We start from the raw sequence: 115,343 nt of genomic DNA, 5'->3' as shown, positions 1-115,343 counted from the left end.
TATAAAATAGAAAAACAGCGATTCTCCAATCGAACCGGACAATCCCTTTCAGATCATTGTGCTGTCTCATTCACATTGACATGGAAAAAGAAATCAAATGATTTGCTGTTAGAAAGCCAACTTACCGCCAGTACGCATTAAATGTTTCGAATGCTTACATGTTGTGCTGGCACAATCGGCTACAAAATTAATCAATGCTGATTCGTTAATGGGTCACTATTGGATTGATGGTATAAGACTTAAGTTTCCCCGGCTTAAGTCTTATTTGTTTTCGAAACACCTGCGTCTTACATGCTGATCTCGGAAACCTCGTACAAACATATTAGCCAAATATTGCCTATAATTGCATGATGATATGGGAAGACGTCAAGAAGGATTTTAAACGTTACCTACAGTTGGAACGTAATCTATCAAACAATTCGGTAGAGGCTTATCTCAATGATGTACATAAGCTGGAGGCATATTGTGCATATGTGAAGAAGAGCTTGGAGCAGGTTGACAGACGGACTATACAACAGTTTTTGATTTTTATCAATGATTTTAATATCTCACCGTATACACAAGCTCGATTGTTGTCTGGATTGAAAACTTTTTTTGCTTTTCTGCAAATTGAATACGATTGGTCGACAAACCCGGCGGAGCTGTTAGAATCGCCGCGGTTAAGCAGGAAAATTCCCAGCGTGCTTAATGTTCAGGAAATCGACGCGCTGATTGGAGCCATTGACCTGTCTACAAACGAAGGTATGCGCAATAAAACCATTTTGGAAGTACTTTATGGATGCGGATTGCGTGTTTCCGAATTGGTTGGATTAAAGATCTCAAACCTGTATCTGGATGTAGAATTTATCAAGGTTGAGGGGAAAGGCAATAAGGAGCGACTCATTCCTGTCGGGAATCAAGCGATCAAATACCTAAAGATTTATTTGAATGAAGTGAGGCCGCTATCGCCCGCTAAACCGGGGCATGAAGATATCGTTTTTCTGAATCGTCGTGGAGCACAACTAACGCGCGTTATGGTATTTTTGATCATCAAGGATTTGGCAAAAAGTATCGGGTTGACGAAGACCATCAGTCCGCACACTTTCCGACACTCCTTTGCCTCCCATTTAGTGGAAGGTGGTGCAGATTTACGGGCCGTTCAAGATATGCTGGGGCACGAAAGCATCACCACGACGGAAATTTATACGCATATTGATAAAGACTATTTGCAGTCAGTTATTACACAGTACCATCCACGTTCCTGACATTCCAGCGCAATTTAAGGAGGATATAAATTTGCAATGCTGTTGCATTTGTGTTACCTTTGCGCTACGCATGTTGAAAAAAGTATTATTGCAGGTATGGCTACTATTTAGTGTCGCGGGCTTATTGTCGGCGAGCAGCTTGCAGTATACGCATGACACCACGCATCATACCTGCCCATCACACGCTGCTGAGCAACATGCGCTTGCAGATGATTGCGCGCTGTGTTGGTTCGTTTCGCATCAAATTGTATTTGGTTTCCGTGTGGATGTCGTTCTTCCTGAAGCGCAGGTGTCTAGCCGCGCCCTACCGAAGTTCAAAGCATTTTCACTTGCGCTACCTGAAAGCGCTCCCTCCTTAAAAAGTAATAAAGACCCGCCCTTTTTTGCATAGACTAGGTAAATAAGTTTTATACAAAGATTATTAAGTACAATACATGCAAAAAACATGGATTGGGCTTTTGCTGTTGCCAATGTTTTTTTGGCAGTTGGCAAATGCCCAGAAGGGTTGCGTTATACGCATGCAGGGGGAAGTTAGATCCACTGCAGGCACGCCATTAACGGATGTTGTCATTCGGCTGGATAGCGATAGGGCCACAACTACGGATCGTCTTGGACATTTTGTGTTCAACAAAATGTGTGCAGGCAGCTACCAAGTAGCTGCTTCACACCTAGGCTATCATGGCAAAGAGCTTTCGCTATCGCTTTCGAAAGATACGACACTGGTATTTGAACTTCTGCCAGATGCTATACATCTGCAAGATGTCGAGATCATTGGACAACAACAAGGCTCTCTTTCCAGTAGTGTTCACCGTTTATCTGCACAGGAACTTCAGGAAAGCCGCGGGAAAACTTTGGCTGAATCGCTTACTGCTATTTCCGGCGTATCCACGATCGGTATGGGAAACAGTATTGTAAAACCGGTAATCAACGGTTTGCATAGCAACCGTATTTTGATTATGAATAACGGAATTCGCCAGGAGGGACAGCAGTGGGGGGTGGAACATGCGCCTGAGATTGATCCCTTCCTTGCTGATCGTTTAGAAGTGGTAAAAGGAGCGCAGGGCGTTCGCTATGGTGCGGATGCTTTAGGCGGCGTGGTCTTAGTGCTGCCCAAAACGATCGACACATCAAAGCCTTTCAGCGGAGAGCTTGATCTGCACGGGCGGAGTAATGGGAGAGGAGGGGTTGTAAACGGAGCTTTTGAAGGAGGCATTGATAAAATCCCGCAGCTCGGTTGGCGTTTGCAAGCCTCGGCTAAAAAACTTGGCGATTACGAAACGCCCCACTATGTTGTGGGAAATACCGGCGTGGAGGAGCTTAATTACAGCGCGGCTTTAGATTATAAGCGGGATAAAAACAGCTTTGCGTTATTTTACAGCCACTTCGGGACAACGCTGGGCATTTTTACCGGTGCGCACATCGGAACCGTTGCAGATATTGAGGCCAGGATTCAAAACGGACGCCCCTTTGAAACCTACGATTTCACCTATAAAATAGGCGCGCCAAGGCAAAAAGTGTCACACGATTTAGCGAAGGCCACATGGAAGTATAAATTTAATGCTGATCGCAGTCTGGACGTACAGTACGCATACCAGCGCAACCATCGGCGCGAATATGATGTACGTCGCGTAGAATCCGATGATCTGCCTATGGCCGATATGGTACTTTCAACACAATCCTTGGATGTGGTACTAAAGGAAGGAAATAGCTCCATCGGTATACAGTCTTTAGCACAGATCAATAACAACACGCCCGGAACGGGGACAACGCCTATTATTCCCAATTTCGACAGTTATAGTCTAGGCCTTTTTGCTATACATCAGTTTCACATCGGGCGTTTGCATGCCGAAGCGGGTGGGCGATATGATTTTAAATACCTCGATGTGGCAGGCTATCGCTACCGCCGCGATGCCGTGAATGAGGATGGAAGCATACAGCAATATCTGCTTACCGCTACGCGCCGGTTTCATAACGCGTCTGGTACGGTGGGCGTGCTTTACCACTTCTCACCGCAATGGAGTCTGAAAAGCAACATAGGATTAGCTTGGCGTGCGCCATCAGCGAATGAATTGTATAGCGATGGTGTACATCACGGCAGTGCAACCTACGAGCTTGGCGACCAAAACCTGCGAAGCGAAAAAGGGCTGAAATGGATGAGTTCGCTGATCCGAAGCAGTAGTCGTATGCAGTTTACCGCAGATGTTTATGCGCAGTTGCTCTACGATTACATATACGCACAACCTAATCCCGATTCGGTAAGGCAAACCATCCGAGGCACCTTTCCCCTGTTTGTTTATCAACAACATGATGCGCTTTTTTATGGCGTAGATCTTCGGTTCAGTTACCAGCTGTGGAAAGACTTTCAGTATGATATAAACGCATCGTTGCTACGCGCCCGGAACTTGTCGCAACACACTTATTTGCCCTACATACCTGCAGATAGGCTGCAGCATGGTATTTCCTGGAAAATGTTTGGTCAAGACCAGCAACATAGCTACCTAAAAGTGGCCCACCGCTTCGTAGCAAAACAAAGCCGCTACGAACCGAATTCAGATTACGCGTCTCCGCCGCCAGCCTACCATCTTATCGATCTTGTGGCGGCAAAGCAGTTTCAACTTAACGAAGCTCATCAGCTAAACCTACTATTGTCTGTCGACAATGTATTCAATACCGAATACAAAGATTATATGGACCGTTTGCGGTATTTTACCCACCAAATGGGACGAAACATTAATTTAAAAATTTCTTATCATTTCTAAATAGTACTATCATGAAAAAAATCAATGTAGTTATTCTCGCGCTCAGTATCTTATTTTTTGCAGCATCTTGCTCTAAAGATGACCCTACCCCTGAAGTAGATCAAGAAGAAGTGGGTACAGCGAAACTTATATTCACTGAAGTGGAACGTGAGGCACATGGAGATCATGCACATTACAATGACATACAAAACCCTGAAGTTGTTACGGTCACATTTTCTGGTGCGGATATGTTGCCACCAGTTGGTGAGCATCTGCACTTGGAGGTGGGGAAAAGCTACCGACTGCAACTCGTGGCTACGGATTTTGCCGGTAGGGAAACGCAACAAACATTTGTAGCGCGTGCAGATATACATCAAGCGTTTATATTGGGAGCACCTGCAAACAGTCTTTCCTATGAATATGGAGATATCGATGCTAATGGCCAGGCCTTAAACGTAGGCGTTACGGGTTATCTAACAGTCAACGCGTTGGCGAATACCTTCACCATGAACTACGTTCTACGTCATTTAAATGCTGGTGTAAAAGGGCGAATCACCGCTGCAGACTGGAACAATGCAAGTTATAACCAGTTTACGGGTGAAAATGATCTAGATCTGAAAGTTAGCGTTCATTTAGTAGCTGAAGGTGATCACGATCACTAAATCATTAGCCTGTAGGCTGTTTGTAAAAGCGGTGCAAAAGCAGGGGCAGCAGAAATAATATTTTAGCAAATATCTGTATGAACTAAAGTAAAAAGTGTTATTTTTGCTCGCAAGTCTTCGTAGTTCAATGGATAGAATTTCAGATTCCGGTTCTGAAGATGTGGGTTCGACCCCCGCCGAGGACACAGCAAGGGTTTAGCGAAAGCTAAACCCTTTTTTATGCTAATAAGCTTCAGACTGTCGAAATTTTAGTTTACGCTTTAAACGAGAAAGAGGTCGTTCTCTATATGATGAGAACGGCCTCTTTCTAAAAAATGTATAGATCGTATCCTACTGAAATTCGCTCGTGCTCGTGCTATCTGCCGAGGACTCTGGGGCTTTATCAATCAACTCCATAAACTGATCCAACTTAGGAGTAATGATGATTTGCGTACGGCGGTTTCTAGCCTTTCCATCAGCAGAGGAATTGTCTGCGATAGGGTTGAATTCTCCGCGGCCACCAGCGGTCAATCGTTTTGGTTCCACGCCATATTGATTTTGTAAAGCTTGAACCACTGACGAAGCACGTAACGCACTTAAATCCCAGTTGTTACGAATATTTGGTTTCGATATAGGATCGGTATCCGTGTTACCTTCAATCAACACTTCGTAATCCTTATAATCTTGGATGATCTTGGCAATCTTGCTTAGTGTTTCGCCCGCTTTATCCGAGATTTCGTAGCTTCCAGATTTGTAAAGCATGTTGTCTGATAGTGAGATGTACACTACACCCTTTAAAACCTTCACGTCGACATCGCGAAGTTCCTCACGGCTAAGAGAACGTGTGAGGTTATTGGTAAGCACCAAATTAAGCGAATCACTTTTATTTTTGGTATTGACCAAATGCTGGATGTATTTGTTAGATGCGTTAATCTCGTCTACCAATTTCGAAATGTTCGCGTTCCCTTGGCTATTTTGGTTTATGCTCATATCAAGCGTACCTTGTAGTCGTCCTAGGGCTTCTTTCAATGATGCATTGTTCTTGCGCTCATATTCAAGTTGATCTTCCAGATTTTTGATCTTTGATCTTGCCTCGGTGAGATCCATTTGTCCTTTTTGATATTGCGCCGCAAGATCTTGATGTTGCGTCTGTAGGGCAGTATATTTTTTGTTGCTGACACAACTGGCTAGAAATAAGCCAGAAAGCAGCACGCCCACTGTAATTATTCTGTTGTTAATCATACGATAGCATTTTAATAGGAATAAAGTTACAAAAGTGATGCCTAAACAAATTGCTCTCGAATATTAATTATTGTTAAAAAATAAATTTGTAAGATAATAATCTGTTTGTTAAAGGATTCGTGTTAGTCGGTGGTGAAAACTGATACCACAAAAAAATGCGCAACTTTTCAGCTGCGCATTGCGTACATTGTGTAGGCTCTGTTAGCCCAAATAAGATTTTAAAATTTTACTACGCGAAGTGTGGCGAAGACGCTGCAAAGCTTTGTCTTTAATTTGGCGCACACGCTCTCTAGTCAGGCTAAATTTCTCTCCAATTTCTTCCAAAGACAATTGGTGATTAGTGCCTAATCCAAAAAACAAAACAATTATTTCGCGTTCTCTTTCCGTCAACGTAGCTAACGAACGTTTGATCTCTTCGGACAGTGACTCATCAATTAACAGGCTATCGGTATCCGGATCAGCGTTTTCCAACACATCTAATAAGGTGTTTTCTTCCCCCTGAACAAATGGGGCGTCCATAGATACATGTCTTCCTGAATTACTCAACGTATCAGACACTTTGTCTACCGTTGTTTCAAGTATGTCAGCCAATTCCTCTGGAGATGGTTCTCGCTCGTATTCCTGTTCTAATTTTGAAAAGGCTTTGCTGATCTTGCTCAATGAACCAACTTGGTTCAAAGGAAGGCGCACAATACGTGATTGCTCAGCAATAGCTTGCAAAATAGATTGACGGATCCACCAAACGGCGTATGAAATGAACTTAAAACCTTTTGTTTCGTCGAAACGCTTTGCTGCTTTTATTAAGCCTAAGTTACCTTCATTGATCAAGTCTCCTAATGTGAGGCCTTGATTCTGGTATTGTTTTGCAACAGAAACAACGAAACGTAAATTGGTTTTTGTTAATTTCTCTAAAGCTACCTGGTCGCCTTCGCGAATGCGTTGCGCTAGGATAACTTCTTCTTCCGCGGTGATTAAATCCACTTTACCAATCTCGTGCAAATACTTATCCAGCGATTGCGATTCGCGATTGGTAATAGATTGTGTAATTTTGAGCTGTCTCATCTAATGTTTAAAAACCTTTCTCTTTGAAATGTTTGCAAAAATAGTAAATTTTTACGAAATCACCTTCATTTAAGTGTAAATTAATCACTCTGTATGAGGGAGTTAGGAATGGATAATTGATGTACTTAGTGTAGCAAAAATTATTCCAAATCGCATTTCGTCAATGGAATAACGCGGATATTCCGTATTTGTTTTCCGTAATAATTAAAATCATTCGTGTTGTAACAGCTTTATTATAAAATCCGTAGCGCATTCGTAAGTAGAGTTTTTGTATTTCAATAAAACTATTATTTGCAGAAATTGTTATTGTTTTAGCAATTTGAAAATTAAAATCGATCTGCTTATGCCTATTAGAATATACCTCGATGACATCATGTCTAAAAAAAAGGTTTCTTTGAACGACCTGAGTCAGAAGGTCGGTATCACACTTTCGAACCTTTCTATCATTAAAAATGAAAAATCCAAAGCTATCCGTCTTAGTACATTAGATGCACTATGCAAAGCTTTAAAGTGTCAGCCCGGAGATATCATGCAATACGTAGAAGATGATGAGTAAGATATGGAAGGGTAAATGGTGTCTATTCAAATCGATAACCCCGTAAAAACTCATCAATACGCATCTTTTTCTTGCCTTCCAGTTGTAACACTTTAAGAAGAATCGATCCATCTGCCGTGGCATATTGCACAAAGGTCTTTCCATCGGTAATGTGCTCGCCAGGCAGAACATCTATTTTTCCAGTCTTTTCCGCTTCAAATATTTTTAAGCCTTTCCCATGAAGTTTTGTGAATGCGGTAGGATATGGACTTAATCCCCGGATGCGGTTATACACCTGTTCTGTTGTCGAGTGCCAGTCAATCTCACAATCTTCTTTAAAAATTTTGGGCGCCGTTTTTAGCGAAGCTGTATCAAAGTTTGATTGTGGTGTAGGTGTCACGGTATTCGTCTTAAATGCCTGTATAGTTTTCAAAAGTACGTCGGCTCCGGCAACCATGAGCTTGTCGTGCAGTACGCCCGCATTGTCCGCTTCATCTATACTTACCTTTTCGGAAAAGAGTATGTTGCCTGTATCTATTTCTTGCTGCAGCAAAAATGTAGTTACTCCAGACTCTTTCTCGCCATTCATAATAGCGTGGTTGATAGGAGCGGCACCTCTATATTGCGGTAATAAGGAGGCGTGCACATTGATAGTCCCGAGGGGCGGCATATTCCACACAGCCTCTGGTAGCATGCGAAAAGCCACCACAACCTGCAAATCTGCAGCGTAAGACGCTAACTCATCCAAAAATGCTGTACTTTTTAGTTTGGCAGGTTGGAGTACTGGGATATTGTTTTCTACCGCATACTTTTTTACAGCAGACTCGTGCATTTTTTGTCCGCGTCCTGCTGGTTTATCCTCACCAGTGACGACAGCCACGACATCTTCTCCGGTTTCAAGTAAAGCTCGTAAAGAGGCAACCGCAAAATCGGGGGTTCCCATGAATATAATGCGCATATCTTAATTCTTTTTTGTTATTTTCGTTAGCAGTCGTGAAGTGACAAAAAATGCTAACTTTGCGAAGGTACAAATTATTTTCAGCTTGAATTTTCCCTATTTCCTCGCTAAGCGCATGCTCTTTACAGGTAATCGAACGTTTTCGAAGCTTATTGTGCGTGTCACGATTGGTGCCTTAGCTTTGGCGATATCTGCAATCATTCTTTCCGTAGCGATTTTGAAAGGGTTTAAAACGGAAATCATTGAAAAGCAGCGTGGCTTCTTCGGGGATATTATCATTACTAAAAATGATCTGAATGCTTCTTATGAAAACACACCTATCAAGCTATTGGAGCAGGATATAAAGCACATCAAGGGGGTGCCCTGGGTACGTGAGATTACACCATTTGCCACGAAAGCAGGTATTATGAACGTCAAAGGTGAGGTGGAAGGTGTACTGCTAAAGGGTGTGGATAAAACGTATAATCAACAATATATAAAGCCTAATATCATTAAGGGCGATACGTTAAATTTTGGGGAAAGCGCGACGACACAGCTGTTAATCTCTGAATATCTTGCCAGCCGTTTGTCCCTTGATGTGGGCGATAAATTTATCATGTATTTTGTGCAAGATCCCATCCGCAAGCGGCCTTTTAGTATACGCGGGATATACACGACGCACTCTGAGGAATTGGATAAAACCTATGTTATCGGGTCCTTAGATCTTATAAGAAGATTAAACGATCTTGATGATACCGATGTAGGAGCGTACCAAATTCGAATCAGTAACTTTGACTCCCTGCAGGTAGCTACGCAGCAGATTGCCGATCTATTGCCGATAGAGATGAACGCGACTAATATCGTGGAGCAAATGCCCGATATCTTTAATTGGCTGAACATGTTGGATATGAATGATAATATCATCTTTGTATTAATGATGTTAGTTGCTATTATCAACATGGTGTCTTCCTTACTGATTAGTATCCTGGAACGATCAGCAATGATCGGCGTACTTAAAGCGCTCGGCTATGTAAATACAGGCATCCGAAAGGTATTTCTATATGGCTCCATGTATCTGATAGGACTAGGGCTGTTAATCGGCAATGGCATTGCGCTCCTGCTGTATGTTTTCCAGACACAAACCCATTTCTTCGCATTAGACCCCTCCACTTACTATATTGAATATGTACCGATGCAGATTCATTGGTATCAAGTTGTTGGGCTGAATGTCGCCGTCGCCGTCATAGGCCTAATGGCACTTTTTATACCTGCGATGCTCATCAGCCGGATTTCTCCAATCAAAACTATTCAATTCAAATAAAAGACTCTTAAATTAGGCTTTTGTTACTATTTCTTTGCATGTAGAACTACCATGCCGATTAGGAAATGGGGTAAATAATCGCTAATTTAAGCTCGGTTTTTTTTAGACTTTTTACAATACAATACATGGATAAATTCTTACATCATATTTCGCACGTCTTCTCTACGCCGATAACAAATCCGGTTCTCGTGTTCACGATTATCCTGACGATTATCCTGATATCGCCTATCATCCTTCGTCCGATCAAGGTTCCTGGAATAATCGGGCTCATATTGTTTGGGGTGCTTTTTGGTCCGCATGGTCTTAACTGGTTAGCCAAGATTGACAAAGTGACGCTACAGGGCAGCGGGGTAGATGCTATTGACCTCTTTTCGACCATAGGATTGCTGTACATTATGTTTATTGCGGGTCTCGAACTGGATATGAATGAGTTTAAAAAGACCAAAAACAAAAGTCTGTTGTTTGGCTTTCTAACTTTTATTATTCCGATAAGTATCGGTTTTCCGGTATGCTTTTACTTTTTAAATTATGAATTATTACCGAGTATCTTGATTGCAAGTATGTTTGCTACGCATACATTGGTTTCTTATCCGATAGTAAACAGTTATGGTATCTCCAAGCATGAGGCGGTAGCCATCACTATTGGTGGCACTATTCTCACGGATACAGCCGTCTTGATTATATTGGCTATCATAACAGGTGCTGCACAAGGTGAAATCAATCAGCAGTTCTGGGTCACATTAGGCGTTTCCTTCGCTTTGTTCTTGTTTATTATGTTCGGCATTATTCCACGTATTGCCAAATGGTTTTTCCAAAAGATCGAGAGCGAAAAAACAGCCCATTACATCTTTGTGCTTGCGGTGGTCTTCTTTGCTGCTTTCCTTGCTGAACTTGCCGGGTTAGAGCCTATTATTGGTGCTTTCGTAGCGGGTTTAGCGCTCAATAAATTGATACCGCATTCCTCAGCGTTGATGAATAGGATAGAGTTTATCGGAAATGCGATATTTATCCCGTTCTTTCTCATCTCCGTAGGGATGATTGTCGACGTGAGTGTGCTTACTAAAGGACCGATGGCGTTGATTATTGCGGGTACACTTACGTTAGTTGCAGTCACTGGTAAATTTTTAGCGGCCACTGCTACAAAATTAGTCTTTAAATACTCCAAGAATCAGCGTAACCTCATCTTTGGATTGAGTAATGCACATGCCGCTGCCACACTCGCTATTATTATGGTCGGCTACGACAAAGAAATCATCGATGAAAATGTATTGAACGGAACCATTGTTTTAATTTTAATCACCTGTATTATTGCATCTATCGTAACGGAAAATGCTTCGCGCAAAATAGTTATGGAAGGGCATCAGGATGATGAACACATTGAAACGGTGCCGGAACGAGAGGAACAGATTCTGATTCCGATAGCCAATCTAGCTAGCATGGAGCCCATTCTGGATTTTGCAACGCTTATAAAATCGAAGAAGTCGCCACACCCGCTGAATATATTAAGTGTGGTTCCTGACAATGAGCAGGCCGAACTTAACTTGGCAAATGCACGAAAAAACCTAGATAATATGGCTAAATATGCATCGGGATCTGAAACAGAAGTTGAATTGCTGACAACCATAGATTACAACATTGCAAGCGGTATTGGGCGCACATCGAAAGAGCTTTTCGCCGATTGCTTGATATTGGGCTGGCCAAGCGCGACATCTTTCATCGAAAAAATAGTGGGCGAAAAAACAGAGAGTATTCTAAATCGAACGGACGCTAATCTTTTCATGTGTAAACTTGATAAATCTTTTGTCTCCCACAAATCTATTATTGTTTTCGTACCGCCACTGGCGGAATCTGAAGTAGGCTTTGAATATTGGCTTGAAAAAGTATTGAAGCTAGCGCAAGAAATATCGCTTCCGTTAACGTTCGTGACGAACAAAAGAACACAGGGTGCTGTAGGCGAGGCGCTGAGCGCAGCAAATACAAGTGTTCCGTATAGTTTTGAAAATTATGAAGATTGGGACAACATCTATGGCTTAGCGGCGTTCTCTACGGTAGATGCGCTGTTGGTTTTCGTGTCATCGCGGTATGGCGAAGTGTCCTACCGAGATTCTTTAGATGGATTAGCGAAACGGATAGGACGATATTTCAAGAATCAAAATCTGCTGCTAATTTTTCCGAGCAGGCGCGAAAATCAGCACATCGATGAGTACGAGGATGTACAAACAGCGCCAATTTTCCGTAAAATAAGTCGAGAAATAGGCAATATGTTTACTAAAGACAAATAGGATAAGCTTATGGCAAATAAGATAGCGATGAATGCTGATGGCACACTGCACGTGCCAAATAACCCGACTATCCCATTTATAATAGGTGATGGTATTGGTCCCGATATTTGGCAGGCGGCGGTTCGTGTTTTTGACAAGTCGGTGGAGAAATATTATGGCGGTGCCAAAAAAATTATCTGGAAAGAAGTATTAGCCGGAGAAAAGGCCTTTAATGAAACTGGGGATTGGTTGCCTGCTGAAACATTGTCTTCGTTCAGGGAGTATCTTGTCGGAATTAAAGGCCCGCTGACGACACCGATCGGTGGCGGAATTCGCTCTTTGAATGTGGCGCTTAGAAAGGAACTGGATCTGTACGTATGCTTGCGTCCTACGAAGTGGTATCCAGGAACACCCTCGCCCGTAAAGCATCCGGAAGATGTTGATATGGTGATTTTTAGGGAGAATACGGAAGATATCTACGCCGGGATCGAATTCGCTGCAGGCTCTATCCAGGCCGATAAAATCCAAGCTTTTATGGCAGGTGAGCTTAATGTCGATTACGGATTTTCGGCGACCACGGGTGTAGGCATCAAGCTGGTTTCGGAGGAAGGTTCAAAACGGTTGGTTCGTGCGGCAATACGTTACGCTATCACACATAATAAGCCTTCGGTCGCTCTTGTTCATAAGGGCAATATCATGAAATTTACGGAAGGTGCATTCAAACAATGGGGATTCGATGTTGCGGAAACGGAATTTGCCAACCAAACCTATACTTGGGGACAATGGGAGCGTACAAAGCAATCAAAAGGACAGGAAGCAGCGAATGAGGAACAGCGGGAAGCCGAGCAGGCAGGCAAAATTATTATAAAGGATATCATTGCTGACAACTTTTTGCAACAGATCCTTTTAGCACCGAAGGATTTTTCCGTGGTGGCGACGTTAAACTTGAACGGAGATTACATTTCAGATGCCCTAGCGGCCATGGTTGGCGGAATCGGTATAGCGCCAGGGGCAAACATCAACTACGATACTGGCCATGCCATTTTCGAAGCAACGCACGGCACAGCACCGCGTTTCGCCAATACCGATACCATGAATCCGTCCTCCGTAATCTTAAGTGGCGTCATGATGCTCGAATATTTGGGCTGGCAAGAAGCGGCAGACGGAATCAGGCTGGCGCTAGCAGAAACAATAAAGCAACGTACAGTTACTGTAGACTTTTTTAATCTGATGGAGCAGGCGACGCTTTTGCGAACAAGTCAGTTTGCTGATGCGATCATAGAGAAACTGTAGTTTATCATCCTATATAATCTGAGATGCGATTTGAAAGCATGCCCGCATTTGTGCGCAACGCTAGCGTATTAACGGATGAAGACCGGCTAAAGCTAGCGTCGGTCGCTATGTTGCCAGATGAAGAATCGGTTGACGCGATCCGTACGCTACCGGAAATCCGAGACCTATTGCAAGCTTTTATAGGCGATGAAAGCACGCGAAACACCCATTTGCAATTAAAAGCAAAGACCTTTCTGGATCAAAACGATCCCGTAATGGCTTGGAAGGTGTTGTTGCTTTAGATGCTTTCGGGATACATCACCTGCATTGCACGCTTCTTGGTTCTGCATACGAAGTATTAAACACTAATATTTTCCCTCGGTACTGCCCACCAACAGTTACTTCCAACAGTTGTCAAAACCCTTATAAAAGCAATAGCCGTCTTCGGCTAGTCGCTTTAGCGAAGCTGGAATAAGCCATTGCTCGCCATGCGGTAAAAAAGAACTACATTGCTGTACGAACGTTTGGATACCGACCTGATCGATGTGTCCGAAAACACCTCCTGTATGGACAGCGTATCCAACGCCGAGTATTGATCCTAGATCTCCATCGGATGGATTTGATAATATACCTTCATCTAGACATCGGTAGCTATCTAGTGCCATTATATGCAAAAGGCGTTGGCGGACGACGACATCCGGCGGAAGTGCGGGAAGTTGTGGAAGCGTTGGATCATTCCAAATAACTTTTGTGCCTGCATCTTTGTCATAGTTGTAAAAACCTGCATGTGTTTTTCGTCCGTTACGACCTTCTCCAATAAGCGTTTCCAGATATGTATAGGCGCGTTGCTGGGCTGGATGTAGTGCAGGCAATTGATCGTAAACTTGCAGCATAAGTTTCAAGGAGATCTCGTCGAGCACAGCCAAAGGGCCTATCGCAAAGCCCGCGTTTTTCGCCTCTTGCTCAATGATGGAGGCCGGAACTCCCTCAAGAACCATGGTTACAGCTTCCAGTAAATAGTTGAAAAAGATACGAGAGGTGAAAAAAGCAGGTCCGTCAAAGACGACGATTGGTACCTTGTTGAGTTTTCTAGCCAACAGAAGCGCCTTCCCAAGCGTAGACTGACTCGTATTCGGTCCTCGGATTATTTCGACCAGCGGCATGCGATCTACTGGTGAGAAAAAGTGCATCCCGATGAAATTTTCAGGATTTGGCGAAACCGATGCAAGCATACCGATAGGGAGAGATGTGGTGTTGCTGGCAAAAATTCCATCCTTACTCAGGAAAGGTAGAGCTTCTTTTGTCACAAAGGATTTTAAATGTTTATCCTCAAAAACCGCCTCAATAATTATATCTGAATGTATTAAGTCAGAAGCATTTTCCGTAGGCTGGATGTGATCGAGTAGCACATCCCGATCAGCTGAGATCATCTTACCTTGCGCCACTTGCTTTTGCGTAAGCGTTTCCGCATATCCTTTTCCACGCTCAGCGTAAGCCAACGTCACATCTTTCAAATAAACCTGCAATCCTGCGCGGGCCGCTTCATAGGCTATGCCGGATCCCATGATGCCGGCACCCAATATACCGATTTTGCCAACTGTAAAATTTGCTGCAACATTGTGTTCGATAGAAGCGCGTTTAGCCTCTTGCAAGCTATAATACATCGTGCGAACCATGCTAATCGTTTCTTTTTTTTGCCACAACGACAGCCAAGCGTCAATTTCAGTTTTGAGGGCTTCTTCAAGCGTTACCTTTTCAACCCTGGGTAACAGTTCTAAAAAGTTAGCATGCGCTGGGACTAATTTGCCTTTCTTACGAATGATAGCAGTAGTGTCGCTAAGGTGCTCGTCTTTGATGGGGGTGGGGGAATTGAAAAAGAGAGATTGATCCTCGTTTGAAATAATTAATGTTTTCGCTGCGATTATAGCTTTATCAAAGCTTGGGACGACCTCATCAATTAGTCCTAAATTGCGAGCTTCATTTGCAGAAAGCGAATTTCCCTGAAATAAAAACGGTACCGCCTTGTCCATTCCGAGCTTGCGTATAGAAAATGTGCTTGCGCCAAATCCGGGAAATAAACCATACTTAAATTCCGGAAAGCCGAGCTGGGAACGGCTCGTTGCTATACTCTGTCCTCCCCATAGTGCAGTTGCGAGGCAAAGACTGAAACAGTCACCATCAATGATGGAGACAATCGGTTTTTTCATCTTGCACATCGCACACCATTCCTTAAATACTTGATGCAAACGGCCAGCTATGTCTGATCCAGTCGCCATTTCGTGATAAAAATAACGCCAATCAATGTCTTCAGATCCTAACGGACTAGTATAAATGATTCCTCTACAGGCTGTCTTTTCGAAGCTATTTCGTACCGCTGACACAAATTCTTCCAGAGGTACTATGTAATCGGCGGTAGCGGTATTCGGACCCTCGTGTCGCTCCAACAATACAATTTCATCGTCTAATTGTGTTACTGTAATATATTTAAACGTAGCGTGTTTTAAGTTCTCCATCAAATGGTGCGTTTTGTATTGTTTACTTAATTTCCGTGTTGCGTGGCTGGTAGTCAACATGATCGATGGTCATTTTCGCAATGATTTCCAGCATAATTTCCGAAGTTCCAGCGATGATCGTTCCAACGCGTACGTCACGGTATAAGCGAGAAATTTTATAGTCTTCGGTGAAACCGTAGCCTCCAAACAACTGGAGGCACTGACTTACTACATCGATAGCGAGTTCGCTAGCTTTCAGTTTAGCAATAGAACATTCTTTTACCGCGTATTTTTTTTGCTGTTGTAAGTCGCAGCAGTGATAAATAAAGCCTTTGGTGACCGCTATATTCGCTGTCATGTCGGCAAGACGGTGCCTGACAACTTGAAAGTCAGACAGTTTTTTTTCAAATGCCTCGCGAGTGGAAACGTAATCCAGTGTATATTGAAGTGCGGAATCTGCCGTAGCGAGGCTATGGATAGCTGCGGTTAGTCTTTCGAGTTGCAAACCATCCATCAGGTATTGAAAGCCTGCGCCCTCGATGCCGATCAGATTTTCCGCAGGTACTTTAACGTCGCTGAAACTGAGTTCAGCAGTATCGGAGGCATGCCAGCCCATTTTGTCGATCTTTTGAGAATGAACTCCTTCAGAAGACCGTTCTATCAATAGGAGACTGATTCCTTTACTACCTTTACGGGTATCTGTTTTTACAGCCGTGATAAAAATATCCCCATAATAACCATTGGTAATAAACGTTTTCGATCCATTAACGATATAAAAATCTCCCTCACGCCTTGCTGAAGTTTTCATGTTTTTCACATCTGATCCTGCGCCTGGTTCAGTAATGGCTACAGCACTGATAAGATCGCCGGCAATTATTCCAGGTAGATAACGACGCTTTAACTCATCGGATGCAAATTTAAGGATGTAGGGCGCAGACATATATTGGATAACTAATGCAGAAATGGTAAAGCCGCCGGAATAGCAGTAGGACAATTCCTCACAAAAGATCATGGAATAGTAGAAGTCTAGGTCTAGTCCTCCGTAATCTTCCGGGTAGTTTAGCCCCGTAAAACCCATTTCACCCATTTTTTTCCAAATCGACCGATCAATTTGCTTTTCTTTTTCCCACTCATCTATATAGGGGACAATTTCTTTTTTGATAAATGCTCGTAAAATTTCGCGAAAGGATTGATGCTCATCTGTCAGAAGTGCTGCCTGCATATGCGCTATAGTTTTATACTGGTTATTACTAAAATTTTCTGCTTTTGGCGAGAAAAAACACATACGAATATACTATAAAAAGCCGAACTATTGAAATGCCAAAAATTCGTTTGTATTGGCTAAAGCGAGAATGCAGGGCATACAACGGCATGTAATCTAGCAGACCTGTTCGGGTATGAGGGCAACGTTTAGCGATTAAGTCGTAAATTCCTTTTGATATTGCGAACAGTAATGTTAATTAACGGCTTTCACGAATAAGACGTTTTACGTTATTCATCGTGTTTAAAACACTTTTAATCGGAAAATCTCCTCTCTCGCCATAGGTTTGAAACCTTAAATATTCTCCCCAAACAAGTTGTCGTCCATGTGCTGTTTTATACCAGTTATCTTGACCAACGCTTATATTCAATATGTCTGAGGGAATTTTAATTTGGGCATTGCCAAAGCTTGCCAAGTTACAATACCGCTTCAACGTGAGGCACGAGCGCATGGAAGCATATGAATGGGATAAAAAGGTGACCTTTCGAACATTGGAAAAGTCAAAAAGACATTTAGAAAATGCTATATTTTCTAGGGTGTTTTTTGATTTATTTTCAATGATGAATTGCGTGTGTGGAATAGCTTCTTTGTTTATGTGGGATAAAATTAATTCAGATTCTGCTGTGGGTTCAAAGTGAGACAACGTGTAGTTCGCTACCCCACCAGTGATGACTACTGTGGCAATCCCAAATTCACTTACAATCTTCGTTATCTCCGTCGCTATCTCTTTATGAAGAATATTGGAGCCAAATACAAATAACAGGTCGGAATTTGTGAGCGGGGATTGGTAGAAGCAGAGGTTCGTCAAAGCAATAACCAGCTCGTCTGATAAGTCGGGGACATCCGGTAGTTTAGCAATTTCCCGAAGTTTATTTTCTGGGTTGTGATTTTTCAGCATCTACATTCCTAAATTGGCCCTGTGTGAACTTTGAGTTATCAGGCCGGTTTCCAGCTTAATAAAACATTTGAAAAATTATAGTAAACTTACAAAAATATTTTATCATCAAAACACAATCTTTATCACAATTAAAACAAACCGAAACTCATTACAACCAGTACGGTATACTAAAGGACATAATTTCTAGCATCGTTGGCAAAAAAACGTATCTTTAAATTATAAACTTATTTATATCTGAAACAACTTTCTACCTCCATGGGATAATACAAGAATAGCGACATGCTTATTTTAGGTTGGAAAATTGATGAAGCTTTAGACAGTTTGGCGATAGAAAGTAATCGTTTAAAAGTGTAATTATGATAGCAAGAAAAGTGTTTATTGTGGCTGCCAAGCGGACGCCGATTGGCAGTTTCGGCGGAGGGTTATCGAGTCTTACTGCTGTTGAGCTCGGTGCTAAAGCTGTGCGAGCGGCTTTACATCAAGCCGCTCTTGATCCTAGCGAAGTAGATGATATCCTCATGGGCTGTGTATTACAGGCCGGCCTTCGCCAAGCGCCTGCGCGACAGGTCGCCAAGTTGGCCGGACTCCCGGATAACGTATCGGCAACAACCATCAATAAAGTTTGTGCGAGTGGGATGAAAGCCGTGTCGTTGGCAGCACAGTCTATTCTGTTGGGTGATGCAGATATTGTTGTCGCCGGCGGTATGGAGAGCATGAGCCAAGTGCCTTATTACGTTTCATCCGCGCGCTGGGGCGCCAAATATGGAAACGGTGCCCTATTGGATGGATTACAAGAGGATGGATTGTCTGACGCCTACAATCGTGAGGCCATGGGTGTTTTTGGCGAACTCTGCGCTGATCGTTACCAGATAGATCGTCAGGAACAAGATCAATATGCTATCTCGTCGTACCAACGCAGCCAGCAGGCTTGGGAAACAGACAAGTTTACAGCGGAAGTGATGCCCGTCACACTGAAAACGCGGAAGGGAGAGCAGGTTATTGCTACGGATGAAGAATTTAAGCTCGTCGATTTTGATAAGCTGCCTCAGCTTCGCTCGGTTTTCAAAGACTCTGGAACGATCACTGCCGCCAACGCGTCGACGATCAGCGACGGTGCCGCGGCTCTTCTTTTGGTTAGCGAAGAGAAACTACACGCGCTAGGTCTAACGCCGCTGGCAGAGGTCGTGGCTTATGCTGACGCGGAACAAGATCCGGAATGGTTTACCACCAGTCCCAGCGTCGCTACAAAAAAAGTCTTAAAGAAAGCGGGACTAGCGTTGACAGATATTGACTTCTTTGAATTTAACGAAGCGTTTGCCGTGGTGGCATTGGCGAATGCGAAGCTGTTAAACATCCCTTTGGATAAAATAAATGTTTACGGTGGGGCTATTGCATTGGGGCATCCGCTAGGCTGCTCGGGTGCTCGTATTTTGGTAACGCTTAGTAGTATACTGAGCCAAGAGAAAGGCAACTATGGATTGGCTGCGATCTGCAATGGCGGGGGAGGAGCATCTGCAATAATTTTAAAACGTACGTAAGCTGTATCTACACAGCATACAAAAGAATGGGCTAGGGTAGAAAAGTGTCCCCAGCCCATTTGTTCGGTATGCGTTTATTTACGCTAAAAGACCGGCACGTTTCAAAAGCGCGTCCACTTGTGGCTCTTTACCACGGAAACGCTTATAAAGTGTCATGGGATGCTCGCTGCCACCTTGCGATAAGATGTTATCCTTGAATTTTGCTGCCACCTCTTTATCGAATATACCTTTCTCCTGAAAGTACGCGAAAGCATCAGCATCCAGCACTTCAGCCCATTTATAACTGTAATATCCCGAGGAGTAGCCACCATTAAAGATATGCGAAAAAGAGGGACTCATAGCGTTGTCTGCTACGTCCGGATAAAACTGAGTGGATGCAAAACAGCTGTTTTCAAAAGCTTTTACATCATGTATGCCGGTTGGATCCTGACCATGCCAGCCCATATCAAGAAGTCCGAAACTTAATTGTCTGAGGGTGGCCATGCCTTCCATAAATGAAGCGGAGACTTTAATTTTTTCCACCAAATCCATCGGTATCGCCTCATTGCTTTCATAGTGCCGTGCAAAAAGAGCTAGTGCGTCTTTTTCATAACACCAATTTTCCATGATTTGACTCGGCAGTTCTACAAAATCCCAAAAGACAGAAGTTCCTGAAAGATTAGGGTACGTTGTATTTGCAAGCATACCATGTAGCGCGTGACCAAATTCATGAAAAAGCGTGGTCACTTCATTAAATGTAAGCAAAGAAGGTTTGGTAGCGGTAGGCTTTGTAAAGTTGCAGACAATGGAGACATGCGGACGTTCATTGTTGCCGTTTATTTGGTATTGTGGTTTGAACGACGTCATCCAAGCGCCGTTTCTCTTACCTTTTCTAGGAAAGAAGTCCGCATAGAATACGGCTATAAAATTCCCCTGATCATCCGTCACTTCAAAAGTTTGTACCTCATCATGGTATTTATCTATGGTATCAACCTCTTTAAAATGTAGTCCAAATAATTTAAATGCGACAGTAAACGCGCCGTTTAAAACCCTTTCCAACTTAAAATAAGGTTTTAAAAGTTCGTCATCTAGCTGAAACTTTTCTTGTTTGAGTTTTTCGCTATAATATGCACCATCCCATTTTTCCAAATGCTCCAAGCCGTCCAGTTTTTTGGCAAAAGCGCTCAACTCGTCGAACTCGCCACCCGCGGCAGGCTTTGCTTTCGATAGTAAATCCTCTAAAAATAGTTGTACGCGCTCCGGATTTTGAGCCATTCGCTCTTCCAGCACGAAGTGCGCATGCGTGGCATAGCCTAAAAGCTGAGCACGTTCATAACGCAATTTAGCAATAGAGAGAAGGTTTTGGCTGTTGTCGTATTCGTTTTTTTGGAAAGCTTTCCTTCCTGCAGCCAGACTGATTTCTTTGCGTAGCTCGCGGTTGTCGGCATACGTCACGAAGGGAATGTAGCTCGGATAGTCTAATGTAAAAATCCATCCCTCTTTATCTAATGAAGCGGCAAGACCTCTAGCAGCTTCTATAGCTCCTTCCGGCAATCCTGAAAGGTCTTTTTCGTCCGTCAGATGTAGTTGATAAGCATTTGTCTCTGCCAATATATTTTCGCCAAATTTTAGCTTCAACACGGCGAGCTCTGCATCGATCTGCCGTAGTCGATCCTTTTTTTCTGTATTCAATAGAGCACCATTGCGAACGAAACCCTTATAAGACTTGTCCAGTAGCGTTTGTTGTTCTGCGTTTAGATTTAAGGAGTCTTTTTCGCTATGAACGGATTTTACGCGCTCAAACAATGCGAGGTTAAGATTGATGTCATTCGCCAATGCGGCCAGTTTCGGAGCTACTTCCTGAGCAATCTTATCCAGTTCTTCGTTAGTTTCTGCCGAATGTAGATTAAAAAAAATGGACGAGATGCGGTCCAATTGCATGCCCGAGTAAGCTAGTGCTTCGATAGTGTTCGAGAACGTTGGTCCTTCTGCATTTTCCGTTATGGCATCAATTTCTGTTTTTGCCTTTTCTATGCCCTGTTCAAATGCAGGTAGGTAATCTTCTATTTTTATCTGTGAGAAAGGCGCCGTGTCGTGCGCTGTTGTAAATTTTTGATTAAATATACCCATAGCTATAAAAATACATTTTTTTCCTAAAAGCGGAATACGCAAATGATCTTAAAACTGTTCATCAACCAATTCTTTGTTGACCATTGCACCTGTTAAGTTACCGGTGTAAACAGCATTCGCCACAGATCGCATCATCGCAGAATTGTCACCGCAGGCATAAACTCCAGGCACATTTGTTTTCTGGAAGTTGTCTACTTTTATGTATCCCTGATCGCTCTCTTCACAGCCTAATTGCTTGTGAAGATCGCTCATTTGTGTGAAGGGAACAGCAGCGTAAAGCGCCGTCACGGCTAAATGCTCTCCATTGTTAAGTTCCAGACTTTCAATTTTTCCCTTTTGATGAATGATGGATCGGAGCTCTTCCTCAACAAGAATTACGTCATTTCTCTTCAGCTTTGCGAGCTGGGTAGAGTCAAAGCCGGATGCGCCGCTTGTGACGATCGTGACTTGAGATGTTAAGTTTCTCACAAGCGATGCAAGGTGCAAAGCACGTTCGCCCTGAGCAAATATAGCCGTAGGCTCATTCCGAAACTCATAGCCATGGCAATATGGGCAATGGATAACCGTGATACCCCAACAATCGCGGAAGCCAGGTATGCTAGGCAGATTGTCCTGTATTCCCGTTGCAAGAATGATTTTTTTAGCCCGCAAAACGTCGCCATGTTTCGTCTTCACAGTAAATCCTGTAGTGGATGGCTCCGCTTTAACGGCGCGATCATCTAGCCAAGTAATGCTTGGATAGGCAAGGACCCGTTCTTTCCCTAAAGCTGAAATTTCAGCGGGTGGACGTCCATCTTGCGTTAAAAAATTATGCGAATGAGGTGTCTGTCTATTGCATGGTAGACCGTCATCAATGATAAGCACTTTACGTAGCGATCTCCCTAAGGCCATCGCTGCTGATAATCCGGCATAACTGCCTCCGATGATGATAACGTCTAGTATATTTCCCTGTTCTGTATGTTGCATAAGTAATTGTGTTTTCTCAAAAATAAGGAGTGATAAGTTTTTTTGCAACAATATTGCATTTGTTGATTGTTCTTATGGCAATCTCATGACGTGAAAATCTGGAAAAAAAAATTCAAAAAAAATTTGAATTTGGAAATCCAAGGTTTGAAAAACCTCGTAGATGGGTGTAAAGAATATTATAAACATAAAATAAAAAAAAGGTTATGAAAGAAACGACCTCTACTAACGAAAGCTTGGCGACTGTAGACCAACAGTTGTCTAGTAAGCAACTTCAGAGAAGGAATTTTTTGAAGCTTGCAGGCGCAGGTGCCGCCGGTGTTGCCTTTTTAGGTATGGTTGGTTGTAGTAAAGATGACGATGGACCCGATCAAGGTGGGGATGGATTATATTTTGGGAGTGGTGATATTGCAATCTTGAACTACGCTTATGCGCTAGAACAATTAGAAGCAGCATTTTATATTGAAGTAGCAAACAAACCCTATTCAGGGATGTCAGATTGGGAAAAAATGTTATTCACAGACATCCGTGACCATGAGATAGCACACCGTGAGTTTTTCAAAGCTGCATTGGGAACAAATGCGATCTCAAATTTGGAATTCAATTTTGGGGCTGTCAATTTCTCTAATAGAGACAATGTATTAGCAACAGCAAAGACTTTCGAAGATTTAGGTGTCTCTGCTTATAATGGTGCAGGCTGGTTGATTAAAGATGTAGCTTATCTGGGTTTGGCAGGTAAGATTGTTTCGGTGGAAGCGAGACACGCAGCGTTGGTCCGTGACTTAATTTCTAATGGCAGTTTCGCAAATTCGGAAGTTATTGACAGCAATGGATTAGATGTTGCCAACAGTCCTACTGTAGTGCTACAAGCTGCTGCGCCGTTTATCAAATCAAAAGTTGATGTACGTGATTTACCAACCTATTAGTAATCATTTAAATTAAGAAAGTCATGAATTTATTTAATATATTCGATTCAATAACGCAAGTAGATCCAGAATTTAACGAGCGTGTAAGTCCCCGTCGTGATGCCATTCGCAATATGATGTCTTTCGGGAAAAAAGTTTCTTTGGCAGCTATGCCTTTTGTGATGAGCGATTTGTTCAGCCGTGCGTATGGGCAAACGCCAACAGATGTTAATGGCGTACTAAACTATGCTTTAACATTGGAATACCTAGAGGCAGAATACTATACGATTGGAGCAAGTACAGCAGGTTTAGTGCCAACTGGCCCAGCTGCCGGCGCCATTGCAACCATTCGTGATCACGAAAATGCCCACGTAGCTTTCCTTAAGCAGGTATTGGGGAATGCGGCTGTGGCTAAGCCGACTTTTGACTTTACCGCGGGCGGCGCCTTTGCGAATGTTTTCTCCAATTACGATACTTTTCTAGCACTAGCGCAAGCTTTCGAAGACACAGGTGTACGCGCTTACAAGGGACAGGCAGGAATCTTGAAAGGAAACCGAGTTGTATTAACTGCTGCTTTGCAAATTCACTCTGTAGAAGCTAGGCATGCTTCGCATATCCGCCAAATGCGCCGTGCGCGTGGTGGTGCTGCAGCAAACCAAAAGCCTTGGATTACAGGAGCGAACGACTCTGGTATTGGTGCAGCGGTAGATCCGGTTTACGCTGGCGAGGATTTGAAAGTTCAAGCAGGTGTTGATATTACTACGTTGAATGGCGTTAGCGGCAAATTGTCTGCAGATGCTGCTACGCAATCTTTCGATGAGCCATTAGCAGCTCCAGCTGTATTAGACATAGCAAAATTGTTCATTAGGTAACAGTCGGATAGGTGAAGGTTGATGTGATAAAGGTCTGTTCTGAGGAGCAGGCCTTTTTCGTTCTATGGGCGTTCCTGTCTTTTGCCTGGCTTGAGTTTGATCTGATATGTTTTAAGAATAGGACAATAAACACTCGTCGGAAAAAGTTGTCCTTGTATTGTTCGCAATAGGACTTACCAACTCTGAAATTGCTAGAAAATTTTTTATCCGTCCGCGCGGGGAGGAAAGGCACCGGAAAAACATGATTGAAAATTTGACGCGAAAAACACAGCATCTGTCATTAACATCGTTAAGGAACTGAGGTTGATTTAATTTCTTTTTAAACCTGCTATCAGTTCTTTTTTTTTCAAAAGGTCGAAATTTCTATCTTGCATAGATCCAAAATTAAGTAGTTGTCTAAGAAGCAAATTTAGGTTTTCTATTTTTCGAAAATAATAGCTGTAATCAGGGGTTTTACATATTATTTTTTTTGGAATCCAATAATGCTCAGCGCAATACCGATGACAAATTTGCACACGAGTGTATTCGGAAAATTTAAATAATGTTGGCGTTTATTCTATGTAAACAACAATTCTCCCTGACAAAGGGAGAATGTATTATATATTTCCTATGACATAGAGGTCTGAAAGCGTAGGCGTAGGTTTTCCTCCCTCATCTTCCAACGTGATAGCGAAAGCCTGGGCTTGTGGGATGTTATTCATTTTAAACACTTGCTCGGCCGATGCTAGGGGAAGTACGCCCGCATCAACCGGTTGCCCGTCTACAATAGCCCAAAGCTGATATTGTTTTCCTTGTGGCACAGCGGGCAGCTTTTCTGCCGTCAGGTATACACTTGCATTTTGTGTATCCCAAAGCACCACTGCTTTTAGGTCTGCACGACCTTCGACACCGGCCAAAGAAACTGTTTTTACCGACGGACGCTGTAACAACTCCCATTGGCTATTTGCGGCGCTCAATAAAGTCTGCGTAGAATCACGCATGGCAACAGCTTGCGCTAGCATAGTGTCGCTTTCCTGGCGTTGCTGATACAATAGTATGTTACCTCCCAAGCTAACAGCCAACAGAATCGTTGCAGCTATAGCTAGTGTATGGTTATCACGCTGCTCGGGTAATTTCATAACTTTCGCCTGCTCTTCAACATAAGAAGGTAAGCTATCATCGTCGGGGGATGATGATACAGGTGTATCGCTCGGTAAGCTACTTATCGTTGCCCAAATCTGATCTTTAAGTTCTGGAGCTGGGCTCAACGCCTGTTCCGTCGCTAAATCTTCCAATAAGCGTTGTGCTTCAAGAATAGCTTCCTGAACTTCCGGATGTTTTTGACGAATGCAGTCTAAAACACTCACTTCCTCTTCGGTAGCAAGGCCTAAGACGTAGGCTTCAATAATTCCTGACGATATGTATTCCTTAATATCCACAGCTATTGTTCGTTTAATATACCTCGAAGTTGCAATAAAGCAGCTCGTATTCTTGTTTTTACTGTTCCCAAAGGCATTTCCAACTGTTCGGAAATTTCCTGTTGCGTATAGCCTTCATAATACGCCATTTCAATAAGGCGCTTCCAGTCCGGCTTCAATTTGCCCAACACACTGCTCATCCCAATAAAATCTACTTTTGTCATTTGATCCATATCCGCATATCGATGCGTTTCAGAGCTATTTACGACATCTGGAAGCGATTGGTTTTTTTGCTCGTTTTGAACACGTTTTGATTTTATGTAATCAATAGAGGTATTGCGGGCGATGTTTATCATCCACGTGTATAAACGCCCTTTCTCCTCATTAAAAAGTTCAACGTGATTCCAGATTTTTACAAAGATATCTTGTATTACCTCGTCAGCATAGTTTTTATGCAACACAATTCGAATGACAACACCGTATAGTGCTCCCGAATAATTATCATAAAGATAATTAAAAGCACGTTGATCTCTTTTTCTTAATAAAGAGATTAGGGTGTCTTCAGCGAGGTAGTGTATTGGACTCAATTAATATCGTATTTACGTCAAATATAACAATTCGCCGGAACAAAAGAAATAAAGCCAGTTTTTTATGTACTTATCAATCTATCCCCCTATGCATGTCGTAGATGTTTTAAAACAATTGTAGTTATGGAGAAGTATATTGGTCGTTATGTAGTCGTTGTTTGTTTTATCGTGTGCTCGAGTAGCTGGTACGCTTTTGCACAGACAGCCGTTAAAAATCCTTATTACAGCAGAGTTGATACAACGGAATTGCGGGTGAGCGATAAGGTTTGGAAGCAAATCCTTCCTAAAGACCTTTATCAAGTAGCGCGTAAGGGAGCCACGGAGCAGGCCTTTACGGGTGCTTACAATGATTTCGATGGCTTGGGCACCTATTATTGTGCGGTTTGTGGTAACGCTTTGTTTCAATCTGACGCAAAATTTGCTTCCACCTGCGGCTGGCCATCGTTTTACGAGCCAATTCGCGATGGATCGGTTTTCTATCAAGATGATTACAGCTTTAATATGCACCGGATAGAAGTTCGCTGCGGTCGTTGCGACTCGCATCTTGGACACGTATTTGACGACGGTCCAGTGACTGGAAAACGTTATTGCATGAATTCCATTAGCTTACAGTTTGAACCAGACAAAAAACAAAATTTTTTAAAAAAATAAATCCAGTCTGAATAGACCGTCGTAGATAACATCAGAAATAAACATAAAAACAGTTACAATATGAAAAGAACATCCATATGGGCTGCAGCGCTTCTAGCACTTGCCCTTAGCGCCCAAGGAGGCATCGTAAAAGCACAGGAAAAAACAGTTATGGTAGGTGGTGCACCTATGTATCCGTCAAAAAATATCGTTGAGAATGCGATGAATTCGAAGGATCATACTACACTAGTCGCAGCTGTCAAGGCAGCCGGCTTGGTGGAAACGCTTTCAGGTAAAGGTCCTTTTACCGTGTTTGCACCTACCAATGCGGCTTTTGACAAATTGCCGAAAGGGACTGTTGAAACGCTGGTAAAGCCTGAAAATAAGACGAAGCTAACAGGCATTCTTACCTATCACGTTGTTGCTGGCAACCATAGCGCCGAAGACTTGTGGAAACTAACAAAAAAGGGTAAAGGTAAAGCCATGCTAACCTCTGTTCAAGGCGAGAAATTAACATTATGGACGAAAGGAGATAAGCTTTATGTACGTGATGCCAAGGGTAACGATGCGTTGGTAACAGTCGCCAATGTTCACCAATCTAACGGAGTAATCCACGTTATCGATACCGTATTGATGCCATAACTTTCAACAAACAAATAGTAATTCTTTAAGATCCCTGTATTGGAAAATATACAGGGATTTTTTTATTAGTATATTAATGAACTATTTTATCTGAATGATGGTTATTCATGTACTTATTGTTTGCTATGAGATATCGTTTGTTTAAAGACATGGTTGATCTTCTTGAAGAATTCGAGCAAGACGCATCCACAGTTGGTTCCCCAGTAAATATTGATGAATTTAAGTTGTGGTTAGCCGTAAAGGTTGGGCATGAAAAAGTTGTGGAGCCTGAACCAGATTGGGCAGGTAAGGGGCAGGGGCGCTCGGCAGATAGCGTAATCAATACCCTATTTGTACATTTAAATAGGTATGCTAAGATGTATTCCAAAGCGGCAATACAGGGATCATTATTCTCTACACAAGAGGAATTTATATACCTCATCAATTTACGGGCGTTTGGTGCCATGACGAAAATGGAATTAATCAAGCTCAATATACAGGAAAAGCCTGTAGGCATGCAAATAATTAGCAGATTGCTGCAGCAGGGGTGGGTGGAGCAGCGCACTTCTTCAACGGATAAACGAAGCAAGATCATAACCTTGACAGATACGGGTCTTCGCGTTTTGGATGCACAAATGCCTAAAATAAGACAGGCGACCCAAATTGTAGCAGGAAATTTATCACACCAGGAAAAGCTTCAACTTATTAGCCTTTTACACAAATTGGATAATTTCCATAAACCAATTTTTGAATCAAAGAAAGATTCGATGGATTTATTAGACACGGTCTTACAAGACTATTTAACGCTTAAAAATTAAATGATGCAAGGTAAGGTCGCTATTATAGGGTCTGGATTTTCTGGTTTATCAGCAGCATGCTATCTGGCAGCGGCAGGTTACGATGTAGATGTTTATGAAAAGAATGAAACGATAGGTGGCAGGGCGCGGCAATTCGAAACGAAAGAAGGATTTCGATTTGACATGGGGCCTAGCTGGTATTGGATGCCGGATGTGATTGGCGATTTCTTTCGCGATTTTGATCATGAGGTGTCTGATTTTTACGAGCTAACATCGTTGAATCCGCAGTTTGAAATGGTTTTCGACAAAGAAAGTGTTTGCGTGCCGGCAGGTATGCAGGAGCTGCGGCAGCTTTTTGAAGATATAGAAGAAAGTGCAGGTTCGCGTTTTGATAAATTCATGGAAGCGGCACGCTATAAATATGAAGTGGGTATGAAAGATTTCGTTAATAAACCTTGCCATTCTTGGTGGGAGTTTGTTAGTCCGAAAATAGCAAAGAGTGCCCTGAGGCTTAATCTATTGACTGATTTCCGGAAATATGTGCGGCAATACTTCACAGATCCGAAACTTGTTGCGTTGATGGAATTTCCGGTCATATTTTTAGGTGCTGCACCAAAGGACATTCCTGCCATGTATAGTTTAATGAACTATGGAGGTTATGGCTTAGGGACTTGGTATCCAGCGGGCGGATTCGTGCAGGTGGTAGAAGCGATGGCGAAAGTAGCTGCTAGCATGGGCGTGCGCTTTCATGTTGGACAAGCTGTACGTCGCGTCTTGTTGGAAGGCTCGCACGCTATTGGAATACAGCTGGACGAGGAAACGATTACATGTGACGTTGTGGTCGGGTCGGCAGACTATCAACATGTGGAATCATTATTGCCCGCTGATGCACGAAACTATTCCATGGACTATTGGGAAAGAAAAACTTTTGCGCCCTCCTGCCTTATATTTTATTTAGGTTTTAAAAGAAAAATCGATGGTCTTAAGCATCATACGCTATTTTTCGAAAATGAGCTCGATGGCCACGTGCATGCTATTTATACAGACAAGAAATGGCCGGAAAGCCCGTTGTTTTACGCTTGCTGTCCGTCAAAAACAGATAAAGATGTGGCGCCTGAAGGTTGCGAAAATGTATTTCTATTGATGCCAATCGCTACGGGTTTGGACGACAATGATGAAATCCGTGAGCAATACTTTAATGAGATGATTGAACGATTGGAGAGACACACGGGACAAACTGGATTACGAGATGATATTATATACAAAAAAAGCTATTGCGTAAGAGATTTTATGCAGGATTACAATGCCTACCAAGGGAATGCTTACGGCCTCGCCAATACGTTAAGACAGACTGCGGTATGGAAGCCAGCTGTCCGAAATAAGAAGGTGGATAACCTATTTTATACAGGACAACTGACTGTGCCGGGGCCCGGAGTTCCCCCCGCTATCATATCCGGGAAGATTATCGCCCAAGAAATTATAAAAAATAAAGATCTACGTTATGAAAAAATTGTTTGATGAACTTGCTTTCCATATCAGTAAGGAAACGACAAAAAAATACAGCACGAGTTTTTCGTTGGGGATTCTAGCGCTGGAAGCTTCCATCCGCCCGGCAATTTATGCCATTTATGGGTTCGTTCGCTTGGCAGATGAAATTGTGGACAGTTTTCATGGATACGATCGCGCAGTGTTGCTTAATCGCTTAAAGGACGAACTTGATTATGCATTAGCAAATCGCATATCGGTCAACCCTATTTTGCAGTCTTTTCAAGAAACCTACCATCGCTACGGTTTGCAGCGTGAATTAGTCGACCGCTTTATGAACAGCATGGAGATGGATCTATTTAAGATAGACTATAACGATGCCCGATATAAGCAGTACATTTTAGGATCAGCGGAAGTTGTTGGCTTAATGTGTCTTCATGTATTTGTTGGTGGCGATATGGAAAAATATGAAGAGCTTAAACCTTTCGCTATGAAGTTGGGCTCTGCTTTTCAGAAAGTAAATTTTCTACGTGATTTGCGTGACGACTACTGCTCGCTGGGGCGCACTTATTTTCCGAACGTGGATATGCATTGCTTCGACAATGCGACAAAAGAAACGATTGAATGTGATATTGAAAGCGAATTCCGCGAAGCGCTTGTTGGTATTAAGCGCTTACCTTCATCATCGAAGTTTGGAGTGTATCTAGCCTATCGTTACTATTTATCTCTTTTTCGTAAGATTAAAGCTGCGCCCGCCCAACGGATTTTGCAAGAACGTGTCCGCATACCGAATGGACGCAAAATATCATTAATGATGAGTAGCTACGTACAGTATAAGATGGCTATTCTTTAATTTGAAAGGTGACAACTATGATTTACAAATTAGAGCGCTCCCAATTTTTCAAATGCGACCTCGAGGAAGCCTGGGCGTTTTTTACTGATCCGAACAATCTGGCAACCATAACGCCAGACACACTCAATTTTAAGGTGTTGGATACGTTTGATAAACCCGAAATATATGAGGGCATGATTATCAATTATCATGTAACACCATTATTGGGTGTACGGCTATCGTGGAAAACAAGGATTATGGAAGTTGTGCCCCACGTTAGCTTTATTGATAATCAAGAGAAAGGGCCATACAAACTATGGCGACATAAACATGAGTTTTTTGCGGAAGATGGCGGTGTACGGGTGAAAGATACGGTTCAATACGCGATGCCTTTCGGCATTTTGGGTGCGGTGGCGCATAAGGTAATTGTTAAGAAGAAACTCCGCGAGATTTTTGATTACCGTCAAGATACGCTGGAAAAAATTTTAAATAATCCCAAGTATGATTAATGTGCTAATTGTCTTAGCTGTGTTTATAGCTATGGAAGGTTTTACGTGGGTAGTCCACAAATATGTGATGCATGGTTTCATGTGGCGGTGGCATGCCGACCATCATGATCCGCGTCACGATAAAAGCCTCGAAAAAAATGATTATTTTTTTGTTGTATTTGCACTTCCCGCAATTGCGTTGCTTTATATGGGCAGTTTACAAGGGTATAACACCACATTCTACATTGGCTTAGGAATAGCCTTATATGGGATGGCATACTTTTTTGTGCACGATATCTTTATTCATCAACGTCTTCCCATACTTAAAAAAACAAAAAATCCATACCTGATGGCAATCCGCCGTGCACACAAGCAGCACCACAAACATGTCGACAAACACCACGGTGAATGTTTTGGATTCCTTTGGGTGCCTGTTCAATATTTTAAAATGTATTTCAATAAAAAATAGCGCATGGAAGCCTACACGTACTTGCTGATTAATTTTCTGACTATTATTATTTGCTTCATTTTTTCATTTCATAAAAAGATTAAATTTAATCGACATTTCGGCGCCTTTATTCTAGGGGCTTTAATCGTTGCTGTTCCTTTTATCGCTTGGGATGTATGGTTTACAGCGCACGGCGTATGGTGGTTTAATGACCGATACTTACTGGGAATACGGATCTTTGGCTTACCGATCGAAGAAATTCTTTTTTTCATCTGTATTCCGTTCTCCTGCGTATTTACTTATTACTGCCTCACTAAATTTTATGATTTGTCGTGGAGAGCATCGAGCATATCATTATTCTCCATAATCGCTATTGCGCTTTGCTTGATTATGGGTATTGCATCATGGGGAATGATCTATCCTACCGTGACGTTTTTCATGACAGCGGCTACATTTCTCTATTTGTGCTTCGTTGCCAAAGTAAAATGGATGGGTGAAGCCTCAACGGTTTATGCGGTGTTACTAATCGGCTTTTTTCTGGTAAATGGAGTATTAACCGGCACGGGTCTCGAAGAAGCCGTAGTGAATTACAACCCGAAAGATTTTTGGGGAATACGTGTCCTTACCGTTCCGTTTGAGGATGCTATATATGGGTTCAGTATGTTTTTATGGAATATTTATCTCTTCACCTTATTCAAAAAAGACGCGGATGAGCATTGTGAACTGCCGAAGGATTTGCCCTTAAAAGAAATCACTTCCAACAGGAGTTAAAGAAAACTATACAACGAAAGCTCACGAACTGGGGTATGACACCTCAAAATTGTTTGGGGTTGAACATAATGTAAACAATCAAATGAAAGAAAAGGTATCTATTTTTTGGTTTCGACGAGATTTACGAATTGCAGATAATAACGGATTGAGCATTGCGCTGAAGGGTGATCACCCGGTAATGCCGATCTTTATTTTTGATCCGCTCATACTAGACAAACTGCAAAATAAAGAAGATAAACGAGTCGATTACATACATCAGGCTCTCCTGCATATGCAAGAAAACCTGCAAGAACATAATTCCGATATTCGCGTATACCATGGTGAGCCGTTAGCGATCTTTAAAGAGCTTCTTGATGAGTATGACGTCAGCGATGTTTATTGTAACCACGACTACGAACCTTACGCGAAAAAGCGAGACAAGGAGGTGGGCGAGTGGTTGGAGAATAACGAAGTGCATTTTCATACCAGCAAAGATCAGGTGATTTTTGAAGCTGACGATATCACGAAAAATGATGGCACGCCGTATACCGTGTACACACCATATAGCCGTAAATGGAAGGAGAAATTACAAGACAAAGACTATAAAGCAAAGACTATGAAATATAGTAATCTTGCGAAAATTAAAAGTAAGAAGATACTTTCTTTGTCTGATATTGGTTTTAAAAAAACATCATTCAATTGGACTAAGCCGCGATTAGATAGCAAGGTTATTGATGATTACGGTGAGCATCGTGACTATCCTGGCAAAGATCATACGACGCGTTTAGGACTTGCGTTGCGCTTTGGTACGATCTCGATACGGGAATGTGTGCGTTTTGGCATCAAGCATAATGCCACTTGGTTGGGAGAGTTGATCTGGCGTGAATTTTTTATGCAAATTCTTTATCATTTTCCGAAGGTTGTTAAGCAATGCTTTAAAGCACCATACGAGCATATCAATTGGCGAAACAATGAAGAGGAATTTACAAGATGGTGCGAAGGACGAACGGGGTATCCGTTGGTTGATGCGGGCATGCACGAGCTGAACAAGACGGGGTTTATGCACAATCGGGTACGCATGGTGGTAGCTAGCTTTCTGACGAAGCACCTTCTCATAGACTGGCGCTGGGGGGAAGCTTATTTTGCGGAAAAGCTTTTAGACTATGAATTATCATCAAATAATGGAAACTGGCAATGGGCCGCAGGCTGTGGTTGTGACGCCGCGCCTTATTTCCGTATCTTTAATCCGATGGAGCAAACGAAAAAGTTCGATAAAGATTTGGCGTACATTAAACGCTGGAATCCAGACTTTGAATCATTGGAAAAAGAACCGATAGTGGATCATAAGTTTGCGCGTGAACGAGCATTGAAAGCTTATAAGAGGGCGTTGGATAAAGGTAGAAATGAATAGCGATATGGAACGTGATAAAGTGATATTGGTGAATGAAAGCGACGTTGCGCTGGGACAAATGGCAAAGATGGAAGCCCATCGCCGCGGATGCCTGCATCGCGCATTCTCTATTTTTATCCTAAATGCGAACGGTGAAATGTTGATTCACCAACGCGCATCGAATAAGTATCATGGAGGTGGTTTATGGACCAACGCATGTTGCTCGCATCCTCAACCTGGCGACGATTTGAAGGAAAGCGCGCTCGAACGTCTGCAGTATGAAATGGGAATACACTGCGAATTGGAAAAAGTGTTTTCGTTCGTATATAAAGGCGAGGTTGAGAACGGACTGATAGAACACGAGTTTGACCATGTTTTCCGTGGCACTTTCGACGGCATTCCGCACTTTAATACAGTCGAAGTGGCTGACTACCAATGGATAGATATTAACGAATTGCTGCAGTGGGTTGCAAATTCGCCGGATACTTTTACGATCTGGTTTAGGCAAGCACTACCCTTGTTGCTGGACGAAATCGCATTTACAACTTCGCTCTCATAAACTGTCATTCAGACAAACATGCTCTTCTCATCCAAATTTTGCGGAAAACTCGATGGAGCATGAAATTTTCGATATGATAAAAGAATTGGGCGGTTGTGCTATCTATGCCGGACGAGCAACGTAGATGGTATATTTTTGACCCATCTTTTTTTGGCTTCAAAGAAATATTTCCAACTTTCAGCACTAACAATTATTAAATCTTGATTCGCAAGCAGGTCTTCATTAAAATCAGTGTTTTCCAGACGGCTGATATGGTTAGGAGCTACATGCTCGATAGCGCGAATTAATTCTAACGTTTCCATACTTTGCGATATAAGTTTTTGCGTGTCTACAATGACAATCTGCGCATTGGAATTATGTATGAACTTTTGAGCGTAATGAATAAGCTTCAGGTCATGATTAGTGAAAACTGGAAGCAAAATTCGATCAGCCTGTTTGAAATTGTTGTTGAAAAATACGCCTACTGCAATATGGGATCCATGCAATAGTTGCTGCGTGGTTCCAGAAAAGACAGGGTTTTCAAGCGGATTTTCTTTCTCTCTAACATGTTGGATAATTTTTTCAGGATCGATAATACGGTCAGTGATGGCAAAGATTTTACCGAGTGCGCTACCTTCAAAAATTGATTTCCCAGCGCCAATCAGAAGGAGGTCATAATCATTTGAATTGGCTATTTGTGTAATGTCACGCTCAATATTGTTTGACGCTTTAAAAATCGTAGCCATTTCTTGTTCGATCTGTTTCGCTTCATGCTTTATAGGGGCAAAGCAATCTGCTTCATATTGCGCGGCATTGTAAAGGTGCAGATCGTTGCTGGCCGTAAGGTGTAAGGCGGTGATAGATGTGCTGCGATTCAATTTCTTTATAAGACTATGTGCTAGTCGTAAAAGGCTGGTGCTGTGTTGCGGGTGGCTGAATGCCAGGAGAATATTATATTTTCCAAACCGGCTTACCTCTATTGGAATGTTCGAACGCTTGTTTTTAAATAAGTGTTCGATGAGATCCAAGGTTGGGGCGGTCATCAATGTCGTTACCAGCGCCATAATAACCATCATGGTGAAGATTTCTACCGTTAATATGCCTAGGTCGTAACCGATGTTTAAAACGACAAGCTCCATCAAGCCTCGTGTATTCATCAACGCGCCGATCGTTAAACTGTCTTTCCAGTTTTGGCCTACAAGTCTTGCCGCCAGGGTGCTCCCCATAAATTTCCCAACGACTGCTATAAGAATAATTAAAAAAGTCACTTGCCATAAATAGACATCATTTAAGAGGCTGATCTGCGTTCGAAGGCCAGTGTAAACAAAGAACAACGGGAGCAAAAGAACCAAGGCTATATCTTCGATTTTTTCGCTAAAGATGTTTCTAAAGCGTTTATTTTCCGGCATGATCGCGCCGGCCATAAACGCTCCAAATAGCGCATGTATACCGATGACTTCGCTAAGATAGGCGCATATGATTAGGGTTAGAAAAAAGATGGCAACTACGGATTTGGACAGGTGCTCTCTGGATACATACATGTCGCCAATGCGGGTTAGGAAAGGCTTGACGAGCTTCACCATAAAGAGCACGAAGGCTACAGCCAAGACGATGATGTAGACCGCACTTAAAAAACTTCCGGCTTTGGCAACAGCAATTACAGTAGCTAATACGCACCAAGTGGTGACATCATCTACGGCAGCACAGGTAATAACGAGAGCGCCTAGCTTCGTCTTGTGAAGATTCCGTTCGTGTACAATTCGCGCCAAGACCGGAAACGCAGTAATGCTCATCGATATACCTATAAAAAGAGCGAAGGATACAAAATCGATCCCCGATGGCGCTAAATATTCATAGATGTAATAGGCTAAACATACACCCAGTGCAAAAGGAAATATTATACTGGCATGGCTAATGACGAATGCGCTATGGACTTTACGTCGCAAAACGGTCAATTCGAGCTGCATGCCGATTATAAACATGAAAAATAGTAGCCCAACTTGACTTAATAGCTCCAGATTGTTTAGCGAATGCGGAGGAAAAAGTGTAGCGGCAGTTGTTGGAAAGTACAGATTTAAAAAGGATGGTCCCAAGATAATGCCGCCTATTATTTCGCCAATGACTGTTGGCTGTCTTATCTTTTTGCACAACCAGCCGAAGAAGCGGGCAACCAAAAGAATAACAATTATTTGCACTAACAAGATCGCTAGCGGCTGGGCTTGATTGAGTTGTACATTTGATAAGAGTTCTTGCCACGCCATCTTATCTGCTGTTTCTAACATGACGCGAGGGTTGGACTCTAGCATACTTCCCTGGGATGTAATCCAATAAATCAGCACTGAAAAGCTTAGTAAAATTGAAGCGTATAAAATACTGCGTTTTAAGTTCTTCATATGCCTGCACGGTAGAGCCTGTTTGCCAATCCTTGTCTGTAACTGTCGAGTGATTCACAAAATACAAAATATTCCTGCAACTCTTTCGACCACGCGGTTGCTGATTGACAGTTGAGTAGAGGTATGCTGGTTTAAATGGTTATTTTTTGCAAAAAGTCTGTCTTGTATTTTTCGCTCAATGTGAATGATCGGGAATGCCCACTCTCATTAATGATGCTACTGTTAATCTCCTCATGGGAAAAGGAGGCGACTATAGATAGCGCGATGAGCTCTTTCTTGTTTATCCTACAAAAGGCGGGGGCAGGCAATTCTTCCTGTAAGGCGTGGAATGATATGTTTTTGAGTGTGACCTCGTTTCCTGTTTTCAGGTGTACCACTTTATCACGGCTATCTAAAGTGGATGTGGTGATATAGGCTATTTGATCAAAATAGAGAAGATACTTGCCTTTGTCGCTATTGACCTGTATCAAAGTTTTCTCTTTTGTTACTTCTTTGGTCTGCCAGCGAGAAACCTTTTGAAGCGCCTGTTTTAATCTATTCAACTGTAGGGGCTTCCGCACATAATCGATCACTTGCAAATCAAAAGCGTCTGCAGCATATTCATCGTAGGCCGTCGTAAAAATTACAGCTTTATGAGGTAAAAGCTGTACCAGGTCTAGTCCTTTGATGTGGGGCATCTCGATATCCGTGATAAGCACATCAAAATCTATGTGCTGATACTCATGCATAAAATCGCGCGGGTCATTGAAAGCCTTTACGACTTCTATTTCGGCTATCTGTTCGCAAAGTAGCTTGAGGTAAGATAGACTCGGTAGCTCATCATCGAGCAGTAAGCATTTTAGCTTTGTGTTCAAGTAAGTCAATTTTTAAGTGTGCGATATATACATCTCCTTCTACAAATTTATCCAACTTATAATTATCCCGGTATAGCAAATCCAATCTTTTAGTTAATAAGTCACTACCAACGCCCTGCCGTTCTTTTTTCAACGGTGCTTTTTCGGATATTTTATTAGCGACCGTAAGGGAGAATGTGTTCTCTTTAAATATGAAAGTAACGGATATAAAGGAGTTGGGACTTTGCAGGTCTGCATGTTTAAAAGCATTTTCGATAAGGTCAATGCTGATCAATGGCACCATTAGCCGCTGGTTAAATAGCGGTTGGTTATCTTGTATTTGCTTTTTTATTCGTAGTTCGAACAGCGGACTTAATTTTACACGGTAGATTTCGATCAAGCTTAATGCAAATGCAATTTCCTGATGCGGCGTCACATATTTTTTCCTGCTTTCATAGAGGATGTAATCGAGCACGCTTGATAAAGAATCAAGAGAGTGATAAGTTTGATAAGCATGGGATTGGATGGTGTTGAGCACATTTTTAAATAAATGTGGGTTTAATTTGTAATCCAGTTCTGAAACCTGTTGCTCATGTAGCTTGTTTTCAGCTGTAAAAAGTTGTTTTTCGAGATGTTCTATATGCTTCCGCTGCTTTACCCAGAGAATGATAAGGAATAACAGGCTTCCCACTACGAGGATGATCGTTAAATAAAAATTGAAGGTCGTCGTGTCCATCATATCTTTGTGTCTATCGCATCAAAGAAACGAAAATACATTTTAAAGTTGGTATTTGGGTACGATAGTTAGGTAGACAGAACAGTCTGCGCGAGGAGAATGCGTTAAGAAGCTGTCTCCTTTGTTTGGCGGAAGCTAAACAGAGGAGACAGCAGTTAATTTATTTTTTCTTGGATTTACCTTTTTTTGATCCAGCGCTTGCGGCCTCAAAATCGCGTGTGATAAGGCGTTCGATGGCTTGCTCTATGCGCTCTCTGCCCTCATCCTCATTGATGTCTATTCCCGCAATTGTGCTGCCGTTATTTTTTGCATGCAACGTCAGGTAATATATTCCGCCTAAAATAAGGGCTAAAGTTGCTCGGATGTCGATATCAGTTTCGTTAAATGAGGGGTCGATGCGTTCCAGAAGTTGGTTTCCTATATTCTCCCGATCGTCGGCTACTTTTCGGAGCAACTTATTTTTCATTCCCATTTCCCAGTGTATGATGCGTTGGATAGCTTTATCCTTCAAGAAAGCATCAAACTGCAACTGGAAGACTTCATTCATAGCTTCCGCACCAATAGGCTTTGGATGTTCAAGTAATTCAGTAATTTGTGTCCTTGATTTTGGAGACCAAAAATCTTTCTCAATGATATATTCCTCGATCAAACCATCTAAATTACCGAAATATAAGTAGATCAATTTTGGATTGAGTCCAGACTCCTTCGCAATGTTCGTAATGGTCAAGCCGGAGTACGTGTACTTTTGCAATACTTTTCCTACAGTTGCGATCAACCGACGCTTTGTTTTCTCTTTGTCCCGGATAGGGCCGGAGACCACTTTTCTGAGCTTCTTAACTGGAGGAGCTTCGACAGGGTCTATTACTTGGTTTTTTTTTCGTGCCATGGTAAGATTTACCTTTTTTTGTATATAGTGTTCGGGAATAAAATTGCCTAAATATCCTGAATATATCAAGCCTTTGTTAATTTTTTTTTGTGAACACTTAATTCATATGTTTGGGAATTTTTGTTTTTCACTTCAAATTGAATTTTATTGAGTGTTTTTGGTTAGAATAACAAAACTTATGACTATAAAACTGTCACCTAGAAGTTTTATATGCTTGTCTAAACATTTTAAATTTTTTAAGCTAGTAATTACGTGGTAAATTTTATTCTTGTGTATTATTAAATTTCACTTTTTATTGAAAAGATTGAGTCTTTAGCCCCGATGTTTGGAAATCTTTTTTAAAGAAAATAGCGCAATTTCCACGGTGCTTTAACACGGTTTGGAAGGCAAATATTATGTATACTATTTAGTGTAAATTGGATGCGTCAACTTTATTCTTTCCTTGTTTAATAAAAAGTACGAAAGGTACGCAAACCAGAAACAATACCCCGAGATAAAGAAAAACATCCATATAAGATAGTATAGTGGCTTGCTTCATTACGGAGCCTTCGATAAGTTGATGCGCTTTAGCTAAAGCTTCATTAGCTGAAAATCCTTTTCCAATGAATGAAGCCTGCAGGCCCTCGATACGTTGCTGTACTTCAAAGCGGGATGGGTCGATGTGTGCTATGAGGTCGACACGGTGGTGCTGGCTATCGCGAGAAATAAAAGTCGTAATTAGCGCAATACCGAAAGATCCGCCAAGTTGCCTACTCATGCCCGTAAATGAAGCCCCCTCGCCAATGGATTTTCCCGATAAGGTAGATAAGGATAAGGTCATTACTGGGACGAAAAGTAAACCTAACCCGATTCCTCGGATAATCAGTGGCCAAAACATGTGTTCACTACCCGTGTCATTGGTGATGATACTATACATAAAGAGGGAGTAACCGAAGAATATGCAGAGACCCAAAGCTACCATATACTTTTGTGGCACGCCGGATTGTATCATCTTTCCAATAAAAGGCATCATAAGTCCGGTCATGATAGAGCTTGGTATCAGTAGCATACCGGCATCTGTCGCGGTCCAACCCAATATTGATTGGGTATATATCGGGATGATGAACGTCGACCCAAATAGGCCAAACCCCAAAATAAAACTCATTACGGTACCGATTTGTAAATTCTTGTCTTTCAGTACGCGAAGATTTACAATAGGTTTGGCATAGGTGAGCTCACGCCATACGAAGAAGAACAGCCCTAAAAAAGATAAGACACTGAGCAGCACAATAGTAGGATCTTCGAACCAGTCATCCTGTTGGCCATGCTCTAAAACGAACTGAAGAGAACCGATGAACATGATTAAAAATAGCATGCCCCACCAATCCACTTCTTTTGCGGACTGCTTTTGGCCGTAACTTGGACTTTTAACCAGATAGATGGTCATGATAGTAGCTAATATGCCAAGCGGTACATTGATGTAAAAAATGTAAGGCCATGAAAAGTTGTCGACAAGATACCCCCCCAGCGGAGGTCCTAACGTCGGGCCTACGATGACTCCCATTCCATAGATAGCCTGCGCCATGCTGCGTTTTTCTGCTGGATAGGTTTCCGTAAGGATGGTTTGTGCGGTAACTAATAATGCGCCGCCGCCCATACCTTGTAAGAACCGAAACGCCACCAGTTCCCAGATATTGGTTGCATTTCCACAGAGGAAGGACGACACTGTAAAAATAATGATGGAAGCGGCAAAGTAATTTCGCCGTCCAAACTGTTGGGATAACCAGCTAGTCATGGGAATAATGATGACGTTGGCGATGGCGTAGGCTGTGATGACCCAGGCCACGTCGGTTAGCGTAGCACCCAAGCTACCTTTCATATCGTTCAGCGCCACATTGACGATAGTCGTATCGACGATTTCAAGTAGTGCACATAAAATACAAGTGAATGTAATGAGTGCACGTTTGAAGCCATATTCGATGAGGTTGTTTTGATTGGATGAGGTTTCCATAGATTATTTTACATGAACATCGACGTCTGCATTCATTCCAGGTCGCAGCATAGCGATTACTTCCGGCTTATTGGCCGGGGTAAATATTATTTTAACCGGGAGCCGTTGAACGGTTTTTACAAAGTTTCCTGTAGCGTTGTCGGGAGGCAGCAACGAGAATCGAGAGCCCGTAGCGGGGGCGAACGATTGCACTTCGCCTTTGATGATATCGTCTGGAAAAGCGTCGACTTTGATTTCCACTTTTTGGCCAGCCCGGATTTTATTCAGTTGGGTCTCTTTGAAGTTGGCGACGACCCACGTTTCTGTATTGTTGATCACATAGAAAAGCGACTGGCCGGGGTTTACCGATTGGCCGGGTTGCAACTTTATGTTGGATACTTGTCCATCCACCGCGGCAGTAACAACCGTATAGGCAAGATTTAGCTCTGCGGCCTTCAACATCGCTTTGGCCTTCTCAATATTCGCCTTCGCCACGGATGTTTGCTTGCTCGCTACGTCAGTTTTGCTCATCACTGCTGCTTTTTGCGAGCTGCTGGCCTTGCGTTGTTGTTGGAGTACCTCCACTTGTTTATCAGCCTCAAGTTTTGCCGTGAGCGCCTGCTCGTATTGCTGTTTTGTGATGGAGTGGTTTTCGTAGAGATTCGCGTAGCGACCAAAGTCATTGTTGGCCTGTCTCGCTCGGATTTCGGCAGCCTCTATGGTTCCAGTGTTGGAAAGGATGGTCGCATCGGAGATCGCAACGTTCGCGTTTGTCGCAAAGACATCCGCTTTAGAAACCTCTAATGAGCTTTCGGCGACGAGCAATGCAGCACGCGCTTCCTGTACACGCACCTCGTAGTCTACCGGCTGGATGGTAAACAAAGTGTCGCCTTTTTTTACCAGTTGGTTATCATGTACGTAGACTTCTTCAACGTAGCCTCCAACGCGAGGTAGTATGGGCGTGAGATTACGCTCCACTTGCGCATCATCCGTTGTCTCGTGCGCTTGGCCGTGATTATATTTGTAGATTCCGAATGCGCCCCCCAAAAGGACGACAATTGCAAATATGATAATAAACTTTTTATTTGCAGGTTTCTTAGGTATTGTTGTAGTTTCCATGTTATTTTCCAAGGATTATTTAATGTTTAGATGTCCAGTTGCTAGTAAGAGATCGTAATATTTTTCGATGAGCGTCGCCTCGCCAATCGCTAAGTTAATTTTGCTCTGCAATTGCTGTACATCTGCCTCAAGCAGATCGTCGGTATCGGCAACACCGTTATCATATTTATCCTTTACAATGCGGTAATTTTCATTTGATTGTGCGAGTGCTTCCGCATACAGGCCGTTTTTCTTTTTCGCCAAGCTGACATTTTCTTTTGCTTCATTGATTTGATTTTTAATCTTGTCGTTCACAAGCGCGATATTGTCATCAATGCTACTAAGCTGCTGTTGCGCTACACGAATTTTTTTCTTGTTTTTATAGAGCGAGCCGATGTCGTAAGAGAGACCCAAACCGATATTTGCTGCATTGGTAACCGTTACAAGATTTTGTATGTGTAGCGCTGCATAACCGCCTGTCGCAAATAGGGTAGGGTGGTAGGCCGATCTGCTGATGTTTAACTGATCTTGCGCCACATCCTTTTGCGAACGGAGCGATTTGATTTCATTACGTTCCGTACTGTCCTGCGCTAAGGATTCATCAAAAGGCGTAATACCAACGAGATTAATTTTGTCGATGATGGTATTCTCGTCAAGTCCTAGCAACGTGTTCAGCTGATAGTTGATTACATTTGCGTTTTTCAAAGCTTCTTGATGAGCTACCTTAAAATTTGATAATTGCAGTTCGGCTTTTAGCAGGTCGTTCCGCGCAATGATACCATTTTGTTCCATCGATTTTAAGTCAACTACTTGTTGCTCCGCTTTTTTTATATTCTCGGCAATGAGATCGGCCGTTTGCTGCGCTTGGTAAAGACCTATATAGAGGTGTACAGCATTTATCGACAAATTTTCTTTCGCCGCTAAGGTTTCAAATTCTGCAGCTTTCCAGCTGTCTTGGGCACTTTTGATTCCATTCTTTATCTTTCCGCCGGTGTACAAAGGCATGTTGATGGCCAGCTGTCCTATAAAGAGTTGATTGGTGGATATATTAGGGCCATCACCCGAGCCCATTGATATCTTAAGGTCTACGGTTGGGCTATTCATCGCCAAATAGGTACCCGATATCTTACTGTCTGGCAAGCGGCTATCTTTTGCTTCTTCGTACTTCAATCGGCTAGTGTTCACTTGTGCATCCCATAACTTCGCGTTGGATGACTGCGTAGCTGCTAGGTGAATAACTTCTTCCAGCTCAAGATGCTTTTTCTCTTGTGCAAAGCCAAATACACTTGTCGCTATCAACAGGCAAGTTGTACTCCAATATTTAATCTTCATATGTTAAAATAGCTTTCAGTATATATTTTAAATGTTTTGTAAGCTCGATTTTCAAGTAGTCCTCAAAGGTCATTCCTTTAGGAATGTCGATAAATTCTTCGATCACTGATTTGTTCATTTTGAAATTCAGAAAAGTGCCGATCATTGTCGTGTGTAACAAGACAGGGTCGTAAAATCGAAAAACTCCTTTCTCCACGCCGTATGCAATAACCTCCCGCAAGCGCGCTATATTATGTCTGCGCAACTCCTTAAAAAGAACCGCATAAGAATCTCTCTTCTTGGTATTGGCTTCATTTGTTAAAATTTGGTAAAGGTGTAGGTCTGAAAACTTGGATTCCACGTAATGCTCCACCATTTTCTCCAGGCGTACAAATGCATCAGTCTCGGTATTGTATTTCCTCGCGTCGAGTTTGTAAGCTTCTATGCCCTCCTCAATGAGCACCTCCAAGAGATTTTCCTTCGAATTGAAATAGTAATTGATCATGGCAACATTAATTTGTGCACGTTGAGCGATGTCCCGCACAGACGTAGCATCAAAACCGTTCTGTGCAAATAGCGCTTTGGCTATGGCGATGATCTCAAGCTGTTTCTTATTTAATTCCATAACGTTATTGAAATACTGATGCAAAATTAAACAATCGTTTAATTTAAACAAGTGTTTAATTTTTGGCTTTTTTGAAGATTGCTTTAGGATGATAATTCAAGGTTTATGTTCGAAAATGTGCTTCCGGGGTTTATGCATTATTCTAAATAATTGTGGATCATCAACGATACTGCGCGATTGAAAACGAATGCAGCGTTACATAGCGGCATTGCTAGCTATACGAAAATTTTAATTGATTTACTGTTGATACACAGCTGGTCATCCTCTGTTTCAGAAGTTTAGGGGGGGTGTCCTTTAGTCGCTCTCGTAGTAGCGCAGTTCTTCGGTTTCATCAGGTAGGGTGACGAACTTCCGAAATGTTAAACCTAATTTTTCAATGAGTTTTTGAGAAGGGTAATTATCTTTAGAAGTGATGGCAGAGATGCGCTGAACTCCATATTGTCGTTGAATTATTTCCTTCAAATAGAAGGCAGACTCGTAGCCGTAGCCTTTGCCCTCATATGCTTCCAGAAATGAGAAGCCGATATCCATGACATCCAGACCTTCCCGCTCGAATATACCCACTGCTCCGATCTTTTGTTGGTTTTCACGCAGAACAACGACATAATTTCCAAAACCTAGTCTATCAATTTGCGGACGAAACCGATTTCGGATATACTGCTCTGCATCTTCTATTGTTCGTAAATTTCTATCGCCTATAAATTGGATAAACTTAGGTGTATTATACAACTGTAAAAAAAATACGGCGTCCTCGGGCGAGGCCGGTTTTAAGATCAATCGCTCGGTTTCAAAATGCCTCATTCGATTCTTTTGCTTAACTTTTTTGTTAAAGTTACAAATTTTGGCGTCTTTTTAGAAATTTGTAAATCGGGAAAGTTTGCGATTTTGCGTATCTTTTGCTTGTAATAATTGAACACTTTCAAGATGAAAAACTTCATATCTATTCTTTTTATGCAAATACCTACGTTACTTCTGGCGCAGGATACGCTTTTTTTCGACGCGGAGTGGAAAGAAGCTACTGCAGGGCAGCACTTTTATTATCGATTATTGCCGCTAAAAAAAGTAGGCGAATTGTTGTTTATTCAAGACTTTTATAAAGATGGGACGCTGCAGATGCAGGGGTATGTGCTAGCTTCAGATGAAAGCAGCTATGTGGGTGATGCGTACTGGTATGATGCGGCTGGGCTTGATCAATCCACGAAGCAATCGATCAACCGGAGTGGCGTTACCGAACTTCATTATTACCACCAAGACGGTAGCCTTTGGAAAACGATATGTTACGGTGCAAATGGACGTATTCAAAAAGTGCGTGTCTATTTAAATGGAGGTGAGCTTGCTGTAGGCGAGATTTCAGAAGGTAATATCTATCAAGGTAATTTCAGTCGGGAAGTACCGGATCCATATTACGATAATGCTTCAGCTGTTCCGGACACTCCAGTAGAAACAACGACAGCACCACCGCCTGACGAGTTGTTCGCGCAGGATGGGAAATCAGATGAAATCGCGTATACCGAAACAATTTATTGGTCAAATGGGAAGAGGGCCTCAGAAAAGCAATTTAATCGGTACCATGCGTTGCAGCATACAACCCATTGGGATAAGGAGGGGCGCGTGCGCAGCAATTTCAACTTTGACGAGTCCGGCACGGGCTTTTTATATTATACGCGAAATGGTTTCGCTGTAGGCGTACGTACGGAGGATGAGCGCGAGGATGCGGAATCTTCAGAAAGGTTAGTGAAGAGCTATTCTTCGGATGGTGCGCTCCTCAGCAAATCCCGCTTCATCAATGGAAAGTTGGAAGAAATCACTCATTACGAGAATGGAAAACAAAAGAGTACGCAAACCTATCGAGATAACGAACCTTTTGACGGCTTTTTCGTAAAGGATTTAGGAACCAAGGTGACCGAATATTGGATGCGGGATGGGGAAATCATTGGCGATGTTACTACGAGGGATCTTGCAACGGATACCATCTTTGCAAAGGGTGCGTATAAAGATGGACAACCCTTTGACGGGTTTTTCTACATGACGGAGGATACCTATCAATTGTTGCAATACCGTAACGGCAAACAGGAGGGCTTGCAAATTGACTATGCAGACTACCTTGGCGAAGAACCGGCGGAAAAATATGAAATGAAAGCTGGCGTACGCGATGGTCTGGCAACAACCTATCGACAGGGTAAATTGCTATTGGAAAGTATATATAAAAATGGTAAGGTGATATCGGGTGGCGTGCTAGAAGGTAATCAACAACTGACCTATACAGATGGAGATTTAGTGGAGCGGATAACGTACGATGGAGACGCAATGGGCGAAACAATCAAAAGGGAATATTTTGAACAAGAAAAACTTGCGAAGGTAGTTTATAGTGACTTCACGATAGAAGAAAAACCACAGGAAACGTATGTGGGGTTTTATCGGGACGGAAATCCTTATGAAGGTTATTTTAAATTAGATACTTTGGTCGATAATATAGCATTAATCAGCTATTTAGAAAAAGGAGCTTTGCGGAGTAAATATTCGCTTGACTTGCTCGAACAGATGGATAATTTCCGGCACTATACCTACAACCAAAAGACAACTTACAAAGACCAACAAGTTGTGGACGGCCCTGTTTACAGAATGATCGGTCGCGAGCGCTTGCTTTGCAGCTATTATGCTGAAGGAAAGTTGCGCGCCTTTGACCTCAATCTTTTTGCGATGCATTATTTCAACAAACTTACCGTTAAACTTAGCGAGAACGAGCTGCTTTTGACAGAGCTAGTAGTGCCGCTGCAAATCAAAGCTTATGTAAAGAGCGGAAAGATTGTGGCTGATCTGATATATGACGGGAAACTTTTGACAAGCAGCGCGCCTTCGGCAGCGGTTGTGGAAGGTCGGGCAAATTCGCTGACACGCTACTATGTAGAAGGAGGGAGGTTGAAAACGGCCATAACTGCTTTGGATAATGACGAAGAGCAGCATGCTCTCGATGAGACCGAAGGCCTAAATAATGCCCTGCTACGGGAACTGTTTTATGTATTCAACGTGCAGAAATTTAGTGATTTGCAACAGGTGTTTAATCAGTTGTACGAAAATGTTCAACAAGATGATGTTAATGCTATTTTTGAAATAGATAGAAGTGAATTATTTCCTGACAATCCAGAAAAGGCGTTGACCTATTTGCATTACAATGAACAGGGTAAAGCGTTTGAGGGTATCCGATTGACCGTTCAACAAGATCAAAAAATTTTGGCGGAGGCGATAAAGAATGGTGTGGTCATGGAGTCCAAAACGTTCGATTCTTTGAAACATCTTCTTGAAAGCGAACAAAAGGAATTGAAGGATCTGCAACACAGAACGTTTGACGCCATACAGTAACATCAGGTAATATCGCATGTGGATGGTTGATGTGGCTATCCATCTACATGTTTTGAATCCTACATTCATTTTCATTTGAAAATTAAAACACTTTTATATTTTTGTCTAAGCTCGTGGGTCAATGTAAGCTGCTACTCACGACAATGAATTAGATGGGATGTGCTTTTAAAGTCGATTTCATTTTTATCGACTACGCTATAAGATACGTATTTTGGTTGATTGGCCTCGGGGACAGGCCGAACGGCTCTGGTCTTTATGACAGAGCCGTTTCTTTATAGCATTAAATTTCGTCCACATCGTTGTCCAATATAAATGGATACTTGGCTTGGGTATATTCCTGCCGAAATAAAAATTCCACGGTAAGGTAATACTTCACGGAGTGTTGTCCTAAAAAATTGGGGCTGTTTCTAGCTAATTATGCCTGTTGCTACTGATCCAATAAGGGGTAAACCCGCACGTAATCTACTTCGAATACGGCCGGAAATATAGTTTCATCTATCCCTTCGGCTCCGCCCCAATTGCCACCGATGGCGAGGTTGATCAGCCAATGGAATTTCTGATCAAATGGCCAAGCCTCAAACCCTGTTTTCTCGTTAGCGAAATGGAAAATTTCAACATCGTCCACAAATCCTTTGATATAGTCGGGTGTCCAATCTATGCGGTACAAATGAAAGTCGTCTACGGTTGCAGACAATTTTGTCTTCGCCGTCTTTTGCGTATTGATGGAATGGTGGTATGCTTTGCTGTGTGTTGAAATATGAACCACGTCTTGGTCATAGCCTACGTGTTCCAAAATATCAATCTCACCAGAATTTGGCCAGCCACCGTATTTCCATTCCGATGGCAACATCCACACCGCAGGCCAAGTTCCGCGACCGTGGGGAACCTTCGCTCTTGTCTCGAAGCGACCATACAGAAAGTCGCCTTTTCCTTTACTCAACAAACGGGTCGATGTATATGGCATGTCCAAGCTGGTACTTTTCTGCGCCGTAATTTTTAACACACCATTGCTCACTTGTACATTTTCGTTATTTGCTTCGGTGTAATATTGCAGCTCATTGTTTCCCCATCCATTGTATGGAGAGCCTACATCGTAAGACCATTTACTTGTATCAGGCATCCCATTTTGGTCAAATTCGTCAGCCCATGACGCTATTGAAGAAAAGGTATACAAGCTATGAATAGCACCGGGTTCAGCCTGGCCATGCTGTGCAGGCTCACCCACATAAAAAGGAATATTGGCTGTAGCAACTTTGTTTTTTCCATCCGTGATATAGACGAAGATGCGATACGCGCCTTCCTTTTCCGGCGCGGTGAGCGTCGCCTTATCGACGTCGCGCTGCTTAACTAGCCCATCAATCGTCTTCGGTCTCGCTTCGCGATCTCCTCCCTCTTTCAGGTCTGTACTTTCGGGCAACAGCTCCCAACGCGTTGTCAATTTATCGTTATCAGGATCGTTAACTACGGCATGCAGCGGATATGTTTTATTTGGCGTCAGGTAAATCATGTCTTTCGCCTGTCGACGATCAAGTGTCAGCGCTTGAATATGCGGTGCTTTATTTTTTGGATATTTGCCAGTCCATAAATATTCCATCACATCAACGACTTCATTCTCCTCGCCGGCCTCGGTAAACACACCATACCAGATTGGCGTGCGTTCTTGCTTTTGTCCCCATAGAAAAACATAAGAACCAACACATTGCCTGTCTTTTGCAATAGACGCTTCATAACGGCTCTGGTACACCTCTGCTTTTTCGCTGCTGCTTTCTTCAATGGAAGCTTTCCACGGTGTTTGTAGTCCTTCCCAATGTCCGGTAGGTCCCCATTCTGTTACCATATATGGTTTTTCCCAGCCTACGGCTTTAATCTGTGCGGGCACGGCAGCTAGGCCGCCGTAAACTTGCACCGACAAAAGATCAAGGGCGGGGCATTTTTCCTTAATTAGATCGATTTCTTTCTGATTGATTCCAGCTAGCATCGTCGTCACCAAATGGTTAGGATCTACATCATGGATCATTTGGGCTACTTCATTTACAGCATCCCAAACTTTGGGGTTGCTGTAATGTAAGTTCAATTCATTGCCAATACCCCAAGCAAGGAGGGCAGGGTGGTCTTTAAACTGCATGATTTCTTTTCGCACCCGAGCCAATTGTTCTTGTACCGCGATTGGATTGTTGTAGTCAAATCCATGCCGTTCAACCCCCATGCGAATGCCCATCGTTACGGTTAAGCCAAGTTGCTGTGCCTGGTCGAGTATCTGCTTGGCGCCGTCCGTGCTCCATGTACGAATGGAATTTCCGCCTTTCCTGGCTAAGCGATCAATGTAGCTCGTGCCTCCGGCACCTTTGATAAAATATGGTTTGCCGCCACGTTTTATCGTATAGCCCGCATTTATCTTTTCGATCTCGACCTTTATTGGCTTTTTTTGCTGCGCCCAGGCAGGAACGCAGGAAATCAATAGGCACAACATTGTCAAGGAGATCAGTTTCTGTTTCATCATTGTTTAGGTGTTTCTGTAAGCACTATCTGAAGTTACTGTTCGCGTCTATCTGTGTTTGTGGTATAGGAATATACTCGCTTTGGCCGGGCACAAAACGAGCCCCGTACACTTGCTGGGCTTTTCCTGTACGAACAAGGTCATTGAAACGCTCTCCCCACCATTCGCAGGCAAACTCCGCGCGGCGCTCATCAATAATTTGGTCAAGTGTGACACCTTGAATTGGCGCCATCTCTACCCGTTGGCGAACGATATTAAATGGTTCATCACCATTTTGTCCTTTCCGGACTTTAGCTTCGGCGTTCAACAATAGAGCATCCGCATACCGCAAGATGCGCACATTGTTATTCGCTCCATATTCAAGGCGCCCCTCCGTCATTTGGCTGACTGGAAGATAGGTTTTTCCGTTGAAGTGTTTTATTCCAAATGGGTTTCCGTATACCCGATCTCCACTTGGTGTTTCCTTGAACGTAGAAGGGTTGCCATCAATCCCGCAATCCAATATGGTTGTTCCGAGACGAACGGCGTCATTGCGATTGCTTAAGAAATCGATAATGTTTTGAGACGGTGGGATCCATCCGGCGCCAGAGATAGCGCTGCCACGTTGATCGCCTGACGGGCCCTGCCACCTGAAGAACGTTCCCCAGTCGACGCCTGGCCGAACGATATCACCGACAGGAAGGCCAAAGTCGGAATATTGCAGCTCGAAAAGTGATTCATCGCTTAGCTTTCCCGGAAGTTTGAAAAGCTGGTAGTAGTCCGAATAGAGTGAGAATTTATTGCTTGCAATAATTTGGTTTGTAGCATCTAAAACCTGATCCCAATAGGTGCTACCATTGTCGTTGCCTGCAAGATCTGCTGCTGCTTTTGCCTTCAGAAGCAGCGCCGAATATTTGGTTACTGCACCTATGTGTTTAGATTGATTAGGACGCGCATCTTCCAAGTCTTGAATGCAAATATCCATCTCAGCAATAATAAACTGGCGCACCTCGGCTACAGTGCTCTTACCGATGGTTGTAAGCCGAGCGATATCGCCACTATCAGAAAGAATGGGAACATCGCCGAAAAGGCGAGATGCCATCAAGTGGGCATAAGCGCGCAGAAAACGCACCTCTGCCTGGTATTGGCGATTGAGGGCTGCGTCTGCCGCATTGGCTGCAGGGATATTAGCGGCAAAAAGTTCAAGCTCCATCAAGGCATTGTTTGCGGCAATGGCCAAGCTGTAATAGCTTATCCACGATTGATTAAGTCCCCAGTATGATTGTATGGTCACATCCCGCTGGAAATTTTTTATTGCCATCAATTCGGGGTTGTCATTTGGGTTTGGCGCAGCCTGTTGGTAGTCGTCATCGCGCATGCAGCGAATGGAGAGGTCTATCCAGTGCACTAAGTTATCATCCGATGCGGATCGATATACGCCAGATACAGGCGCATACATCATCGCGAGATTACCGTAATCGATTTCTTCGGAACGCTGTTGATTTTCTAAGGGTTTATCCAGAAATTTTTCGCAACTGCTCAAGAAGAGTATGCCGCTGAAGAATCCTGTTAGTAGAATATGATTATATTTTTTCATCGTTATTTGGCTAAAAGATTGTACTTATTAAAAACTAGCTCTTAATCCTAAACTGTAGGTGGCAGCTACGGGATAGACATTGGAATCGAAACCCATGTTTGGTGTTTGCATTCCATTTGCGCCCGCAATTGTTCCCGATATCTCCGGTGAAAATCCATTGTATTGGGTAAAGATCAATGGACGATCAGCTGTTGCAAAAATGCGGAAGGGTATAGATGGCGTAAGGTTAAAGCTGTATCCTAACTGCACATTTTGAATGCGCAGATAAGCGCCGCTTTCCACAAAAAAGGAACTCGCCTGTAGATTCCATGACGCAACGCTCCCTTCTGCCGATGGATACGTATTGCTGCTGCCCTCTCCAGTCCATAAACCTTCCATAAAAGCTTGATCAGCATTCATCTGTGGGTACTTTCGGCGCATGGCCCTATTCAGATTATGAATTTTATTGCCCGTTACACCTTGGAGCACAACGTTCAGATCAAACCCTTTGTAATCAATACCAAGGTTAATACCATAGGTCAAGGTTGGTAAATAGTTTCCTAGATTTATGCGGTCATTCTCACCTAGTTCCCCATCGCCATCTTGATCTTTGTAGCGTAAATACCCCGGTAGGATAGGGGTTCCAGGATTCTGTTGGTTATAGCGACTAGCAATAGGATCTGCATCAATCTCTGCTTGATTTTGATAAACGGACTGCACCTCATAGCCATAGAAATAGTTGATTGGTTGGCCGACTTCAATGCGCGAAGGGAATTCAGCAGCCCATTCTGGGAAGCCATTCATAATGTTGGACAAGCCGCCTAAGTCTGTTACCTGATTTTTTAGCGTCGTCGCATTTGCGCCGATGCGGTATCCCCAATCGCCGTGCTTATCTGCCCAGTTCAAACCAAACTCCCAGCCACTATTGGCAACACTTCCCCAGTTTCCATACACGCGATCCCACATAAACGGAATCGGGCGGCTAAAAGCTAGATCCTTCGTCTCGCGATGGTAATAATCAATGGTACCACTCAAACGATTGTTGAATAGAGCAAAGTCAATCCCAGCATCCCATTCTTCGACCACCTCCCAGCGAACTTGGGTGAAGAACCTTCCTACGCGGTATCCGGGCACACGGCTGCCGTAGGTAGAGCCTATGCTGCCAAAGATCCCTGAGAAATTGTTGCCCGAGTTGACCACTGCGTAGCCTGCATTAGGCTGGATACCGTCGTTACCAAGAAGTCCCCAGCTACCGCGGATCTTTAACAGATCAAACAGGGATTGAGTCTCCATAAATTTCTCGCGACTCAATACCCAGCCTAAGCCTACAGATGGAAAGTAGCCCCATTTCGTTTGGTATTTCGAACTTCCATCTGCACGGAATGTCGCAGTTAATAAATACTTATTGTCATAATCGTAGGTGGCACGGGTAAAAGCGGATATACCTGAATTTCGTGATCCACCTTCACCGTAGCCTGTGGCTGAACCGATGCCTTGCGCGCCTTGTCCGACATACCAAAACTCTTCTGCTGCTGGAACGTCATTCGCCGACACCCAAGTGTCGCGCCAACGCTCTTCACGAACAGACTGTCCCAGCAAAACTGACCAGTGGTGTTTGCCAGCTTCATCACGGTAGGTCAAGAGGTTATCTACAATGTAGTTGGAATTACGGGCCTGCGCTGAGCGTAAGTATGAACGATCTACACGCTGGTTGTTGTCTATATAATAAACGGGATTGTATTGGATGTTATGCGTGGATTGATAGCGTTGGCTAAGCTGCGAACGGAACGTCAACTTGTTATCCCAAAAATTTGCTTCTAAATAGGCGCTTGGTAATATCTGAAAGCCTTTTGTTTCATTATGGTTGTAGAAGGCTGATGCAATGGGGTTATTGAACCAGAATCCCGTCGGGATACCGATTGGATCACTGGATCCAAATTTAACGGGACTGGCTAATTCTAATCCTTCATCGTATACAGGATATAGCGGCGAAGCGAAGTAGGCCTGTCTGAAGGCAGCATTATTTGGTGAAAAATTGTTGAAATTGTTCATATGCGCTGTAAACCCAATTTTCAGCCAATCTGCAACGCGGGCCTCCGTCTGCATACGGATGTTGTATTTCCGATGGTAGTTCTCCGCATCCATGATGCCGTCTTGATCAATATAGTTCAAACCAAAAGCATAGGTTATCTTATCGCTACCGCCCTGCACATCGAGGTTGTGGTTATGGATTAATGCTTTGGAGCGTAACAATTCCGCGTACCAATCTGTATTTTGTGCGGGTATTGTTCCCGATCCGCCGAAGCGTTCTATGGAATTGTTGACGATGTTTTGATTGCCAATGGCAATGGCGTAATCGGCATATTGCTGTCCACTCGCCATTTTCAGCATATTGGTAGGTGTTTGGATACCAGCATAGCCATTGTAGACTACGCGCGCCTTCGTATTTAGCTTTCCGCGCTTTGTTGTTACAATCACAACGCCATTTGCCGCGCGTACACCATATATTGCGGCCCCCGATGCGTCTTTCAGCACCGACATATCTTCAATATCATTTGGATTTAAAAAATCAATGTTGTCCATGAACATTCCATCTACAACGTAAAGTGGGCTTTCGTTGTTGAATGAACCCACACCGCGAATACGAACGATGGGGGTAGACCCCGGCGTTCCGCCGCTGACGACCTGCACACCCGGTACCGATCCTTGGATCGCATCCATTGGTGTGGCTACCGTGCGTTTTATCGCGTCTTCCATATTCACCGTTGCTACGGGGGCGGTAAGATCGCTTTTACGCTGGGAGCCGTAACCAATGATAACGACCTCATCCAGATTAAGATTTCCATCGGAAGATAATTGCACATTTACTGTGCTGCCTGTTATAGGTACTATCTTTCTGGAATAACCAACAGCGGAAACGACTAAGGAGTCTGCTGTGATTGGAACGTCAAGGCTGAAGAAACCAAGCTCATTGCTACTGGTACCTAGGTTAGGCAGGTTTTTTACCGTAATAGTCGCAATAACCGCTTTTCCCGGCTCATTGCTTATGTTGCCAATCAGCTTTTTTGTTTGTGCTTGCACACATTCAAATAGGGTAGATAGTGAGGCAACTATAGTTAATAATAATACTACTTTGTTTTTCATGCACAATCAAATTAACATGGTTAGAAATTCTGGTTTATTAAGTAAGCAATTCAAAATTACGGTAACCATTAACTGGGAAGACAAAAAATAGATACATCATTTCTACTTCAAATTGCTGTAATTGCGCTGATTTGCTATATTTGACCTACTTCAAGAGTACATCATCAGATCATTTGTAAACCGTGTCATGAAGTATATTGATAAACTTGTAACTATTCTATGTCTTGTTTTTCCGCTTATGCTATGTGGGCAAAATCCGCTTGGTATGCCTATGGTACAAAACTATAGCAAAGCTGTTTTCCAGGGTGGCAGTCGTACGTGGGATATTAAGCAGGATAGCCGTGGTATTATGTATTTCGCCAATAACGAGGGGCTGATCACCTTCGACGGGAAATATTGGAAACGTTATCCCTTGCCTAACCATACTATCGTCCGATCGATTGCTATTGACAAAAACGACCGTATATATGTGGGTGGACAGGGCGAATTTGGCTATTTTGAACCGAATGGCAACGATGAGCTCGCATACTTTTCACTGAAATCATTGCTTCCTAAAGGACAAGAGCAATTTGCCGATGCTTGGAATACTGTTGCGATGGACAACGCTATTTTCTTTAGAACGACACAAGGGATATTTGAATATCGAGATGGACAGATAAAGGTGTATCGGGCAAGTGCGAGTTGGGAATATATGGGCGTGGCAGGCAATCAGTTGTTTGCGCAAGATATCAAACATGGCCTACTCAAATTTTCTCAGGGAAAGTGGCAGACCGTGTTACCAAAAAATGATTTGGATGGAAAGAAAGTTGCATCCATGGCTACCTTGGGTAACAACAGTTTGCTAATCACTACCCTTACACATGGCGATTACCTATTGCGCGACCGCAGGATAGTTTTCCTTCCGGCGAGTAAACCTTCTTACGAACTGTATACGCCATCTTTGTCGATAATTAGCAAAAATGAATATGTGGTAGCGACGGCTTCGGAAGGATGCGTCATTCGGGATGAGCACGGACGCGTCATGCAACGTCTGGGATTGGCAGAAGGCTTGCAGAACAAAAACGTAACGACTGTTTTTGTAGATCAACAGAAGAATATTTGGGCAGGAGTGGACAATGGCATTGTCGTGATCAGTTACGGAAGTGCAATTCGGTATCTTCGTCCAAATTTGGAAAATGATGTAACAGGCTACTCTGCTTTAGTTTTCAATAGAAAGTTGTATCTCACTTCATCTAATGGCGCCTATGTTACTGCGCTGCAACCACAATATAAAAACCACAGTCAGTCGGCTAACAATTTTCATCTGCTTTCTGAGAGCGACGGGGGAGAAGCGTGGCGACTTACCGAACTTAATGGGCAATTGTTCCTTACACATAACCGGGGACTTTTTGCGTTAGAAGATGATCGTGTCGTAACCATTAATCCGGGGGCAGGGTCTTGGCTGCCGCTACCGCTTTCAGCAGTTTACCCAGTTGATCAAGCTTTATTAGGCACCTATTATGGTCTTGATCTTATGCAGTTCAAAGAGGGAAAATTAGAGACCGTGACCATCCTAAAAGGTAAAAGTGATTCTTACCGCTTTTTGGAATTGGATAATAACGGCGATATATGGGCGTCGCATCCGTACCGTGGTATCTATCATTTGACAATTTCGAAAGATAGTAAGAGCTACGAGGCTCGGCTCTTTACGGAAAAAGATGGCCTTCCTTCTAGTTTTCAGAATTATGTTTTTAGTGTGAAAAATAAAGTACTATTTACGACCAAAGAAGGTATTTATATATTTGATAAGCATAGGCAGCGTTTTTCGCCAGCTACTGGATACGAAGATTTTTCAGGAATAGCTATAAAATATCTGAAAGAAGATGTCGATGGAAATCTATGGTTTTGCAGTGAGAAAAAAGTTGGCGTAGCCTACCGGAACGCATCTAACGACAGTTATAGAGTAGCTTATCTTCCGGAGCTGGAAGGGCATCAAACCTCTGGTTTCGAAAATATCTATCCTTACGATAGGAATAATGTTTACATCGGCTCGGAGAAAGGACTGATTCATATAGATTTTGAAAATTACACCGCGGTAAGGCATAAGCCGAGAGTTCTGCTTTCATCCATTAAAGCTACAGGGGATCGCGACAGTATGATTTTCGACGGGTACTCCTCCTATGTCAGCAAAACTGGCCAAGCCGATCTAACTATTGAACGTGAATTGCCTGCTAACTTTGATTCCTTTCTATTTAAATACACCTCGCCTAGCTACGGCATCCACGGGCATATGAGCTTCAGTTATTTTTTAGTTGGTTATGATAAAGAGTGGTCAGCTTGGACTACAGAAACAGAGAAAGCCTACACTAACCTGCCGAATGGTACTTACACCTTTAAGGTTCGTGCGAAAAATAATCTTTCTGAAGAGTCGGATATTGCAGCCTACAGCTTTGTCATTCAGCCACCGTGGTATAAGTCCATTTGGGCTGTAGCATTTTATTTAGCGGTATCTGTTTTTGGCATTTATGCGCTTGTGATTTGGCAGAAACGCACTTGGAGAAAACAGGAGGATGACTTTAACAAGAAGCTGGCTCAGCTACGTTACATCCATCAATTGGAAATAGAGAAAAATGAAAAGGAGATTGTTAAACTGCAAAACGAGAAGTTAGAGCATGAAGTACTATCCAAAACAAAAGAGCTGGCCAGTACCAGCATGCAGCTGATGGAAAATACGGGCGCGCTGAGTAAACTCCGAGTTGAACTGGCTAAGCTGGATGTAGGCGATGAGGATGGTCACGATTTAAAAAAAATAACCTCATTACTAAATGATGTCGAAAAGAATAGTAGCCATTGGGATCAATTCGCAAGTCATTTTGATGAACTCAATGATGGGTTTATGCATCGCTTGAAGGCTAAAAATCCAGCATTGTCAAGAAATGATCTCAAAGTATGCGCCTATTTACGCCTTAATTTTTCCACGAAGCAAATTGCCCAGTTACAGAATATCTCGGTTCGTGGCGTGGAAATACATCGCTACAGGATTCGGAAAAAACTAGGCATCACGAGCGAAATTTCTACAGCCGATTACTTAAGCAACATATAGTTTTAGCTGGCGAAATATAAGTTGCTGGCTTAAAGGTGGTTATGTTAATCAGCCGACTTTTTGATGAGGCCCTGCGGTCTGCAGTATATGTATCGATTTTTACACAGTGTTTCATTTATTTTTGAAATATATGTAGATTTATTTACCTTTGGATATCGCATAAAGTCACCGTGCTTTTGTGATCTACCACAATTATTAATAGTATTACGGATAACTACACAAGATTATGAATTTCAATACGCGCTTTTTTAACTATTTTATCACGTTCACATCTATCGTTATCTTGCTTGGCGAGCTGGCCTACCGACTCAGTAAATTTATCGCAGATCTTATTTAATAGGAAATGTAGCTTACAGTTAATTGGGTTGATTAATTGATTAGCTATCAAGAAGGTCACCGCTATCATTAAAAGAAAGAGATTGGCTTATTGCCAACCTCCCCCTAATGATTTATACAGATTAACAGCTGCATTAAACTGTTCTTTTTGTGATTCGATGAGTTCGAACTTTGCTTCAATAGCATCCCGTTGTGTCATCAAGACCTCCATGTAATCTGCATGGGCAGAATTAAACAGATCGTAAGATATCTGCACGGATTCTGTCAATGTAGCAACCTGTTTGTCCTGCAACGTGTTTATGCTGGCCATGTTTTTAATCTTTGCTAATTGATTAGCTACTTCTACATAGGCATTCAATAGCGTTTGTTCGTAGCTCAATACCGTCTGGATCTGCTTCGCGTTCGCATTCAAATATTCAGCTTGAATGGCCCGTTTGTTTACCAGCGGTGCGATAAGGTCGCCGGTAATAGAGTAAATTAGTGATTGGGGCGTTTTTAAAAGATAAGCTGGGTTAAAAGCTTGATATCCCAGATTGGCGGAAATCCCTAAAGATGGGTAAAACTTCGCTTTAGCGACTTTGACATCCAGTTTCGCAGCCGCCATAAGCAATTCAGCTTTCCGTACATCCGGTCTATTATCGAGGAGTTGTGCCGGAAGCCCCTCCTGAACGACGGGAAGGTGCGTATGGTCGAGGCTGCTTGATTCGCGCGCAATATGTTGCGGGTATTGCCCAACGAGATAATTTAATTGATTCTCTGCTTCAACAATCCGCTGCTCGATTTTGTAACGTGTGCTCTGCGTTTTAAAGACTTCTGCTTCGAATTTCTTAACCGCCAGTTCGGTAACTCGTGTGGCAATCTTTTGCAGTTTGACTAGCTCAAGCGCATCGGCCTGTAGCTTCAGGTTTCGTTCCACCAGCATTTTTTCTTGGTCCAGCGCCAGTAATTCATAATACAGGTTTGCAATTTCTGCAACCAAATTTGTCACCATGAAGTTTTTGCCTTCAATGCTAGCCAGGTATTCGAGTTGTGCACCCTTTGCTGCATTGTGTAGTTTACTCCAAATATCGATTTCCCAATTAGCAAATAGCGTGGCTCCGGCATCGGGCATAGGGTCTGGGTTCTCCCTTCCTTCGCGAATGTCCACCTGCCGTTCCGTTGCGCCCAATGTCGTGTATTCACTTCGTTTTTCTACGCCACCGCCAGCTCTAACGCCAACGAAAGGGAGGTATTCCCCCTTTCGTGCCCTGATCTCGTTGCTGGACATGTTAATTTCCTGCAACATGATATTTAATTCTTGGTTGTGACTCAGGGCGGAGTCAATCAAGTTGCGCAAGTGAGGGTCTGTGAAATAGTTTTCCCAATCCACCTTTGCACTATTGATACTGTCCGTCCGTTCGTTGTAGACCGTCGGCAGCTCAGCAGTCGAGGCCGTTTTCTCTGTAATCTTCGGCACGCCACAACCGACAAATACCATGCATACACTAGCAAAGAATATATAATTGATATTTTTTTTCTTCATCATTAGTTTTGTATTTCTTCCAATAAAGGGTTTTCAATTTCTTCGAGTAATGGTTGGTCACTCTCGTGTTTAATGAGCTTGCGCTTGCCAGCGATACTTCCAAAAATAAAGTAGAGGCCAGGTACGATAATGACGCCAAATACGGTTCCTAGCAACATTCCTCCGGCTGCAGCAGCGCCAATGGTTCGGTTACCAATGGCGCCGGGGCCATGCGCAAAAATCATCGGAATCATCCCGGCGATAAATGCAAAAGAAGTCATCAAAATCGGGCGGAAACGTACGCGCGCGCCTTCAATGGCGGCTTTATAGATCGTCATCCCCTCGGCGTGCTTCTGCATGGCAAATTCCACGATCAATACGGCATTTTTCCCTAGCAGGCCGACAAGCATTACCAAGCCTACCTGTGCGTAGATATCGTTTGCTAAGCCTAATATTTTCAATAGTAGAAAGGTGCCGAAAATTCCGGCAGGCAATGAAAGAATAACAGACAGCGGTAATATAAAGCTTTCGTACTGCGCGGCGAGAACTAAGTAAACAAAACCTAAAACGATCAAGAATATATAGATAGCCTCATTTCCTCGAGCGGTTTCATCTTTTGTCAAACCTTCCCAACCGATATCGTAGCCACGCGGCAGCGTTTGTTTAGCCACTTCCTGAATGGCTTTTATAGCTTCGCCGGTGCTGTAACCCTGTGCAGGTTCACCTTTGATTGCCGATGAAGGATACATATTGTACCGTGTGATTTCGTTTAGGCCGTGGGTTTTTGTCATCTTCATGAAGGAGGAGTAGGGAACCATCTCGTCTTTGTTGTTTTTGACGTAAAGTTTCATCACATCTTCCGGTAGCGCTCTGGATTCCGGCGAACCCTGCACATAGACCTTATAAAAGGTGCCAAATCGGATGAACCCTTGCTCATATGTACTACCGATTAGTATGGACAGGTTGTTCATTGCATTTTCTATGTTTACCCCTTTTTGCATAGCCGCCTCATTGTCAATTTCCAACTCATACTGCGGATAATTTGCGCTGAAGAAGGTAAATAGCCCGGTTAGCTCCTTCCGTTTTTCAAGTGCTGCCATAAACTCATCGTTCACTTTTTCCAGCTCCTTGTAGTCATCAGAATTTGTTTTGTCCAGCAAGCGGAGAGAAAATCCACCTGCAGCGCCATAGCCCGGCACGGCCGGTGGACCGAAAAATTCAATAGTTGCGCCGGAAATTTCTTTCGCCTTCACTTCCAGCTCTTCGATAATTTCAGGTACACTTTCTGTTCTTTCCGACCAATCTTTTAATTCGATCAAACAGGTTCCGGCATTGGAGCCACGACCTTCGGTCAATACCTCGTAGCCTGCGAGTGCGGTTACCGAAGCTACGCCATCGATGTGTTCCGTGATTTTCTGAAGCTGCCGGGCTACGTCATTTGTGCGTTCCAAAGTGGATCCTGGCGGCGTTTGCACAATGGCGTAGATCATCCCCTGATCTTCGTTGGGAATGAAACCGCTAGGCAAAGTGCCCGAGATCCCAAATATTCCGACAGAGAATGCGGCAAGAATGATAAACGTCAGCAATCTTCTGTTTACGATTTTCTTTAAGAATAGCGCATAGCGGAGGTTTAGCCGATCGAAGCGTTTGTTAAACCCGTCAATGAATTTATCGACCGGGGTTTTCTTTTTTGCTTTGCCATGGTTGTTTTTCAGGATCATTGCGCAGAGCACCGGTGTTAAAGTTAGTGCGACGAAGCCTGAAATAACGATGGAGCAGGCCATGGTGATTGCGAATTGCCGAAAGAAAACGCCTACTGGACCTGCCATAAAGGCAACCGGGATAAATACGGCAGTCATCAATAAAGTAATGGCGATCACAGCACCGCTAATTTCGCGAATTACTTCAATAACAGCTTGATAGGGTGGAAGGTGCTTTTCATGCATCTTGGCGTGCACAGCTTCTACAACCACAATGGCGTCATCGACAACTACCCCAATAGCCAAAACTAATGCGAAAAGTGTTATCAGGTTAATGGTAAGCCCGAAAAGCTGCATGAACGTGAACGCCCCAATGAGTGATACCGGAACGGCAATCGTTGGAATCAAGGTGGAACGCCAATCGCCCAGGAATAGGAATACGACTAGTGCAACCAAGATAAAAGCCTCGACGAGGGTATGTACTACCTTATCGATGGAAGCGTTTAAGAAATTAGATACGTCGTAGGTAATTTTGTAGTCCATACCCGGCGGGAAAGAAGCAGCTTTTATTTCTTCCAGCTTGCTTTTTACCTCGTTAATCACCTCGTTTGCATTACTTCCATAGTTTTGCTTCAGTGTGATAGATGCCGAAGGAAGCCCATCAAGATTGGAGTAGATATCGTAAAACTCACTACCGAGTTCTACCGTTCCAATGTCTTTGAGTTTGAGGTTTTCGCCTTCAGAATTGGCGCGAATAATGATATTCTCGTACTGTTCGATTTTATTGTACCGCCCCTTGTACGTTAACACATACTCCAGCGATTGAGAGCGTTTTCCTGTACTTTGCCCGATGCGTCCGGGGGTTCCAATGATACTTTGCTGGCTCATTGCTTCCATCACCTCATCGGTAGATACATTATAGGCTCGCATACGTTCGGGATTAAGCCACACCCGCATCGCGTAAATGCGGCTACCCAATATCTTAGCGCTACCGACACCATTCAACCGACTTATTTCCGGGATCACATTTACATTGGCGAAGTTGTATAGGAATTTTTGATCAGCGTTGGGGTCCTTGCTAAACACATTTACATACATCAGCATATTTGGCGATGTATAGCTTACCACCAATCCTTCTCGTTGTACCAGCTCCGGCAAACGGTTGGTAACTTGTTCGATCCGGGTTTTAACATTCACCATCGCTTGGCTAGGATCGGTGCCAAGATTGAAGTACACCATGATTGTTGCTTCACCGGCACTTGTGGCATCGGAAGTCATGTACTTCATGCCTGGCGTTCCGTTGATGGATTTTTCCATCGGAATCAATACGGATTCTGTCAACACGTTGGCACTGGCGCCTGGATAAGCAATATTTACGACCACCACCGGCGGCGCAATATCGGGAAATTGGGAAATAGGGAGCGAGCTGATCGCTAAAATTCCCATAAATATAATGACGATAGAAAGCACAATGGCTAATACCGGTCTTTTAATAAATTTTTCAAACATAATTTAAAAATTTTGATACATAGCGATGTCTTGCTATTCGCTAGGCAATACAAGGCTGGATAAGATGTGCCGTGGCTCCTTGTAATCAAAGTTGATCTTGTCGCCGTTTTGTACTTTCCGAATTCCTTCAAGTAGAATTCTTTCATCACCTCTTAGACCTTTGTCTACGATGTATAAGTCTGGTAGTTCAGCTCTGATCGTAATCGGTGTTAGTCGCACTTTCCCTTCTTTGTCTATTACATACACGTATTTTTTATCCATAATTTCGAAGCTCGCCTTCTGTGGAATTAGGATAGCATGTTGCATTGGAATCGACATCAAAATGGTTCCTGTTTGACCATTACGCAGTAGACTTTCCTTATTGGGGAAGGTAGCCCTAAAAGCAATATTGCCGGTTTCGTTATTAAAATCCGCTTCGATGGCTTCCACTTTTCCATTTTGGTTGTACACATCTTGGTTGGCGAGCATCAGTCGAACCTGATCGAGGTTTTGCTCACTCTTGTGCGCTTTATAGTTTAAGTATTCGGCTTCCGGTACATTGAAATATACCCACATGGTGCTATTATCCGATAGATTGGTAAGCAGGTCACCCTCGTCAACCAAGCTTCCCAGTTTCATATCAAGATGATCAATAATGCCGTCATAGGGCGCAGTGATCTTGGTGAATCCGAGATGAACGGAGGCAAGCTCCATTTCAGCTTGTGCTCTCTTAAGTTTAGCTTTCGCCATCGCGAGCTCGTTTGGAGCAACCACATTTTTATCAGCCAGCGTTTGTATGTTTTGTAATTCTATGTTTGTTGCTTCGGTCTCAGCCTGCGCCTTTAGGTATTCGGCGTTGTAAATTTTAGGCATGATCTGGAACATCAGTTGTCCCTTATGTACGAACTGGCCTTCGTCAACCAATACTTTCTCTAGGTAGCCACGCTCTTGCGATCGGACCTCGATATGCCGGATGGATCTTACTTGACTAACGTATTGCTTGACGATAGTAGTGTCTGTTATCAAAGGGGAGGAAACAAGAAAACGAGCGTCTTCTTCTTTTTCGTTCTCATGGCTGTGGCAGCTCGCAAGTGCAAATAGTGCAGCGCAGCCCATAAGCATGATGTTTTTTTTCATACTAATTTTGGTACTTGTAAATAAAAGATATGTGTTGGTTTAGACAATGGCTGTTTTAGCCATTGCATGCGCGTACTATACGTTTCTAAACGTACATACAGTGTGCATCAAAGTGTTGGGGTATGCTAAATTCGGAAGTGTTGGAGGAAAACGATTCGTTCGCTATCGTAGCAAGTGATTAATAGCCCTGTATCTAGCGGAAAGGACTTGCTATTGTAGAGTAAGGAAAAAAGACTGAAGGTAATATTTTTGTACAACAGATCTGCCAAGATCGGATGGGAATGTTCAGCATTGTTAGTTGATGGTTTGGCATCACTTTCCTCAGGTTTCTCAATTGCTCGATCGTCGGCGCGCTGTTGCAGTTCCTTTGTCTTTTCCCAATGAAGGTCGACGCTGCTTTTCGCAGCATGGTTTCCAAGGTTTACGTGACATATAGCGGTAGAACGACTAAATTGTTGGTTTTTGATCATGCCCGTACATAACGACCATACACCGCCAACAACAAGAATCAACAACGATAAGACTGATATGAATTGAACTATCCGCTTGTACATTTGTCAGCAAAAATAAATAAAAGCTTGAAATACCAATGTTAAATTTTTGTAACATCGCTTTTATATTCATATTTCCTACCTATCGGAAGGTATTCCTGATTACTTATAGTCTTCAGCCTTCCGCTCTTAAGTGCATGCTATCGGTTAGGAATAAATACATCCTAGCAAAAGCAATTATCAACTATCCATATTTTATAAGGCAATTGGTACATCCTTTTCCCGATTTTTTTGACGATCATAAAAGGCGTTGTCTCCATTGGTTGAAAATATATTTCACTTAATGCAAACGATTGCGTGAAATTTTTTATTTGTATGATATATATAATTTCATATATTGTGTATGTTTTTAATGGCGCGTGCGATATGGCTTAATTTCCCTGTTGATAGGTGAAATATCGCAATAACGCAGGTACAGGACAAACAGATTCGTTGTGTTGTTTAAAAGGTACTCATGAATCCTATATATGTGATGATTGAGTACCTTAACAAAAAGAAATTGATGTCGAGTTTTGCGATCGTCGATCGTATGCAAAACTTGGTTGATTTGACTTCTTCTTTGGGGTCGGGCGGCTTCTGGTGCATGGGACAGAGCCGCCTTTTTTATGCAAGCGGTTGTTTTAAACGCTATACATTAACTGCTGTGTTCGCAATACGTCAATGCGCGGAGATTTGGTAGAAGTCTTTGTCTTACCTTATACTAACCTCGGCCTGAAGATTTATTAGCTTATTTACTGCAATCTTGCTCTTGGACTGTCAAAAATTCAAGCACATTTTCCCGTACCTCCAGGGAGAGTGGGTTTTTTAGCGGTAAAATCAACTCGTCATCCAAGTGCATATGTGTGCTTGCGCAATCAATAACTAGCTCTTTCGCTTCAAATGAATTATAAGCAAATGTAGCGTCCTCATCTCCATCGATAAGCTTTTGTAAGTAGTCTGCGAAGTCTTGCCTTTGGCTCTCATCTACATAAACGACATCAAAAACGCCGTCGGCCGTAGAAGCTTCTGGTGCTAGTATGAGATTTGGGCCAATGGATTGAATATTCATCACTTCCAGTAATAGACATTTGCCTTCGAAAGTCTTTCCATCTGCTTTTAGCGAGTAGCGGTGCGCTTTGGCCTCTAGAACGAGCGAATGTAAGACCTGAAGAGCCAACTGGAGCTCATCTTTTGCCGTCTTAGCTTTGCTTTTATCAACAGCGTCCATCTCTTGCATAAGGTTGGGGAACAAGCCGTAGCCAGCACTTTCCATAAAGAAATCGGTAGTATCCGCATTCTTTATGACCCCAAGGTCAAAACGCTGTTTTCTGCTTTTTTTCCAATTTTGTATATGTTCATGCTGTTCGAGATCTCTATCGATACATAACGTTTTGGACATATTATTTGCGGTACCCATCGGTAGAATGGCAATCGGTATTTTCTTCTCCAGCGCGTTACGTTGCACCAACTCTTTAACAACACGCCGAATGGTTCCGTCGCCACCAGCCACGACCACAAAATCAGCTTGATCGAGTTGCTCTTTCCAACTATCGTCGTCCTTCACAGAGAAATAAACGCAGCCGAAGCCCTCTTTTTCAATAGCCTTGACGAGTTCGGACTTTACATGGTCCTCATCTCCTGCGCCGGGGTTGTGTAATAGAATTGCCTGTTTCATAGATTTTATTTTAGGTTGAACATTTGCAGATGCTCATTTGTTGTTAAAATGTAGAAATTATAAAAAAAACAGTTATGAGGATTTTAGTGACAAATGACGATGGTATATATAGCCCAGGTATTGCAGCATTGGCTAAAATAGCGAAAAAATTTGGCGAAGTGCGGGTTGTTGCTCCTGATGTGGAGCAATCATCCATGGGGCATGCTGTGACGCATTCGCGCCCATTGGGATACAAAAAATCGCCAATTGAATTTCCTGATATCGAGGCACACCGGGTGAATGGTACTCCGGCCGACTGTGTCGCCATGGGGACCCACCTCTGGAGCGATGTAGATGTTGTATTATCAGGTATTAATATGGGGCCAAATCTAGGAAATTCGATGTGGCATTCCGGCACATTAGCTGCAGCCAAACAGGCTGTTCTTTTTGGGATTAAGGGTATTGCGCTAAGTACGCCGGTGGGGAGTACAGAGCCCGACTTCGATATTCTAGAGCCGTTTGTAGAACGTACTTTGGAAAGATTGTTAAGGGATACGGAATTAGCGCTTTATAACGTCAACTTTCCGCCGAATCCAAAGGATATTGTATGGACGCGTCAATCCGTGCGACTGTATGATGGAAAAATTGTGCCTGGCACAGATCCTATGGGTAGAAAACACTATTGGTTTACGGTTACTCCATTGGAGCCAGCAGATGAGGGAACAGATAGATGGGCTGTTGAAAATGACTTGGTATCAATCACGCCTTTACGTTTAGATCTTACCGATGAAGCAGCCTTATCCGAAAAGTTGTCTGTCTGAAAAGTTTCATTATGCTAAAGGATGGAAAAAAAATGGATCCTTCAGTTTTTAATCTCACTATCGGGTTTCAATAGAGGTCGGGTTATGCAGCTACTTCTATAGCAATATAAATACCCTCGTTTCATCACAATATGATACGCTTAATGTGAACTAACAGAAGGGTAGGATTCGACCAAAGATAGCCAAAACCTGTTTGTTAAATCAATAGCAAGCCCACTGGGGCAGTGATGCCCCGGTGCGTAGTGTTTCCATTTCACTCAACAAGCTGCTATAAAGCAGGTGAAGAAGCTATGAAATCCGAAATTGCAAGGTATTGCAAAAGCAGTACTATGGCATCTTTGGATCCAAATAGCTCGGCAGCACTTCGTAGTCTATTCCTGATGCCGCAGCAAGTCTCTCTGCAACCTTGTAAGCTTCTTCTTCGTCGCTAAACACAAACATGTCATTGCTGTTTCTCGGTTTAACAATGTAGCAAATTTCTTTTCCTATTATTCGCATTTCGTCGTTATTCTTCATGTTTTGGTCTGGAAAATGTAAAACGTAGTTGCCCGCACCATTCAAATGACTCCCTACAACTTTTTGTAGAGAGTCTTTGCTTATGAATTATGCGCCCCTGGGGAGGGCAACTCAATTAATCAAACCTACAAATTATTTAAATCAATATCATAATAAAAATTAAAATAAATTATTAAATTCAATTTTATTTGATTTTATGATCATGCGCAATTATAGTTATCTTTCTGTTACGTTGTTTAAGTGTCGCTATTTGAGTGTGCACATGTGTTTTCCAATAGACTTTTGTTCATCGAGGTAATTGAAATTATTTACTGGAGTTCTATCGCTAGAATATTGTATTAACTTTTTTAATATTAGGGTCAGGGTGCACTACTCATGATAATTTTAAGTCACTGTTATCGCGGTCCATTTGTGCACTGTATAGTTTAGATCTAACGCCATCCAAGTGATGGAGCGACATGTTTCAAAATAGCCGACAGGATATGGATATTGTAATCAACACCTAAAGTGTTAGGAATCGTAAGCAATAAGGTGTCGGCTTCACGTATTGCTTCATCTTCTGCGAGTTCCTTGATTAATTTATCCGGCTCGGCCGCATAGCTTTTTCCGAAGATTGCACGCTTATCGGCTTCAATCATGCCCACCTTATCGACGCTACCAGCCTGTTGTCCAAAATAATGCCGATCTTGATCACTTATAAGCGCAAAGATCGATCTGCTTACGGAAACCCGAGGCTCACGGTCATGCCCTGCATTTTTCCATGCTTGTTTGTATAGGCGTATCTGCTGCGCTTGTTGAATATGGAAAGGCTCGCCAGTTTCGTCATACTTCAATGTGGAGCTCTGTAAATGCATTCCATGTTCAGCGGCCCATACTGCTGTCGCATTAGAGGCGGCGCCCCACCAAACTCTTTCACGAAGACCCGCGGAATAGGGCTCTAGCCGTAACAAGCCGGGCGGGTTCGGAAACATAGGATACGGGTTGGGAGCTGCAAAACCAACGCCGTCCAACTTCTCGAGAAATTGCAGCGCTTTTCTCCGCCCCATGTCTGCATCTGTCTCACTTTTCGCGAGGTCTTCATTAAAATAGCGCCAGCCATCGATAACCTGCTCTGGAGAACCCCTGCTGATACCCAATTGTAAACGTCCGCCGGAAATAAGATCCGCTGCGCCGGCGTCTTCAACCATATAGTAGGGATTTTCATAGCGCATGTCGATGACGCCGGTTCCTATTTCTATTTTACTTGTCTTAGCACCGATCGCGGATAATAAAGGAAATGGCGATGCTAATTGTTGTGCAAAATGATGCACGCGAAAGTATGCTCCATCGACGCCGAGCTCTTCCGCTGCTACAGCCAAATCTATAGATTGTAGAAGGGTATCACTCGCTGTACGCGTTTGATAGGAGGGGTGATTAGCCCAATGTCCGAAAGATAAAAAACCTATTTTTTTCATAACGCAAAATGCTTTTATTGAGTAACCAAATGTAATAATCTTACTTACGTTCCATTCGTCTGGATTGTATTTTTGATGTCAGTAATTTCAAATCGTCGATTTTTTATAGGCTTTTATAATCGAGTGCATTTGATCAGTTGGTTTGTTACAGTTTGAATCCCTACATAAGTTTAACTTTTCGGATGATTTAACATTGTTAAAAGCGATATATGTAGGAAACTGATCGAGTGGTTATGAGAAATGTCATAAGTAACCGAATTCAGGTTTTAACATTTTTTTGCAAACGTTCCGCGCCGCTGAACGTTCAATATATATAACAAAAAAAGGAGAATATTATGAGTGAATTAACATGGAAAGGCCGTTGGAACGAAATTAAAGGTAAGGTTAAACAGCAGTATGCCGATCTTACTGATGACGATTTGCTATATGCCGAAGGCCAAGAAGACGAATTAGTAGGTAAGCTTCAGAAGAAGACAGGAAAAACTGCTGATGAAGTGAACAGTTGGCTAAACGATTTGTAGGGATAGTGTTAGTGTGGTTTAGTTTGATATGCGGATGATGCGCGGCATCATCCGCATACTTTTTTTAATTTAATGCCGCATACTCCGAAGTGGAGCGAACGTGAATTTTTGCTGCGCAATAAAGCTATAGGTTGTAACTGCGATTGTCGACAAAATTTGAGAAGGAGTAGGGTACCATCCCAGGCGTTCCACAAATACTTTTAAAAGTATATAGTTTATTATTACAGAGCCGATATTAGCAAGTAAATATTTCATGAGTTTTACCCTTACCGAATTATCGTTATCCGCTCTTGGAAAGACGAGGTAATAATTTGTAAAAAAGCCACAAAAAAAAGTGAATGAAAAAGATAGCATCAGCGCAAAGACGTGTGGACTGACCGTCAGCAGATCCCCAATGTAAACATTTGATTTCTTTAGCAAAAAATTATAGATAAGAAAGTACAGAACCCAGCCGCATCCTACGTTTAGTGAACCGAAGAGGAGGTATTTGAATTTTTCAAAATCCAAAAATTTAATATCGATTATATTTTTGCAAAACTTATATATTTTCCATAGGTAGGCATTCGCCATTCTCAAACTATCCGTCATTTACCTAAGTTAGGGTATCGCATTTAAAATTGAAAAATTTGTTGAAATGGCTATGATTAATTTGAAGGCAAGGTGCTAAAAAATTTTTTACTAAAATAATTAGCTTTTACCTTCTTTTTTCCCTATATTTGGTCTAATAACCATTTATAATTGAATTATATGAGCTCAACGAAACGATCCGGTCGTCGTGTAGATGATCCGCTATGGAAGTCTGTTATCGAGAATACCTTCGCACATTTTCTGACCTTTATGTTTCCAGCCGCTGCGCAACTTTTCGACTTGGAACGCGGCTTCGAATATCTGGATAAGGAGTTTGAAAGCCTTTTTCCACCAGAACCTAATAACCGGGGTATACGCTATGTTGACAAGTTGGTTAAAGTCTATTTGCTAGACGGCAGCGAGAAATATGTACTTTGCCATATTGAGGTGCAATCCAGTAAGGGCAAAGGAGATCTTCCTGCACGCATGTTTCAGTATTTCTATCGGATTACTGATAAATACAAGGTTCCGGTCACAGCAATTGCCATCTTGGCGGATAATCATCATGCCTACCGTCCGAGTGTGTATGTGCAGGAATTTATGGGTACTCGTTTGCACTACACATTTAATAGTTACAAAATTTTGGATCAGGACGGGACTGCACTTCGTGCTAATAAGAATCCCTTTGCCGTAGTAGTTCTTACTGCATTGCAAGCTATTTTGCAGCGAGATGTGAGCGATGAGCAGCTGATGACGATCAAGCATGATCTCTACGATGAGATGGTCAATCGAGAGATGGATAAGCTTAGCCGTCAGGGTATTTATGATTTTCTGTCACGGTATGTAAGTTTTCAAGATACAACATTATTCACTATCTTTGAACAAGAGATAGCAACCAAATTAGGAAGGAGCACCACTATGGGAACGAGAGAATATCTATTGGATAAAGCAACAAAAGAAGGCAGACGCCAAGAACGTGCCAAAGCAGAAGCAGAAAAGTTAGCGGACAAACAAGAGTTTGCAAGGAAGATGCTGCAAAACGGTTTTGATATAGCGCTTATCTCGGACATCATCGGTCTCTCGGTTTCTGAAATTGAAAAACTTAAAGTGTAACAAGCTCGAAAAGGTAAGTAAGACTGTGTAACTGCAAATGGGTCTCTATTTTATGCTTGGTTGAAGATAATGTTAACAACAGCGTGGACAATAGACTAACATCTTAGTCATGCAAATTCCTTTTTTTAAGATAATCAATAAGATAAGCCGGCCGATCTGTTTGAATAATAGTGGCACCCAACGTATCGATTAGATAGCCGTAGGCTTTATCAGGACTTTCCAAAGCCATATCGTCATCATGCCCGCCACTAAGCGTATCCCACAGGGTGTTATACCAGATCAAACTTTTATTGTTAAATACACTTCTCAATATACTACACGCTGTATTCACGCAATCAGCGCGGAGTCGTAGGTTCTCGGCATTGGTAGCAAATGTAGCTAAAGAATATTACCACAGTATTAATTTACGAGGAACAGCAAAAAAAAACCTGTCGCACACGCGACAGGTTTTTTCTATGTGATGATGAACCAAGGTTTACTTTTTCTCTTGGTTGCGGCGAATGATATTCAAAGCGCCACCAGCTTTGAACCATTCGATTTGTTGTGCATTGTAGGTATGGTTCGCTTCGATTTCATCCTGCGAGCCATCTGCATGGTGAAGGACCAAGTTCAGTGATTTTCCCGGTGCAAACTCGGTTAAGCCAATGATATCGATTGTATCGTCCTCTTGGATCTTATCGTAATCATCTTTATTTGCAAATGTCAAACCTAACATACCTTGTTTCTTCAGGTTTGTTTCGTGGATACGTGCAAAGGATTTTACAAGTACAGCTCGTACACCTAAGTGACGGGGTTCCATGGCTGCGTGTTCTCTTGAAGAACCCTCGCCATAATTTTCATCACCCACGACAATGGAGCCGATACCTTCTGCCTTGTAGGCACGTTGTGTAGCTGGTACCGCAGCATATTCTCCGGTAAGTTGATTTTTAACCGAATCTGTCTGATCGTTGAAATAATTAACAGCACCAATCAGCATGTTGTTGGAGATGTTGTCCAAGTGACCACGATATTTCAACCATGGGCCAGCCATCGATATGTGGTCTGTTGTACATTTACCTTTGGCTTTAATTAATAATTTCAAACCTTTTAAATCCGTACCTTCCCACGCTTCAAAAGGCTCTAGCAATTGTAAACGATCAGAAGAAGGAGATACGTCTACCTGCACGTTTGAACCATCTTCCGCTGGCGACTGATAGCCTGCATCTTCCACATCAAACCCTTTCGACGGTAGCTCATCACCGGTAGGCGGATCCAACTTCACCTGTTGACCATCGCGATTTGTTAACGTATCTGTAACCGGATTGAATCCAAGATCACCTGATATAGCGATCGCAGCTACCATTTCTGGCGAGGTTACGAAGGCAAAAGTATTTGGATTACCATCTGCGCGTTTCGCAAAGTTACGATTGAAAGAATGTACAATCGTGTTTTTCTCTTGCTTATCAGCACCTGCACGATCCCACATACCGATACATGGTCCACATGCATTCGTAAAGATTGTTGCGTTCAAATCTTCGAAAGTTTTTAATAAACCGTCTCGATCTGCCGTGTAGCGCACCTGCTCCGAGCCGGGGTTGATACCAAACTCTGCTTTCGTGATTAACCCTTTATCAATCGCCTGTTGTGCGATGGAAGCCGCGCGCGACAAATCCTCATAAGAAGAGTTGGTACACGATCCGATTAAGCCCCATTCCACTTTAGTAGGCCATCCGTTCTTATCAGCCTCTTCGCGCATCCGGGATACCGGCGTGTATAAGTCTGGCGTGAAAGGGCCATTTAAAGACGGTTCTAGTTCGGAAAGGTTAATTTCGATCAGTTGATCGAAATATTGTTCTGGATCCGCATAAACCTCTGGATCGGCAGTCAAATGTGCTTTGATAGCATTCGCCGCATCGGCTACTTCAGCACGATCCGTAGAGCGCAGGTAACGCTCCATTGATTCGTCATACCCAAAAGTGGACGTTGTTGCACCAATCTCAGCGCCCATATTACAGATCGTACCTTTACCTGTACAAGATAAAGACTCTGCACCTTCACCGAAATATTCGACAATAGCGCCTGTTCCACCTTTTACCGTAAGGATGCCAGCTACTTTCAGGATAACGTCTTTCGGAGCAGACCAACCACTCAACTTACCGGTTAGTTTAACACCAATTAATTTAGGGAACTTCAGCTCCCAGGGTAAACCTGCCATAACGTCACAGGCATCTGCACCACCTACACCGATAGCAACCATACCTAAACCGCCCGCATTCACCGTGTGTGAGTCTGTACCTATCATCATTCCGCCCGGAAAAGCATAATTTTCCAACACTACTTGATGGATAATACCTGCGCCGGGCTTCCAGAAGCCTATGCCATATTTATTCGAAACAGATGATAAGAAATTGAAAACCTCCGAGCTTTCATTTTTAGCGCGTGTCAAATCTTCCTCAGCCCCATCTCTCGCCTGGATAAGGTGATCACAGTGAACTGTCGAAGGGACGGCTACCTTGGGTCGACCAGCTTGCATAAACTGCAATAAAGCCATTTGGGCAGTTGCATCTTGCATAGCTACGCGGTCTGGCGCGAAATCCACGTAAGAACTTCCGCGTTCGTAAGCCTCCGTTGCATTTCCATGCCACAAATGGGCATATAAAATTTTCTCTGAAAGGGTTAAAGGTTTATTTACGACCTGACGTGCAGCGTTGATGCGCTCTTCGTACTGGCTATAAACCTTTTTGATCATCTCTATATCAAATGCCATATCGCTTAAATTTTATTATCAATTCTCAATTTTGTGTGTTGCTAGAATATAACAACTATCCTACCAAGTCTTTCACTGGAGGCGCAAACTTTGTCAAATTAATGCCTTTTACCGCATTTTTATATTCCTCTACATTTGGGATGCGTCCTAATATGGCAGAAAGTACGACTACAGGTGTCGATGCTAGTAGTGATTCGCCTTTTTTGCGTTCCGAATCTTCAACCACACGTCCTTGGAAAAGGCGTGTAGATGTCGCTAATACAGTATCTCCTTTGGCAGCTTTTTCCTGGTTTCCCATGCATAAATTACATCCCGGACGTTCCAAATACATGATGTTCTCGTATTCGGTGCGTGCGTTACCTTTAGGAAGTAGATCACTAAATTCGAAGCCGGAATAGCGTTGGAGTATTTCCCAATCACCTTCAGCAGTCAATTCGTCAATTATGTTATATGTTGGCGCTGCAACGACCAATGGCGCATGAAATGCGACATGACCTTGTTGCTCTTCCAAATTTTTCAGCATTTGCGAAACGATCTTTAAATCACCTTTGTGAACCATACACGATCCTACAAAGCCAAGATCTACCTTCTTTTCTCCGCCGTAGTAAGAAAGAGCGCGAATAGTATCATGCGTGTACCGTTTGGATACGTCATCGTTGTTAACGTCCGGATCAGCAATCATTGGTTCTGCTATTTCGTCAAGATCAATAACCACTTCGGCGTAGTATTTAGCGTTTTCATCCGGCATCAACGCTGGCTTCTCGCCTGAGCGAATTTCTGCAATACGTTTATCAGCTTTATTGATCAAACCTTGGAGCACATGACGTTCGTTATCCATGCCCTTATCAATCATGATCTGGATTCTTCCCTTAGCAATTTCTAATGATTCAATTAAAGTATCATCAAGCGATATACAGATCGAAGCTTTCGCTTTCATTTCGGCTGTCCAGTCGGTGAATGTAAAGGCTTGGTCTGCCGGAAGAGTACCAATATGTACCTCAATAATTCTTCCCTGAAACACATTTTCGCCGGCAAACTGTTTAAGCATCTGTGATTGCGTAGCATGCACCACGTCGCGGAAGTCCATGTACTCTTTCATTTCTCCTTTGAACGTAACCTTTACAGATTCCGGGATAGGCATAGAGGCTTCTCCTGTGGCAAGCGCTAATGCAACCGTTCCAGAATCGGCACCGAAAGCGACACCTTTAGACATACGCGTATGTGAATCACCACCGATAATGATGGCCCATTCGTCAATAGTAATATCGTTAAGCACTTTGTGAATAACATCTGTCATGGAGTGGTATTCTCCTTTAGGATCGCGCGCGGTAATCAGTCCAAATTCGTTCATGAATTTCATCAACTTCGGAATGTTTGCTTGCGCCTTTTTATCCCATACAGAGGCGGTATGGCATCCTGACTGGTATGCTCCATCAACAATAGGGGAAATGACAGTTGCAGCCATCGATTCCAGTTCTTGCGCGGTCATCAATCCCGTAGTATCCTGAGATCCTACAATATTGACTTCAACACGAACGTCAGAACCAGCGTGCAGTACTTTTCCCGGAGTCGTTCCTACTGCATTTCTGTTGAAGATTTTTTCCACCGCAGTAAGGCCTTGTCCATCTACCGAGATTTCTTTTGAAGGCGCAAATACAGGGGTTGGATCGACACCTAAAATTTTAGCTGCTACTGTTTGTATCTTTTTGCCGAATACAATAGCATAGGAACCTCCCGCACGGATAAACTCCATCTTCTGCGGAGTAAAGGCTTTTGAAACGTCAATGAGTTCCTGATCGCCTTTATATAATTTTTTTGTTTTAGTATTAATGGTTAAAACGGTGCCCGTTGCCACGGAATACGCTTCTTGCAGAATAGGCTCGCCTTTTTCGTTGCGCAATACGTTGCCTTCGGCGTCTGTCTTTTTAACCCAGTTTTTTAGATCGATACCGATACCACCGGTTACGTCGACCGTAGTTAAAAAGATCGGGGAGATACCGTTTGTACCACCTACGATAGGAGCGATGTTGACGAACGGTACATAAGGGCTAGCTTGTTTACCTGTCCAAAGCGCCACATTGTTTACGCCTGACATGCGGGATGAACCAACACCCATGGTGCCTTTCTCCGCGATTAGCATGACGCTAGCATCTGGATGTTGTGCTTGTAAAGCTTTTATTTGATCCTGCGCTACCGGCGTGATCATGCATTTACCGTGCAGCTCACGGTCAGAACGCGAGTGTGCTTGGTTACCTGGTGAAAGTAAGTCTGTGGAAATATCGCCCTCACCGGCAATAAAGGTAACGACCTTGATCTCCTCAGCTACTTCCGGTAGCTGTGTAAAGAACTCTGCCTTTGCATAACTTTCTAATATCTCTTTGGCCGTGCTATTGCCCTGCTCAAACGCTTCCTTTAAACGCGCAATATCCGCATCGTATAAGAATACCTGAGTTTTTAAAACTTCAGCTGCCGCTTGGGCAATCTCCGCATCGGCACCCAAAGCCAAATCAAGCAATACTTCAATGGATGGTCCGCCTTTCATATGCGAAAGTAATTCGAAAGCATATGCCGGCGATATCTCTTCCAGCACCGTTTCGCCAATGGCGATCTCTTTCAGGAATTTCGCTTTTACACCTGCCGCACTGGTGGTGCCAGGTAGCGTATTGTAAATAAAAAAGTGAAGTGCGTCTTTTCTGTTTGGGTTTGCGGTATCTTTAATCAGTGTGATAATCTCACTTAGTAAATCAGCGCCGTCAATTGGTTTAGGATGAAGGTTCTGTTGTTTTCTTTCATCAATTTCTTGTAGATAGTCGTTATAAATACTCATTTTCTTAGAAGTAATTTCGAGGATTGTGGGCAGCGTCATTCAATTAACTGCTGCTATCGTCAATCTGTCGCGAAGGTTTTGCCGACTTAGCATCGCTCAAGGTTTCGTCTGAATAGGACCCCGCGCGCAATGTTCATTGTTATAACATAACCGGTTACGCGATTTTTTGAATCACGACAAAAATACAAAAAAGAATAGGCTTTATGTAGATTAGCTCCAAGCGAAACGTTAATTTGGAATAAATCCAAACAATCGTATGACATCTTTCGTGTAAAGCAACAAAAGATTTGTTGCGGCATGAAAAAGCGGCCTTTTAGCCGCTTTCATTTAGCTTATGTTTAAATGTGTTTTAGCGGCATCTTATCTTGTCTAGGAAGACCATGTATGCCGCCGTGAGCTCTTATACGGATTTGATGCCAGCTTCAACCTGTTTCAGGTTCCGAACCGCCGCAGTAGGATCGACGGCACCAAACACGCTGCTACCTGCTACCAATACATCTGCCCCTGCTTCGAGTAACGCTGCTGCATTTCCTATACCTACTCCACCATCAATTTCGATCAACAATTCTGGATTCACAGTTGCTGCCATTTCGCGTAAATCCTTGATTTTTGTATAGGTGTTAGCAATGAACTTTTGTCCTCCGAAACCTGGATTCACTGACATCAGGCATACCAAATCTAGAACTTCAAGAATATCTTTTAGCAGGCTAACGGGCGTGTGCGGATTCAAGGCAACCCCTGCTTTACAACCTAATTCTTTAATCGCTGAAAGCGTTCTGTGTAAATGTGTGCAGGCTTCGAAATGCACCGTGATGACACTAGCGCCCGCATCTTTACAAGTCTGCAGATAACGGTCAGGATCTACAATCATCAAATGTACATCCAACGGTTTTTGCGCATGCTTAGCAATAGCCTGCATCACTGGAAACCCGAAAGAAATATTAGGAACAAATACACCATCCATGATATCGATGTGGAACCAGTCTGCATCGCTGTTGTTCACCATCTGCACATCATCGTAAAGTCTTGCAAAGTCTGCTGCCAACACGGAAGGGGCAATCAAATGTTTTGTTGTAGACATTTTTCTTTTTTCTGCAAAGATAAGTAAGTGAGCGCGATTTATCTGCGGAATTTCGTAAATTAATCGCCTAAGTGAATACGAACATTAATTGTACCTTTGTTCGATATTGCGGCGTTAACACATAAAAAACGAATACTAAGTGGCTAAACTCAAGATAAATTATAGCGGAGAAAAAACTCAAAACAATTCCTTTGTGGTCAAGTTTTCCTTAGTTGCATTGGCGATTGTGCTGATATGTATTTTTCTGCCCAAACAGCCGCGCTTCCGATACGAATTTCAAAAAGGAAAGGCTTGGAATCACGATAACCTTATTTCCCCTTATAATTTTGCCATACTAAAAACGCAGGAAGAGCTTATCCGGGATAAGGAACAGATCTTAAAAACGGTGCAGCCTATTTACACGCTGAATGCGAGTGCCAGTAAGGAGCAGATTGATCAGTTTAATACCGATATCGCCGAGAAGTGGCAGATAGGTAGTATGGACTCGATGGGGCAGGGTACGCTGGAAACCTATCAGGGTGTGGGAAACGCTCTGCTCAATTACGTGTACAATAGGGGTATTGTATCGCTCAATAACCGCTATCAAAATAAGGGTGAAAATGGCGGTAATGTAGAGAAGACGGAAAGTCAGTATAACTTTACGCTGATACACGAAAATATTGCGCAGCAAAAGAACACAGCGGATATCTTTACTATCGAGACGGCGAACCAATATATTCAGCAGTCAATTGCTAAAAATGGGCGCATAAGTCGGAAAGAATGGCTCGCAGAAATATTAAAAAATTACATCACCCTCAACTATGTTTTTGACGAAAATTTAACCAACAAGGTTGAGCAAAATGCCTTGGCAAATATTTCCAGCACGCGTGGGGTAGTGCAAAAAGGGGAGTTAATTGCAGAAAAGGATAAGATTATAAATAACGAAACGTATCAAAAATTGGAATCGCTGCGCAAGGTCTTTGAAGACGAGGCGCGCATAAGTGGAAACCAAAACTTTGTGGCCTTTGGGCAGTTTGTCATGATATCCATGTGCATCGCCCTATTGATGGTATTTCTTTACTTTTTCAGGTCATCTATATACAATAATAACCGATTGGTCTTTATTGTTATGATTGTAATTGTGTCTATGCTTGGTGTGCTGTCATGGGCGCTCAAGATGAAGATTCCAAGTTTGTATTATATTCCATATTGTAGTGTTCCGATTATCTTTAGGGTACTTTTTGATACCCGGGTTGCTTTGAATATCCACTTACTTATGGTACTTATTGCTGCACTCTTTGTGCCGAATAGTTATGAGTTTGTATTCTTACAATTCATCGCAGGCATGGTAGCTATCTATAGTATCAAGACATTGGTGAAGAGGGAGCAATTCTTGGTTTCCTCCTTAATCATTTTGGCGACCTATATTGTAGCTTATGTAGGGCTTGTTCTCACGCGGAATGGTTCATTTAATAGCATATACTGGGCGGATATCGCACCTTTTATCGTGAGTGTAGGGCTGACGTTGCTTGCCTATCCATTAATCTATGCTTTTGAGCGCCTTTTCGGTATTGTCTCTGACCTTACACTGATGGAGCTGACGAACAGTAATTCGCGTTTGTTGCGTGAACTTTCCTTGAAAGCTCCGGGTACCTTCCAACATTCGCTACAGGTGGCCAACTTGGCCGAAGCCGCGATTTATAAAATTGGGGGCAATCCACTTTTAGTGCGGGCGGGTGCCTTGTATCATGATATAGGCAAAATGCTGAATCCGCTATTTTTTATTGAAAACCAACGCTCTGGGATCAATCCGCATGAAGAGCTCACCCCTGAACAGTCCGCGCAGGTGATTATTTCACACGTGCATAAAGGGGTGGAGATGGGGAAAAAGAATCTCTTGCCTGAAGTGGTGATAGATTTTATCCGAACGCACCACGGAACAACGCGTGTAGACTATTTTTACAATGTATTCGTAAAAAACAATCCCGATAAGCTGGTAGATGAAGGGATTTTTCGCTACCCGGGACCGGTGCCCTTCTCAAAAGAAACAGCGGTACTTATGATGGCGGATTCGGTAGAGGCCGCCTCACGTGCGATGAAAGAGCCTTCGGAAGATTCTATTAATAAATTAGTGGACAAGATTATCGATTATAAAATTACGCAGCGTCAATTTATAAATGCGAACATTACCATGCGCGATATTACGGAGGTTTCTGAAATCTTTAAATCGATGTTGAAAAGCATTTACCATGTGCGTATTGATTACGATGTAAACAAAAAAACGTTGGCGGCAGGGGAGTAGAAAAAAATTGATTTGACAATCAGATCGTTATTTTTTTTTGTTAAAAAATGCCCTTTAATGCTTTGCAGAATAAAATTTTTGCGTTATGTTTGCACAGTCAAAAATAAGGAGAGGTGCCTGAGTGGCCGAAAGGAACAGTTTGCTAAACTGTCGTACTGGAAACGGTACCGCGGGTTCGAATCCCGCCCTCTCCGCAGACTTAGCAAAAGTTCAACGAAAGTTGAACTTTTGTTATTTGAAGGGTAAGCCGCGGGATGAGGACCCGCAGGGTTCGAACTTTTCTCGTTTAGGGCTGAGTTTGGGGCTTGTGGGCCTAAACATATCCCGCCCTCTCCGCAGACTTAACAAAATATTGCCTACATTTAGGTCACTATCTGACGCTATTTTACAAAATTTATGCACCTTTCGATGAACCTAAGACTGCTCTTGTTTATAAGCTTACTTAACCTATTTTATACGCATTCACATGCCCAACAAAAGGCCTCCGTTAAATATGATTATCTTTTGTACTTGCCAAAAGATTATGGTGCGACATTAAAAAAGTATCCGCTTGTCATATACCTTCACGGAGGCTCGCATAAAGGAAAGGATTTGGAAAAACTGAAGGGTTATGGTTTGCCACAGCTGGTTGATCAAGGTGAAGACTTCAACTTTATAATTGCTTCACCGCAATGTCCTGACGACAAATATTGGTCAACGGAAAATTGGTTCGATTCTTTACACATGGATTTAACAGAAAACTATCGGATAGACACCAACAGGTTGTATGTAACCGGAATTAGTATGGGTGGTTATGGAGCCTATACTGTGGCTATGGATTTTCCCGGTAAATTTGCTGCTATACTTGCATTATGTGGAGGCGTCAACGACAGCGATACTTCGAGAATTTGCAGCCTCAAAAATATTCCGATTTGGACATTCCACGGCACCGCTGATGACAAAATTCCGATCCGTGAGACAGAGCGAATTGCTGACCAATTGAAATCGTGCAATGGGAATATGAAGTTTACACGCTTAAAGAACGCAGGACACGGGATAGAATACCTTTATGACGAAAAGCGCAAAATATATCGGTGGATGTTAAAACAGCGCAAATAAAAGCTTACACGGGAATGCAATCACATTTATGCGCGCCAACAAAACTCGAAAGGTCTTTCTCCAGTGGCTCAGCCGCCCCGTTGTTACGGAGCGTTTGAGCATTCACCAGATTACTAAACAACAAAAATGAACAGTCTGTAGCTTATGACACAGCATAAGCCGATATTTTAAAGCGCCATTTCGATCCACACCGATATGTCTTATAAATGCTAATGTATGGGTAACATAGAATGATGTAAGGAAGAACTCCTGCGGTGAAAATAGCGCTCTTGAATGAAAAATACAAACTTTAAGTGCACTTTTGTTTGAATTGGGTATTTTTACAAGCATTGCTCAAACAACCTTTAGATAATGCAAGGAATATGTATCTTTTCGATATTGTGGATATATTTATAAAGAGGTTGATTGTATAGTCACGTTTTTAATAAAAGATTTTTCAAATACATGAAAGTAAGGCGTAGGAATTTAAGTATGAAGATTATTGTAGCGGCAACTATCAGTATATTAAAACTCGAAAATGCGGTTTTAAATTTCTTCCATTCCAGGCGAACTACACGAACAAACCCCTTAATTTTAGCCGAACATCTGGGCTCTATTTGTTGCAAAAAAAATTGTAACTTGACCGCACTATTAAGATAAGATTTACAATTGTATCAGCTGATGAAGTATTGGATTATAACATGCTTACTTATTTCCTTTTTCGCTGTATCTTGCTCTGATGAGGATACCGATCCTTCAGGAAGAATAACGGACATCTCACGACTTTACGTTTCATTTGAGGAATATCAAACCAACACCGATGGCGTTCCGGATACGAACATTCGCATTGTAAGAAAGGCCGATTCATCAGTATTCGAATTGGATAGCGCGCATTTATCTATGGCACGCGGCGGCGGCGTTATCCTCTTTAACCCTTTTTTAAAATCTATTATCCAGGCTAGCCATAACAATGAGGTACAACGTGATTCTTCCATCTATGTAACGACTGTGCAGGAGCGCGGGCAACTGGTTAATGGCGGTATGATGGCAAGCCCTTGGCTGAAAAAGGTGCGTGGATTGGCCTATCATCGTGCTAGCGATGCTTTGTTTGTTGTCAACGCTGATGGTGAGCGTTCCGGAATTTTTGTTATTGACAGGCCAAACAGTATCTCGCAAAACCGGAGGCCGTGGAAGCAGTTTTTTACGGGTGATTTGAATATGTGGGGATCGGCTTACAGAGCGAACACACTTTACGTCGGTAAACAGGGTGATGCCCCAGGTATTTATGTGTTTGAAAATATTGTAAACAGACAGGTCAATACAGCAGATTCTACGGCGAGCTTGGCGCCTACCCGTGTTTTGACGATAGAGGGGGCTAGAAACTTGTATGGCATGACCTATGACACCGTGAAAAATATATTGGCTATCGCAGAGCACGGCGATGGAACAACTTTAGGTACGGGGAGAATCCTTCTCTTCGACAATTTCAGCGGTATGGCTTCTGGATCTAGCATTAGCCCATCGCGTATCATTACGGGTGTAGCCTCACAGCTGACCCAACCAGTTGATGTAGCCATCGACGCCCGATCGAGTGGACAATTTATATATGTTGCCGATCGTAAAAACAAGATTCTGCGTTTTAGGTTAACGGACAATGGCGACGTTACTCCTGATAGAATATTTGATACAACAGATTACGGTACACCTGTCGGACTAGCATTGGATAGCCGTGATGATTCGACACTACCTCAATTTTAAAGCGCCTATAAGCTTCGGTATAGTTGTCTTCAGTTATGGTAAGTTAAGTCCTTGTCTTTCCGAATTCTAAACTTCAGTTAATTTTAGCGTCTGGCGTTTTATGTCTAATACTTGGTGTTGTATGAGATCATATCTCGTTTTGCTATGTAGCACCGTTTTCCGACGCAAACTTTAAATAACAACTAAAATCTTTCATAGCTGTCGTAAAATTGCGGTCTATGCTGGGACTATGTCTCCTGCGTTAGCACAGGTTTAGTGGGGTAAAGCTCTGCTAACCGCCTATAAATACGATCTCGTTACTATGTCAAGATGCGGGTAATAGCGTTTCTTGTACGATAGCGATGTAAGCGTGGATAAAATACGTTTAGCTCCGAAAGACTTTGCTGAAAAAGCGCTCGGGTTTGCGCATTTTTTGCATACTGTAAATCCCACGCCTTCCTGAAACTAGAAAGCTTAAGACGCAGACTGTTGTAAAGAATAAAGCAGCATGCCAGCCGAAGAGCTCCACCGCCATTATACTACAGGCGATAGGCGTTTTGGTACAGCCTGCAAATACCGCTACAAATCCGGTTGCAGCGAGAAGCGCTAAAGGAAGGGGTATCGCTAGTGCTAACGCATTCCCTAAGGTAGCGCCGATAAAGAACAATGGCGTCACTTCACCGCCTTTAAAACCGGCGCTTAATGTGATGGCTGTCAGTACTATTTTTATCAGGAAATCTGTAGGCGGAAGAGGTGTGTCGAAAGATGCGAGGATAGTCGGTATACCGAGTCCGATATGTTTGGTACTTTGCAGGCAGAGTACAATCAGCAGCACGACTAAGCCCCCAATGAGCGGACGCAACAAAGGAAAGGCTATTTTTTGAAATATGTTGTGAAAGGTTTCGCTGGTAAAGATGAATAGTTGTGCGGCGAGGCCAAACGCTATGCTGGCCAATATAAGATAGCCAAAGACGGTGAAAGAAAGATCTGGGACAACCTGTACAGGTGAATAATGAGTATGTAGGTTGCCGTACATACCACAGACCCAATTCGAAAGTAGGGCTGTCACTAGGATGGGAAGCACTGCTTTCCATCTGATTTTACCGACTTTCACCACCTCAATTGCGAATATGGAGCCGGCCCATGGCGTACCAAATAAAGAAGCAAATCCGGCGGCTATGCCACACAAAAGCAAAATTCTGGTCTCTTCCCTCGACCAGGAAAACCAGCGACGGCATTGACTAGCAATTGTGCCGCCGTATTGAATCGCCGTTCCTTCGCGCCCTGCCGATCCACCAAACAGGTGGGTTGCCAATGTGCTGAGCAAGACCATCGGCGCCATTTTCCAAGGAATGTCCACACGCGGATTATAATAAGCTTCCAATAAGAGGTTGTTTCCTTTTTGCGCTGAGCCTCCGTGTTGCTGGTACCACCATACAATGAGTACGCCCGTCAACGGTAGGAAGGCTAGCAGCCATAGATGTGTTTCGCGAAGGGAGGTTACTTGTTGTAGCGCATATAAAAAGAATGCGGAAGTGCTACCTACAGAAAAACTGACCAATAGAATTGATAAAGCCCATTTAACTAATTTTTTTTTGTCGGGAATGATGATGTTTGCCATGCTATATAAACTACACTAATCAATAGATATGAACTATTCAAATTAAGTAGACATCATCAGCTTTTTGGGCGGTTAAGGGCAGATATCATTGCCACAGATGTACCAAATATAGGTTTTTTAATAGAAGCTTACAAGTAGAGCAACCCAACCGATAATCATCAATAGACCTCCCAATGGAGTTACAGGGCCTAAAAACCGAAGGTTCACTTTCCAGTGGGAAGCAAAAGAAAGACCATAGATGCTGAAAGAAAATAACACTGTTCCTATCGCTATACCGTAGAAAGCCCATTGCTGGGCAGCTTCCGAGAAGTCGTTGTTGTAGCCGACGATGAGCAGCGCCAATGCGGCATACATCTGATAGCGAACACCCACTTCGAAGGAATTGAGTTTTTCCTCGGGCAAGAACTTTTTGAAAAGATGCGCACCAAAAGCGCCCAAGATAATGGCTAAGATTCCGAAGATAGCTGCCGTAGTTAAAACAATAGTTTGCATGGGTGTTAATCTGTCGTGTGTTTAGTGTGTTCTTTTTCTTTTGTCAGCTGCTGCAGTCCGCCATCAAGTTCGAATACCTCAAAACCCTGCTCCCGTAGGTACCTGGCTGCTCTAGCACTGCGTATCCCGCTTTGGCAAAAGATATAAATAGGTCTTGATCTGTCTAACTTTTCGGCACTTTGTTTGAACTCCTCACTATTTTTCCAATTGAAATTTTGGGCCCGCGGCAGAGTTCCTTGTTCAAACTCTTTTGGTGTTCGCACATCAAGAACCAACGGAATAGAACTGGTTATGCTATCTGTAAAGGCGGTTGGCGAGAGTGACTGCTGTGCGAATACGGTTCCAGCACCCTGCAAAGAAACAGCAAGAAGAAGCATGAACAAAAGAGAAGTTTTCATCTTTCAAAGATAGCGAATCTACAGGAATTTAGAAGCACGGTGGAATCTGCCTGAAAATAAAAAAGCTACATCAACACAAGTTGATGTAGCCCGCATTTATACTACTTATGTTTAGTTTTTCACTAATTCGGTATTGACAACGATTTCAACATCTGCTGCTACCGCTGCTACGCCCGTAGGCAATTTGTCATTGTACTTGATATTAAAATCTAAGCGATTGATTGTTGTTTTTGCTGTAAATCCTCCACGCGTTTTGCCCCAAGGGTCGGTAATGATGCCGTTGTTTTGTACCACGTCGAAAGTTACTTTTTTTGTAACGTCACGAATGGTAAGGTCACCAGTCAATGTATATTTGCTTTTACCTGCTTTCTTCAAAACGGCATTTTTAAAAGTAATGGTCGGAAATTTTTCGGCATTGAAGAAGTCGTCGCTTTTCAAATGTCCGTCGCGTGCCTCGATACGCGTATCAATGCTGTTTACGTCGATGGTAAAGCCTACCGTAGCGCCGCTGAAGTCTTCCGCAGATTTTGTTTCTACAGCACCTTCCAGTTTTTTGAATTGACCATCAACCATGGAAATTCCTAAATGATTAACGGAAAAGAGTACGTTTGTGTGGGCCGGATCAACAGACCATTTAACTTGTGCAAAAGCAACATTGACCAATAGTGCGGCCGCAAATATGGCCGAGAATAGATTTTTCATTTTTCTTATTTAATTTCTTTGTACAAATCTCCGTAAAGGCGATGGTAGCCGCATTGATGTATGATAAGAAATTAAAAATGGTCAGCAACGGATTTGTTTGCGCTATCGCGGTAGTTAGACGGCGTTGTTGCCATAATAGATTTAAAGATTTTGTGAAAACTGACGAAATTTCGGAAGCCGCAATCGAAGCAAACTTCCTTTATACTGTATTGCGTATCACTCAACATCTTGCAAGCCTGGCCAATGCGAAACTCGTTTACAAACTGGATCAACGTTTTTCCAGATTTCTGTTTGAAGTAGCGACAAAATGAGTTAGAGGTCATTCCTGCCAGTTGTGCAATTTCTTCCAATTGGATCTTGCCGCGGTAATGTAGCCTAATGTGTTCAAAGATCTTGTTCATGCGTCCGTAATCTTGCTGTTGCTGCGGATTTGTATATTCCTCGCTCACGAGTGTCAACAACGAAGGTAATTCGGTGATAGCGCATAAAGTCTCCAGCAAACTACTCAGTCGTGATAATGGACTTTTTTGAAGCAGGTTTTCGAAAAAGCGAGGCAGGAAGCTATGCTGTATATCCAGCGAAATTGCGCGCTCCGCTTTTTTATAGACCTTTTTTATCAGGCGCGATTCTGGTAAATCTAAGAAGTCGACACCGCAAAAGTCAACATTAAAATGTACGACATGTATGTCCGCACGCTCGGGAGCATCTTCACGCACATATTCCTCATCAAAGAGCCAGTAATGTGGTGTATTTGGACCGATTAAAACCATAAAGTTGTCTGAGAAAGTCTGAATGCAATCTCCCACAAAAAAGGTTCCATTACCTTTTTTGATGTAAATAAACTCCAGTTCCTCATGATAGTGCCAGATATTGTGATTTTGGGGCGCATGATCATGGCGGACAGTTAGGGCGCCCATTCGGGAACCGCTATGATTAAGTCGTTGTATATACATGGTTTAAGCGCTTAAAAAATTTTAAAAAACGAAATTAACATAGGGCTGCGGGCCTGTGCCAGCAAACGCTCATTAACTTATTTATTCAATAATAAGGATCAAATCTGGAACAAATATGATAAAATAGTTTATTTATTCGGTAAAATAATTCAATTTTCGACTCGACATTTATTTTAGCTTTACAGTTCCAATGTAAATCTTATGACACAAAACAAAAAATATACATTAGCCATTGTTCTGATAACATCCCTGTTTTTCTTTTGGGGGTTTATCCACAATTTAGATCCTATCCTGATTCCGCATTTGCGCAATGCATTTAGTCTCACACATTTTCAAGCCTCTTTGGTAGACTCTGCCGTTTTTATAGCATACTTCTTATTAGCTATTCCTGCAGGTATCATTATGAAAAGGTTTGGTTACAAGGTAGGTATAGTGGTGGGGCTTGTGTTGTTCGCCATCGGCTGTTTTCTTTTTGTGCCAGCTGCAAATACCATCAATTACTATTTCTTTTTGGGGGCTTTGTTTGTTGTTGCTTGTGGCTTAACGATCTTGGAGACTGCAGCAAACCCCTACATGACCGTTTTGGGCGATCCGACGAAAGCTACACGGCGGCTTAATTTCGCCCAATCATTCAATGGCCTAGCTGCCTTTTTAGCGCCTACTCTGGGCGGTAAGTTTATTTTGACAAATGAGCCGAAAACGGCTGATGAGATAGCCGCCCTCAGCGAGCAGGCACGCCTGTCTTATATACAAACGGAAACAGCTTCTGTAAAGGGTCCGTATCTAATTTTAGGACTCATTATCCTGGCGGTAACGCTACTGTTTGTATTTACGAAACTACCAGAGATAAAAGAAGAAAAAGACGCTGGTAGAGGTGTGTTGCATCCCCTGCGCCATAAAAACGTTCGTTGGGCCGTCCTTGCGCAGTTTTTCTACATCGGCGCACAAGTTTGCGTACTTAGCTTTTTGGTCATGTTTGCTACGGATGTAGCGGGCATCGCTCCTACAGAAGCGAGTTATTATTCAAGTGCCGCTGGCCTAGCGTTTATGCTGGGCAGGTTTATCGGCACCTTTTTTATGCGTTATATCGCGCCCATCAGATTGTTGTTGTTATATGCAGTATTTGCCACGTTATTGACCTTTGTCGTGATTTATGGCACGGGTGTCGCCACTTTGTATGCTTTGGTTGCTATCGCATTCTTTATGTCTATTATGTTTCCAACGATCTTTGCCGTAGGTGTAGAAGGTATTGGAGCAGATACCAAGTCGGCATCCAGTCTTATCGTGATGTCTATTGTGGGTGGCGCGGTTTTGCCGCCGCTGCTTGGCTTGTTGTCGGATTTTACCGGAAGCTTCCAAATAGCTTACTACGTGGTACTCATTTGTTTTGTAGTTGTCGGTTTGTTTGCTTGGAACAACCGAAAAACTGCGATTAGCGAGGCTGCTACAGGACATTAATAGCGTTTGGGAGAGACCCATCTGTTTTCGTCGAAATGAATATAAAGTAGAAGAGTATGAGAAGATTTACAATGGCTCTTGATCTCGTAGATGATCAACGTTTAATAGCCGAATATGAGGATTACCATGCAAACGTGTGGCCTGAAATACAAGCGTCCATTCGAGATGCTGGTGTGACTAATATGGAGATATATCGTTTTGGAAATCGGTTATTTATGCTGATGGATGTAGATGATACATTTACGTTCGAGCGAAAGGCGGCAATGGATGCTGCCAATCCTAAAGTGCAGGAATGGGAGCGTTTGATGTGGAAATTTCAACAAGCCGTTCCGGGGGCAAAGCCTGGGGAAAAGTGGGTAATGATGGATAAAATTTTTGAGCTATAATAGATAATGAGAAGAGAACGATTGGCGTATTTGCAGATTCATCCAGAGGATAATGTTTTGGTTGCACTTCGTGACTTGCCGGCAGGATTTATGATCGATTTTGCAGGTCTGCAATTTCCGTTGTTAAGTGCGGTTGCTGCAAAACACAAATTTACGCTTCATGCGTTGCCTCAAGATGCATCCATTTTTATGTATGGTGTGCTAGTGGGCAAAATGAATGTGGCAGTGGGGCAAGGAGAGGTCATTAAAACAGAAAATTTGCGGCACGCTTCCGATGATTTCAAGATGGGCACAAGAAAGCTATCCTGGATCCAGCCAGATGTGTCTGCATTTAAAGAACGTACATTCAACGGCTTTCATCGCAGCAACGGTTCCGTCGGTACGGCCAACCATTGGTTAGTTATTCCGTTGGTCTTTTGTGAAAACCGCAATGTGCTTACGCTGAAATCAGCCTTAGAGGACAAATTGGGCTATCAAGTGGAATCTAAAGATTATTCGGATGAGGTTGACGCGCTTATCGCACGCTATAAATCAGGAGCATCGGTCGATGAACTTTTAGCGGTAGATTTGTCATCCGCAAAGGCAAACATTCGCAAAAGCAGATTGTTTGCAAATGTTGATGGCGTAAAGTTCCTAAATCACGATATGGGTTGTGGAGGCACACGTATGGATTCCGATGCGCTTTGTGGCCTGTTGGCAGGCTATGTCACACATCCTAATGTAGCCGGTGCCACCATTTTGAGCTTAGGATGTCAGCATGCACAGGCCTCCATTTTGCGCGATGAAATCAAAAAGCGCGATCCGCAGTTTGATAAACCACTTTTCGTTTTCGAGCAGCAATTGGAGGGTACCGAGCAGGAATTGATGCAGAAGGCGATCAAAGCTACCTTTGCCGGATTGAGCATCGCCAATGAGCAGAAACGTAAACCGGCTCCATTGCATAAACTTTGTATCGGATTAGAATGTGGTGGCTCCGATGGCTTTTCCGGAATATCGGCGAACCCAGCTTTGGGCTACTTGTCAGATATACTGATCACGCTAGGCGGTTCTGTTATTCTAGCGGAGTTTCCAGAGTTGTGTGGCGTCGAACAAGAGCTGAGCGATCGTTGCATCGATGAAGCCACGGCTGACAAGTTTATGCACCTGATGAAAACTTACAACGCGAAAGCAGAGGCTGACGGTTCGGGTTTTTACATGAATCCTTCGCCCGGAAACATTCGTGATGGGTTGATCACAGACGCCATTAAATCGGCAGGTGCAGCGAAAAAGGGTGGAACCTCACCAGTAACTGCTGTTGTAGATTACCCAGAATTAGCTAACTTGCCGGGTTTAAACTTGTTATGTACGCCAGGAAACGACGTTGAAAGTACGACGGCTGAGGTCGCTGCGGGCGCTAACGTGGTGCTTTTTACGACAGGCTTGGGAACGCCTACAGGCAATCCCGTTGCTCCTGTAATCAAGTTATCAACCAATACAAAAACTTTTGAGAAGATGCCGGATATCATTGATTTGAACTGTGGTACCATTATCGATGGTGAAGAAACCATCGAGGAAGCTGCGCATCGTATATTGGAATATGTTATTGCGGTGGCAAGTGGGGAAGTGCAACCGAAGGCTGTCCAGCTCGGACAGGATGACTTCATTCCATGGCGAAGGGGTGTCTCTTTGTAGTCTAGTCTGTATAAACTAAAATTATCGATATGAGAAAGCTATTGATCTTCGCGTTGCTGCTCAGCATGCTGAACACCGCATTTGCACAAACTGCCTATCAGCCGACAGCGGCGAATGTAGAAAACAGGAAATGGTTTGATGAATCCCGCTTTGGTGTATTTATACATTGGGGTGTCTATTCGGTGTTGGGCGATGGGGAATGGGTGATGAACAATAAGAATCTCGGTATCGACGAATACGGCTTACTGCCCAAATTTTTTAATCCTATCGATTTCGATGCGAAAGCCTGGGCGAAGCTCTTTAAGGATGCTGGAGCAAAATATATCACCTTTACCACGCGCCATCACGACGGCTTTTCCATGTGGAACTCCCAAGGTTCAGACTACAACGTGGTAAAGGCGTCGCCTTTCAAGCGGGATATCGTGAAGGAACTTGTTGAAGCGTGCCGCGCGGAAGGTATTCGTATTATGTTTTATTATTCTCTACTGGATTGGAAGCGGGATGATTATGCTCCTTTTGGAAGAACGGGTAAAGGAATAGCAGGGAGAGATGCGGATAATGGAGCCTGGGATAATTACATACAGTTCATGAAGGCGCAACTTACGGAACTGCTAACGAATTACGGGCGCATTGATGGTATCTGGTTTGATGGTCATTGGGATAAGCCAGAGGCAGCGTGGCATTATGATGAAATCTATTCTTTAATTCATAAGCTGCAACCTCATTGTTTGATCGGGAACAATCATCATCTTGCGCCTTTCGAAGGCGAAGATTTTCAAATGTTTGAACGGGATCTCCCCGGACAGAACAAAACAGGGTTTGGCACCGCTGCAAAGGATGTGGGTAGCCTTCCAAAGGAGGTCTGTGGGACCATCGCAGGATCATGGGGTTTCGATATCAAGGACAGGCAACGTAAGTCTTTCCGCGAGGTATTATCATATCTCGTCAAGGCTGCGGGCTATGGCTCTAATCTACTCCTCAATGTAGGACCGATGCCGAATGGTGAAATTCAGGATTACCAGCAGGAGCGCTTGCGTGAGTTGGGAGAATGGTTAAAGATTTACGGGGAAACGATCTATCATACTGAAGGTGGATTTATAACACCTACGGATGATTATGCAGTGACCAAAAAAGGAAAAACAATTTATTTACATATCTTGAACCCGGAAAAAGACAGTTTTTTAATTCCTGATTTTTCATTCAAGGTATCCTCTCTTCGCACATTCGATGGGAAAACGAAAATTAAGTATCATCAGCTTGAAAATAATGTGCTCGTGGTGCAGCTCCCTGAAGGAGTGCGTAGCGATAATGATTTGGTATTAAAGCTAAGTATTAAATAATATGTCAAAATTAAAAGACAAAGTAGCCATTATTACGGGCGGTGGCAGCGGAATAGGCCGTGCTATTTCTGAACTATTTGCAAAAGAAGGTGCCAAGGTGCATATCTTAGATTTGAATGCAGAAGTTGGGCAGGGCGTGGTGACCGACATTCTTGCCGCGGGCGGTTCTGCTGAAATTCACGGCTGTAACGTAAGTGACCAGGCTGAAGTGGCAGCGATCGTATCCGCTATCGGTAGAGTGGATATCTTGGTAAACAACGCCGGGATAGCCCATGTTGGTAACATCGAGAAATGTGCAGAAGCAGATTTCGAACGTGTTTTTAATGTGAATGTGAAAGGTGCTTACAACGCGTTGCATGCTGTTATTCCACAGATGAAACAATATGGTGGAGGTGCTATTCTAAACCTTGCCTCCATTGCAGCTGTAGTAGGTATTGCCGATCGCTTCGCATACTCCATGAGTAAAGGAGCGATATATGCCATGAGCATGTCCGTGGCACGCGATTACATGGCGGATAACATCCGCTCTAATTCGATCTCTCCAGCGCGGGTTCACACGCCATTCGTAGATGGTTTTATTTCTAAAAACTATCCCGGTCAGGAAGCGGAAATGTTCGAAAAACTGTCCCAGTCGCAACCGATAGGCAGGATGGCTAAGCCAGAAGAAATTGCTAAATTGGCTTTGTTTCTATGTTCGGATGACGCAGCATTTATCACGGGGAATGACTACCCAATTGATGGCGGCTTCATTAAGTTAAATAATTGAAAAGTAAAAAGTAAAAAGTAAAAATTAAAAAGTAAAAATTAAAAAGTAAAAATTCAAAAGTGACAAGTCAGAAGTGACAAGTCAAAAGTGACAAGTCAAAAGTGACAAGTCAAAAGTGATAAGTCAGCAGTGACAAGTCAGCAGTGATAAGTCAGAAGTGATAAGTCACAAGTGATAAGTTAAAAAGTGATAAGTCAAAAGTGATAAGTCAAAAGTGACAAGTCATAAGTCAGAAGTCATAAGTTGAAAAAGTCAGAACTCAAGAGACAGAAAAGAGTTTTTGATTTTAAACGTTGAATAGATAAAATTTAAAATAGTGGGAAGATTAATTGAAGTATTTTTATTTTACTAAATACTAAATACTAAAACTCCTACTACTCAATACAAAAAAAGATGAAATTAATACGTTTCGGAGAAACTGGAAAAGAACATATTGGTGTTCAGATTGATGGTTTAAATTACGATGTATCTGCTTTTGGCGGTGATTACAACGAGCAGTTTTTTGCTGAAAATGGTTTGGCAAGATTGGAAGAGTTTGTAAAGGCCAATGCGGGGAAGCTTATTGAGATACCTGCGGGAAGTCGATTAGGTGCTCCTTTTGCTCGCCCTTCTAAAATTGTCTGTATTGGCCTGAATTACAAAGATCATGCGGCGGAAACCGGCGCTGCTATTCCGGCTGAGCCTATCATTTTTATGAAATCATCAACATCGTTGGTTGGTCCGTACGATCAAATTGTTATTCCTCGTGGGTCTGAGAAGACAGACTGGGAAGTAGAGTTTGGAATCGTGATCGGCAAAAAAGCATCTTATGTGGAAGAAAGTGAGGCATTAAACTACATCGCTGGCTATGTATTGCATAATGATGTTTCTGAGCGCGCATATCAATTAGAGCGTGGTGGTACGTGGGATAAGGGCAAAGGTTGCGACACATTTGCACCTATGGGACCGTATATGACTACGGCAGACGAAATTCCAGATATCAACAATGTTCGTTTGTGGCTGAAGGTTAATGGCAAAACTTACCAAGACGGAAACACAAGCAACCTCATCTTTTCGGTTGCGCATGTGGTTTCCTACGTATCGCAGTTTATGACCCTGCTACCTGGGGATGTTATTTCAACCGGCACACCAGCTGGTGTAGGATTGGGCTTTAATCCGCCGATTTATCTTAAGGCAGGTGATGTGATCGAATTGGGAGCCGACTATTTAGGCGAATCACGTCAGGAAGTGGTTGCATACTCACAAAAATAAAAAACTTATGCGTATAGACGCCCACCAGCATTTCTGGATTTTCAATGCCGAGCGTGATGCTTGGATAACGGATGAGATGGCAGCCATCCAACGCAATTTCTTGCCGACAGACTTAGCGCCACAGTTAAAAGAAAATGGTATAGACGCTGTCGTTGCCGTACAGGCATCTCAATCGCCGGAGGAAACACAGTTTTTGATCGATCTTTCGGTTATGTATGCCATGATAAAGGGGGTGGTAGGCTGGGTAGATTTGCAGGCAGATGATATCGCTGATCAGTTGGCGCATTATAAGCAATTTCCAATAGTGAAGGGGTTCCGCCACGTAATCGAAGGCGAAGAAGATCCGGATTTTTTAAGCCGTCCATCGTTTTTACGGGGTATTACGGCCTTGACGGCCTACGATTACACCTATGATCTACTCATTCGCCCTCGACATTACGAAAGTACATTGGCTTGCGTTGCGGCAAATCCTGCACAGCGATTTGTCTTGGATCATATGGCCAAGCCAAATATCCGAGCGAAGGAATTTGAGGAGTGGGCGGCGTTTATAGAAAAGTTAGCGGCCTTCCCAAATGTGCATTGTAAGGTGTCTGCCTTAGTCACTGAAGCGGACTGGGAAAACTGGACGCTAGATGATTTCAAACCTTATATTCACCACGCTATTGCATGTTTTGGCAAAGAAAGGGTGATGTTTGGTACCGATTGGCCCGTTTGTCTCGTTGCGGCAACCTATGCAGAGGTTATGGCTGTAGCGGAACATAGCTTGGAAGGCTTTACCAATGATGAACGCCAGGCCTTTTGGGGTGCCAATGCGGTAAATTTTTACAATTTATAGATTGATAAATAATGGATTTAAATTTAAAGGATAAGATTTTCATCGTCACTGGCGGTGCGAAAGGTATCGGTAAAGCGATTGTGATTGCGCTTGCTAAAGAAGGTGCTGTACCGGTTATCGTAGGACGGAAACAAGCGGATAATGATGTTGTGAAGGCGGAAGTTGAAGCGCTGGGTGGGAAAGCCCTCAGCGTCGAGGCCGAACTTTCTGATCCCGCGCATTGCAAGCATGCCGTTGAGCAAACGCTAGCCGTATACGGTCGCATCGACGGTCTAGTAAATAATGCCGGACACAACGATGGTGTTGGTCTTATTTCTGGTAGTTATGAAGGCTTTGTGTCCTCACTGCATAAGAACTTGATTCACTATTACTTAATGGCACATCACTGCATTGATGCATTGCGTGTGGCAAAGGGTACTATATTAAATATAAGCTCGAAAACTGCGGAAACAGGGCAGGGAAATACATCAGCTTACGCTGCATCTAATGGCGGTAGAAATGCATTGACGCGCGAATGGGCAGTGGAACTTCTGCCATACAGTATTCGTGTCAATGCAATAATCGTCGCGGAGTGTGCTACCCCACAATATGACTCTTGGATTCAAACATTGGAAAACCCGGAAGATACCTTGAAAAAGATTACGGACCGTATTCCTTTAGAGCACCGGATGACGACTGCAGAAGAAATCGCAAATACTGCGGTGTTTTTATTGTCTGATAAATCCAGCCACACCACAGGGCAGCTCGTCCACGTGGATGGTGGTTACGTGCATTTGGATCGTTCGTTGATTAAAGAGAATTAAAAAGTAAAAAGTAAAAAGTAAAAAGTAAAAATTGAAAAGTAAAAAAGTTATGAGTGAAAAGGGATAAGTGAAAAGTCAAAATTGAAAAGTTAAAATTCTAAAGTTGGAATTTGACGATCATCAGGTTTAATTTTGAATCTCAGTGCACCGGGGTGATGGATGTGCGGCTTTGAGCCAAACAGATGTTACCCCGGTGTTCTTTTTATTATTAACGGTTTATTATGTGGCTGTCATAGCATCTATTGGCTATGAACGCAGTCCGAGTTTTCATCAAATGGCTCGATATGTATAAATACATTGCCGATATTCGGGATGTTCGCAATCAGATAATCTTTTAGTCGGTGCGCGATTGCATGTCCTTCTTTCACGGAGATCTCGGGATCTACAACGGCGTGCAGATCGATTTGGAAAAGCATCCCTATTTTCCGGATGTAACACTTTTCAATCAATAAGACACCGTTCACTTTCAAAGATTGTTTCCGCACATCCTCTTCCAGTTCTTCATACCTGTTTTCATCCATAATCTCCGCAAGAGCTGGTCGGAAGATGCCGTAGCAGTTGTAAAGGATAAATCCGGATGCTAGAAGTGCTGCCCAATCATCGGCGCTTTCATAACCTTCTCCCGCGAATAAAGCAATCGATATACCGATAAAAGCAGCAACAGAGGTGATGGCATCGGAACGATGATGCCAGGCATCTGCTCTGAGTGAGGTGCTATTGAGCGCCTTGCTCCGCCTCATAACAATCCTAAACGATAATTCCTTCCAGACGATAATCCCCGCAAGCACAATCAAGGTCCAAGGTTCAGGTAAATCGTGTGGCGTGTTGATATTTTCTATACTTTCTTTGGCAATTACAAATGCTGAAATCACAAGAAACATTACGACTATGAACGTGATAAGGGGCTCTATACGGCCATGTCCGTAGGGGTGCGTTTGATCTGCCGGTCGCTTGGAGTACTTTAGCCCGAGTAATACCAAAAACGAAGAAAAGATATCTGCTGTAGACTCAATGGCATCTGCAATAAGTGCGTAGGAATTTCCGAAAAATCCTGCTAGCCATTTGATTAAGGCTAAGAGGAAGTTTGTGAGTATGCTAAAATATGTCGTTCGTATAGCTTTATCAGAATTTGACATACACCTTTTTTTGTCAAAGATAGGGCATTTATTTCAACTGTACAGATCGCAACTTTGGAAAAACGGTTGGTTAGCGCTACAAATATGGATTACGACAGCAATCCAATTGCGGTACATTCACGAATCGTACAGCAAAATGTTACTTCCCTTTGTAAGGGAAATGTTAAACTCTTGCACAAAAAAGGGATGATTTTTTTAAAAATAGTATATTGCTTCCATGAAAAAGATGCGATGGATAAGGGCATTTCAGCTCTTCGAACAGTTTAGGAATATGTCGGTATCTCAAAAGGATTTCGATCGGGCCGAAGTAAAAGCGGCACATCTGGACGAAAAAGCTAGCGACTTCAAACTACTCATTGCCATGGGAAGAGATACGATAGCTGGCCGCTATAAGATGAACAAATGGAATTTATCTGTTATTGTGGGTACGGTGGTTTATGTCTTATCTCCTTTGGATGCGATTCCGGATGTTATTCCCGTGTTAGGGTGGATTGATGATCTAACTATCGTAGGGTATGCCATAGGAAAGCTCTCAGCAGAGATGCGGAAATATAAGACTTTCAAGGAAAAGACAGCAACTTCTATGTTGTAATTGCAGTTTTTGGAACTTTAAAAAAATGACGTTGTAGATATTAGCTGTATCAGCAATACCTTAGCCGATGCCGGAACAAGTCGTGGCAAAAATAAGTACAAAAGCAACAAATGCTAGTACTAAAAATGTAGTTAGGGGAGTTCTTCTCATTGTTGTTTGATGTTCGTTGTTTCTTCAACACCCTTACAAACAATTTGCATGCCCAAAACGATTCGGACATATTAAGTTTATATAATATTGGCTTAACACACGGAAAACGATATTGGATTTAAAATAATTGTACTGTTTTTGCTACAATATCATTTTCCCAATGCCGTTGTTTTACAACTATGCGTAAAATCAACTTATTACTTAGAACAACTTCAATTTCGCTACGATTCTAGTCTAAACTTAGGTCAATTGTTGCATCAGTTGATCAAACTCTGCACGCAACGCAGCCAGCTGCGTTTCTAGCGTGACAACACGTTCCTCCAGTTCCTGCACCTGGCTTCTGCTATTATGCTCGGTACTTGCATTTGGTTTATCATAATCGTCTTCATTGATCTCGCCCAAGAGGTGCACATAGCGTACTTCCTTTTGCCCAGCACGCTTTGGTAGCATTTTGACAAAGGCTGGCTGCTGTTCCTGTAAGCGATTCAATACCTCCTGAACTTCTTCAATGCTTTCAAAATCGAATAAGCGCCCCGCACTGGTATTGATCTCGCCAGGTGTAAGTGGCCCTCTCAACATGAGTAAGCAAAGTACTGCCAGGTCTTGAGGAATTAGGGGATATTGGATGGCCATGTTATGCTTGTATTTGGTAACGCGACTTCCTCCACCGACGACAGTAGAGATCAAGCCCCGTTTCCTCAACTGATCTAACGTTTCTACAAGCGTATGTTCGTCGTAAGAAACGACAGGCTTACGTGATGTTTTTTGATTGCAAGCAGCTTGTAGGCTATTGATTGTCATCGGATAATATTCCGGTGTCGTTTTAGACTTTTCCAAAAGACATCCTAAAACACGTAACTCTTCTGCACGCAATAAAGGTAAGCTGGTTGATTCGTCCATGTATAAGTAATTTATCTGGTCACTGATTTTCGAAGATAAAAAAAATATACAGGTTTCAAAATACAAAGGCACAGGAGAAGCGATCATTTGTTCAAGGAATTTTCTAGCCTTAAATCTTTTAGTAAATTCGCGGTAAATAAGAAATACTGTGTTACGAATCGCGCATGACGCTACATATATACATTCGCTACGGGAAGGGCATCGCTTCCCCATGTTAAAATATGAGCTTATACCGGCACAATTGCTGCACGAAGGATTAGTCAGTAGCGCTAATTTCTTTGAACCAGAGTTAGCGAAGATCGCAGATATCCTGTTAGTGCATGACAAGGACTATGTGCAGAGCTTGCTGGACTTGACATTAGATGCTCGGATGGTTCGTAGAATAGGTTTCCCGTTGTCGAAAGAGTTAGTTGAACGGGAACTTTGCATTACGGAGGGCACCATACAGACTAGTATTTTTGCATTGGAATATGGCGTTGCTTTCAATACAGCGGGGGGGACGCATCACGCAGGTCGTCATTTTGGAGAAGGATTTTGTCTGCTTAACGATCAAGCCGTCGCTGCGGCCTACCTTATTGACAGGAAGCTGGCGCAACGTATCCTTATTATCGACTTAGACGTACACCAAGGAAACGGGACCGCTCATATTTTCGAAAAGCAGCAACAGGTGTTTACATTTAGTATGCATGGAGAAAAGAATTTCCCGTTCATCAAAGAAACGTCGGATTTAGATGTGCCTTTGGATGATGGCATACAGGATGACGAATATCTTCAACTGTTAGATCGACACTTAGCACTGGTTTTCGATCGTGCTCGTCCCGACTTTGTCTTTTATCAAGCAGGCGTGGACGTACTCGCTACCGATAAACTGGGAAAGCTTAAGCTTAGCGAAGAGGGATGTAGACAGCGTGACGAACGCGTATTTCAAATCTGCCGCAGCCGAAATATACCCGTACAGGTAAGCATGGGCGGCGGCTATTCCGTGCAGATCAAAGATATTGTCAATGCCCATGTTAATACGTATAAAACCGCAATACAGGTATTCGATTTGTGATAAAGTTGCTTATGATATTATACGGGACGTTTTACTTTTAAATTTTCGTTTTTAATTTCTGACTTCTAACTTTCAAATTTTTAACTTTTTAATTTTGACTTTTTACTTATCCCTTTTGACTTTTCACTTATCCCTTTTTTACTTTTTAATTTTTACTTTTTAATTTTCCCCATGTTTTTCCATCAAGACGCTACATTCGACAAGTTATCGATACATCGGGTAGGTAACAAAGCCCAAGACGAATTTTATTTTTTATCAGATAATCCGATTGACTTAAGTCAAGATGAGATATTGCCGGATCTGCTGATGCAATATTTTATGAAGCCTTTTGGCAAGGCCAATGAGGTATATCGTTTTTATCATCCGAACGACGACCTACAGTTAAACGAAGTATACTACTTCACCAAACAATATTTTGATGAAAAAATCGCTTTTCATGACATGTCGCAACAGCTCGCCAAACATTTGTACGAAGTTTCCGAGCATCCGAAGATAAAAGGAGGTGAGCTCTATATTGTAGCCCTTAAGAATGTACAAATGGAAGGTGAAGACCACGATGCCATCGGTATTTTTAAATCCGAGAACAAAGAAGCGTACCTTAAAGTATATCCCAATGCAGAAGGATTTGATTTGGATTATGAGCAGGAAGCGATTAACATCAACAAACTGGATAAGGGCGTTGTTATAGTTAAGGTAGAAGAAGAAGAAGGCTATAAAGTTTTGGTTGTGGACCAAACAAATCAATCGGAAGCTGTTTATTGGAAAGATGATTTTTTAAAAGTACGTACCCGTAATGATAATTATCAGCAGACCGGGAATATTATGAAGGTGTATAAGAAGTTTGTCAACGAGAAACTAGATGAAACTTTTGAGCTTGAAAGCGCCGATAAAATTGACTTGCTTAATCGCTCTATGAACTACTTTAAGACGAAAGAAACGTTTGATCAAAGTGAATTCGAAGAAGAAGTCATTGCAAATCCGGATGCCGCAGCCCTGTTTAAAAGCTATCAGCAAAACTTCGAAGAAGAGTTCGACACTTCTTTCCAATCTAGTTTTGAGATCGCCACGCCCGCAGTTAAGAAAATGGCTTCCTCTTACAAATCAGTAGTTAAGCTTGATAAGAATTTCCACATTTATATTCATGGTAAGCGTGATTATTTAGAGACGGGCTTTGACGAAGAGCGCGGTCTTCACTATTATAAGTTATATTTTGAAAACGAAACACAGTCGTAATATTACAGAGCAGGGCGGTTTGCGCCACTATCTTGTTACCCTGGGACTGCTGTTAATTGCGCTGTTCATAATAACAGGTATACAGCAGTTTCCTGAATTGGTGGAAAGCTATTACAGTCGAGCATTCTATCCGATCTTTTCTCACTTGCACAAATGGCTGTTCGGATGGTTACCTTTCAGCTTTGGCGACGTCTTTTACGCCGGCTTTGTTTCGTTTATCTTACTTCTGATTATTCGTTGTATAGTTACGCTGTTCAGAAAACAAGGCAAACTCGCCCTTCGGCAATTTTTACAGCTTGCTATCGTGTTGTTATCATCCTACCTCTATTTTTACATAAGTTGGGGGTTAAATTACTATCGGGTGCCGCTTCAAGAGCAACTAGATTTGGACGTAGCTGAAATCGACAGCGCGGATTATTTTGAAGTATTGGATCGCTACATTACGACGGCCAATGCACTACGCGCCGGCTTACCGAATACCGACCTGCTGCGGAAAGAGGCCAAGCAAGAGCTGGAAGCTTTGATGAAAGAAGACACGACCATGTTTCCGATGCTCTCACGCACGCAAATTCGCGCAAAGCAACCTATATCCAGCAGCTTAGCATCTTATTTTTCTGTAACGGGTTATCTAAATCCATTTACACAGGAGGTACAGGTCAATAATATTTCGCCAACAACCAGTTATCCCTTTACGGTCGTCCATGAACTAGCGCATCAAATGGGAGTGGGGTTTGAAGATGAGTGTAATTTTATCGCTTTTGTGGCCTTACATAATCACCCAAACACCTACTATCGATACGCCGCCTACTACGAGACGGTGCAATACCTTATCCGTCCGCTGTATTATCAAGATGAACAACGCTATCAATTTTATGTCGACAAATTATCGGATGCGGTAAAGCAAGATTACGCCGATGAACGTAGATTTTGGAAAACATACAGCGGACCGCTGGACCGCTTTATGAGTTTCTTTTATGCTGGCTATCTAAAGCATAACAACCAGCCTGAAGGTGTCGCCCGTTATTCGCTGATGTCACGTTTAGTCATCGCTTGGGATAAAAAGAAACAGCATAAAACTTGAACAAGCAAAGCAAATGTTTAATCGTTAAAGATTCATTTTTGGGCGCACCACCTTTACAAGAAAAGTATAGGCTAAAATCGCGCCCATGGCTGCCATAAATACACCTATTAACGAAGGATAATTGTATGCATAGTTTAAGCTGATAGGAATAGCACCCAGATAAGCACCCAGTGTATTTCCAATGTTAAAGCTTGCCTGCCCGGCTGCTGCCGCGAAGGTTTCTGCACCTTTTGCGTTATTGATCAGCATCATTTGTAATGGGGACCCAATGGAAAAAGAAATCATACCAGTGATGAATGCCATAGGGTAAGCCAAAGCGCTGATATGAGCAGTAAAAAATACCACCAACAGACATACCGACATAGCCGAAAAACTCAAGATAGCGGCTTTGGATGGCGATATGGTGTCGGAAAGTTTTCCGCCGATAATATTGCCAAAAAACATTCCTAAACCGATAAGAACCATAATGATTGGCACGCGGTCTGCATCAAGGTCGGAAACATAGGTGACGAGTGGTGCTATGTACGAAATCCAAGCAAACAAACCACCGGTACCGATAGCAATTACGGCAACCATCAACCAGGCGTCCCAGCGGGCGAAGTAACCGATCTGTTTCATAATTTTATTTGATCGGTCTGCTTCCATCTTCGGCATCCAGAAATAAATCGCCAGAAAAGTTACTAGCCCTAACAGACTGATCACTGCATACGTTATTCGCCAGTTATAATGATGACCAACATAGGTGCCCAATGGCACGCCTGCTAAGTTGGCAATTGTCATACCTGTAAACATCATGGATATAGCTTGGGCCTCTTTACCTGGTTTGGCGAGTTTGGCGGCCACCACTGAGCCTACTCCAAAAAACGCGCCATGCGGCAATCCTGCTATAAAGCGAGAAGTCAATAATAAAAACTTATTCGGCGCAAACGCAAAGATGCCGTTGAAGATAAAAAAGAGCAACATTAAAAATAGCAATACGCGCTGCGGTGAATATTTGGCGGTGAAAGCAACCAATGTGGGCGCTCCGACAACCACGCCAAGGGCATACAAGGCGATTAAATTACTTGCAGTTGGAATATCTATATTTAAATCTTTTGCAATGTCAGGAAGGATACCCATCATGGTAAATTCTGTCATACCGATGGCTAATCCACCGATGGCTAAGGCGATTAGTGCTTTGTTCATTATTATTTGCTGAGACGGCAAAGGTAAGTTTTATTGGTCAATACGGATAATTAAATTTTTATGAACAGGGCCTTTGATAGATCTTCCATCTTTACGCAACTTTTTGGCTAAGTTTTAGCATTTAACTCGGACTTATTTTTAACTTTAGACCAATTTATTTAATAACTTAATCAGGTATCGTATGTTTCGTAGACGATTATTCTCATCCATCTGGCTTTTAATGGTTTTAATTTCTGCAGTTTCTTGTGAACAGCCAAAAAAGAGTCGGCAATCTGCTGCCCAATCTCCGGAAAGAATAACATTGAGCAAGGAAAAGGCTGCGATTATATTTGTCCTGCCTACGCACTGCTTAACAGTAGAATATCCTAATAAAATGGGGGAGGTGCTCGGCAGCGCAGCTGATCTGAAAGAACCGAAGGCATCTCGACCGATATTTTATGGCTGTTTTGACTGGCATTCTTCTGTCCATGGCTATTGGTCGATCATACGCTTACTGAAAACATACCCTGATCTTGATAACGATGGCGCAGTGCGGAGATTGTTGAAACAACATATTACTAAAGCGAACGTGGCGGTAGAAATGGCTTTTTTCAACGACAAAAACAATCTCAACTTTGAACGCACCTATGGTTGGGCTTGGTTGTTAAAGCTACAGCAGGAATTAAAAACCTGGAACGATCCTGATGCCCGGGAATGGGCAACGGTACTACAACCGCTAGTCGATTTATTATCTGAACGTACGCAAGTATATCTCACAAAGCTTGTTTACCCCATCCGCAGTGGAAAGCACGACAATACGGCTTTTAGTTTAACCTTGATGTACGAATATGCTGAAACGGTAGGTGATACAGCCTTGTTGAATGCGATTAAAATAAATAGCGCGCGCTTATACACAACTGACAAAAATTGCGATTTGGCTTACGAGCCCAGTGGATCTGATTTTTTATCGCCCTGTTTGGAGGAGGCTTACCTCATGAGTAAAATCTTAGCGACTGATGAATATAAAACATGGCTGCTCAACTTTATGCCGGTGCTGTTTGAAGAAAATATTGAGCTTTTGCAGCCGGCTATTGTCAGCGACCGTACGGATGGGCAGCTTGTGCACTTGGATGGCTTAAACTTCAGCCGTGCCAATTGTCTCTATGGCATCGCACAGGTGATACCAGAGTTACAGGCGACTTTAATTCCATTGGCCAATCAACACATTGAATTTTCGTTGAAAAATATTTCTGATGATGATTATATGGGCAGTCATTGGTTAGGGACATTTGCGTTGTTGGCGTTATCAAATCAGCATGACTAATTGTTGATCGCTTTGTCCACTCCACATCCCCTCCGTCCGTCGCCAGGACTGGGCATTACTTTTGTAGGCTGGAGAGTTTCGTTTGTATACGGTTTGCCCAACCCACATTCCTTCCGCCGCATGCCGCGGCAAGGCATTACTTTTAGAGGCCAAAAGTAACAAAAGCCCGTCGCTTGAAACCTTTGCAGAGAAGGCTTGTGCGGTGGCAAATGTCTAAATATTGCAAAGCTTTCGATGCGATATTTTGGTTAATAGTGGACAGAAGCGATAGACTCCATGAGGCGCATTTGCTTTTCGTAGTGCGCTTCAATTCTACATACTCAGTACTATATACTATTGTCTATCAAAAGAGGCAACCAATCCGTTTAATAGTGGACAAAAGCAATAGACTCCATGAAGCGTATTTACTTTTCGCACTACGCTGTACGCACTACAAAAAAAATGTTAGCAGCGTTTCAAGCTGCTAACATTTTTTTATTTGCCGATTGGTCGCTCTCGATTTATTTCGGTGATATCAACCTCATCGCGGTTGGAATCTCCTAACAAGTGTTCTGCGAAATAATCTGCCATTTTCCAGAAAAAGTATTCGGTCATATTTCCGAAAGCATGGCGCTGTCCAGGGAGTAAAACAAAATCAAAACGTTTATTAGCTTTGATAAGTGCTTCAGCCATTCGAATAGAGTTGGCCGGATGCACGTTATTATCGATATCCCCTGTAGCGATAAGCAGCTTGCCTTTCAAATTCTTCGCCAGTTCTGTGTTTTTATCAATTTGGTAGTTAAATGTAGTGTCGCCTTTACTGCTTATTTTTTCTATCACGCCATGATGACGCTCACTCCACCAGCGGTTGTAAATGTTGTTTTCATGGTTTCCTGCACCGGATACAGCAACCTTAAAAAAATCTGGATATACCAGCATTGCTGCAGTAGACATAAAACCGCCACCCGAATGACCCGTGATGCCGACTTTATTGATGTCTATAAAGGAGTAGCGACTGGCAAGTTGTTCTGCGGCCACCTTCTTATCTTCCAAACCGTAGTCGCGTAAATTGCCATAGCCATACGTATGGTACCATTGCGATCTGTCTGGATGGCCGCCCCGATTACCTACCGTGATAACGATAAAGCCCATCTGTGCTAAACGGTCAATCCGATCCATACTACGACCAAATGATTTGTTTACTGCTTCCGTTTGTGGACCTGGATAAACGTACTCGACAATAGGATAGACACGTGTGGAGTCAAAATCAAATGGTTTGTACATCACCCCATATAAATCTGTAATTCCATCACCGGCTTTTACTTTAAAGGGCTCAGGAAACTTATAACCGGCTGCAAACAATTGGCTGAGGTCTGCCTTTTCGAGCTTCATCACCAGCCCACCCGATGAATTATATAGATTCGACTCCGGTACCGAATTGACGCGTGAGGAATTATTGACAAAGTATTTGCCGCTCTCACTCACCTCTATCTGGTTGTCAAAATTGCCCTTATTCAGCAGTCTTGGCTCACCACCCTTAAGAGAGACATGGTAATGGTGAAGGTAATAGGGGTCTTCGTCTTTTTCCTTCCCATTTGCTGTGAAAGTAAACAGTTGTGTTGCGGTATCAAAACCTGTCACATCATTTGCGTTATACTCACCTTTTGTAAGCTGACGTACCAATTTGCCGTCCTTATTATACAAGTAGAAATGGCCCCATCCATCTCGTTGCGACCAGTGGATAAATTGACTACCATCTTTTATGAAATAAGGTTTTTTGATATCTTGGTAAACATTCGAGCGCTCTTCCACTACCGTACGCGTCTGCCCGTTGATGTTTACGGCCACAATATCAATGCGCTTCAAATCCCGGCTTGAGCGATTGATGTAAAACTCCTGATCATCACCCAACCAATAGCTGATGTAGTGCTTTCCCTTATAGCTGCTTTTATCTCCGTCTTTATTGTAAATGCTAACGGTTTGATTTTTGAAAGAACCAATGGGTATCTTTCTAGCGGTCAGATTGTTGATTTCGAATAGGTATAGTTCTGCTTCTGTAGAATCTGTTTCGCCCGGCATCAAATATTTATATGTTTCCAAAGTGGGCCGTTGTTGCCCCACATTATTGATTACCCAAAGCGCATTTAAATGACGGTTGTCTTTTCTCGTAAGTGCGAAATGCTGCCCGTTTGGCGACCACATCAAGCGAACGGGTTGTCTTTTCTTCGTTTCATCATCCTCCTTACTTCCGCCAGAGGTAGTGCTGTATTGATCGCCTCCCCATGCATAGTACTGCACACCGTCCGTTGTAAACTGATGTTCCACAATGGTGGAGTCTTTCTCGTCTTTTATTGCCTTTTCATAGTTTTGGCGATCCATCCAGTAGAGGTTGTAGTTTTTCGCGAAAAAAACGCGGCTGGTATCCGGAGAAAAGCTTGCCCAAACTGGTCTTTGTTTTTCTTTTTGACGTTCATCAAGTTCGGTAACCTGTTTTGTAGATAAATCGTACTCAAGAAAAAATACTTTTTTCTTCAAGCTATCCGCCTTGTTTTTCAACTTCGCTAACTCGTCTTTTGTCTTTATGGTATCTTTCGTACTTTTTACCTCGAACCTAACTTTCTTTTCATCATCTGTGAACTTCAAATTTTCAAGGTTCAAATGCTGTGCGTCGAAAGGGTTTTTAACAATTTTCGTCACCTGAGCGGCAAGATCAGCGTTATCGAAAAGAAGCTGTTTGGATTTAGTTTGTGGGTTTACAACGTACCACATTTTTCCTGACGGAGTACGGTATTCGTACCAAAACCTATCACTATGATTTATCCAATTTGGTTTTACATCAGTAGAAAAAATAAGGTTTTGCAATTTTGTTGGAGAGAATTTTGCCGCTAGGCTGTAATTTGCCTTTTGCTTGTCTTTTTTTTGCCCTTGCGCCGACGCCATGAAAGATAGGCCAGCTAGTAGGATTGTGAAGAGTTTTCGCATTTTGGTGTTAGAAATTTGATGCGCTAAAGTACAGAAAACCGGTAGCGATATGTTTAGTTTTTTTGTAAAAATTTAAGGACATTCTCGTAGGAGAATATGCAAAGATGTGGTCTTTATCAGCGGAAGTTCGGACGGCTAGTCAATGGAGAGAACGACCACGGAATAGAGCTTAAAATGAGTAGATAAATGCACAAATACCATTTTATAAGGCTTTTAAATATCCCTACTTTACCTATTTTTTTTCGAGCACGCAATGTCGCTACGTTAAATAGTAGGATTGCTAGGCTCATCATACTGACATGCTCTAAACCGAAAAAACGAAGTTGCCTATTTTTAACTCCGGCACTAATATTATTCAAAAATGCATCGACGAGTGCGCTATTTATATACAATAGCCAGCCGATAAGCAGTTGGACGTCATAAAGTAGGGTATAGGCTACCAACACGTAATAATGCTTTCGGGAAAATATAGAGCCTTTTCTAGCATGCGTAAGCAGCCAGTATAACTGTATTACCATCGCAACTAACACCACCCAGCGGTAATAAGAGTGAACGAGGAGTAATGTGGCAGCATTCATCATAGCTAATTATTGCTTGGCATCAGCTAGTCTTTTTAAATCATGGCAAAAGCGATCCACTTCTTGTTGGTCGCTGGCCCAAGACGTAATAATTCGTATAGCCTGAAAGTCGTCGTCTATTTCTTTCCAAATATAAAATGCATAGCTGTTTAAAAGATCCTTTATCATGTTTTTCGGCAAAATGGGAAAAAGCTGATTCGTATTTGGGGGCGTGAGAAACTGATATCCTTGGGCTGCGATGGTTTGCGCAATCTGCGTGGCCAACGTATTGGCTTTTGCGGCCAGTTCGAAATAGAGATCTTCCTCTAAAAGTGTTAAAAATTGTATCCCCAATATCCTACCTTTTGCAAGTAAGGCGCCCTTTTGCTTTAGGGTATAGTCAAAGTCTGCAGCTAATTCCTTGGATTTAAATACTATCGCTTCGCCTAGCAATGCACCATTCTTCGTGCCACCGATATAGAAAATATCTACATGTGCAGCGATATCTGCTAAGGAAAGATCATTGCTGCTGGACATTAGCGCATGCCCTAAGCGTGCTCCATCCATAAACAGAAGGAGTCCGTGTTTTTTGCAAATTATAGATAGGGAGATTAGCTCACTTTTTGTGTAGATCGTTCCGAGCTCAGTCGAATTTGATATGTAGAGCATTCGGGGTTTGACAACGTGCGGTCGTAATTGGTGGGCATCGATCACTTCCTTAACCAAGGTAGGTGTAACTTTGCCATCCACCCCATCCACCGTGATGACGCGGTGGCCTGTGGCCTCGATAGCACCTGTTTCGTTAGCATAGATATGGCCGGTTTTACAGCTTATTACCGCCTCGTGCGGACGTAATAGATGAGATATTACTAATAAGTTTGCCTGCGTACCCCCAGATACAAAATACAACACAGCTTTTGGATTTTGGAGACGCTCATACAGTACTTGCTTTGCTGCTAAGGTATACCGGTCATCACCATAACCTAATTCTTGGTCGAAATTGCTGGCGGCTAGACGTTCCAAAATTTTTGGGTGTGCGCCTTCGGCATAGTCGTTCTTAAAATTATACATCTCCAGTGCTTTGTTGATGCGCAAAAGTACATTGTTTATCGTAATAGAAGGATTTTTTCCAAACTTTTCCTTTCCAATCTGGGTTATTAATGAAACAAAAGTAACTACAGCGTATGGCAGAGCAAAAATTTCAAAGAATAAAAGCCCATTTTACCATTTTAAAAAATGCCGTAACCGGATTTATGGGTGAAGATAGTCTTAAATATAGTGCTTCGTTAGCCTACTACACCGTCTTTTCACTCGGGCCGATGTTGGTTTTAATTATTTCTCTTGCCGGCGTATTTTTAGGGCAAGATGCCACACAAGGTAAAGTCTATGAAGAGTTGAAAGGTTTTGTTGGTGCAAATGCTGCCAAACAGGTGCAGGAGGTTATCGCTAACCTTTCGCTGTCTGGAAAATCCAGTATGGCATTGGTTATTAGTGCTGTAACGCTATTGCTAGGGGCGACCACCGTTTTTGGTGATATACAGAATTCGATTAACAAAATTTGGCAGGTGCGCCCAAAAGTAAAGAAAGGATGGTTAAAGCTAGTGAAAGATAGGCTTTTATCTTCATCGCTTGTGATAGGTTTAGGATTCTTATTGGTAGTTACCTTGATGATTAACGGTGTAATATTAGCGTTCACCGATCGACTGCAAAGATTCTTTCCCGATATCACTGTCTTTTTGTTCAGCTCCATTAATTTTTTCATTTCATTCGGCGTTATTTTTATTCTTTTCGGCGTTATTTTTAAGGTTTTGCCGGATGTTAACATCCAATGGCGCACCGTTAGATCAGGCGCACTTTTTACCGCGTTGTTGTTTGTCATTGGTCGATTCGCTATCGGTCTATACATAGAAAGCTCAAGTACCGAGTCTACGTATGGCGCCGCGAGCTCTATTGTGTTGATCTTGCTATGGGTTTATTATACGGCTGCCATACTTTATCTTGGTGCAACCTACACACGGGAGTACGCAGCTTATCGAGGCGTGCCCATTGAGCCATCTGAATTTGCTGTTCATGTTGAACTTAAGGAAACAGAACGCGAAGTGGCGGTAGTGCCTCCATCAGCTGCGAAAGATGAAAGAAATATTTAATAGCTATATATAGATTTTTTATAAAACGCTCCATTGACATGGTTTGCTCCATGGTGGTTGAAAGCTTTCTTTAATATCGCTTTGGAAATCCTAATCGGCAATGATGCTTCTTTAAAAGGCGCACGGTCTACCGCTGCCGACGAGTAAGCATCTTTTCACAACTGAGCGATTTCCCACTTACATTTTATGTACTATGATAAATATGAGCCGCACTAAATACCTGCTAATACTCGGTAATGTACGCCTTTTATAAGCGACACCTTTTTTTGACATCCAAAATACGTTTTAATACGTACATGACAATGATAGCGCTATTTCAAGTTCTATTTATTTGGGGGTATAAAAAGCAATCTGAAATAAACTTTTGCCATTATATACAATCAAACCAAAAGAAGAATGAGGCAGAGCTTTAATTTGTATTACTAAAATAGCAAAATCATGAACAGGGGAAATAACAAGGTAGTCGTCTGCGATGACGACAAAGGGATTTTGGAGATGTTGGAAATGATTGTGCAAAGTTCGGGTGTACCGGTCAAAACGCAAGATGACAGTAGTAAGCTGCTTAAACAATTGGAAGTAGAAGTTCCTAAACTATTGATTATAGATTTATGGATGCCGAATTTTCCTGGCGATGCGATCATTCGCAAATTACGGTCTGACTCGCATTTTAAGGATTTGTATATACTTTGTATCTCAGCAAGTTTAAATGGTGAACAAATTGCAATGGAAGCAGGGGCAAATCAGTTTTTGTCGAAGCCCTTTGATATCAACCAAATTTTGTCCGTGCTGGATCGTGTTGTCTTATCGAATTAATTTACGGAAAATTGTAAACCGTTATAGCATTCCAAAAACTTTTATATACTTTTAAAAAATCGGTTGTTTTTAAAGTCAAATTAATTTGAATTAAACATGCGGTCAAAATATTTTTTTTGCATAAACTATTTACCATGTCGGAGGGTTATTAGACAAGCCGTTTTATATTAAATAGTTTAAAAGCTTTTTTTACGATAGTTTATAATGATAGATAATCCTTTAAAGAATAGTGCGTATTTCAATGACCCAGAAATGACTTCGTTGATTTATGCCGCCCTCGATGCTAGTTCAACTGGTATCATAATAACTGATAACCGACTGCCTGACAATCCAATCATTTATCACAACAAAGCATTTGAGACAATAACGGGATATCAATCTACCGAAATCGTCGGTCATAACTGTCGGTTTCTTCAAGGCAGGGATCGTTCGCAAAAGGCTCGTGATCAAATTAGACAAGCATTAATAGACGGTGAAGACATCAAAATTGAGATTCGAAACTATACCAAAAACAATGATCTTTTTTGGAACGAATTATATATTTCTCCTATCAAGAATGAAAAAGGCGAGGTAACCCATTTTATAGGTGTTCAAAATAATATTACGGCAAGAAAGAAAGTCGAGGAGGAGCTCATTATCGAGAAGGAGTCCATTGAGAGAAAAATCGCGGAGCGTACAGAAAATCTACGGTTGAATGAGGAGTACCTGAATAGTATTGTCGAAACCATTCGCGAAAGTTTAGTGGTATTGGACCCGGATCTCAACGTACTTACCGTAAATGAAGCTTTTTTAAGGACATTTAAAGTTACGCGTTCAGAAACCATCGGATTAGGCTTATACGATCTAGGGAATAGACAGTGGGATATAGCGAAATTAAAAAATCTTTTGGAAGAAGTTCTGCCTTCGAATAATCCTGTTCTTGGTTTCGAAGTGGAACATAAATTTCCCCATATCGGCCATAAAATTATGCTTTTAAACGCTCACCGCGTTGAGTTGCAAGGGATCTTTAAAGATCGCATTTTATTAGCAATCGAGGATGTAACTGATCGCCGTGCTATTGAGAAGAGGAAAGATGATTTCCTTTCTATCGCCAGTCACGAACTTAAGACGCCTTTGACTGCGGTAAAAGGCTATATGCAGCTTATTAAACGGTTCATGACGGAGGACAACGCGAAGCTTACTGATATTATAGAAAAATCAGACAATCAGATCGAACGCTTGCAGAAACTAATAGCCGAATTGTTGGACGTATCAAAAATACAATCTGGGAAATTGGACATCCACCATGATAGGTTTGATTTTGACAAAATGGTACGCGATACTATCGAAAATATTCAATTGAATAGCGACTCGCATAAGGTAGTGCTGCGCGGCGAAACGAATGCGCACTATGATGGGGACGAAACACATATCAGCCAGGTCGTAGGCAATTTGATCTCAAATGCTATTAAATACTCGCCTGACAAAGATCGAGTGGAAGTTTATATTTCCTCGTTAAAAGGCCATATAAAATTTTCAGTGAAAGATTATGGATTTGGCATAAGCATAGAAGATCAGAAAAAAGTTTTTGATAGATTTTACAGGGTTGATAGCATCCAAAAGAAATTTGCGGGTTTAGGCGTAGGCCTATACATTAGCGAGCAAATCATCTCACAACATGGCGGCACCATTTGGGTAGACAGCGATGCTGGTGAAGGCGCTACATTTAGTTTTATTCTACCACATACCGAAAAATAGAGAATTGATGGCGATTAATAAGATTTTTATCTGTGATGATGATCGGGGAATAACAGAGATGTTAGAAATGGTTTTTGAGTTAGCAGATTATAGTGTTGTTGTGGAAAATAATAGCTTGTATGCTTATGATAGTATAAAGCGCATACAACCGCAGGTCGTGTTAGTGGATCTGTGGATGCCAGTTGTTTCCGGCGACTTACTTATCAAAAAGATAAAAAGCGATCCTACGCTTCAAAATGTATACGTAGCATGTATGTCCGCTAGCCGGGATGGGGAACAAGTCGCCATGGATGCAGGCGCTGATATTTTCATTGCTAAGCCATTCGACCTCGATCAAATTATGTCTATCGTGGGTGGCGCTGTGTCGGCTTAGAGAAGAGAAATTAGCACTGGCTTACTTCAATACAGTAAGCCAGCGTTAACCAACCAAAGTTTTGTAATTTGCAATCCTGGAAGTGCAAATTACAATTGGAAGTATGCTAGCTTGTTTTTCAAAGCTTTTATGTTCTTCTGCTTCCCAAAGTCATAAGTTGACCGTACATAGTCTGTGTGAAATCGATGCTGCTCTAAAAAGTTTAGGGAAATAGCGGCCCAAACACCTTCATCCAGTTTGAATTTGCGCAGTTTTGTAATTTCTGCATACATGTTAAGGTTTAGTTCCTCAAACTTTTCTTTCCCGAAATGTAGTAGATCTGCATCACACATAATAGCTTCCAAAAACGTAGTTGGATGCTGTTTGTTGCGGGTAGCCATAATGCAATTTTCGATACTATTTAGCGTATGAGCGGGAAGCGAAAAAGGCTCAAAAAAGCGGTTCGCGATCATCGCACTTTTAACTTCGTGATCTTTCGGCCCGTCTTGGATGTATCCGACATCGTGGAAAAATGCGGCACTTTTTAAGATGAAACGATATTCCTTTGCTAATTTATAAAAATCCGCAATTTCATCTGCCGCCTTTACAACATCATATATATGAGAAATGTTATGAAAAGGATAGGCGTATCCGCGTTGTTGATCGAAAGATTGACCTATAAAGCCTTCAATTTCGGAAAGTAGATGGTCGTAATCCATAGGTATTATGCTTTTACGTATGATGTTCTTCTTGCTGTATTAATCTTTACTATTTTTATCCTCGAGACGCATAGCATCCGAACGGCGTTGTGTGATAAATAGTTCATATCTTTTTAAATCGGTAAACATTTCCAGCAAAAATAGGTGATGAAGCGTGGGTTCGCTATAAAATACCTGTGAAGCGGCTATAATCCGGGGTGAAATGGCTGCTTTCCGCCCTGAATAAAATAGATTGTATGTATAGTTTTATATTTTATCTCCCCATGGAAAGTATGCCTAAGGCTTACATATTTGAGTTGTCAGGAAAATCCATAGCACAGCTAATATGTCAACGTCGCCCTGCGGATAGGCTCTAGTAAATTTTCGACATGGTATTTCTTACTGTTTTAATGGTAGTTTCCTCTTCGTACTTCGCTAGACACCTAAGTCGATGAAATAACTGACCTTTTCAAAAATAAATGCAATATAATTGCATTTAAAATTTACTTTACATATGTTTGCAATGTTGTTGCGTTTGTTTGTACTTTGTAAAGGGGCACGCTGATCAATGACTGTAACGTGGAATCAACATAAATATATAAACTAAGGTAAATTAAAATGAAGTTTAAACAATTGAGTAGATTGGCTTTGGCCGGATTAGGTTTTGTATTCTCGGTAGGGTCAATGACGTCGTGTAAGAATGACAATGAGGTGGAGCCGATCAAAGAAGGAATTGAGCGCTCCGAAATTACGCTAACATCTGCTAGCGGTGAGTCGGTGAGTGCGCATGGCGATCATTTTCATGGACTTGATGGCGGTACGGAAGGTGAAAAGATTGTGATCACTTTTGATGAGACTGGTAAGGCAACTCAAAACGGACACCTTCATTTACCCTCTGAAGCGGTTTATAAGCTGGAGTTAAAAGCTTGGGATTACAACGGCGTTGAAGTCCAAAACCAATTTATCGCTAACAAAGCAACCGCCGATCTTTACAAAGCGTTCCTCATTGGTGGAGACTTTGTTTTAAATACGGATACACAGGACGAAACGGGCGCTATATTTCAGCCACGCGAATCTAAATATGTTGACGGGACTGCTGTGAATGGTAAGTATGAGATGACTGGCATTGTATCTTACTTTACCGCCGGGCATCGGAATGAGGGAGCCACTAAAAAGGTAGCATTTGTATTGCGGAAGCTGGAAGCGGGTGTTAAAGCAAAGGTGGAACGTGTAGATTGGAATCGGACAGACTATAAGACAGTCTTTCCAGGAACTGATATTTTGGAATTAAAATTTGAAATACATTCGGAGGGCGAGCACGCCCACTAACAAATTATTAAATCTGGCTAACAAGGGTTTGCAAATGCTGCCTTGTTAGCCAGATTTTTAAAAGGTAATATTTACGGATAGGGGAACAAATCGCTGTTTAGAATATACACTGTAGCGATTTTTTATGTATCTTTATGGCCTTATGCATAACTGGGGTCGACCGGAATTGACAGGATAGCGATGGTTATGTAAGCATGCAGTGCATTGTGAGTCTAGCACTATAATCTGAACTTTCAACTTTATAATTGGCGAAGAAAACTACGCCTTAGCTGCCTAAGTTAGACTTAGCATAGCTATTTGTCCCGCTAAATCCTGTTCTTTGGTTTAGCACACGGGGCATCGAACGATAGAACTGGCAGTTGTGACGATGCTAAGCAGCTGCGAGAAACAGCATCTACGGAGACTGGCATAGGTAAGCGACTCACCTTCCACCTCCCGACAATTAAAGAGAAGCTAAGCATGTAGAAAGCGTAAATCATACTATGTTTGGACGAGGGTTCGAATCCCTCCGGCTCCACAAAAAAAGACATCTCCCAAGGATGTCTTTTTTTGTTGGGAGGGATGAGAACCCGATAGGAGGGTTCGAACAATTTCTTTGCGGGCGTAGTG

General features: G+C 42.6%; 96 protein-coding genes, 2 tRNA genes, 1 other RNA gene, 1 pseudogene and 1 riboswitch (1 of these 101 running past the window's edge). Of the genes and pseudogenes, 54 read left to right on the top strand and 46 right to left on the bottom strand.

The window, feature by feature from the left end; all coding sequences use genetic code 11:
- The 6 genes from DI53_RS00780 to DI53_RS00755 all read left to right on the top strand — a co-directional run.
- Positions 1–141 carry the 3' end of an endonuclease/exonuclease/phosphatase family protein gene (locus tag DI53_RS00780; RefSeq protein WP_052071913.1) on the top strand. The gene continues 873 nt to the left of window position 1, outside the view, so 141 of the gene's 1,014 nt are visible here — the last part of the coding sequence; its start codon lies beyond the left edge, outside the window; its stop codon occupies positions 139–141.
- Between the two features lie 209 nt (positions 142–350).
- Complete coding sequence (gene xerD, locus DI53_RS00775) at positions 351–1,244, top strand: site-specific tyrosine recombinase XerD (protein ID WP_037494279.1); 894 nt, start codon at positions 351–353, stop codon at positions 1,242–1,244.
- A 70-nt stretch (positions 1,245–1,314) separates the two neighbouring features.
- The gene (locus tag DI53_RS00770; protein WP_037494278.1) at positions 1,315–1,635 is read left to right on the top strand and encodes a hypothetical protein; all 321 of its coding nucleotides are present in this window, start codon (positions 1,315–1,317) and stop codon (positions 1,633–1,635) included.
- 43 nt (positions 1,636–1,678) lie between these two features.
- Positions 1,679–4,003 carry a TonB-dependent receptor gene (locus DI53_RS00765; RefSeq protein WP_037494276.1) on the top strand — a complete coding sequence of 775 codons (2,325 nt, stop codon included), beginning with the start codon at positions 1,679–1,681 and terminating at the stop codon, positions 4,001–4,003.
- An 11-nt stretch (positions 4,004–4,014) separates the two neighbouring features.
- Positions 4,015–4,644, top strand: a complete 630-nt coding sequence (locus tag DI53_RS00760) for a hypothetical protein (protein ID WP_037494272.1) — start codon at positions 4,015–4,017, stop codon at positions 4,642–4,644.
- 113 nt (positions 4,645–4,757) lie between these two features.
- Positions 4,758–4,829, top strand: a tRNA-Arg gene (locus DI53_RS00755).
- Positions 4,830–4,974: 145 nt separating this feature from the next.
- Here DI53_RS00755 and DI53_RS00750 read toward each other — a convergent pair.
- Complete coding sequence (locus DI53_RS00750; protein WP_037494271.1) at positions 4,975–5,865, bottom strand: OmpA/MotB family protein; 891 nt, start codon at positions 5,863–5,865, stop codon at positions 4,975–4,977.
- A 201-nt stretch (positions 5,866–6,066) separates the two neighbouring features.
- Positions 6,067–6,927, bottom strand: a complete 861-nt coding sequence (locus DI53_RS00745) for a sigma-70 family RNA polymerase sigma factor (protein WP_037494269.1) — start codon at positions 6,925–6,927, stop codon at positions 6,067–6,069.
- 343 nt (positions 6,928–7,270) lie between these two features.
- Here DI53_RS00745 and DI53_RS00740 point away from each other — a divergent pair, with 343 nt between their 5' ends.
- A complete protein-coding gene (locus tag DI53_RS00740) occupies positions 7,271–7,483 on the top strand; it encodes a helix-turn-helix domain-containing protein (RefSeq protein ID WP_037494529.1) in 213 nt (70 codons plus the stop codon).
- Positions 7,484–7,505: 22 nt separating this feature from the next.
- Here DI53_RS00740 and fmt read toward each other — a convergent pair whose 3' ends face one another.
- The gene (gene fmt / locus DI53_RS00735; protein WP_037494268.1) at positions 7,506–8,420 is read right to left on the bottom strand and encodes a methionyl-tRNA formyltransferase; all 915 of its coding nucleotides are present in this window, start codon (positions 8,418–8,420) and stop codon (positions 7,506–7,508) included.
- A 40-nt stretch (positions 8,421–8,460) separates the two neighbouring features.
- On the opposite strand from fmt, the gene DI53_RS00730 reads away from it, so the two are divergent.
- The 4 genes from DI53_RS00730 to DI53_RS00715 all read left to right on the top strand — a co-directional run bounded on the left by DI53_RS00730 (position 8,461) and on the right by DI53_RS00715 (position 13,555).
- Positions 8,461–9,720 (top strand): ABC transporter permease, encoded by a 1,260-nt coding sequence (locus DI53_RS00730; protein ID WP_241462337.1) that lies wholly within the window; start codon positions 8,461–8,463, stop codon positions 9,718–9,720.
- Between the two features lie 125 nt (positions 9,721–9,845).
- Positions 9,846–12,002 carry a cation:proton antiporter gene (locus DI53_RS00725; protein WP_037494266.1) on the top strand — a complete coding sequence of 719 codons (2,157 nt, stop codon included), beginning with the start codon at positions 9,846–9,848 and terminating at the stop codon, positions 12,000–12,002.
- A 9-nt stretch (positions 12,003–12,011) separates the two neighbouring features.
- The gene (gene icd / locus DI53_RS00720; protein WP_037494262.1) at positions 12,012–13,274 is read left to right on the top strand and encodes an NADP-dependent isocitrate dehydrogenase; all 1,263 of its coding nucleotides are present in this window, start codon (positions 12,012–12,014) and stop codon (positions 13,272–13,274) included.
- 23 nt (positions 13,275–13,297) lie between these two features.
- Positions 13,298–13,555, top strand: a complete 258-nt coding sequence (locus DI53_RS00715) for a hypothetical protein (RefSeq protein WP_037494260.1) — start codon at positions 13,298–13,300, stop codon at positions 13,553–13,555.
- A gap of 96 nt (positions 13,556–13,651) precedes the next feature.
- Here the strand turns inward: DI53_RS00715 and DI53_RS00710 are convergent, their stop codons facing one another.
- The 3 genes from DI53_RS00710 to DI53_RS00700 all read right to left on the bottom strand — a co-directional run bounded on the left by DI53_RS00710 (position 13,652) and on the right by DI53_RS00700 (position 17,904).
- Positions 13,652–15,766, bottom strand: a complete 2,115-nt coding sequence (locus DI53_RS00710; protein WP_052071938.1) for a 3-hydroxyacyl-CoA dehydrogenase NAD-binding domain-containing protein — start codon at positions 15,764–15,766, stop codon at positions 13,652–13,654.
- A 22-nt stretch (positions 15,767–15,788) separates the two neighbouring features.
- A complete protein-coding gene (locus DI53_RS00705) occupies positions 15,789–16,967 on the bottom strand; it encodes an acyl-CoA dehydrogenase family protein (RefSeq protein ID WP_037494524.1) in 1,179 nt (392 codons plus the stop codon).
- Positions 16,968–17,205: 238 nt separating this feature from the next.
- Complete coding sequence (locus DI53_RS00700) at positions 17,206–17,904, bottom strand: ElyC/SanA/YdcF family protein (RefSeq protein ID WP_037494258.1); 699 nt, start codon at positions 17,902–17,904, stop codon at positions 17,206–17,208.
- Positions 17,905–18,263: 359 nt separating this feature from the next.
- Between DI53_RS00700 and DI53_RS00695 the strand changes: the two genes are divergently transcribed.
- Entirely contained in the window at positions 18,264–19,442 is a 1,179-nt protein-coding gene (locus DI53_RS00695; protein WP_037494521.1) for a thiolase family protein, read from the top strand.
- A 78-nt stretch (positions 19,443–19,520) separates the two neighbouring features.
- On the opposite strand, the gene DI53_RS00690 is transcribed toward DI53_RS00695, so the two are convergent.
- Complete coding sequence (locus tag DI53_RS00690; protein WP_037494254.1) at positions 19,521–21,551, bottom strand: M3 family metallopeptidase; 2,031 nt, start codon at positions 21,549–21,551, stop codon at positions 19,521–19,523.
- A 48-nt stretch (positions 21,552–21,599) separates the two neighbouring features.
- Positions 21,600–22,517 carry an NAD(P)/FAD-dependent oxidoreductase gene (locus tag DI53_RS00685; RefSeq protein ID WP_037494252.1) on the bottom strand — a complete coding sequence of 306 codons (918 nt, stop codon included), beginning with the start codon at positions 22,515–22,517 and terminating at the stop codon, positions 21,600–21,602.
- Positions 22,518–22,720: 203 nt separating this feature from the next.
- Here DI53_RS00685 and DI53_RS00680 point away from each other — a divergent pair, with 203 nt between their 5' ends.
- The 3 genes and pseudogenes from DI53_RS00680 to DI53_RS20730 all read left to right on the top strand — a co-directional run.
- A complete protein-coding gene (locus DI53_RS00680; RefSeq protein ID WP_037494250.1) occupies positions 22,721–23,440 on the top strand; it encodes a ferritin-like domain-containing protein in 720 nt (239 codons plus the stop codon).
- Positions 23,441–23,463: 23 nt separating this feature from the next.
- Positions 23,464–24,291, top strand: a complete 828-nt coding sequence (locus DI53_RS00675; protein WP_037494249.1) for a ferritin-like domain-containing protein — start codon at positions 23,464–23,466, stop codon at positions 24,289–24,291.
- Between the two features lie 151 nt (positions 24,292–24,442).
- Positions 24,443–24,592: pseudogene (locus tag DI53_RS20730) on the top strand (hypothetical protein); the annotation flags it as partial.
- Positions 24,593–24,887: 295 nt separating this feature from the next.
- Here the strand turns inward: DI53_RS20730 and DI53_RS00670 are convergent.
- Positions 24,888–25,709, bottom strand: coding sequence for an anti-sigma factor (locus tag DI53_RS00670; RefSeq protein ID WP_037494248.1), 822 nt, complete (start codon positions 25,707–25,709; stop codon positions 24,888–24,890).
- Positions 25,710–25,711: 2 nt separating this feature from the next.
- Positions 25,712–26,275, bottom strand: a complete 564-nt coding sequence (locus tag DI53_RS00665) for an RNA polymerase sigma factor (RefSeq protein WP_037494247.1) — start codon at positions 26,273–26,275, stop codon at positions 25,712–25,714.
- Positions 26,276–26,398: 123 nt separating this feature from the next.
- On the opposite strand from DI53_RS00665, the gene msrB reads away from it, so the two are divergent.
- The 10 genes from msrB (at position 26,399) to idi (ending at position 34,275) form a co-directional block, all read left to right on the top strand.
- Entirely contained in the window at positions 26,399–26,926 is a 528-nt protein-coding gene (gene msrB, locus DI53_RS00660) for a peptide-methionine (R)-S-oxide reductase MsrB (protein ID WP_037494245.1), read from the top strand.
- 60 nt (positions 26,927–26,986) lie between these two features.
- Positions 26,987–27,547 (top strand): fasciclin domain-containing protein, encoded by a 561-nt coding sequence (locus DI53_RS00655; protein WP_037494243.1) that lies wholly within the window; start codon positions 26,987–26,989, stop codon positions 27,545–27,547.
- Positions 27,548–27,672: 125 nt separating this feature from the next.
- Positions 27,673–28,344: a MarR family winged helix-turn-helix transcriptional regulator gene (locus DI53_RS00650; RefSeq protein WP_037494241.1), complete on the top strand. Its 672-nt coding sequence runs from the start codon at positions 27,673–27,675 to the stop codon at positions 28,342–28,344.
- Entirely contained in the window at positions 28,345–29,841 is a 1,497-nt protein-coding gene (locus tag DI53_RS00645) for a phytoene desaturase family protein (protein WP_037494239.1), read from the top strand.
- The gene (locus tag DI53_RS00640; RefSeq protein ID WP_037494238.1) at positions 29,825–30,661 is read left to right on the top strand and encodes a phytoene/squalene synthase family protein; all 837 of its coding nucleotides are present in this window, start codon (positions 29,825–29,827) and stop codon (positions 30,659–30,661) included. The genes DI53_RS00645 and DI53_RS00640 overlap by 17 nt, the downstream gene beginning before the upstream one ends.
- Before the next feature lie 17 nt (positions 30,662–30,678).
- On the top strand, positions 30,679–31,149 hold the full coding sequence (locus tag DI53_RS00635; protein WP_037494237.1) for an SRPBCC family protein: 471 nt from the start codon (positions 30,679–30,681) through the stop codon (positions 31,147–31,149).
- Positions 31,142–31,597 carry a sterol desaturase family protein gene (locus DI53_RS00630; RefSeq protein ID WP_037494235.1) on the top strand — a complete coding sequence of 152 codons (456 nt, stop codon included), beginning with the start codon at positions 31,142–31,144 and terminating at the stop codon, positions 31,595–31,597. Before DI53_RS00635 ends, DI53_RS00630 begins: the two co-directional genes overlap by 8 nt.
- A 3-nt stretch (positions 31,598–31,600) precedes the next feature.
- A complete protein-coding gene (locus DI53_RS00625) occupies positions 31,601–32,347 on the top strand; it encodes a lycopene cyclase domain-containing protein (protein WP_037494233.1) in 747 nt (248 codons plus the stop codon).
- An 82-nt stretch (positions 32,348–32,429) separates the two neighbouring features.
- A complete protein-coding gene (locus tag DI53_RS00620; protein WP_037494232.1) occupies positions 32,430–33,737 on the top strand; it encodes a cryptochrome/photolyase family protein in 1,308 nt (435 codons plus the stop codon).
- Positions 33,738–33,741: 4 nt separating this feature from the next.
- Positions 33,742–34,275 carry an isopentenyl-diphosphate Delta-isomerase gene (gene idi / locus DI53_RS00615; protein ID WP_037494519.1) on the top strand — a complete coding sequence of 178 codons (534 nt, stop codon included), beginning with the start codon at positions 33,742–33,744 and terminating at the stop codon, positions 34,273–34,275.
- 98 nt (positions 34,276–34,373) lie between these two features.
- Here the strand turns inward: idi and DI53_RS00610 are convergent, their stop codons facing one another.
- The 9 genes from DI53_RS00610 to DI53_RS00570 form a co-directional block, all read right to left on the bottom strand.
- Positions 34,374–36,647 (bottom strand): cation:proton antiporter domain-containing protein, encoded by a 2,274-nt coding sequence (locus tag DI53_RS00610; RefSeq protein ID WP_037494230.1) that lies wholly within the window; start codon positions 36,645–36,647, stop codon positions 34,374–34,376.
- Positions 36,648–36,778: 131 nt separating this feature from the next.
- The gene (locus DI53_RS00605) at positions 36,779–37,501 is read right to left on the bottom strand and encodes a LytR/AlgR family response regulator transcription factor (RefSeq protein WP_037494517.1); all 723 of its coding nucleotides are present in this window, start codon (positions 37,499–37,501) and stop codon (positions 36,779–36,781) included.
- Positions 37,467–38,219 carry a histidine kinase gene (locus DI53_RS00600; protein WP_117624828.1) on the bottom strand — a complete coding sequence of 251 codons (753 nt, stop codon included), beginning with the start codon at positions 38,217–38,219 and terminating at the stop codon, positions 37,467–37,469. The genes DI53_RS00605 and DI53_RS00600 overlap by 35 nt, the downstream gene beginning before the upstream one ends.
- A 157-nt stretch (positions 38,220–38,376) precedes the next feature.
- Positions 38,377–39,102 carry a TetR/AcrR family transcriptional regulator gene (locus DI53_RS00595; protein ID WP_037494513.1) on the bottom strand — a complete coding sequence of 242 codons (726 nt, stop codon included), beginning with the start codon at positions 39,100–39,102 and terminating at the stop codon, positions 38,377–38,379.
- 406 nt (positions 39,103–39,508) lie between these two features.
- Complete coding sequence (locus DI53_RS00590; RefSeq protein WP_037494228.1) at positions 39,509–41,092, bottom strand: MDR family MFS transporter; 1,584 nt, start codon at positions 41,090–41,092, stop codon at positions 39,509–39,511.
- Between the two features lie 3 nt (positions 41,093–41,095).
- Entirely contained in the window at positions 41,096–42,190 is a 1,095-nt protein-coding gene (locus tag DI53_RS00585) for an HlyD family secretion protein (RefSeq protein ID WP_081939354.1), read from the bottom strand.
- 15 nt (positions 42,191–42,205) lie between these two features.
- Entirely contained in the window at positions 42,206–43,501 is a 1,296-nt protein-coding gene (locus tag DI53_RS00580) for a TolC family protein (protein ID WP_037494227.1), read from the bottom strand.
- On the bottom strand, positions 43,491–44,105 hold the full coding sequence (locus tag DI53_RS00575; protein WP_037494226.1) for a TetR/AcrR family transcriptional regulator: 615 nt from the start codon (positions 44,103–44,105) through the stop codon (positions 43,491–43,493). Before DI53_RS00575 ends, DI53_RS00580 begins: the two co-directional genes overlap by 11 nt.
- Positions 44,106–44,399: 294 nt before the next feature.
- On the bottom strand, positions 44,400–44,906 hold the full coding sequence (locus DI53_RS00570; protein ID WP_037494225.1) for a GNAT family N-acetyltransferase: 507 nt from the start codon (positions 44,904–44,906) through the stop codon (positions 44,400–44,402).
- A 123-nt stretch (positions 44,907–45,029) separates the two neighbouring features.
- Between DI53_RS00570 and DI53_RS00565 the strand changes: the two genes are divergently transcribed.
- Positions 45,030–47,465 (top strand): toxin-antitoxin system YwqK family antitoxin, encoded by a 2,436-nt coding sequence (locus DI53_RS00565; RefSeq protein WP_037494224.1) that lies wholly within the window; start codon positions 45,030–45,032, stop codon positions 47,463–47,465.
- 427 nt (positions 47,466–47,892) lie between these two features.
- Here the strand turns inward: DI53_RS00565 and DI53_RS20490 are convergent, their stop codons facing one another.
- From DI53_RS20490 to DI53_RS00550, 3 genes are read right to left on the bottom strand one after another with little or no spacing between them, the layout of a single operon-like run.
- Positions 47,893–49,965: a glycoside hydrolase family 16 protein gene (locus DI53_RS20490; protein ID WP_206537973.1), complete on the bottom strand. Its 2,073-nt coding sequence runs from the start codon at positions 49,963–49,965 to the stop codon at positions 47,893–47,895.
- Positions 49,966–49,987: 22 nt separating this feature from the next.
- The gene (locus DI53_RS00555) at positions 49,988–51,538 is read right to left on the bottom strand and encodes a RagB/SusD family nutrient uptake outer membrane protein (RefSeq protein ID WP_037494222.1); all 1,551 of its coding nucleotides are present in this window, start codon (positions 51,536–51,538) and stop codon (positions 49,988–49,990) included.
- 27 nt (positions 51,539–51,565) lie between these two features.
- Positions 51,566–54,661, bottom strand: coding sequence for a SusC/RagA family TonB-linked outer membrane protein (locus DI53_RS00550; protein WP_037494221.1), 3,096 nt, complete (start codon positions 54,659–54,661; stop codon positions 51,566–51,568).
- Positions 54,662–54,848: 187 nt separating this feature from the next.
- Here DI53_RS00550 and DI53_RS00545 point away from each other — a divergent pair, with 187 nt between their 5' ends.
- The gene (locus tag DI53_RS00545; protein WP_037494220.1) at positions 54,849–57,743 is read left to right on the top strand and encodes a ligand-binding sensor domain-containing protein; all 2,895 of its coding nucleotides are present in this window, start codon (positions 54,849–54,851) and stop codon (positions 57,741–57,743) included.
- A 424-nt stretch (positions 57,744–58,167) separates the two neighbouring features.
- On the opposite strand, the gene DI53_RS00540 is transcribed toward DI53_RS00545, so the two are convergent.
- The 4 genes from DI53_RS00540 to DI53_RS00525 all read right to left on the bottom strand — a co-directional run bounded on the left by DI53_RS00540 (position 58,168) and on the right by DI53_RS00525 (position 64,459).
- Positions 58,168–59,604: a TolC family protein gene (locus tag DI53_RS00540; protein ID WP_037494218.1), complete on the bottom strand. Its 1,437-nt coding sequence runs from the start codon at positions 59,602–59,604 to the stop codon at positions 58,168–58,170.
- A complete protein-coding gene (locus DI53_RS00535) occupies positions 59,604–62,789 on the bottom strand; it encodes an efflux RND transporter permease subunit (RefSeq protein WP_037494216.1) in 3,186 nt (1,061 codons plus the stop codon). The genes DI53_RS00540 and DI53_RS00535 overlap by 1 nt, the downstream gene beginning before the upstream one ends.
- 33 nt (positions 62,790–62,822) lie before the next feature.
- The gene (locus tag DI53_RS00530) at positions 62,823–63,905 is read right to left on the bottom strand and encodes an efflux RND transporter periplasmic adaptor subunit (protein ID WP_037494214.1); all 1,083 of its coding nucleotides are present in this window, start codon (positions 63,903–63,905) and stop codon (positions 62,823–62,825) included.
- Positions 63,906–64,030: 125 nt separating this feature from the next.
- Positions 64,031–64,459 carry a hypothetical protein gene (locus DI53_RS00525; protein WP_037494212.1) on the bottom strand — a complete coding sequence of 143 codons (429 nt, stop codon included), beginning with the start codon at positions 64,457–64,459 and terminating at the stop codon, positions 64,031–64,033.
- A gap of 451 nt (positions 64,460–64,910) precedes the next feature.
- Here DI53_RS00525 and DI53_RS20430 point away from each other — a divergent pair, with 451 nt between their 5' ends.
- Complete coding sequence (locus tag DI53_RS20430) at positions 64,911–65,135, top strand: hypothetical protein (protein WP_037494210.1); 225 nt, start codon at positions 64,911–64,913, stop codon at positions 65,133–65,135.
- Between the two features lie 48 nt (positions 65,136–65,183).
- Here the strand turns inward: DI53_RS20430 and DI53_RS00515 are convergent, their stop codons facing one another.
- The gene (locus tag DI53_RS00515) at positions 65,184–66,110 is read right to left on the bottom strand and encodes a diacylglycerol/lipid kinase family protein (protein ID WP_037494208.1); all 927 of its coding nucleotides are present in this window, start codon (positions 66,108–66,110) and stop codon (positions 65,184–65,186) included.
- A gap of 74 nt (positions 66,111–66,184) precedes the next feature.
- On the opposite strand from DI53_RS00515, the gene surE reads away from it, so the two are divergent.
- Positions 66,185–66,910 carry a 5'/3'-nucleotidase SurE gene (gene surE, locus DI53_RS00510; RefSeq protein ID WP_037494206.1) on the top strand — a complete coding sequence of 242 codons (726 nt, stop codon included), beginning with the start codon at positions 66,185–66,187 and terminating at the stop codon, positions 66,908–66,910.
- Positions 66,911–67,237: 327 nt separating this feature from the next.
- Here surE and DI53_RS00505 read toward each other — a convergent pair whose 3' ends face one another.
- A complete protein-coding gene (locus DI53_RS00505) occupies positions 67,238–67,426 on the bottom strand; it encodes a hypothetical protein (protein WP_037494204.1) in 189 nt (62 codons plus the stop codon).
- Positions 67,427–67,857: 431 nt separating this feature from the next.
- A complete protein-coding gene (locus DI53_RS00500) occupies positions 67,858–68,880 on the bottom strand; it encodes an LLM class flavin-dependent oxidoreductase (protein ID WP_037494202.1) in 1,023 nt (340 codons plus the stop codon).
- 335 nt (positions 68,881–69,215) lie between these two features.
- Here DI53_RS00500 and DI53_RS00495 point away from each other — a divergent pair, with 335 nt between their 5' ends.
- Positions 69,216–69,401 carry a CsbD family protein gene (locus tag DI53_RS00495; protein ID WP_037494200.1) on the top strand — a complete coding sequence of 62 codons (186 nt, stop codon included), beginning with the start codon at positions 69,216–69,218 and terminating at the stop codon, positions 69,399–69,401.
- A gap of 69 nt (positions 69,402–69,470) precedes the next feature.
- Here the strand turns inward: DI53_RS00495 and DI53_RS20725 are convergent, their stop codons facing one another.
- A complete protein-coding gene (locus DI53_RS20725; RefSeq protein WP_420804732.1) occupies positions 69,471–69,971 on the bottom strand; it encodes a GtrA family protein in 501 nt (166 codons plus the stop codon).
- Positions 69,972–70,148: 177 nt separating this feature from the next.
- Between DI53_RS20725 and DI53_RS00485 the strand changes: the two genes are divergently transcribed.
- On the top strand, positions 70,149–71,081 hold the full coding sequence (locus DI53_RS00485; RefSeq protein ID WP_037494198.1) for an RpnC/YadD family protein: 933 nt from the start codon (positions 70,149–70,151) through the stop codon (positions 71,079–71,081).
- Between the two features lie 103 nt (positions 71,082–71,184).
- On the opposite strand, the gene DI53_RS00480 is transcribed toward DI53_RS00485, so the two are convergent.
- From DI53_RS00480 to rpe, 4 genes are all read right to left on the bottom strand, one after another.
- Positions 71,185–71,412, bottom strand: a complete 228-nt coding sequence (locus tag DI53_RS00480) for a hypothetical protein (RefSeq protein ID WP_081939353.1) — start codon at positions 71,410–71,412, stop codon at positions 71,185–71,187.
- A gap of 144 nt (positions 71,413–71,556) precedes the next feature.
- The gene (locus tag DI53_RS00475) at positions 71,557–73,827 is read right to left on the bottom strand and encodes an aconitate hydratase (RefSeq protein WP_037494194.1); all 2,271 of its coding nucleotides are present in this window, start codon (positions 73,825–73,827) and stop codon (positions 71,557–71,559) included.
- Between the two features lie 55 nt (positions 73,828–73,882).
- Entirely contained in the window at positions 73,883–76,654 is a 2,772-nt protein-coding gene (locus tag DI53_RS00470; protein ID WP_037494503.1) for a bifunctional aconitate hydratase 2/2-methylisocitrate dehydratase, read from the bottom strand.
- A 400-nt stretch (positions 76,655–77,054) separates the two neighbouring features.
- On the bottom strand, positions 77,055–77,735 hold the full coding sequence (rpe, locus tag DI53_RS00465; RefSeq protein ID WP_037494193.1) for a ribulose-phosphate 3-epimerase: 681 nt from the start codon (positions 77,733–77,735) through the stop codon (positions 77,055–77,057).
- Between the two features lie 139 nt (positions 77,736–77,874).
- Here rpe and DI53_RS00460 point away from each other — a divergent pair, with 139 nt between their 5' ends.
- The 4 genes from DI53_RS00460 to DI53_RS00445 all read left to right on the top strand — a co-directional run bounded on the left by DI53_RS00460 (position 77,875) and on the right by DI53_RS00445 (position 82,851).
- Complete coding sequence (locus tag DI53_RS00460; RefSeq protein WP_037494191.1) at positions 77,875–80,016, top strand: HD family phosphohydrolase; 2,142 nt, start codon at positions 77,875–77,877, stop codon at positions 80,014–80,016.
- 107 nt (positions 80,017–80,123) lie between these two features.
- Positions 80,124–80,210 (top strand) — tRNA-Ser (locus DI53_RS00455).
- A gap of 214 nt (positions 80,211–80,424) precedes the next feature.
- Complete coding sequence (locus DI53_RS00450) at positions 80,425–81,114, top strand: carboxylesterase family protein (RefSeq protein ID WP_117624827.1); 690 nt, start codon at positions 80,425–80,427, stop codon at positions 81,112–81,114.
- Between the two features lie 660 nt (positions 81,115–81,774).
- The gene (locus DI53_RS00445) at positions 81,775–82,851 is read left to right on the top strand and encodes a hypothetical protein (RefSeq protein WP_037494187.1); all 1,077 of its coding nucleotides are present in this window, start codon (positions 81,775–81,777) and stop codon (positions 82,849–82,851) included.
- Positions 82,852–83,215: 364 nt separating this feature from the next.
- Here DI53_RS00445 and DI53_RS00440 read toward each other — a convergent pair whose 3' ends face one another.
- The 5 genes from DI53_RS00440 to DI53_RS00420 all read right to left on the bottom strand — a co-directional run bounded on the left by DI53_RS00440 (position 83,216) and on the right by DI53_RS00420 (position 86,996).
- The gene (locus tag DI53_RS00440; protein ID WP_052071908.1) at positions 83,216–84,451 is read right to left on the bottom strand and encodes a chloride channel protein; all 1,236 of its coding nucleotides are present in this window, start codon (positions 84,449–84,451) and stop codon (positions 83,216–83,218) included.
- A 40-nt stretch (positions 84,452–84,491) separates the two neighbouring features.
- A riboswitch (Fluoride riboswitch) is annotated at positions 84,492–84,553 on the bottom strand.
- A 15-nt stretch (positions 84,554–84,568) separates the two neighbouring features.
- Positions 84,569–84,943 (bottom strand): DUF423 domain-containing protein, encoded by a 375-nt coding sequence (locus DI53_RS00435; RefSeq protein ID WP_037494185.1) that lies wholly within the window; start codon positions 84,941–84,943, stop codon positions 84,569–84,571.
- Between the two features lie 5 nt (positions 84,944–84,948).
- Positions 84,949–85,341 carry a rhodanese-like domain-containing protein gene (locus DI53_RS00430; protein ID WP_037494183.1) on the bottom strand — a complete coding sequence of 131 codons (393 nt, stop codon included), beginning with the start codon at positions 85,339–85,341 and terminating at the stop codon, positions 84,949–84,951.
- 111 nt (positions 85,342–85,452) lie between these two features.
- A complete protein-coding gene (locus tag DI53_RS00425; RefSeq protein ID WP_037494181.1) occupies positions 85,453–86,043 on the bottom strand; it encodes a YceI family protein in 591 nt (196 codons plus the stop codon).
- 71 nt (positions 86,044–86,114) lie between these two features.
- A complete protein-coding gene (locus DI53_RS00420) occupies positions 86,115–86,996 on the bottom strand; it encodes an AraC family transcriptional regulator (RefSeq protein WP_037494179.1) in 882 nt (293 codons plus the stop codon).
- A 201-nt stretch (positions 86,997–87,197) separates the two neighbouring features.
- Here DI53_RS00420 and fucP point away from each other — a divergent pair, with 201 nt between their 5' ends.
- From fucP to DI53_RS00380, 8 genes are all read left to right on the top strand, one after another.
- Positions 87,198–88,454 carry an L-fucose:H+ symporter permease gene (gene fucP / locus DI53_RS00415; RefSeq protein ID WP_037494178.1) on the top strand — a complete coding sequence of 419 codons (1,257 nt, stop codon included), beginning with the start codon at positions 87,198–87,200 and terminating at the stop codon, positions 88,452–88,454.
- 56 nt (positions 88,455–88,510) lie between these two features.
- Positions 88,511–88,840 carry an L-rhamnose mutarotase gene (locus DI53_RS00410; RefSeq protein ID WP_037494176.1) on the top strand — a complete coding sequence of 110 codons (330 nt, stop codon included), beginning with the start codon at positions 88,511–88,513 and terminating at the stop codon, positions 88,838–88,840.
- 6 nt (positions 88,841–88,846) lie between these two features.
- Positions 88,847–90,511, top strand: coding sequence for a UxaA family hydrolase (locus tag DI53_RS00405; RefSeq protein WP_037494174.1), 1,665 nt, complete (start codon positions 88,847–88,849; stop codon positions 90,509–90,511).
- 29 nt (positions 90,512–90,540) lie between these two features.
- A complete protein-coding gene (locus DI53_RS00400; protein ID WP_037494172.1) occupies positions 90,541–91,851 on the top strand; it encodes an alpha-L-fucosidase in 1,311 nt (436 codons plus the stop codon).
- A gap of 1 nt (position 91,852) precedes the next feature.
- Positions 91,853–92,617, top strand: coding sequence for an SDR family NAD(P)-dependent oxidoreductase (locus tag DI53_RS00395; RefSeq protein ID WP_037494170.1), 765 nt, complete (start codon positions 91,853–91,855; stop codon positions 92,615–92,617).
- 393 nt (positions 92,618–93,010) lie between these two features.
- On the top strand, positions 93,011–93,868 hold the full coding sequence (locus DI53_RS00390; RefSeq protein ID WP_037494168.1) for a fumarylacetoacetate hydrolase family protein: 858 nt from the start codon (positions 93,011–93,013) through the stop codon (positions 93,866–93,868).
- A 7-nt stretch (positions 93,869–93,875) separates the two neighbouring features.
- Positions 93,876–94,703 carry an amidohydrolase family protein gene (locus DI53_RS00385; protein ID WP_037494166.1) on the top strand — a complete coding sequence of 276 codons (828 nt, stop codon included), beginning with the start codon at positions 93,876–93,878 and terminating at the stop codon, positions 94,701–94,703.
- 11 nt (positions 94,704–94,714) lie between these two features.
- Positions 94,715–95,506: an L-fucose dehydrogenase gene (locus DI53_RS00380; protein ID WP_037494165.1), complete on the top strand. Its 792-nt coding sequence runs from the start codon at positions 94,715–94,717 to the stop codon at positions 95,504–95,506.
- A 239-nt stretch (positions 95,507–95,745) separates the two neighbouring features.
- On the opposite strand, the gene DI53_RS00375 is transcribed toward DI53_RS00380, so the two are convergent.
- A complete protein-coding gene (locus DI53_RS00375; protein WP_037494163.1) occupies positions 95,746–96,642 on the bottom strand; it encodes a cation diffusion facilitator family transporter in 897 nt (298 codons plus the stop codon).
- 217 nt (positions 96,643–96,859) lie between these two features.
- Here DI53_RS00375 and DI53_RS00370 point away from each other — a divergent pair, with 217 nt between their 5' ends.
- Positions 96,860–97,234 (top strand): YkvA family protein, encoded by a 375-nt coding sequence (locus DI53_RS00370; RefSeq protein WP_037494161.1) that lies wholly within the window; start codon positions 96,860–96,862, stop codon positions 97,232–97,234.
- A 390-nt stretch (positions 97,235–97,624) separates the two neighbouring features.
- Here the strand turns inward: DI53_RS00370 and DI53_RS00365 are convergent, their stop codons facing one another.
- Positions 97,625–98,284: a YceH family protein gene (locus tag DI53_RS00365; protein WP_037494497.1), complete on the bottom strand. Its 660-nt coding sequence runs from the start codon at positions 98,282–98,284 to the stop codon at positions 97,625–97,627.
- 148 nt (positions 98,285–98,432) lie between these two features.
- Between DI53_RS00365 and DI53_RS00360 the strand changes: the two genes are divergently transcribed.
- From DI53_RS00360 to DI53_RS00350, 3 genes are all read left to right on the top strand, one after another.
- Entirely contained in the window at positions 98,433–99,338 is a 906-nt protein-coding gene (locus tag DI53_RS00360) for a histone deacetylase family protein (protein WP_037494159.1), read from the top strand.
- 171 nt (positions 99,339–99,509) lie between these two features.
- Positions 99,510–100,571, top strand: coding sequence for a nucleoid-associated protein (locus tag DI53_RS00355; RefSeq protein WP_037494157.1), 1,062 nt, complete (start codon positions 99,510–99,512; stop codon positions 100,569–100,571).
- Positions 100,549–101,652 (top strand): DUF3810 domain-containing protein, encoded by a 1,104-nt coding sequence (locus tag DI53_RS00350; RefSeq protein WP_037494156.1) that lies wholly within the window; start codon positions 100,549–100,551, stop codon positions 101,650–101,652. The genes DI53_RS00355 and DI53_RS00350 overlap by 23 nt, the downstream gene beginning before the upstream one ends.
- Positions 101,653–101,676: 24 nt before the next feature.
- Here DI53_RS00350 and DI53_RS00345 read toward each other — a convergent pair whose 3' ends face one another.
- Positions 101,677–102,837, bottom strand: coding sequence for an MFS transporter (locus DI53_RS00345; protein ID WP_037494154.1), 1,161 nt, complete (start codon positions 102,835–102,837; stop codon positions 101,677–101,679).
- A 181-nt stretch (positions 102,838–103,018) separates the two neighbouring features.
- Here DI53_RS00345 and DI53_RS00340 point away from each other — a divergent pair, with 181 nt between their 5' ends.
- The gene (locus DI53_RS00340) at positions 103,019–104,140 is read left to right on the top strand and encodes a DUF2891 domain-containing protein (protein WP_037494149.1); all 1,122 of its coding nucleotides are present in this window, start codon (positions 103,019–103,021) and stop codon (positions 104,138–104,140) included.
- Positions 104,141–104,614: 474 nt separating this feature from the next.
- Here the strand turns inward: DI53_RS00340 and DI53_RS00335 are convergent, their stop codons facing one another.
- The 3 genes from DI53_RS00335 to DI53_RS00325 all read right to left on the bottom strand — a co-directional run bounded on the left by DI53_RS00335 (position 104,615) and on the right by DI53_RS00325 (position 108,753).
- Positions 104,615–107,101: a S9 family peptidase gene (locus DI53_RS00335; protein ID WP_037494147.1), complete on the bottom strand. Its 2,487-nt coding sequence runs from the start codon at positions 107,099–107,101 to the stop codon at positions 104,615–104,617.
- A gap of 116 nt (positions 107,102–107,217) precedes the next feature.
- Positions 107,218–107,682: a hypothetical protein gene (locus DI53_RS00330; protein WP_037494145.1), complete on the bottom strand. Its 465-nt coding sequence runs from the start codon at positions 107,680–107,682 to the stop codon at positions 107,218–107,220.
- 6 nt (positions 107,683–107,688) lie between these two features.
- The gene (locus DI53_RS00325) at positions 107,689–108,753 is read right to left on the bottom strand and encodes a threonine aldolase family protein (RefSeq protein ID WP_241462335.1); all 1,065 of its coding nucleotides are present in this window, start codon (positions 108,751–108,753) and stop codon (positions 107,689–107,691) included.
- Between the two features lie 89 nt (positions 108,754–108,842).
- Between DI53_RS00325 and DI53_RS00320 the strand changes: the two genes are divergently transcribed.
- From DI53_RS00320 to DI53_RS00305, 4 genes are all read left to right on the top strand, one after another.
- Positions 108,843–109,805: a YihY/virulence factor BrkB family protein gene (locus tag DI53_RS00320; protein WP_037494138.1), complete on the top strand. Its 963-nt coding sequence runs from the start codon at positions 108,843–108,845 to the stop codon at positions 109,803–109,805.
- Positions 109,806–110,243: 438 nt separating this feature from the next.
- A complete protein-coding gene (locus DI53_RS00315) occupies positions 110,244–110,618 on the top strand; it encodes a response regulator (protein WP_037494137.1) in 375 nt (124 codons plus the stop codon).
- A gap of 204 nt (positions 110,619–110,822) precedes the next feature.
- Positions 110,823–112,355, top strand: coding sequence for a PAS domain-containing sensor histidine kinase (locus DI53_RS00310; RefSeq protein ID WP_052071905.1), 1,533 nt, complete (start codon positions 110,823–110,825; stop codon positions 112,353–112,355).
- Positions 112,356–112,362: 7 nt separating this feature from the next.
- Entirely contained in the window at positions 112,363–112,728 is a 366-nt protein-coding gene (locus tag DI53_RS00305; protein ID WP_037494135.1) for a response regulator, read from the top strand.
- A gap of 89 nt (positions 112,729–112,817) precedes the next feature.
- Here DI53_RS00305 and DI53_RS00300 read toward each other — a convergent pair whose 3' ends face one another.
- Positions 112,818–113,426: an HD domain-containing protein gene (locus tag DI53_RS00300; protein WP_052071903.1), complete on the bottom strand. Its 609-nt coding sequence runs from the start codon at positions 113,424–113,426 to the stop codon at positions 112,818–112,820.
- Between the two features lie 597 nt (positions 113,427–114,023).
- On the opposite strand from DI53_RS00300, the gene DI53_RS00295 reads away from it, so the two are divergent.
- Both DI53_RS00295 and ssrA read left to right on the top strand, forming a co-directional pair.
- Positions 114,024–114,734 (top strand): hypothetical protein, encoded by a 711-nt coding sequence (locus DI53_RS00295; protein ID WP_071790441.1) that lies wholly within the window; start codon positions 114,024–114,026, stop codon positions 114,732–114,734.
- 152 nt (positions 114,735–114,886) lie between these two features.
- Positions 114,887–115,254, top strand: a transfer-messenger RNA (tmRNA) gene (gene ssrA / locus DI53_RS19800).
- Positions 115,255–115,343: the final 89 nt, after the last annotated feature.

The sequence above is a fragment of the Sphingobacterium deserti genome (assembly GCF_000757725.1).
GTDB classification, from domain to species: Bacteria; Bacteroidota; Bacteroidia; order Sphingobacteriales; family Sphingobacteriaceae; genus Sphingobacterium; species Sphingobacterium deserti.
The sequence above is the reverse complement of the archived record's forward strand: the minus strand, read 5'-3'. Positions and strand labels throughout refer to the sequence as shown.

Bases quoted from the DNA above. Each gene is read 5' to 3' on its own strand.
- xerD (WP_037494279.1), top strand. From the start codon at position 351: ATGATATGGGAAGACGTCAAGAAGGATTTTAAACGTTACCTACAGTTG.
- DI53_RS00770 (WP_037494278.1), top strand. From the start codon at position 1,315: ATGTTGAAAAAAGTATTATTGCAGGTATGGCTACTATTTAGTGTCGCG.
- DI53_RS00765 (WP_037494276.1), top strand. From the start codon at position 1,679: ATGCAAAAAACATGGATTGGGCTTTTGCTGTTGCCAATGTTTTTTTGG.
- DI53_RS00760 (WP_037494272.1), top strand. From the start codon at position 4,015: ATGAAAAAAATCAATGTAGTTATTCTCGCGCTCAGTATCTTATTTTTT.
- DI53_RS00750 (WP_037494271.1), bottom strand. From the start codon at position 5,865: ATGATTAACAACAGAATAATTACAGTGGGCGTGCTGCTTTCTGGCTTA.
- DI53_RS00745 (WP_037494269.1), bottom strand. From the start codon at position 6,927: ATGAGACAGCTCAAAATTACACAATCTATTACCAATCGCGAATCGCAA.
- DI53_RS00740 (WP_037494529.1), top strand. From the start codon at position 7,271: ATGCCTATTAGAATATACCTCGATGACATCATGTCTAAAAAAAAGGTT.
- fmt (WP_037494268.1), bottom strand. From the start codon at position 8,420: ATGCGCATTATATTCATGGGAACCCCCGATTTTGCGGTTGCCTCTTTA.
- DI53_RS00725 (WP_037494266.1), top strand. From the start codon at position 9,846: ATGGATAAATTCTTACATCATATTTCGCACGTCTTCTCTACGCCGATA.
- icd (WP_037494262.1), top strand. From the start codon at position 12,012: ATGGCAAATAAGATAGCGATGAATGCTGATGGCACACTGCACGTGCCA.
- DI53_RS00715 (WP_037494260.1), top strand. From the start codon at position 13,298: ATGCGATTTGAAAGCATGCCCGCATTTGTGCGCAACGCTAGCGTATTA.
- DI53_RS00710 (WP_052071938.1), bottom strand. From the start codon at position 15,766: ATGGAGAACTTAAAACACGCTACGTTTAAATATATTACAGTAACACAA.
- DI53_RS00705 (WP_037494524.1), bottom strand. From the start codon at position 16,967: ATGCAGGCAGCACTTCTGACAGATGAGCATCAATCCTTTCGCGAAATT.
- DI53_RS00700 (WP_037494258.1), bottom strand. From the start codon at position 17,904: ATGCTGAAAAATCACAACCCAGAAAATAAACTTCGGGAAATTGCTAAA.
- DI53_RS00690 (WP_037494254.1), bottom strand. From the start codon at position 21,551: ATGGGTATATTTAATCAAAAATTTACAACAGCGCACGACACGGCGCCT.
- DI53_RS00685 (WP_037494252.1), bottom strand. From the start codon at position 22,517: ATGCAACATACAGAACAGGGAAATATACTAGACGTTATCATCATCGGA.
- DI53_RS00680 (WP_037494250.1), top strand. From the start codon at position 22,721: ATGAAAGAAACGACCTCTACTAACGAAAGCTTGGCGACTGTAGACCAA.
- DI53_RS00675 (WP_037494249.1), top strand. From the start codon at position 23,464: ATGAATTTATTTAATATATTCGATTCAATAACGCAAGTAGATCCAGAA.
- msrB (WP_037494245.1), top strand. From the start codon at position 26,399: ATGGAGAAGTATATTGGTCGTTATGTAGTCGTTGTTTGTTTTATCGTG.
- DI53_RS00655 (WP_037494243.1), top strand. From the start codon at position 26,987: ATGAAAAGAACATCCATATGGGCTGCAGCGCTTCTAGCACTTGCCCTT.
- DI53_RS00650 (WP_037494241.1), top strand. From the start codon at position 27,673: ATGAGATATCGTTTGTTTAAAGACATGGTTGATCTTCTTGAAGAATTC.
- DI53_RS00645 (WP_037494239.1), top strand. From the start codon at position 28,345: ATGATGCAAGGTAAGGTCGCTATTATAGGGTCTGGATTTTCTGGTTTA.
- DI53_RS00640 (WP_037494238.1), top strand. From the start codon at position 29,825: ATGAAAAAATTGTTTGATGAACTTGCTTTCCATATCAGTAAGGAAACG.
- DI53_RS00635 (WP_037494237.1), top strand. From the start codon at position 30,679: ATGATTTACAAATTAGAGCGCTCCCAATTTTTCAAATGCGACCTCGAG.
- DI53_RS00630 (WP_037494235.1), top strand. From the start codon at position 31,142: ATGATTAATGTGCTAATTGTCTTAGCTGTGTTTATAGCTATGGAAGGT.
- DI53_RS00625 (WP_037494233.1), top strand. From the start codon at position 31,601: ATGGAAGCCTACACGTACTTGCTGATTAATTTTCTGACTATTATTATT.
- DI53_RS00620 (WP_037494232.1), top strand. From the start codon at position 32,430: ATGAAAGAAAAGGTATCTATTTTTTGGTTTCGACGAGATTTACGAATT.
- idi (WP_037494519.1), top strand. From the start codon at position 33,742: ATGGAACGTGATAAAGTGATATTGGTGAATGAAAGCGACGTTGCGCTG.
- DI53_RS00610 (WP_037494230.1), bottom strand. From the start codon at position 36,647: ATGAAGAACTTAAAACGCAGTATTTTATACGCTTCAATTTTACTAAGC.
- DI53_RS00600 (WP_117624828.1), bottom strand. From the start codon at position 38,219: ATGATGGACACGACGACCTTCAATTTTTATTTAACGATCATCCTCGTA.
- DI53_RS00595 (WP_037494513.1), bottom strand. From the start codon at position 39,102: ATGGCACGAAAAAAAAACCAAGTAATAGACCCTGTCGAAGCTCCTCCA.
- DI53_RS00590 (WP_037494228.1), bottom strand. From the start codon at position 41,092: ATGGAAACCTCATCCAATCAAAACAACCTCATCGAATATGGCTTCAAA.
- DI53_RS00585 (WP_081939354.1), bottom strand. From the start codon at position 42,190: ATGGAAACTACAACAATACCTAAGAAACCTGCAAATAAAAAGTTTATT.
- DI53_RS00580 (WP_037494227.1), bottom strand. From the start codon at position 43,501: ATGAAGATTAAATATTGGAGTACAACTTGCCTGTTGATAGCGACAAGT.
- DI53_RS00575 (WP_037494226.1), bottom strand. From the start codon at position 44,105: ATGGAATTAAATAAGAAACAGCTTGAGATCATCGCCATAGCCAAAGCG.
- DI53_RS00570 (WP_037494225.1), bottom strand. From the start codon at position 44,906: ATGAGGCATTTTGAAACCGAGCGATTGATCTTAAAACCGGCCTCGCCC.
- DI53_RS00565 (WP_037494224.1), top strand. From the start codon at position 45,030: ATGAAAAACTTCATATCTATTCTTTTTATGCAAATACCTACGTTACTT.
- DI53_RS20490 (WP_206537973.1), bottom strand. From the start codon at position 49,965: ATGATGAAACAGAAACTGATCTCCTTGACAATGTTGTGCCTATTGATT.
- DI53_RS00555 (WP_037494222.1), bottom strand. From the start codon at position 51,538: ATGAAAAAATATAATCATATTCTACTAACAGGATTCTTCAGCGGCATA.
- DI53_RS00550 (WP_037494221.1), bottom strand. From the start codon at position 54,661: ATGAAAAACAAAGTAGTATTATTATTAACTATAGTTGCCTCACTATCT.
- DI53_RS00545 (WP_037494220.1), top strand. From the start codon at position 54,849: ATGAAGTATATTGATAAACTTGTAACTATTCTATGTCTTGTTTTTCCG.
- DI53_RS00540 (WP_037494218.1), bottom strand. From the start codon at position 59,604: ATGATGAAGAAAAAAAATATCAATTATATATTCTTTGCTAGTGTATGC.
- DI53_RS00535 (WP_037494216.1), bottom strand. From the start codon at position 62,789: ATGTTTGAAAAATTTATTAAAAGACCGGTATTAGCCATTGTGCTTTCT.
- DI53_RS00530 (WP_037494214.1), bottom strand. From the start codon at position 63,905: ATGAAAAAAAACATCATGCTTATGGGCTGCGCTGCACTATTTGCACTT.
- DI53_RS00525 (WP_037494212.1), bottom strand. From the start codon at position 64,459: ATGTACAAGCGGATAGTTCAATTCATATCAGTCTTATCGTTGTTGATT.
- DI53_RS20430 (WP_037494210.1), top strand. From the start codon at position 64,911: ATGAATCCTATATATGTGATGATTGAGTACCTTAACAAAAAGAAATTG.
- DI53_RS00515 (WP_037494208.1), bottom strand. From the start codon at position 66,110: ATGAAACAGGCAATTCTATTACACAACCCCGGCGCAGGAGATGAGGAC.
- surE (WP_037494206.1), top strand. From the start codon at position 66,185: ATGAGGATTTTAGTGACAAATGACGATGGTATATATAGCCCAGGTATT.
- DI53_RS00505 (WP_037494204.1), bottom strand. From the start codon at position 67,426: ATGAAGAATAACGACGAAATGCGAATAATAGGAAAAGAAATTTGCTAC.
- DI53_RS00500 (WP_037494202.1), bottom strand. From the start codon at position 68,880: ATGAAAAAAATAGGTTTTTTATCTTTCGGACATTGGGCTAATCACCCC.
- DI53_RS00495 (WP_037494200.1), top strand. From the start codon at position 69,216: ATGAGTGAATTAACATGGAAAGGCCGTTGGAACGAAATTAAAGGTAAG.
- DI53_RS20725 (WP_420804732.1), bottom strand. From the start codon at position 69,971: ATGGCGAATGCCTACCTATGGAAAATATATAAGTTTTGCAAAAATATA.
- DI53_RS00485 (WP_037494198.1), top strand. From the start codon at position 70,149: ATGAGCTCAACGAAACGATCCGGTCGTCGTGTAGATGATCCGCTATGG.
- DI53_RS00475 (WP_037494194.1), bottom strand. From the start codon at position 73,827: ATGGCATTTGATATAGAGATGATCAAAAAGGTTTATAGCCAGTACGAA.
- DI53_RS00470 (WP_037494503.1), bottom strand. From the start codon at position 76,654: ATGAGTATTTATAACGACTATCTACAAGAAATTGATGAAAGAAAACAA.
- rpe (WP_037494193.1), bottom strand. From the start codon at position 77,735: ATGTCTACAACAAAACATTTGATTGCCCCTTCCGTGTTGGCAGCAGAC.
- DI53_RS00450 (WP_117624827.1), top strand. From the start codon at position 80,425: ATGAACCTAAGACTGCTCTTGTTTATAAGCTTACTTAACCTATTTTAT.
- DI53_RS00445 (WP_037494187.1), top strand. From the start codon at position 81,775: ATGAAGTATTGGATTATAACATGCTTACTTATTTCCTTTTTCGCTGTA.
- DI53_RS00440 (WP_052071908.1), bottom strand. From the start codon at position 84,451: ATGGCAAACATCATCATTCCCGACAAAAAAAAATTAGTTAAATGGGCT.
- DI53_RS00435 (WP_037494185.1), bottom strand. From the start codon at position 84,943: ATGCAAACTATTGTTTTAACTACGGCAGCTATCTTCGGAATCTTAGCC.
- DI53_RS00430 (WP_037494183.1), bottom strand. From the start codon at position 85,341: ATGAAAACTTCTCTTTTGTTCATGCTTCTTCTTGCTGTTTCTTTGCAG.
- DI53_RS00425 (WP_037494181.1), bottom strand. From the start codon at position 86,043: ATGAAAAATCTATTCTCGGCCATATTTGCGGCCGCACTATTGGTCAAT.
- DI53_RS00420 (WP_037494179.1), bottom strand. From the start codon at position 86,996: ATGTATATACAACGACTTAATCATAGCGGTTCCCGAATGGGCGCCCTA.
- fucP (WP_037494178.1), top strand. From the start codon at position 87,198: ATGACACAAAACAAAAAATATACATTAGCCATTGTTCTGATAACATCC.
- DI53_RS00410 (WP_037494176.1), top strand. From the start codon at position 88,511: ATGAGAAGATTTACAATGGCTCTTGATCTCGTAGATGATCAACGTTTA.
- DI53_RS00405 (WP_037494174.1), top strand. From the start codon at position 88,847: ATGAGAAGAGAACGATTGGCGTATTTGCAGATTCATCCAGAGGATAAT.
- DI53_RS00400 (WP_037494172.1), top strand. From the start codon at position 90,541: ATGAGAAAGCTATTGATCTTCGCGTTGCTGCTCAGCATGCTGAACACC.
- DI53_RS00395 (WP_037494170.1), top strand. From the start codon at position 91,853: ATGTCAAAATTAAAAGACAAAGTAGCCATTATTACGGGCGGTGGCAGC.
- DI53_RS00390 (WP_037494168.1), top strand. From the start codon at position 93,011: ATGAAATTAATACGTTTCGGAGAAACTGGAAAAGAACATATTGGTGTT.
- DI53_RS00385 (WP_037494166.1), top strand. From the start codon at position 93,876: ATGCGTATAGACGCCCACCAGCATTTCTGGATTTTCAATGCCGAGCGT.
- DI53_RS00380 (WP_037494165.1), top strand. From the start codon at position 94,715: ATGGATTTAAATTTAAAGGATAAGATTTTCATCGTCACTGGCGGTGCG.
- DI53_RS00375 (WP_037494163.1), bottom strand. From the start codon at position 96,642: ATGTCAAATTCTGATAAAGCTATACGAACGACATATTTTAGCATACTC.
- DI53_RS00370 (WP_037494161.1), top strand. From the start codon at position 96,860: ATGAAAAAGATGCGATGGATAAGGGCATTTCAGCTCTTCGAACAGTTT.
- DI53_RS00365 (WP_037494497.1), bottom strand. From the start codon at position 98,284: ATGGACGAATCAACCAGCTTACCTTTATTGCGTGCAGAAGAGTTACGT.
- DI53_RS00355 (WP_037494157.1), top strand. From the start codon at position 99,510: ATGTTTTTCCATCAAGACGCTACATTCGACAAGTTATCGATACATCGG.
- DI53_RS00345 (WP_037494154.1), bottom strand. From the start codon at position 102,837: ATGAACAAAGCACTAATCGCCTTAGCCATCGGTGGATTAGCCATCGGT.
- DI53_RS00340 (WP_037494149.1), top strand. From the start codon at position 103,019: ATGTTTCGTAGACGATTATTCTCATCCATCTGGCTTTTAATGGTTTTA.
- DI53_RS00335 (WP_037494147.1), bottom strand. From the start codon at position 107,101: ATGCGAAAACTCTTCACAATCCTACTAGCTGGCCTATCTTTCATGGCG.
- DI53_RS00330 (WP_037494145.1), bottom strand. From the start codon at position 107,682: ATGATGAATGCTGCCACATTACTCCTCGTTCACTCTTATTACCGCTGG.
- DI53_RS00320 (WP_037494138.1), top strand. From the start codon at position 108,843: ATGGCAGAGCAAAAATTTCAAAGAATAAAAGCCCATTTTACCATTTTA.
- DI53_RS00315 (WP_037494137.1), top strand. From the start codon at position 110,244: ATGAACAGGGGAAATAACAAGGTAGTCGTCTGCGATGACGACAAAGGG.
- DI53_RS00310 (WP_052071905.1), top strand. From the start codon at position 110,823: ATGATAGATAATCCTTTAAAGAATAGTGCGTATTTCAATGACCCAGAA.
- DI53_RS00305 (WP_037494135.1), top strand. From the start codon at position 112,363: ATGGCGATTAATAAGATTTTTATCTGTGATGATGATCGGGGAATAACA.
- DI53_RS00300 (WP_052071903.1), bottom strand. From the start codon at position 113,426: ATGGATTACGACCATCTACTTTCCGAAATTGAAGGCTTTATAGGTCAA.
- DI53_RS00295 (WP_071790441.1), top strand. From the start codon at position 114,024: ATGAAGTTTAAACAATTGAGTAGATTGGCTTTGGCCGGATTAGGTTTT.